Source organism: Streptomyces sp. NBC_00440 (assembly GCF_036014215.1).
Taxonomy (GTDB): domain Bacteria; phylum Actinomycetota; class Actinomycetes; order Streptomycetales; family Streptomycetaceae; genus Streptomyces.
In genome coordinates this window covers 7,348,479-7,463,821 of the sequence record NZ_CP107921.1, presented here as the reverse complement: position 1 = coordinate 7,463,821, position 115,343 = coordinate 7,348,479, and the positions used below count along the sequence as shown (strand labels likewise).

95 protein-coding genes and 3 pseudogenes (2 of these 98 cut by a window edge) are annotated in these 115,343 nt (G+C 70.3%); 59 read left to right on the top strand and 39 right to left on the bottom strand.

Annotated elements, in window-relative coordinates:
• From OHB13_RS33240 to gndA, 3 genes are all read left to right on the top strand, one after another.
• Positions 1–879, top strand: the 3' portion of a protein-coding gene (locus OHB13_RS33240) for a carbohydrate ABC transporter permease (RefSeq protein WP_328379575.1). The gene continues 30 nt to the left of window position 1, outside the view; 879 of the gene's 909 nt are visible here — the last part of the coding sequence; the start codon falls outside the window, past its left edge; its stop codon occupies positions 877–879.
• Positions 880–1,000: 121 nt separating this feature from the next.
• Positions 1,001–2,356, top strand: coding sequence for a GH1 family beta-glucosidase (locus OHB13_RS33235; RefSeq protein WP_328379574.1), 1,356 nt, complete (start codon positions 1,001–1,003; stop codon positions 2,354–2,356).
• Positions 2,357–2,522: 166 nt separating this feature from the next.
• Positions 2,523–3,962, top strand: a complete 1,440-nt coding sequence (gndA, locus tag OHB13_RS33230; protein WP_328379573.1) for an NADP-dependent phosphogluconate dehydrogenase — start codon at positions 2,523–2,525, stop codon at positions 3,960–3,962.
• A 587-nt stretch (positions 3,963–4,549) separates the two neighbouring features.
• Here gndA and OHB13_RS33225 read toward each other — a convergent pair.
• From OHB13_RS33225 to OHB13_RS33215, 3 genes are all read right to left on the bottom strand, one after another.
• Complete coding sequence (locus OHB13_RS33225) at positions 4,550–5,167, bottom strand: aspartate/glutamate racemase family protein (protein WP_328379572.1); 618 nt, start codon at positions 5,165–5,167, stop codon at positions 4,550–4,552.
• A 100-nt stretch (positions 5,168–5,267) separates the two neighbouring features.
• Entirely contained in the window at positions 5,268–5,699 is a 432-nt protein-coding gene (panD, locus tag OHB13_RS33220) for an aspartate 1-decarboxylase (protein ID WP_266850773.1), read from the bottom strand.
• Positions 5,700–5,836: 137 nt separating this feature from the next.
• On the bottom strand, positions 5,837–7,108 hold the full coding sequence (locus tag OHB13_RS33215; protein ID WP_328379571.1) for an MFS transporter: 1,272 nt from the start codon (positions 7,106–7,108) through the stop codon (positions 5,837–5,839).
• A gap of 299 nt (positions 7,109–7,407) precedes the next feature.
• Between OHB13_RS33215 and OHB13_RS33210 the strand changes: the two genes are divergently transcribed.
• Positions 7,408–8,613 carry a PucR family transcriptional regulator gene (locus OHB13_RS33210; protein WP_328379570.1) on the top strand — a complete coding sequence of 402 codons (1,206 nt, stop codon included), beginning with the start codon at positions 7,408–7,410 and terminating at the stop codon, positions 8,611–8,613.
• On the opposite strand, the gene OHB13_RS33205 is transcribed toward OHB13_RS33210, so the two are convergent.
• On the bottom strand, positions 8,603–10,486 hold the full coding sequence (locus OHB13_RS33205; RefSeq protein WP_328380448.1) for an alkyl/aryl-sulfatase: 1,884 nt from the start codon (positions 10,484–10,486) through the stop codon (positions 8,603–8,605). The two genes, OHB13_RS33210 and OHB13_RS33205, sit on opposite strands and share 11 nt — an antisense overlap.
• A gap of 92 nt (positions 10,487–10,578) precedes the next feature.
• On the opposite strand from OHB13_RS33205, the pseudogene OHB13_RS33200 reads away from it, so the two are divergent.
• From OHB13_RS33200 to OHB13_RS33185, 4 genes and pseudogenes are all read left to right on the top strand, one after another.
• Positions 10,579–10,962, top strand: a pseudogene (locus tag OHB13_RS33200) (SDR family NAD(P)-dependent oxidoreductase); the annotation flags it as partial.
• A 99-nt stretch (positions 10,963–11,061) separates the two neighbouring features.
• A pseudogene (locus tag OHB13_RS33195) lies at positions 11,062–11,184 on the top strand (IS5/IS1182 family transposase); the annotation flags it as partial.
• Positions 11,185–11,271: 87 nt separating this feature from the next.
• Entirely contained in the window at positions 11,272–12,012 is a 741-nt protein-coding gene (locus OHB13_RS33190; protein WP_328379569.1) for a class I SAM-dependent methyltransferase, read from the top strand.
• 572 nt (positions 12,013–12,584) lie between these two features.
• Complete coding sequence (locus tag OHB13_RS33185; RefSeq protein ID WP_328379568.1) at positions 12,585–13,202, top strand: transglycosylase SLT domain-containing protein; 618 nt, start codon at positions 12,585–12,587, stop codon at positions 13,200–13,202.
• 246 nt (positions 13,203–13,448) lie between these two features.
• Here the strand turns inward: OHB13_RS33185 and OHB13_RS33180 are convergent, their stop codons facing one another.
• From OHB13_RS33180 to OHB13_RS33160, 5 genes are all read right to left on the bottom strand, one after another.
• Complete coding sequence (locus tag OHB13_RS33180; protein ID WP_328379567.1) at positions 13,449–13,871, bottom strand: hypothetical protein; 423 nt, start codon at positions 13,869–13,871, stop codon at positions 13,449–13,451.
• A gap of 170 nt (positions 13,872–14,041) precedes the next feature.
• Positions 14,042–14,935, bottom strand: coding sequence for an NAD-dependent protein deacetylase (locus OHB13_RS33175; RefSeq protein ID WP_328379566.1), 894 nt, complete (start codon positions 14,933–14,935; stop codon positions 14,042–14,044).
• 138 nt (positions 14,936–15,073) lie between these two features.
• Positions 15,074–15,769 carry an N-acetylmannosamine-6-phosphate 2-epimerase gene (locus OHB13_RS33170; RefSeq protein ID WP_328380447.1) on the bottom strand — a complete coding sequence of 232 codons (696 nt, stop codon included), beginning with the start codon at positions 15,767–15,769 and terminating at the stop codon, positions 15,074–15,076.
• A 186-nt stretch (positions 15,770–15,955) separates the two neighbouring features.
• Positions 15,956–16,948, bottom strand: a complete 993-nt coding sequence (locus tag OHB13_RS33165; RefSeq protein ID WP_328379565.1) for an ROK family protein — start codon at positions 16,946–16,948, stop codon at positions 15,956–15,958.
• Entirely contained in the window at positions 16,945–17,655 is a 711-nt protein-coding gene (locus OHB13_RS33160) for a GntR family transcriptional regulator (protein ID WP_266850788.1), read from the bottom strand. The genes OHB13_RS33165 and OHB13_RS33160 overlap by 4 nt, the downstream gene beginning before the upstream one ends.
• Before the next feature lie 244 nt (positions 17,656–17,899).
• Here OHB13_RS33160 and OHB13_RS33155 point away from each other — a divergent pair, with 244 nt between their 5' ends.
• Positions 17,900–19,297, top strand: a complete 1,398-nt coding sequence (locus tag OHB13_RS33155; RefSeq protein ID WP_328379564.1) for a sugar porter family MFS transporter — start codon at positions 17,900–17,902, stop codon at positions 19,295–19,297.
• Positions 19,298–19,432: 135 nt separating this feature from the next.
• Here the strand turns inward: OHB13_RS33155 and OHB13_RS33150 are convergent, their stop codons facing one another.
• Entirely contained in the window at positions 19,433–20,410 is a 978-nt protein-coding gene (locus tag OHB13_RS33150; RefSeq protein WP_328379563.1) for a TIGR03557 family F420-dependent LLM class oxidoreductase, read from the bottom strand.
• A 200-nt stretch (positions 20,411–20,610) separates the two neighbouring features.
• On the opposite strand from OHB13_RS33150, the gene OHB13_RS33145 reads away from it, so the two are divergent.
• From OHB13_RS33145 to OHB13_RS33135, 3 genes are all read left to right on the top strand, one after another.
• Positions 20,611–20,985: a VOC family protein gene (locus OHB13_RS33145; RefSeq protein WP_328379562.1), complete on the top strand. Its 375-nt coding sequence runs from the start codon at positions 20,611–20,613 to the stop codon at positions 20,983–20,985.
• 410 nt (positions 20,986–21,395) lie between these two features.
• Positions 21,396–22,850: an MFS transporter gene (locus OHB13_RS33140; RefSeq protein WP_328379561.1), complete on the top strand. Its 1,455-nt coding sequence runs from the start codon at positions 21,396–21,398 to the stop codon at positions 22,848–22,850.
• Positions 22,851–23,012: 162 nt separating this feature from the next.
• Complete coding sequence (locus OHB13_RS33135; protein ID WP_328379560.1) at positions 23,013–24,182, top strand: epoxide hydrolase family protein; 1,170 nt, start codon at positions 23,013–23,015, stop codon at positions 24,180–24,182.
• A gap of 77 nt (positions 24,183–24,259) precedes the next feature.
• On the opposite strand, the gene OHB13_RS33130 is transcribed toward OHB13_RS33135, so the two are convergent.
• The gene (locus tag OHB13_RS33130) at positions 24,260–24,451 is read right to left on the bottom strand and encodes a DUF6381 family protein (RefSeq protein ID WP_266850800.1); all 192 of its coding nucleotides are present in this window, start codon (positions 24,449–24,451) and stop codon (positions 24,260–24,262) included.
• A 261-nt stretch (positions 24,452–24,712) separates the two neighbouring features.
• Here OHB13_RS33130 and OHB13_RS33125 point away from each other — a divergent pair, with 261 nt between their 5' ends.
• The 3 genes from OHB13_RS33125 to OHB13_RS33115 all read left to right on the top strand — a co-directional run bounded on the left by OHB13_RS33125 (position 24,713) and on the right by OHB13_RS33115 (position 25,711).
• Positions 24,713–24,952 carry a DUF6296 family protein gene (locus OHB13_RS33125; protein ID WP_266850802.1) on the top strand — a complete coding sequence of 80 codons (240 nt, stop codon included), beginning with the start codon at positions 24,713–24,715 and terminating at the stop codon, positions 24,950–24,952.
• 72 nt (positions 24,953–25,024) lie between these two features.
• On the top strand, positions 25,025–25,285 hold the full coding sequence (locus OHB13_RS33120; RefSeq protein WP_328379559.1) for a type B 50S ribosomal protein L31: 261 nt from the start codon (positions 25,025–25,027) through the stop codon (positions 25,283–25,285).
• A gap of 63 nt (positions 25,286–25,348) precedes the next feature.
• Complete coding sequence (locus OHB13_RS33115; protein WP_328379558.1) at positions 25,349–25,711, top strand: DUF488 domain-containing protein; 363 nt, start codon at positions 25,349–25,351, stop codon at positions 25,709–25,711.
• A gap of 131 nt (positions 25,712–25,842) precedes the next feature.
• On the opposite strand, the gene OHB13_RS33110 is transcribed toward OHB13_RS33115, so the two are convergent.
• Positions 25,843–26,445 (bottom strand): MBL fold metallo-hydrolase, encoded by a 603-nt coding sequence (locus OHB13_RS33110; protein WP_328379557.1) that lies wholly within the window; start codon positions 26,443–26,445, stop codon positions 25,843–25,845.
• 288 nt (positions 26,446–26,733) lie between these two features.
• Between OHB13_RS33110 and OHB13_RS33105 the strand changes: the two genes are divergently transcribed.
• From OHB13_RS33105 to OHB13_RS33095, 3 genes are read left to right on the top strand one after another with little or no spacing between them, the layout of a single operon-like run.
• A complete protein-coding gene (locus OHB13_RS33105; protein WP_328379556.1) occupies positions 26,734–28,623 on the top strand; it encodes a RiPP maturation radical SAM C-methyltransferase in 1,890 nt (629 codons plus the stop codon).
• On the top strand, positions 28,617–29,822 hold the full coding sequence (locus tag OHB13_RS33100; protein WP_328379555.1) for a hypothetical protein: 1,206 nt from the start codon (positions 28,617–28,619) through the stop codon (positions 29,820–29,822). The genes OHB13_RS33105 and OHB13_RS33100 overlap by 7 nt, the downstream gene beginning before the upstream one ends.
• Positions 29,819–32,269, top strand: coding sequence for a peptidylprolyl isomerase (locus tag OHB13_RS33095; protein ID WP_328379554.1), 2,451 nt, complete (start codon positions 29,819–29,821; stop codon positions 32,267–32,269). Before OHB13_RS33100 ends, OHB13_RS33095 begins: the two co-directional genes overlap by 4 nt.
• Positions 32,270–32,351: 82 nt before the next feature.
• Here OHB13_RS33095 and OHB13_RS33090 read toward each other — a convergent pair whose 3' ends face one another.
• The 5 genes from OHB13_RS33090 to OHB13_RS33070 form a co-directional block, all read right to left on the bottom strand.
• Positions 32,352–33,185, bottom strand: coding sequence for an ABC transporter permease (locus OHB13_RS33090; RefSeq protein WP_328379553.1), 834 nt, complete (start codon positions 33,183–33,185; stop codon positions 32,352–32,354).
• Entirely contained in the window at positions 33,172–33,939 is a 768-nt protein-coding gene (locus OHB13_RS33085) for an ABC transporter permease (RefSeq protein WP_266860535.1), read from the bottom strand. The genes OHB13_RS33090 and OHB13_RS33085 overlap by 14 nt, the downstream gene beginning before the upstream one ends.
• Before the next feature lies 1 nt (position 33,940).
• Positions 33,941–34,933 (bottom strand): ABC transporter ATP-binding protein, encoded by a 993-nt coding sequence (locus OHB13_RS33080; RefSeq protein ID WP_266850816.1) that lies wholly within the window; start codon positions 34,931–34,933, stop codon positions 33,941–33,943.
• Positions 34,930–37,245 (bottom strand): putative PEP-binding protein, encoded by a 2,316-nt coding sequence (locus tag OHB13_RS33075; RefSeq protein WP_328379552.1) that lies wholly within the window; start codon positions 37,243–37,245, stop codon positions 34,930–34,932. The genes OHB13_RS33080 and OHB13_RS33075 overlap by 4 nt, the downstream gene beginning before the upstream one ends.
• 105 nt (positions 37,246–37,350) lie before the next feature.
• Positions 37,351–37,497, bottom strand: coding sequence for a hypothetical protein (locus OHB13_RS33070; RefSeq protein WP_266850820.1), 147 nt, complete (start codon positions 37,495–37,497; stop codon positions 37,351–37,353).
• Positions 37,498–37,827: 330 nt separating this feature from the next.
• Here OHB13_RS33070 and coaD point away from each other — a divergent pair, with 330 nt between their 5' ends.
• Positions 37,828–38,304, top strand: a complete 477-nt coding sequence (coaD, locus tag OHB13_RS33065; protein WP_328379551.1) for a pantetheine-phosphate adenylyltransferase — start codon at positions 37,828–37,830, stop codon at positions 38,302–38,304.
• Positions 38,305–38,330: 26 nt separating this feature from the next.
• Here coaD and OHB13_RS33060 read toward each other — a convergent pair whose 3' ends face one another.
• On the bottom strand, positions 38,331–38,810 hold the full coding sequence (locus OHB13_RS33060; RefSeq protein ID WP_328379550.1) for a hypothetical protein: 480 nt from the start codon (positions 38,808–38,810) through the stop codon (positions 38,331–38,333).
• A 189-nt stretch (positions 38,811–38,999) separates the two neighbouring features.
• Here OHB13_RS33060 and OHB13_RS33055 point away from each other — a divergent pair, with 189 nt between their 5' ends.
• Positions 39,000–40,196, top strand: a complete 1,197-nt coding sequence (locus OHB13_RS33055; RefSeq protein ID WP_328379549.1) for a sensor histidine kinase — start codon at positions 39,000–39,002, stop codon at positions 40,194–40,196.
• The gene (locus tag OHB13_RS33050; RefSeq protein WP_266850828.1) at positions 40,193–40,798 is read left to right on the top strand and encodes a response regulator transcription factor; all 606 of its coding nucleotides are present in this window, start codon (positions 40,193–40,195) and stop codon (positions 40,796–40,798) included. Before OHB13_RS33055 ends, OHB13_RS33050 begins: the two co-directional genes overlap by 4 nt.
• Before the next feature lie 178 nt (positions 40,799–40,976).
• On the opposite strand, the gene OHB13_RS33045 is transcribed toward OHB13_RS33050, so the two are convergent.
• On the bottom strand, positions 40,977–41,528 hold the full coding sequence (locus OHB13_RS33045; RefSeq protein ID WP_328379548.1) for a DoxX family protein: 552 nt from the start codon (positions 41,526–41,528) through the stop codon (positions 40,977–40,979).
• A 201-nt stretch (positions 41,529–41,729) separates the two neighbouring features.
• Between OHB13_RS33045 and OHB13_RS33040 the strand changes: the two genes are divergently transcribed.
• Positions 41,730–42,407, top strand: a complete 678-nt coding sequence (locus OHB13_RS33040) for an endonuclease V (protein ID WP_328379547.1) — start codon at positions 41,730–41,732, stop codon at positions 42,405–42,407.
• Positions 42,408–42,441: 34 nt separating this feature from the next.
• Here OHB13_RS33040 and OHB13_RS33035 read toward each other — a convergent pair whose 3' ends face one another.
• The 4 genes from OHB13_RS33035 to OHB13_RS33020 are packed head-to-tail and all read right to left on the bottom strand — an operon-like array spanning position 42,442 to position 48,217.
• Positions 42,442–44,475, bottom strand: a complete 2,034-nt coding sequence (locus OHB13_RS33035; protein WP_328379546.1) for an ABC transporter ATP-binding protein — start codon at positions 44,473–44,475, stop codon at positions 42,442–42,444.
• Positions 44,476–44,523: 48 nt separating this feature from the next.
• On the bottom strand, positions 44,524–45,423 hold the full coding sequence (locus OHB13_RS33030; protein WP_266850835.1) for an ABC transporter permease: 900 nt from the start codon (positions 45,421–45,423) through the stop codon (positions 44,524–44,526).
• Complete coding sequence (locus OHB13_RS33025) at positions 45,420–46,370, bottom strand: ABC transporter permease (protein ID WP_328379545.1); 951 nt, start codon at positions 46,368–46,370, stop codon at positions 45,420–45,422. Before OHB13_RS33025 ends, OHB13_RS33030 begins: the two co-directional genes overlap by 4 nt.
• On the bottom strand, positions 46,367–48,217 hold the full coding sequence (locus tag OHB13_RS33020; protein WP_266850838.1) for a peptide ABC transporter substrate-binding protein: 1,851 nt from the start codon (positions 48,215–48,217) through the stop codon (positions 46,367–46,369). The genes OHB13_RS33025 and OHB13_RS33020 overlap by 4 nt, the downstream gene beginning before the upstream one ends.
• A gap of 305 nt (positions 48,218–48,522) precedes the next feature.
• Here OHB13_RS33020 and OHB13_RS33015 point away from each other — a divergent pair, with 305 nt between their 5' ends.
• From OHB13_RS33015 to OHB13_RS33005, 3 genes are all read left to right on the top strand, one after another.
• The gene (locus OHB13_RS33015; protein ID WP_266850840.1) at positions 48,523–49,668 is read left to right on the top strand and encodes an ROK family transcriptional regulator; all 1,146 of its coding nucleotides are present in this window, start codon (positions 48,523–48,525) and stop codon (positions 49,666–49,668) included.
• 82 nt (positions 49,669–49,750) lie between these two features.
• Positions 49,751–51,328 carry a M81 family metallopeptidase gene (locus tag OHB13_RS33010; RefSeq protein ID WP_266850842.1) on the top strand — a complete coding sequence of 526 codons (1,578 nt, stop codon included), beginning with the start codon at positions 49,751–49,753 and terminating at the stop codon, positions 51,326–51,328.
• Between the two features lie 154 nt (positions 51,329–51,482).
• Complete coding sequence (locus tag OHB13_RS33005; protein WP_328379544.1) at positions 51,483–52,961, top strand: aldehyde dehydrogenase family protein; 1,479 nt, start codon at positions 51,483–51,485, stop codon at positions 52,959–52,961.
• A 70-nt stretch (positions 52,962–53,031) separates the two neighbouring features.
• On the opposite strand, the gene OHB13_RS33000 is transcribed toward OHB13_RS33005, so the two are convergent.
• From OHB13_RS33000 to phnA, 5 genes are all read right to left on the bottom strand, one after another.
• Positions 53,032–54,549: a chitinase gene (locus OHB13_RS33000; RefSeq protein WP_328379543.1), complete on the bottom strand. Its 1,518-nt coding sequence runs from the start codon at positions 54,547–54,549 to the stop codon at positions 53,032–53,034.
• Positions 54,550–54,698: 149 nt separating this feature from the next.
• Entirely contained in the window at positions 54,699–56,426 is a 1,728-nt protein-coding gene (locus OHB13_RS32995; RefSeq protein WP_328379542.1) for a glycosyl hydrolase family 18 protein, read from the bottom strand.
• 305 nt (positions 56,427–56,731) lie between these two features.
• The gene (locus OHB13_RS32990) at positions 56,732–57,865 is read right to left on the bottom strand and encodes a TIGR03364 family FAD-dependent oxidoreductase (RefSeq protein ID WP_328379541.1); all 1,134 of its coding nucleotides are present in this window, start codon (positions 57,863–57,865) and stop codon (positions 56,732–56,734) included.
• Positions 57,866–57,895: 30 nt separating this feature from the next.
• On the bottom strand, positions 57,896–59,305 hold the full coding sequence (locus tag OHB13_RS32985) for an MFS transporter (RefSeq protein WP_328379540.1): 1,410 nt from the start codon (positions 59,303–59,305) through the stop codon (positions 57,896–57,898).
• Between the two features lie 236 nt (positions 59,306–59,541).
• The gene (gene phnA / locus OHB13_RS32980; RefSeq protein ID WP_266850855.1) at positions 59,542–60,807 is read right to left on the bottom strand and encodes a phosphonoacetate hydrolase; all 1,266 of its coding nucleotides are present in this window, start codon (positions 60,805–60,807) and stop codon (positions 59,542–59,544) included.
• Positions 60,808–61,012: 205 nt separating this feature from the next.
• Between phnA and OHB13_RS32975 the strand changes: the two genes are divergently transcribed.
• The 3 genes from OHB13_RS32975 to OHB13_RS32965 are packed head-to-tail and all read left to right on the top strand — an operon-like array spanning position 61,013 to position 62,978.
• Positions 61,013–61,957: a LysR family transcriptional regulator gene (locus OHB13_RS32975; RefSeq protein WP_266850857.1), complete on the top strand. Its 945-nt coding sequence runs from the start codon at positions 61,013–61,015 to the stop codon at positions 61,955–61,957.
• Between the two features lie 8 nt (positions 61,958–61,965).
• Entirely contained in the window at positions 61,966–62,709 is a 744-nt protein-coding gene (locus OHB13_RS32970) for a dienelactone hydrolase family protein (RefSeq protein ID WP_328379539.1), read from the top strand.
• Positions 62,710–62,711: 2 nt separating this feature from the next.
• Positions 62,712–62,978, top strand: coding sequence for a DUF6295 family protein (locus OHB13_RS32965; RefSeq protein WP_266850861.1), 267 nt, complete (start codon positions 62,712–62,714; stop codon positions 62,976–62,978).
• Between the two features lie 338 nt (positions 62,979–63,316).
• Here OHB13_RS32965 and OHB13_RS32960 read toward each other — a convergent pair whose 3' ends face one another.
• Positions 63,317–63,826 (bottom strand): VanZ family protein, encoded by a 510-nt coding sequence (locus OHB13_RS32960; RefSeq protein ID WP_328379538.1) that lies wholly within the window; start codon positions 63,824–63,826, stop codon positions 63,317–63,319.
• Between the two features lie 320 nt (positions 63,827–64,146).
• Here OHB13_RS32960 and OHB13_RS32955 point away from each other — a divergent pair, with 320 nt between their 5' ends.
• Complete coding sequence (locus OHB13_RS32955; protein ID WP_328379537.1) at positions 64,147–64,686, top strand: hypothetical protein; 540 nt, start codon at positions 64,147–64,149, stop codon at positions 64,684–64,686.
• On the opposite strand, the gene OHB13_RS32950 is transcribed toward OHB13_RS32955, so the two are convergent.
• The 3 genes from OHB13_RS32950 to OHB13_RS32940 form a co-directional block, all read right to left on the bottom strand.
• A complete protein-coding gene (locus tag OHB13_RS32950) occupies positions 64,664–65,743 on the bottom strand; it encodes an enoyl-CoA hydratase/isomerase family protein (protein ID WP_328379536.1) in 1,080 nt (359 codons plus the stop codon). The genes OHB13_RS32955 and OHB13_RS32950 overlap by 23 nt on opposite strands.
• Before the next feature lie 158 nt (positions 65,744–65,901).
• A complete protein-coding gene (locus OHB13_RS32945; protein WP_328379535.1) occupies positions 65,902–67,560 on the bottom strand; it encodes an amidohydrolase in 1,659 nt (552 codons plus the stop codon).
• Between the two features lie 69 nt (positions 67,561–67,629).
• Positions 67,630–69,114 (bottom strand): purine-cytosine permease family protein, encoded by a 1,485-nt coding sequence (locus OHB13_RS32940; protein ID WP_266850871.1) that lies wholly within the window; start codon positions 69,112–69,114, stop codon positions 67,630–67,632.
• Between the two features lie 222 nt (positions 69,115–69,336).
• On the opposite strand from OHB13_RS32940, the gene OHB13_RS32935 reads away from it, so the two are divergent.
• The gene (locus OHB13_RS32935; protein WP_405914429.1) at positions 69,337–69,927 is read left to right on the top strand and encodes a TetR/AcrR family transcriptional regulator; all 591 of its coding nucleotides are present in this window, start codon (positions 69,337–69,339) and stop codon (positions 69,925–69,927) included.
• Between the two features lie 33 nt (positions 69,928–69,960).
• Here the strand turns inward: OHB13_RS32935 and OHB13_RS32930 are convergent, their stop codons facing one another.
• Positions 69,961–70,866 carry a DUF3048 domain-containing protein gene (locus OHB13_RS32930; RefSeq protein ID WP_328379534.1) on the bottom strand — a complete coding sequence of 302 codons (906 nt, stop codon included), beginning with the start codon at positions 70,864–70,866 and terminating at the stop codon, positions 69,961–69,963.
• A gap of 411 nt (positions 70,867–71,277) precedes the next feature.
• Between OHB13_RS32930 and OHB13_RS32925 the strand changes: the two genes are divergently transcribed.
• Complete coding sequence (locus tag OHB13_RS32925) at positions 71,278–75,348, top strand: S53 family peptidase (protein ID WP_328379533.1); 4,071 nt, start codon at positions 71,278–71,280, stop codon at positions 75,346–75,348.
• 135 nt (positions 75,349–75,483) lie between these two features.
• Here the strand turns inward: OHB13_RS32925 and OHB13_RS32920 are convergent, their stop codons facing one another.
• A complete protein-coding gene (locus tag OHB13_RS32920; RefSeq protein WP_328379532.1) occupies positions 75,484–76,113 on the bottom strand; it encodes an SMI1/KNR4 family protein in 630 nt (209 codons plus the stop codon).
• 699 nt (positions 76,114–76,812) lie between these two features.
• Between OHB13_RS32920 and OHB13_RS32915 the strand changes: the two genes are divergently transcribed.
• Complete coding sequence (locus OHB13_RS32915) at positions 76,813–80,559, top strand: DNRLRE domain-containing protein (RefSeq protein WP_328379531.1); 3,747 nt, start codon at positions 76,813–76,815, stop codon at positions 80,557–80,559.
• A gap of 64 nt (positions 80,560–80,623) precedes the next feature.
• Here the strand turns inward: OHB13_RS32915 and OHB13_RS32910 are convergent, their stop codons facing one another.
• Positions 80,624–81,268 carry a hypothetical protein gene (locus tag OHB13_RS32910; RefSeq protein ID WP_328379530.1) on the bottom strand — a complete coding sequence of 215 codons (645 nt, stop codon included), beginning with the start codon at positions 81,266–81,268 and terminating at the stop codon, positions 80,624–80,626.
• A 790-nt stretch (positions 81,269–82,058) separates the two neighbouring features.
• Between OHB13_RS32910 and OHB13_RS32905 the strand changes: the two genes are divergently transcribed.
• From OHB13_RS32905 to OHB13_RS32855, 11 genes are all read left to right on the top strand, one after another.
• Positions 82,059–83,090 carry a hypothetical protein gene (locus OHB13_RS32905; RefSeq protein WP_328379529.1) on the top strand — a complete coding sequence of 344 codons (1,032 nt, stop codon included), beginning with the start codon at positions 82,059–82,061 and terminating at the stop codon, positions 83,088–83,090.
• A gap of 132 nt (positions 83,091–83,222) precedes the next feature.
• A complete protein-coding gene (locus OHB13_RS32900) occupies positions 83,223–84,494 on the top strand; it encodes an FAD-dependent monooxygenase (protein WP_266850884.1) in 1,272 nt (423 codons plus the stop codon).
• Positions 84,495–84,613: 119 nt separating this feature from the next.
• Complete coding sequence (locus tag OHB13_RS32895; RefSeq protein ID WP_266850886.1) at positions 84,614–86,038, top strand: MFS transporter; 1,425 nt, start codon at positions 84,614–84,616, stop codon at positions 86,036–86,038.
• A 30-nt stretch (positions 86,039–86,068) separates the two neighbouring features.
• Positions 86,069–86,935 carry an FAD binding domain-containing protein gene (locus OHB13_RS32890; protein ID WP_328379528.1) on the top strand — a complete coding sequence of 289 codons (867 nt, stop codon included), beginning with the start codon at positions 86,069–86,071 and terminating at the stop codon, positions 86,933–86,935.
• Positions 86,932–89,322, top strand: coding sequence for a xanthine dehydrogenase family protein molybdopterin-binding subunit (locus tag OHB13_RS32885; RefSeq protein WP_328379527.1), 2,391 nt, complete (start codon positions 86,932–86,934; stop codon positions 89,320–89,322). Before OHB13_RS32890 ends, OHB13_RS32885 begins: the two co-directional genes overlap by 4 nt.
• Positions 89,319–89,828 (top strand): (2Fe-2S)-binding protein, encoded by a 510-nt coding sequence (locus OHB13_RS32880; RefSeq protein ID WP_328379526.1) that lies wholly within the window; start codon positions 89,319–89,321, stop codon positions 89,826–89,828. The genes OHB13_RS32885 and OHB13_RS32880 overlap by 4 nt, the downstream gene beginning before the upstream one ends.
• Positions 89,825–90,487, top strand: a complete 663-nt coding sequence (locus OHB13_RS32875; RefSeq protein WP_328379525.1) for an SRPBCC family protein — start codon at positions 89,825–89,827, stop codon at positions 90,485–90,487. Before OHB13_RS32880 ends, OHB13_RS32875 begins: the two co-directional genes overlap by 4 nt.
• A 21-nt stretch (positions 90,488–90,508) precedes the next feature.
• Positions 90,509–91,165 carry an isochorismatase family protein gene (locus tag OHB13_RS32870; protein ID WP_328379524.1) on the top strand — a complete coding sequence of 219 codons (657 nt, stop codon included), beginning with the start codon at positions 90,509–90,511 and terminating at the stop codon, positions 91,163–91,165.
• 13 nt (positions 91,166–91,178) lie between these two features.
• Positions 91,179–92,066 carry an alpha/beta fold hydrolase gene (locus tag OHB13_RS32865; protein WP_328379523.1) on the top strand — a complete coding sequence of 296 codons (888 nt, stop codon included), beginning with the start codon at positions 91,179–91,181 and terminating at the stop codon, positions 92,064–92,066.
• The gene (locus tag OHB13_RS32860) at positions 92,059–92,535 is read left to right on the top strand and encodes a MarR family winged helix-turn-helix transcriptional regulator (protein ID WP_328379522.1); all 477 of its coding nucleotides are present in this window, start codon (positions 92,059–92,061) and stop codon (positions 92,533–92,535) included. The genes OHB13_RS32865 and OHB13_RS32860 overlap by 8 nt, the downstream gene beginning before the upstream one ends.
• A 95-nt stretch (positions 92,536–92,630) precedes the next feature.
• Positions 92,631–93,416: a maleate cis-trans isomerase family protein gene (locus tag OHB13_RS32855; protein WP_328379521.1), complete on the top strand. Its 786-nt coding sequence runs from the start codon at positions 92,631–92,633 to the stop codon at positions 93,414–93,416.
• 43 nt (positions 93,417–93,459) lie between these two features.
• On the opposite strand, the gene hisC is transcribed toward OHB13_RS32855, so the two are convergent.
• The 4 genes and pseudogenes from hisC to OHB13_RS32835 form a co-directional block, all read right to left on the bottom strand.
• Entirely contained in the window at positions 93,460–94,497 is a 1,038-nt protein-coding gene (gene hisC / locus OHB13_RS32850) for a histidinol-phosphate transaminase (RefSeq protein ID WP_328379520.1), read from the bottom strand.
• The gene (locus OHB13_RS32845; protein ID WP_328379519.1) at positions 94,494–95,219 is read right to left on the bottom strand and encodes an IclR family transcriptional regulator; all 726 of its coding nucleotides are present in this window, start codon (positions 95,217–95,219) and stop codon (positions 94,494–94,496) included. Before OHB13_RS32845 ends, hisC begins: the two co-directional genes overlap by 4 nt.
• A 263-nt stretch (positions 95,220–95,482) precedes the next feature.
• Positions 95,483–96,094 carry a class I SAM-dependent methyltransferase gene (locus OHB13_RS32840; RefSeq protein ID WP_328379518.1) on the bottom strand — a complete coding sequence of 204 codons (612 nt, stop codon included), beginning with the start codon at positions 96,092–96,094 and terminating at the stop codon, positions 95,483–95,485.
• Positions 96,095–96,147: 53 nt separating this feature from the next.
• Positions 96,148–96,314, bottom strand: a pseudogene (locus OHB13_RS32835) (integrase core domain-containing protein); the annotation flags it as partial.
• Between the two features lie 318 nt (positions 96,315–96,632).
• Between OHB13_RS32835 and OHB13_RS32830 the strand changes: the two are divergent.
• The 16 genes from OHB13_RS32830 to OHB13_RS32755 form a co-directional block, all read left to right on the top strand.
• The gene (locus OHB13_RS32830; RefSeq protein ID WP_328379517.1) at positions 96,633–97,040 is read left to right on the top strand and encodes an FKBP-type peptidyl-prolyl cis-trans isomerase; all 408 of its coding nucleotides are present in this window, start codon (positions 96,633–96,635) and stop codon (positions 97,038–97,040) included.
• Positions 97,041–97,089: 49 nt separating this feature from the next.
• Positions 97,090–97,215 carry a hypothetical protein gene (locus tag OHB13_RS32825; protein WP_266850908.1) on the top strand — a complete coding sequence of 42 codons (126 nt, stop codon included), beginning with the start codon at positions 97,090–97,092 and terminating at the stop codon, positions 97,213–97,215.
• Between the two features lie 464 nt (positions 97,216–97,679).
• The gene (locus tag OHB13_RS32820) at positions 97,680–99,155 is read left to right on the top strand and encodes an amidohydrolase family protein (RefSeq protein ID WP_328379516.1); all 1,476 of its coding nucleotides are present in this window, start codon (positions 97,680–97,682) and stop codon (positions 99,153–99,155) included.
• The gene (locus OHB13_RS32815) at positions 99,152–100,264 is read left to right on the top strand and encodes a M20 family metallopeptidase (protein WP_328379515.1); all 1,113 of its coding nucleotides are present in this window, start codon (positions 99,152–99,154) and stop codon (positions 100,262–100,264) included. The genes OHB13_RS32820 and OHB13_RS32815 overlap by 4 nt, the downstream gene beginning before the upstream one ends.
• A gap of 85 nt (positions 100,265–100,349) precedes the next feature.
• Entirely contained in the window at positions 100,350–101,246 is an 897-nt protein-coding gene (locus tag OHB13_RS32810; protein ID WP_328379514.1) for a GNAT family N-acetyltransferase, read from the top strand.
• Complete coding sequence (gene menC / locus OHB13_RS32805) at positions 101,243–102,349, top strand: o-succinylbenzoate synthase (RefSeq protein ID WP_266850915.1); 1,107 nt, start codon at positions 101,243–101,245, stop codon at positions 102,347–102,349. The genes OHB13_RS32810 and menC overlap by 4 nt, the downstream gene beginning before the upstream one ends.
• A 76-nt stretch (positions 102,350–102,425) precedes the next feature.
• Positions 102,426–104,081: a PucR family transcriptional regulator gene (locus tag OHB13_RS32800; protein WP_328379513.1), complete on the top strand. Its 1,656-nt coding sequence runs from the start codon at positions 102,426–102,428 to the stop codon at positions 104,079–104,081.
• Between the two features lie 140 nt (positions 104,082–104,221).
• On the top strand, positions 104,222–105,514 hold the full coding sequence (locus tag OHB13_RS32795; protein WP_328379512.1) for an MFS transporter: 1,293 nt from the start codon (positions 104,222–104,224) through the stop codon (positions 105,512–105,514).
• 68 nt (positions 105,515–105,582) lie between these two features.
• Positions 105,583–106,476 (top strand): serine hydrolase, encoded by an 894-nt coding sequence (locus OHB13_RS32790; RefSeq protein ID WP_328379511.1) that lies wholly within the window; start codon positions 105,583–105,585, stop codon positions 106,474–106,476.
• 140 nt (positions 106,477–106,616) lie between these two features.
• Positions 106,617–108,008: a serine hydrolase domain-containing protein gene (locus OHB13_RS32785; protein ID WP_328379510.1), complete on the top strand. Its 1,392-nt coding sequence runs from the start codon at positions 106,617–106,619 to the stop codon at positions 108,006–108,008.
• Positions 108,005–108,904 (top strand): serine hydrolase, encoded by a 900-nt coding sequence (locus OHB13_RS32780; RefSeq protein WP_328379509.1) that lies wholly within the window; start codon positions 108,005–108,007, stop codon positions 108,902–108,904. The genes OHB13_RS32785 and OHB13_RS32780 overlap by 4 nt, the downstream gene beginning before the upstream one ends.
• Positions 108,901–110,490 carry an ABC transporter substrate-binding protein gene (locus OHB13_RS32775; protein WP_328379508.1) on the top strand — a complete coding sequence of 530 codons (1,590 nt, stop codon included), beginning with the start codon at positions 108,901–108,903 and terminating at the stop codon, positions 110,488–110,490. The genes OHB13_RS32780 and OHB13_RS32775 overlap by 4 nt, the downstream gene beginning before the upstream one ends.
• A complete protein-coding gene (locus OHB13_RS32770) occupies positions 110,490–111,482 on the top strand; it encodes an ABC transporter permease (RefSeq protein WP_328379507.1) in 993 nt (330 codons plus the stop codon). The genes OHB13_RS32775 and OHB13_RS32770 overlap by 1 nt, the downstream gene beginning before the upstream one ends.
• Entirely contained in the window at positions 111,482–113,413 is a 1,932-nt protein-coding gene (locus OHB13_RS32765) for a dipeptide/oligopeptide/nickel ABC transporter permease/ATP-binding protein (RefSeq protein ID WP_328379506.1), read from the top strand. Before OHB13_RS32770 ends, OHB13_RS32765 begins: the two co-directional genes overlap by 1 nt.
• Positions 113,410–114,408, top strand: a complete 999-nt coding sequence (locus OHB13_RS32760; RefSeq protein WP_328379505.1) for an ABC transporter ATP-binding protein — start codon at positions 113,410–113,412, stop codon at positions 114,406–114,408. The genes OHB13_RS32765 and OHB13_RS32760 overlap by 4 nt, the downstream gene beginning before the upstream one ends.
• On the top strand, positions 114,405–115,343 hold the 5' end (the start) of the coding sequence (locus OHB13_RS32755; RefSeq protein WP_328379504.1) for a serine hydrolase. The gene runs 2,418 nt beyond the window's last position; only the first 939 of its 3,357 coding nucleotides appear in the window; the start codon lies at positions 114,405–114,407; the stop codon falls past the right edge of the window. The genes OHB13_RS32760 and OHB13_RS32755 overlap by 4 nt, the downstream gene beginning before the upstream one ends.

Sequence of the window (115,343 nt, the reverse complement as noted above, 5' to 3'; positions counted from 1 at the left end):
CCCGCCGCACAGCGCCCGGCCACCGTCCACCGCTCCCCCACCGCGCCGCCGCGGTCCTTCATCTGGACCCGGCGCGTGCTGCTCACCCTGGTGTTGATCTTCACCCTGGTGCCGGTGTACGTCATGATCAGCAGCTCGCTGAAGCCGCTGGGTGATGTGGCGGGCAAGTTCTCCTGGATTCCCACCGGGTTCACCGTTCGCCCGTACATCGACATCTGGAGCACGATCCCGCTCGCCAGGTACTTCATGAACTCGCTGATCGTGGCGGGTGCAGCGAGCGTCTGCTCGGTGGTGGTCGCGATCTTCGCGGCGTACGCGGTGAGCCGCTACCGCTTCCGCGGCAAGCGGGTCTTCACGGTCGCGGTGCTCTCCACCCAGATGGTCCCCGGCATCCTGTTCCTGCTCCCGTTGTTCCTGATCTTCGTGAACATCGGGAACTCGACCGGCCTCAGCCTCTATGGCTCCCGCGGCGGTCTGATCCTCACGTATCTCACGTTCTCGCTGCCGTTCTCGATCTGGATGCTCATCGGGTACTTCGACTCCATCCCGAAGGATCTGGACGAAGCGGCGATGACGGACGGCTGCGGGCCGCTCGGGGCGCTCTTCCGGATCATCGTCCCCGCGGCGGTCCCCGGCATCATCGCCGTCACCCTGTACGCGTTCATGACCGCGTGGGGCGAAGTGCTCTTCGCGTCGGTCATGACCAACGACACGACGCGGACGCTCGCCGTGGGGCTCCAGGGCTACTCGACGCAGAACGACGTGTACTGGAACCAGATCATGGCCGCCTCACTCGTCGTCAGCGTGCCGGTCGTCGCCGGCTTCCTGCTCCTCCAGCGGTACCTCGTCGCCGGCCTGACCGCCGGCGCGGTGAAGTGACCGCCCCGCCCAGCACTTCCCGTGGCGCTCATTTCATCCCGACCCATCCCAGCTCGGCACAGCTCATCACAACTCAGCGCACAGCAGCATATATAAGTACCGTGCAGCAGAAAGGCAGCCCGTGAACGAGTACAACTCCCTTCCCGCGGACTTCACCTGGGGAGTGGCCACGGCGGCATATCAGATCGAGGGTGCCGTGGCCGAGGACGGCCGTTCGCCTTCCATCTGGGACACGTTCTCGCACCTTCCCGGAAAGATCGACAACGCCGACAACGGCGATGTGGCCTGCGACCATTACCACCGCTGGCGCGAGGACATCGGGCTGATGAAGCAGCTCGGCGTGGACGCGTACCGGTTCTCCGTCGCCTGGCCGCGTGTCGTGCCCGGCGGCGACGGACCGGTCAACGAGAAGGGGCTCGCCTTCTACGACCGGCTGGTCGACGGCCTGCTCGAAGCCGGCATCACCCCCTTCCCGACCCTGTACCACTGGGACCTTCCGCAGACCCTGCAGGACCGCGGCGGCTGGCCGGCCCGCGAGACGGCCGAGCACTTCGCCGAGTACGCGGCCGTGGTGGCCCGGCGGCTCGGCGACCGCGTGAAGGACTGGACGACGCTGAACGAGCCGCTCTGCTCGTCGTGGATCGGCCATCTGGAGGGCCGGATGGCACCCGGCCTCACGGACATCACCGCCGCAGTCCGTGCCTCGTACCATCTCCACCTGGGCCACGGGCTGGCCACGCAGGCGGTACGGGCAGCTGTCCCCGGGGCCCGCGTCGGCATCGTCAACAACCTCAGCCCCTGCGAGGCGGCCACCGAACGCGAGGAGGACCGGGCGGCGGCCGTCCGCGCCGACGGACACACCAACCGCTGGTGGCTCGACCCGATCCACGGGCTCGGCTACCCGCAGGACATGGTCGATCTGTACGGTGTCCGCCTCCCGGTCCGTGCCGGCGACCTCGACACGATCGCCACCCCGCTCGACTGGCTCGGCGTGAACTACTACTTCCGCAATGTCGTCACCGACGACCCGACGGGTCCGCCGCCGCACGCCAAGCAGGTCTATCTGCCCGGCGCCCGCCACACGGCGATGGACTGGGAGGTCAACGCCGACGGTCTGGAGAACATCCTGCTGCGGGTGGCGAACGAGTACGGGGCGCGGAAGATCTACGTCACCGAGAACGGCGCCGCCTACCCCGACGTGGTCCGCGCCGACGGCTCGGTCGACGACCCGGAGCGGGTCCAGTACCTCGACGAGCACCTGGCCGCCTGCGCCCGCGCCGCCCGCAGGGGTGCCCCGCTGGCCGGTTACTTCGCCTGGTCGCTGCTGGACAACTTCGAGTGGGCGTACGGCTACGACAAGCGGTTCGGCCTGGTGCACGTCGACTACGCGACGCAGCGGCGCACCGTCAAGAGCAGCGGGCACCGGTATGCGGACATCGTCCGCTCCACCCGCGGCCGGGGGCGGAAGGCCGCGTGAACGGTGTGATGACCCCCGTGGAGTGGGGCAGGCGTATCCCCGGAACGGCCGCGCTGACCAGTACGCCGCCCGGCCCACAGATCCCGACGGGATCGGGCTGCCGGACGTACGGTCCGGGTATACGCCCAGGCGTGGCATCCCCCCACGATTCCGAGGAGCACGGCCAATGAGTGGAACAGCCCAGATCGGCGTCACGGGACTCGCGGTGATGGGCCGCAATCTCGCCCGTAACTTCGCACGCAACGGATTCACCGTCGCGCTGCACAACCGCACGGCGGCCAGGACGCACGAGCTGGTGGAGGAGTTCGGCGAGGAGGGCGCCTTCGTGCCCGCGGAGAGCCCGGAGGCGTTCGTCGATGCTCTGGAGCGCCCGCGCCGGCTGGTGATCATGGTGAAGGCGGGTGACCCGACCGATGCCGTGATCCAGGAGTTCGCCCCGCTGCTGGAGAAGGGCGACGTCATCATCGACGGCGGCAACGCGCACTTCGAGGACACCAGGCGCCGCGAGAAGGAGCTGCGCGAGCGGGGCATCCACTTCGTCGGCACCGGGATCTCGGGCGGCGAGGAGGGCGCACTCAACGGACCGAGCATCATGCCGGGCGGCTCCGCCGAGTCGTACGAGTCGCTCGGGCCGATGCTGGAGAAGATCTCGGCGAAGGCCAAGGACGGGGCTCCGTGCGTCACGCATATCGGCCCTGATGGCGCCGGCCATTTCGTCAAAATGACTCATAACGGTATCGAGTACGCCGACATGCAGCTCATCGGCGAGGCCTACCAACTACTGCGGGACGTGGCCGGCTACTCCCCGGCGCAGATCGCGGACATCTTCCGCACCTGGAACACCGGGCGCCTGGACTCCTATCTGATCGAGATCACCGCAGAGGTGCTCTCGCACGTCGACGCGGCGACCGGCAAGCCCTTCGTGGACGTCGTGCTCGACCAGGCGGAGCAGAAGGGCACCGGCCGGTGGACCGTCCAGATCGCCCTCGACCTCGGCGTGCCCGTCTCCGGTATCGCGGAAGCGGTCTTCGCCCGCTCGGTCTCCGGCCACGCCGACCTGCGCGAAGCCTCCCGGCATCTCGCGGGTCCCACCGCCCGGCCCCTGAGCGAGGACGAAGCCGCGGCCTTCGCCGACAAGGTCGAACAGGCCCTGTACGCCTCGAAGATCGTCTCCTACACCCAGGGCTTCCACGAACTCTCCGCAGGCAGCCGGAAGTACGACTGGGACATCGACCTCGGCAGGATCGCCGCGATCTGGCGCGGCGGCTGCATCATCCGCGCCGCCTTCCTCGACCGGATCACCGGCGCCTACGAAGCCCAGCCCAAGCTACCGAGTCTTCTCGCCGACAAGGGCTTCGCCGACGAGATCGCCGCCGCACAGGACGACTGGCGCGCCGTCACCGCCACCGCGGTCATCCAGGGCGTACCCACCCCCGGCTTCACCGCCGCCCTCGCCTACTACGACTCCCTGCGCGCCGAACGCCTCCCCGCAGCCCTCACCCAGGGCCAACGCGACTACTTCGGCGCCCACACCTACCGCCGCACCGACCGCGACGGCGTATTCCACACCCTCTGGGGCGCGGACAAAACCGAAATCGAAAGCTGATCCACCAGCAGCTCACCGCACCGGCCCGTGACACGGAAGGGCATACGCGAACGGAAGCAGTCGCCGCGGCCCCTGCTGTCGACTGCTGTCGACTGCTGTCGACTGCTGTCGACTGCTGTCGACTGCTGTCGACGAGAAGTTCGCCGCAGACCGGCGGGCTCAGGACACCCTGGCGCGCGGTGGTTGTTGCCGCCGTGCGCCAGGTGTCCCCGTGCCGGCCTCCTCAGCGGTGCCCGCCTGCTACGACGCGCTGCGGTCCGACCGGCTGCCCGGTCAGCGGTGTGACACCGGGCCGGGCTGCGGCTCCGGCGTCGGGTCCGGGCCGGGACCGGGGCCAGGTCCGGGCGACGGTGTCGGCTCGGGGCCGGGCGACGGCGGTACGGGGTCGGGCAGCGGATCGGGCAGCGGCGGCGGCTCCGGGGCCGGACCGGGGCCCGGCGGCGGGGTCGGCGAGGGCGGCACAGGATCCGGACCGCCCGGATTCGGCGGGGCAGGGCGGGGATACGGATGCGTCACGGTGGACCTCCCACAGTACGGCTGCGTGTCCTGACCAATGTCTCCCGCTCCGCCTGCCCACGCGCGCCGGGTCAAACCAGTCCGGCCGCCGCCCGCAGCCCGGGAAGCGGGCTCGACAGCACCGGCACCGCAGTGCTCGTACGGGCGGCCGCGTCCGCCATGGAGACCTGGGCCAGCACGATCACGTCGACGCCCTGCACGGCGTCGGCGGTGCGCGCCACCATGTCCAGATGTCCGTCGCGGTCCCCCGCCTCGAACCGCTCCCAGGCGCCTTCCGCCAACAGGGGGAAGACATCGGCGTCCGGGTTCGCCTCGTGGAGCAGCGCGGTGGTCGGTGCCAGCGTGCTCTCCACCGTGGCGACGACGGCGATCCGCGGCCCGATGGCCACTGCGGAGGCAGCCATCGGCCGGTCCACGCGCAGGACCGGCACCCCCGTCGCGGCGGAGGCCGCCTCGGCGACCCCGCCGATGGTGGAGCAGGTGCAGAGAACGGCGCCGGCGCCCGAAGCCGCGGCTCCGGCCAGTACCCGCCGCACCTCGCCGTCCACCGATTCGGGACCCGACTCGCGTGCACCGGCCAGCAGGCTCTCGTGCACCAGGTGGCGCATCGGAAGCCCCGGGAGGTGCCGGTCCCGCAGCTCTTCGAAGACCGGGACATGAACGGGCGAGGTGTGCAGGAGCGTGAGCATGTCCGCGATGGTAACGACGCCCCCGCGCCGCGGCCGGAGCAGGTCGGGGGCCATCCGGCAGGATGCGTTCCCGTGCCGTCAGCCCCCGGCGCCCGGTGCGTCAGGCCCCGGCGGCCAGTGACCGGGCGTGCGGAGGACGCACCTGGTCGGTACCCGGTACGGGCGCGGACGCGTCGGCGCCGAGGGCGACGATCCGGTTGTCCGCGTCGACGTGCACGACGCTCGGCCGGAGGGTACGCGCCTCGGCGTCGTCGACCTGGGCGTAGCTGATGAGGATCACCAGGTCGCCGGGGTGCACGAGGTGGGCGGCGGCGCCGTTGATACCGATGACGCCCGAGCCGCGCTCGCCCTCGATGACATAGGTCTCCAGCCGGGCGCCGTTGTCGATGTCGACGATGTGCACAAGCTCGCCGGGCAGCAGGTCGGCGGCTTCCATCAGTGCGGCGTCAATGGTGACGGACCCGACATAGTGCAGGTCGGCCTGGGTCACGGTGGCACGGTGAATCTTGGATTTGAACATGGTGCGCATCATCGGGGCACTCCTGGTTCTAGGCTCCCTGCCTGCGCTTTTGCAGGTCAAGTGCTGGCTTGCCATCTTACAGCGAGTGGCATGTCCGGTCAGCTCCCACCAGGGCTCTGAGAACTGACGCCGATCCATCGCGGTGCTGATCAATTGCCGTGCCGGCCCATTGTTTTGGGGACCGATTGCTGACCAGTTGCCGGCTTTTCCGACACCCTTTGTGCGTCCCGCTCAGGGCGCAGCCATACCGCGGCCAGCAGGCCGGTGAGCCCGACCAGTGCCGCGGTGAGCAGGAAGGCGGTGCGGTATCCGGCGGTGACCGATACCGCGCTGTCGACGACGTGGCCGACGATCCAGGGCGACAGCACTCCCGCCAGGGCGTAGACGAAGGCAAGCGCGCCGAGGACCGCGCCGCGCTGGGACGGGGGTGTGATGCGTGCGCAGGCGGTCTGCGCGACGGTCATGATGACGTTGGCCAGCGCCATCGGGCCGAGCATGAGCAGCACCTTGACCCAGGTGGTGTCGGTGATCGCGAACAGGGTGATGGCGCCGGCCGCGAGGCACATCGCCACGCCGGCGCCCGATCCGCGCGGCGGTGTCGTGCGGCGGCGGGCCAGGAGGCCGTGGGCGACCAGGACGACGCCGTTCGCGAGGGCGGCGACGGTCACCAGGGTCCCTGCCCGGTGCAGACTCAGTCCGCAGACCGCTTCCAGATAGTCCGGCATCCAGGTCAGGTTGGTGCTCAGCATCCAGTACGCGGCGAACGACCCGAGTGCGGCCGTGAGCCAGGTCCCGGAGAGCAGGATGCGCCGGTACGGCACGGTGTCCTGGCCGATGACACGGTCCCCGGAGGTTTCCGGAGCATACGGTCCTTCGGCGCCGCGCAGGGCCCAGTAGCCGGCCCACACCAGCCCGGCCACACCGACCGCGCCGAACGCCCAGCGCCAGCCGAAGCGGTCGATGACGAACGTCAGGGTGGGCGCGGCCACCGCGACGCCGGCTGCGGCGCCGGTCAGCAGCACTGCGGTGGGCAGGGTGCGCTCACGCTGGTCGAACCAGCCGTGCAGGTGGTGCGTGGCGACGGGAGCGGCGGGCCCTTCGGCGGCGCCGAGCAGAACGCGGGTGACCAGGAGGACGCCGAAACCGGCCCCCTGCCACAGCAGCGGCAGTTGCGCGGCCGACCACAGCAGGGCCGTGGCGAGCAGCAGAACCGTCGTACGCACTGTGCGCGTCAAGTACGACACCGCGAGCGCCGAGAGGCTGAACAGCGCGAAGAAGGCGGCCGAAGCCGTGCCGAACTGCTCCCGCGTCAGACCGAGATCGTCCATGATCGGCCGGGCTGCCAGGCCCATCACGGTCTTGTCCGCGAAGTTGACCAGCATGAACGCCAGCAGTGCCCAGGTGGTCCGCCAACCGGTCATGCCGCGGCGGCGCTGCTCAGCTTGTGAACCCGGAGTCCGTGAACCCGGAGTCCGTGAACGCCGTGCCCATGAACGCCGTGCCCATGAACGCTCAGTCCGTGAACGCTGATTCATTCTGCCTGCCTGTGCTGCGTCATGAAGAACCGGTTCCTGGGTGAGGGGCCGCGGGTGCCTGCGGACGGTGTCGATCCTGCGGGTGGGACAGGGCGCCACTCCATCCGCTTGCGTCACAGTGATGGCGGCTGGCTACTGTGACGGATCACAGTGGTGCGGGGTGGAGCGAGGTGAGGTGGCCGACCGTGACGTACATAGAGGAGCCGGAGGGGTCTGTGCCCGGTCTGTCCGCAGGGGCACGGAAGCTGGCCGCGCGGTGCGAACCGCAGGTGAACGAACTGGCCCGTCGTATGGCCCGCGGGGCCTTCGAGAACCTGGGCGGCTACGCCGAACTGCCTGCCGATGTGAAGGACGTGGAGATCGCCGCGACGGCACGCCACGCCATGCGGCTCTTCCTGCGCAGCGCGGTCCGTGGCCCGCGCCCGTCGGACGACGGGCTGGAGACCTTCCAGACACGGGCGGCCCAGCGGGCCGAGGAGGGAATGCCGCTGCAGCTGTTGCTGCGGACGTACTGCATGGGCACCCGTGAGCTGTGGCGGGAGTTGCGGAAACTGTCAGAACCTGGAGAGGAGGGCGCGCTGGTCGAGCTGGGCGACGCCCTGTTCGCCGTCCAGGACCGGGTGGTGGGCGCGGTCACCGAGAGCTATCTCGACGAGCAGTCCGCGCTGGCCGCTGAACAGCGGGAGCGGCGCCGGTCGTTGGCGCAGGCACTGCTGGACGGCACCGCACACCCGGAGCGTTCCCTCGCGGACGGGCCCGCCCTTGTGGTGTTCATGCACCTGAGCGGCGGGTCCGGGGGACCCGGCGGGCGTTCACCCGTCACCGTACGGCGGCTGGTGCGGCGCATTCAGGCCGCGCTGGACCGGGCTTTCGGCACCGAGGCGCTCACCCTGCTCGACGGCGCCGGCGGACACGCCATCGCTCCCGGGTGCACCGCGGTACCGGACCAACTCCCCGAGCTGCTGCGCGAGATCGCGGGACCGGACACCCGGCTGGGCGCGTGCGCGGTGACGGAGGCGGGCGACATCCCGCGTGCCGCTCACATGGTCGGCGAAGTCGTCCGTATCGCCCAGGCCTGCGGCCGGCCGCCCGGGCTGCATCTGCTCGACGACGTACTCCTGGAGTACCACCTCTCACGGCCCAATGAGGGCAGTGATCGCATCGCCGCTCTGCTGGCGCCGCTCGCCGGCCGGTCCGAGCTCGTCGAGACGCTCCGGACCCACCTGGCACAGCGTCAGGACCGCCGGGTCACGGCCCGCCTCCTCAACCTGCATCCCAACTCCGTGGACAACCGCCTCACCCGGATCATGGAGCTGACCGGCCTCGACCTGGGCGCGCCGCGGGACGCCGCGCTCGCCCTGGCCGCCCTGGCACTGGGCGCTACGGCGTGACGATGGCGAAGTCCGGGTCCGGCCGGTCCAGCAGACCGGCGAAAGTGATCAACGCCTGGACGTCACCGTCGATGGCCACGCTGCCGCCCGCCATCTCGTCGGCGAAGGTCGAGACGCCGCCGAGGATCGCGTTGAGGGTGGTGCGGGCCAGGCTGAGGGTGGCCAGGGGCTCTTCGCCGCGCGGGGCGTCCCCCGGCATCGAGGTGAGCGCTCCGTTGGAGACCAGTAGCGACCAGGTCTCACCGGTGTCGGTGAACTCCCAGCGCAGCAGCAGCCGTCCGGCCTCGGCGGCGCGCGGTCCATTGATCCGTACGGCCATGGACTGGAAGACCTGCTCGGCGGTGAGCGCGGCCAGGATGTCCGGTGCGCTGCGGGTGGGGGTGCCCAGAATGCCGTCGCGCAGCTCGGCCGCTCCCATGAGGTAGAAGTTGCGCCACGGCCCGCACTCGGCCCCCTGGCCGAGCCGCTCGAACGTCTCGGCCTGTAGCGCACGGGCTTCGGAGTGGTCCGGCTCGGCGAACAGCACATGGCTCAGCACCTCTGCCACCCACCGCAGATCCCCCGCCTCGTACGACGTCCTGGCTTTGGCGACCACGGTGTCCGCGCCGCCCATGAACTCCACGTACCGCAGCGCCGCTTCGACGGGCGGATGCTGCCACAAGTGGGCCGGGTTGCCGTCGAACCACCCCATGTACCGCTGGTAGACCGCCTTCGCGTTGTGGCTCAGCGAGCCGTAGTAGCCGCGCGCGTGCCAGGCCCGGTCGAGACCTGGCGGGAAGCGCAGCTCCTCGGCGATCTCCGCGCCCGTGTACCCGGCGTTGATCAGGCGAACGGACTGATCGTGCAGATACGCGTACGCGTCGCGCTGCTCCTCCAGGAACCGCACGGCGCGCTCCCGGCCCCAGGTGGGCCAGTGGTGGGAGGCGAAGACGACGTCGGTGGAATCGGCGAAGAGCCGGAGCGTCTGCGTCAGATAGCGGGCCCAGGCACTGGGGTCCCGTACGAGTGCACCGCGCAGGGTCAGGACGTTGTGCAGGGTGTGGCAGGCGTTCTCGGCCACACACAGGACCCGCAGGTCGGGGAAGTGGAAGTTCATCTCGGCCGGGGCCTCGGTACCGGGCGTGAGCTGGAAGACCATCCGGACGCCGTCGACCGTCTCGGTCTGTCCCGTGTGGGTGATGTCGAGCGTCGGAGCGATCAGGCCGACTGTGCCGGTCGATGTCGTCTGGCCGAGGCCACAGCCGATCTGCCCGGCCGGTCCCTTGGGCAGGGAAGCGCCGTACATATACCCCGCGCGGCGGGCCATCGCGGTACCGGTGAAGACGTTCTCGCTGGCGGCGTGCTCCATGAACCCGGACGGCGCGATGATCTGCACGCGCCCCGCAGCCACGTCGCCGGGGTCGGTGACGCCACGTACACCACCGAAGTGGTCGACATGCGAGTGCGTGTAGAGCACGGCGGTCACGGGCCGCTCGCCCCGGTGTTCGCGGTACAGCGCGAGGGCAGCGGCCGCGACCTCCGCACTGATCAGCGGGTCGATGACGATGACGCCGCGTCCGCCCTCGACGAAGGTGATGTTCGACAGGTCCAGGCCGCGCACCTGATAGATGCCGGGCACGACCTCGTACAAGCCCTGCCGCGCCACGAGCCTGCTCTGCCGCCACAGCGACGGGTGCGCGGAGGGCGGGCATTCGCCGTCCAGGAAGCCGTACGCGTCCGCGTCCCAGACCACCCGGCCCGCGTCGTCCCGCACCACGCCCGGCTCCAGGCGCGCGACGAACCCACGGTCCGCGTCCACGGCGTCCTGGCTGCCGCTGGTGTCGTCCTGGGCCTTGTCACCGTCGGCGCTGTCCTGAGGGTCCCGCTCAGTCATGGTCATGCCTGCGATCGTCACACCTCCCGCCCACGCCACGCCTGATGACAGGACACACCCCGAACGATGATCCGTCACACCCCTCACGTGCCGGGATCATCCGCGTCACCAACGCGATGATGCCGCTGCTGCGCCGCTCTGCCTCACCACGGATCGTGAACATGCCCAGCAGTGCCGGCTCCCTCACCCGGCAGTCGGGAACCGCTGCCGAGCAGACGACGGGTCCGGTGGCCGTGGCGTACACGCCGTCGAAGACGTTTCTGAACGCTGTCACCCTCCAGTACGCCCGGGAGCTGAACGGCACGAACATCCTGACCAACGCCGGCTGCCCCGGCTACGTCGCGACCGACCTCAACGGCTTCCGCGGTGTGCGTACCCCCGAACAGGGCGCGGCGATCGCCACCAAACTCGCGCCCCTGCCCGACGGCGGCCCGACCGGCAAGTTCTTCGAGGACGCCGGCGTAGTGCCCTGGTGATGTGCACGGCAGTCACCAGCCGCCGGATGAGGTGACTTCGCCCGCGCGTCTCGAACAGGTTCATCGACACCGGTTCCCACATGCCAACTGGGCACTCGCATGGGGCGGGGTGATCTGACGAATGCCGAGCGGGTCCGGCTGAAGCCGCACGTGCAGGCTTCGGGACAGCGCGGCGGACGTTGGAGCGATCATCGCAAGGTGATCAACGGGATCGTGTTCCGGGCGTGAACCGGTGCACCGTCACGGGCGCAGCACAGCCGCAGCCCAATCGTGTTGACCGCCCCCGGCAGGCAGTGCTTGAGTCGGCGCGTGGACAGCATTTCTGCCAACAGGCGGTTCTGGAACCAGCTCAGCAGCGCCTACCAGCACAAGCACGACCCGCAGATCGGCGCAACGCCCCGGCTGTGGGGCACATACGCCATCCCCGACGCGCACCTGCGCGCCCTGGGCGACGTCACCGGCAAGCGCGTCCTCGAACTGGGCTGCGGCGCCGGCCAGTGGTCCAGGGCGCTCGCCGCTGAGGGCGCCACCGTGGTCGGGCTCGACCTGTCCGAAGCCCAACTCGCCGCGGCAGCCGGCGCGATGGGAGCGGCCCGCTACCCGCTGGTGCAAGGGGCCGCCGAACACCTCCCGTTCGCCGCCGACAGCTTCGACCTGGTGTTCTGTGACTACGGTGGGCTCAGCTGGGCGCCGCCGCACCTGGCCGTCCCGCAGGCCGCACGCATCCTGCGCCGCGGTGGGCGCCTGGTGTTCAACGTCGCCAGCCCATGGTTCGAAGCCTGCTACGACGAAGCCGCCAGCCGCGTAACCACGACGCTGAACCAGCACTACTTCGGGCTGGACACCATCGCCGAAGACCAGGACGCGGTCAGCTATCAGCTCACCTACGGCGACTGGATCAGGGTCCTGCGCGGCGCAGGTCTCGTCATCGACGACCTCATCGAGCCCCGGCCCGAACCCGGAACAGCCAACGGCTACAACCAAACCGACCCGCCTGACTGGGCACACCACTGGCCGGCAGAAAGCCTCTGGGTCACCCACAAACCGTAAGCACCGCCGCACCGGGACGTGCAGGTATCCCCTCCCCCGGTTTGCTGTCGGTACAGGATCCCGTTGACGATCCTGCGCTGACTGGCCCACCGGCCGCCGCGCAGCCCTCGCAAGCCTGTGGCCCGCGGCCGCCGAGTGTGCTGTCTTGGACCCACCCACGGGTGTTGGCGTGAGCCTCAAGTGGGTGGGTTTTGCTGTGTACGGGTGGTGACGCGGAGTGGTAATTCGGGGTGTCGGGACCGGTGAGGTGTGAGCCCGGGCATAGGGCCCGCGTCACACAGGACGACACCTAGTAGATGCACGGCGGACCTTTCCCGCTCATTGCGGGCCCCACCCCACCCCTGTCCGGTTTGTCGCTATCTGGGGTAGTAGGTCACACAATTGCCAACGCCCAAGGCGGTCTCGCAAGGTGTTGGACGTACCGGGGAGCCGAGCGCCGGACCGGGCGAACACACCGCCGCCATCCAGACACCGGCCCCACGACACGCACCACGGCCCCCACCGGCCCACCCGTGTCGCCGACCCCCCAGTCGGCCTCCCCAAACGACGTCCCCGAATGGAGAGGTACACCCATGACTGCCACCACCCGCCACACCCTGAACCTCCGCAAGACCACCATCACCGCCATCGCCACCGCAGCAGCCGCCGCCTGCGCCCTGACCCTGGCCCCGCACGCCCACGCCGCCGAGCACACCCCCACCGCACCCGCCGCGGCCTCGGCCGCCACCGCCGCCCAGATCACCAAGCAGGCCGACCACGCAGCCAAGGCCGCCCACGCCAAGCAGGCCGCCCACCACACCGCGGCGAAGAAGGCCCCCAGCACCAAGCACGCCGACGCCGTCACCGCGATCGTCAAGAGCACGAAGTACAGCAACAACCTCGACGGCTGGATCAAGGAATCGCTGGCCATCATGAAGGCCAAGCACATACCCGGCAGCTACGAAGGCCTGCACCGCAACATCATGCGCGAGTCCAGCGGCAACCCCCACGCCCAGAACAACTGGGACGTCAACGCCCAGAACGGCATCCCCTCCAAGGGACTCCTCCAGGTCATCCAGCCCACCTTCGACACCTACCACGTCAAGGGCACCAAGAACAGCCTCACCGACCCCGTCGCCAACATCGTCGCCGCAGCCAACTACGCCGCCGACAAATACGGCTCGATGGACAACGTCAACTCCGCCTACTGACCAAGCGGAACCCCCACACCCCACGACCACCTGAGTCCGTGGGACGGCCAACCCCCCAGCGGGGACGGCAGGACTCAGGTCCAGGCGAGGGCTGGAACAGGTTCATGAGTGAACCCGTCCCAGCCCTCGTCCTCATTCCCCGCCACCGCACCCCCCGCACCGGCACCCGCCGTCCCCCGCGAACCGGTCAGTGCCCCCGACAGCACGGTCGGGGGCACCGGTGCATCCGTGGCCGCGTTGCCGGAATCAGCGAACGCGCACCGTCACCACGTCAGAAGCGTGCAGACGCACGGCATGGTGGTCGTGCTTGCTGGTCAGGCCGTAGAGCACCGCACGGAATTCCAGGTTGCCGCGGCGCGCGGACGTGCCGTGTGCAGTGACCTGCGCATCGCCCTTGACCGCAGCGCTGCAGTTCTCCTGGTGCCACCCCTCGCCGAAGCCGTTCTCCTCCAGGCACAGCTGATGCAGATAGCCGGCGCTGTCGTCGCCACCGTGCGCCTTGATGGTGATGGTCTTGCCGACGTGTGCCGTGTGCGGCGCCGTGATGTCCACACTGCCCTTGGCGAACGCCGGCGCGGCGGCCAGAGCCACTGATGCCAGACCCAGTGCACTGATCACGGCCACACGGCCGCCCCGCGACTTCATCCCGGTCTTCTCCGTCCTGGTCATGGACTTTCCCTCCCGTGGATCTCCCCACCTGGTGAGACCCACCCCTTCGCGAAGGCGCTCGGTGCGCCTCGCTGACTACCCAGATGAGGGGGGTGGCCGGCCCGTTGCGCCGTGCTCGGCTCCGTTACGGATTCACGACATAACCCCGCCAAGCGCACCGCTTACCGGGATCAGGGACACGCCAGTGCCACGAGGGCGGTCAGTGCTTGGCCGAGTGGCAGATCCACGCGGTGGGCCGCCCATCGGTCGCCGCGGGTCGGCCCCCTGTTGATGATCAGGACCGGCGTACCGGTCTGTGCCGCCCGGCGCACAAAACGCAGCCCCGACATCACCGTGAGGGAGGATCCGAGCACCAGAAGGGCGGCGGCCTCATCGACAAGGCGCCGGCACACCTCCACCCGCTCCGGCGGAACGTTCTCGCCGAAGAAGACGACGTCCGGCTTGAGCACGCCGGTGCCGCAGGCCGTACACGCCACCACCCGGAACTCGCGGACCGCTTCCTCGGGGAGGTCCACGTCGCCGTCCGGATTGACCCGTACGGCCCGGTGGCGCTCGGCGGCCGCCTCGAACTGCGGGTTGGCCTCCCGCAGTTGCCGGTCGAGCTCCGAGCGGGTGCTGACGCGCCGGCAACCGAGGCAGACCACCCTGCTCAGGCTCCCGTGGAGCTCGATCACGTCCCGCAATCCGGCGGACTGCTGCAACCCGTCGACGTTCTGGGTGATCACCCCGGTGACGAGACCCGCTCCGGCCAGGGCGGTCACGGCTCCGTGACCGGTGTTGGGGTGGGCCCGGGTCATGGCCCGCCACCCCAGCTGGCTGCGGGCCCAGTAGCGCTGCCGCGCCTGCTCGTCGCCGGTGAACTCCTGGTACGTCATGGGGGTGTGCCGCTGCAGAGAGCCGTGCTCCCCGCGGTAGTCCGGGATGCCCGACTCGGTGGACAGCCCCGCTCCGCTCAGCACGGCGACCTTGCCCCCGCGCACGGCCTCGGCCACCGCGCTCAGGTCGGTCGTGGCCGGGGGCAGTCCGACAGTCGGCTCCCAGGTCAGCGTGGGTCGCATCCGCATGCCTGCCAGCTTACGTACCGAGCGCGAGCCGGCGGGCGGGACCGGACCAGCCGGTCATCCGGAGGGCCGCTTCTCCCAGCCAGGGGAATCCACCGCAGAACTCCCCCGGAGCTACCTCAGAACTGCGTCAGAACTGCCTCACTGAGCTTGCGGCAGCGCGGACGCGAACCGGCTCGCGATGGCGGCGGGTGCGGTGATCGCTCCGCCGACGACGACGGCCCAGGCCCCCGAGTCCATGGCCTCACGCGCTTCTTCCGGGGTGTGCAGACGTCCCTCGGCGAGGACCGGCACGTCGACACGGTCCGCCAGTTCGGCGATCAGCGCCAGGTCGGGACCTGACTGCTGCCGGCTGTAAGGGGTGTAACCGGAGAGGGTCGTGGAGATCAGATCCACGCCGAGCGTGGCGGCTGCCACACCCTCCTCGGCGGTGGACACGTCGGCCATCACCAGCCGGCCGAGCCGGTGCACCGCGTCGACGGTGTCGCGCAGGGGGCGGCCGTCCGGCCGGGGGCGGCCGGTGGCGTCGATCGCTACGATCTCGGCCCCTGCCTCAGCGACGGCTCGCGCGTGCGCCGCGGTCGGCGTGATGTACACGCCCTCAGCGCCGTCCTTCCACAGGCCGATGAGGGGCAGTGTGACGACGGCGCGTACCGCGCAGATGTCCTCCACACCCTGCACGCGGATCGCGGCGACGGGCGCACCGGCGGCGACGGACGCAGCGGCCGCCGCCATGTGCTCGGGGGCACGCAGCGGGTCTCCCGGGGGTGCCTGGCAGGAGACGATCAGTCGTCCGCGCAACGCGTCGAGCAGTTGGCGGGCGTGCTCGGCGGACATCGTGGTCCGGCTGGGCCTGGTCCCGCTGTCGGAGGGGGCGGACTTGGTCATACGTCGTTCCTTGGTCCTTTGGTGCGGCTGGTGCGGGGTGTTGCCAGTGATGCGGGTGTTCTGGGTTCGCTGGGCTCTGGCTACTGGGTTCTGGTGGCATCTGCCGGTTTCCCCGGGCACGCCGTGGGGGTGCCGTCAGGACGTGGCCGGGAGCGGCCGGCCGGCGGCGTCGCGGTCCTCCAGGACGAGGGCCGCCGCGCCGACCACGGCGGCACGGGGGCCCAGCTTCGCCGGGACGGGGCGCAGCCCGGAGGGACCGGGCAGGAGCTCCGCCACGAACGCCTCGGTCAGCGGTCGCCAGTACGCGTCTCCGATCGAGGCCACGCCGCCACCGATCACGACCCGCTCCGGGTCCATGGTGTTGACCAGGCCTGCCAGCGCGCGCCCCAGCGCCCCGGCCCCCTCGGCGAGGACCGCGCGGGCCGTGTCGCCGGCGGAACCGGAGTCCTTCTCGGCCAGGGCTGCGACCTGCCGGAGGCCCCGGCCGTCGTCGTGTCCGGTCAGCTCACGGAAGCGTGCGGTCATGGCCGGGCCGGAGGCGACGGCTTCGAGATGTCCCGTACGGCCGCAGTTGCAGCCCAGCCCGGTCGCCTCGGGCACCGCGATATGGCCGAACTCACCGGCCGTCGAGTGGGCCCCGCGCAGCAGTCGGCCGCCGGTGACCAGTCCGCCGCCGATGCCGGTGCCCACACTGACGTACAGCGCGGACCGGCAGCCCGCGCCGGCGCCGTAGGTCTGCTCGGCCAGGGCGAAGACATTGGCGTCGTTGTCGGCGGCCACGGGCAGTGCGAGCCGGGCGGTCAGCTCCTCGCTCAGGCGGGTGCCCGCCCATCCCGGAAGCAGGTCGTTGGCGGAGATGACGACTCCGCTGTCACGGTCGATGACACCTCCGGTGCCGATGCCGAGACCTTCGGCGAGGTGATGGCCGGGGAGTTCCCGGACCGCCGCCGCGATGGCGTCGAGCACCGCGGCCGGCCCCTGGGCCGCGGGGGTCGGCCGTACGACGGAGGTCAGCAGAGCGCCGTCGGCCGAGACGAGACCGGCGGCGGTCTTCGTTCCGCCGACATCGACACCGAGGAGGCAACGGGCTACGGATGTGGCCGCGGCGGGCCGGTGCGGAGGAGTCATGACTGTGTCCTGCGTACGGTGAAGCGGATGTCGTAGAGATCCGCCCGGTAGGTCGTCGTGGTCGCCTCGACAGGGGTCTCGCGGTGGTCCAGGCCGACGCGCTGGACCCGTAGCCCGGCACTGCCCAGCGGCACACCCAGGAGCGCCGATTCGGTGTCGTCCAGGTCAGCGGCGCGCACGATCTGCTGGGCCGAGCGGATGTCGAGCTGATAGCGCTCGCTCAGCAGGGTGTAGAGCGAGCCGGTCAGGTCCGCTTCGAGGAGCCCGGGCACCCGGTGCGCCGGGAGGTGGACGGTCTCCAGGCACATGGGCGAGCCGTCCGCGAGACGGAGCCGGGAGACGCGGACCACCTCCATGTCGGGTGTGGTGTCGAGCCGCTCGGCGATGTGCCGTCCGGCCCGTACCGTCTCGGCAGCCAGCAGCCGGGTGCCGGGTTCGAGGCCCCGTTCGCGCATGTCCTCGGAGAAGGAGGTGAGGGTGAGCGACTTGGAGACCACGGCGGGTGACACGAAGGTGCCGGCGCCCTGCACGCGGTAGACGTTCCCGGCGGCCTCCAGGGCGTCCATGGCCTGCCGGACGGTGTTGCGTGAGACACCGTGGCGGGCGGAGATCTCCCGCTCGGTCGGGAGCGGGGTGTGCGGCGGGGCCCCGGTGAATTCGGTCAGCAGAGCCAGCCGGAGCTCTTCGTGTTTGGCCTGTCTGGCCACGCGCACCACTCCCACATCCCAAGGGCACCCACGATAGGTACCAACCAATAAGGCAATTATTACGCCGGATCTTGCACATGACCAAGCTGAGTGCCAGATTGGTCCCATCCAATTTGGACCGTCGCGGTAGTGCTGCGTCCTCTACGCGGTCGGCGATGTTTGTGAACGTCTGTTTGTGAACGTCCCGGTCGCATGGCGCCCCACCCGGCCGTCCGTGTCTCCATGTCTCGAAAGGACAAGCGCCATGGCGTCACCCGACACCACTGTGACGCAAGGGATCAGCGGCAGTCTGCGGCCGGTGATCGGCGTCGCCCTGGTCGCCGCTCTCGGCGGACTGCTGTTCGGCTACGACACCGGGGTCATCTCGGGAGCACTGCTCACGATCGAGTCGGACTTCCACCTCTCCTCGTTCAGCTCCGGTGTCGTGGTCAGCTCGATCCTGGTGGGCGCCATGATCGGCGCGGCGGTGGCGGGCAACCTCTCCGACCGCTACGGCCGCCGCCCCGTCCTGGTGGCAGCCGCGGCCATATTCACGGTCGGCGCCGCGATGGCGGCCTTCGCCCCCTCGGCGGCGATGCTCACAGCGGCGCGGGTCGTGCTCGGGCTGGGCATCGGCGTGGCATCGAACCTGGTGCCTGTCTTCATCGCCGAGGCCGCCCCGCCCCTCTACCGGGGACGGCTGGTGGGCCTCAACCAGTTGATGATCACGCTGGGCATCGTCCTTGCGTACGCGGCCAACTACTCGCTGGAGAACGTCACCGACAGCTGGCGCTGGATGTTCGGCCTCGCCGCCGTGCCTGCCGTGCTCTTCGGCGTGGGCATGCTGTCGATGCCCGAGTCCCCGCGCTGGCTGGCCCTGCGCGGCCACACCGACCGCGCCCGGTCCGTCCTCACCCGCCTGCGGGGGCCGGGCGACCCGGCCGGGGTGGAAGCCGAACTGGCCGAGGCGATGGCCGGTGCGGGCAGGACAGAGGCCCGCGCACCCCGTAGGGGCCGGTGGCGGGCGCTGACCGACCGCTCGGTGCGGCCGGTGATCATCGCCGGTGTGGGCCTCCAGATCCTCGGACAGGCTTCCGGCGTCAACACCGTCATCTACTACGCCCCGAAGATCTTCGAGAGCAGTGGACTCGGCTCCTCCTCGTCCATCCTCGCGACCGTGGGTGTCGGTGTGGTCAACCTCCTGATGACGCCGGTCGGCATGTTCGCCGTGGACCGCTTCGGCCGCAAGAAGCTGCTGGCCTCCGGCGCCGCCGTCATGACCCTCGCGCTGGCCGGTCTGGCGGTCACCCTCGCGGCCGGCGGCCGGGGCTCATCGGTTGCCTGGCTCGCGGTGCTGTTCGTGGTCGTGTTCGTCGCCGCCGTCGCCACGACGCTCAACGTGGTGGTCTTCATCATCCCCTCCGAGCTCTACCCGCTGCGCATCCGCGGGACGGCGATGAGCGCCACGATGTTCTCGAACTGGGCGATGAACTTCCTCGTCTCCCTCACCTTCCTCACCCTGCTCAACACCTTCGGCGGGGCGGGCACGTTCACCTTGTACGCGGTGGTGTGCGCGCTGCTGACCCTGTTCGCCCTCCGCTGCATCCCCGAAACCAAGGGCAAGAGCCTGGAGCAGATCGAGCAGGAACTGCTGCCGAAGTGACCGCGGATGCCCCTGTCCTGACCGGAGTTCGCCCCTTCACCGGGCCCGCCCGTCCGGCGGGCCCGGTGACGGGGCATTCCGGCTCGCCCCCCACCTGAGCGGCTGAGAGAGACGGCTCAGCCCCCAACGGGTGCCTCAGGAACCGGTGGTGGGCCTCAGGTCGCGCAGCTGCTGATCCAGTTCACTCCGGTAGAAGTCCATGAACCCGTCCGGGTCCGGCCCGGCGTTCTGTGTCACCAGCCGTTCGAAGCCCGCGTCCACGAAGGGCTGTGCCTTCTCCAGGAACCGCCCGGGGTCGGTGCCGCAGGCGAACGTGGACAGGATGTCCTCTTCACGCACGGTGGCGGTGGCGGCCTCGAAGTTCGCCGGGTTGGGCAGTTCGCTCATCACCTTCCACCCGGTCACCGCCCAACGCGACGTCGCCAGGGCGGCGTTGGCGCCGACGTGCGCATTGCGGGCCCAGGCCATCGGCACCTCGGCGTACCGCGGACCGTCACCCCCCGCGCTGCGGTATGCCTCCACCGTCTCGCCCTTCGGCTCAGTGGCGAAGAGCCCGTCACCGAGTTCGGCGGCGATCCGGGCCGCAGCGGGGCCGCCGGCGGCCACCACGATGTCCGGGAGCTCCGGCGGGAGGTCGAAGACGCGGGCGTCGTCCAGTTTCAGGTACCGGCCGTCGTACGAGCGGTAGCCGCCGCTCCACAGCAGCCTGATGATCTCCAGCGCCTCCCGCAGCCGTGCGTGCCGCTCGGACACGGAGTTGGGGAAGCCCTCTCCCGTGACGTGCTCGTTGAGCCGTTCCCCCGAGCCCACACCGAGCGTGAAACGGCCGTCGGACACCAGCGCGAGGGTCGCCGCCGCCTGGGCGACGACCGCCGGGTGGTAGCGGACCGTCGGGCAGGTCACTCCGGTTGCCAGACCGATGTGTTCGGTCTTGGCGGCGATCGTCCCGAGCACCGTCCAGACGAACGGTGAGTGGCCCTGCGCATCCAGCCAGGGGTGGTAGTGGTCGCTCATCTCCACGAAGTCGAACCCTGCCTGCTCCGCGAGCACGGCCTGCCGTACAAGTTCCTTGGGGCCGAAGGACTCCGCTGCGAGTTTGTAGCCGATCTGCACTTTTCACTCCTTGATCGGGCCGTCTTCTCCGGCGCCTCATGCAGGTGTGTACAGACGCCCGCTGTTCCCGGTCGGCCTTTCCGCCGTGCGGGCCGCTGCCCTTACCGCTCTTCCGCCGCAGCGGGCTGTTGGCTGAAGGTTTACGTTAAACGTAGCGGGAACTCGTTCTTCGTACAGATTTCGATGTTCAGGAGGACGCGATGCCTGTCGCCACGTACAGTCTGGTGGCTCTGGACTGCTCCGAGCCGGAGTCGCTGGCCCGCTTCTACGCGGATGTGCTCGGCGGGAAGGTCGAGCAGTACGCGGAAAACTGGTACGACCTGTATGCCCCCGGTGGTGTACGGCTCGCTTTCCAGCGGGCTCCCGGATACCGCCCGCCCGACTGGCCGCAGGCCGGTGACAACTCCCAGCAGGCACACCTGGATTTCGACGTCGACGATATCGAACAGGCACAGGAGCAAGTGCTCGCGCTGGGCGCCACCCCCCTGGATCTGGATGACGCGGACGGCGAGCGCGGTTTCCGGGTCTACGCCGATCCGGCCGGGCACCCCTTCTGTCTCTGCCGCCGCCGGTAGCTCCCCGATGTGCTCCGGATGCGACGCCGGTGCACAAGGGTGAAGGATGGTGTGACGGGGTTCCCTCCGCGCTTCTCGGCCCGGGGGCGACTCTCCGGGTCAGCAGCCGGCCCAGCACTCGCGGACAACCGCGGATGTGCGATGGCAGCAAGGAAGGGTTCTCATGTCGGAGAGAAAAGGTGCAGGGGTCCAGGAAGAGCCGCAAGAAGAGCGCGGGGCGAAGGGGTCCCGCGACACGGGCTCGGACGAACCCTCCGGCGGACCGGCGGACAGGCCGGCCGGCACAGGGGACGAAAAGTCCGACACATCCATCAAGCCTCAGAAGTCCTCCCATCCGGACGCCCCCGACCTGCAGTCCGGCGGCGGCTGAGCGACCCCGGCCGTGAGGCCGACGGTGCAAAGGAACTTCTGTGGCTTCACAGCCCGTGAGCGATGCGGATCCCGGTCGGGGCGACGGATCCGGAGCCCCGGACCCGCGGCGTTGGACAGCGCTCGGTGTGTGCCTGATCGCCGGCTTCATGACGCTCCTGGACGTATCCATCGTCAACGTCGCGCTGCCCTCGATCCGCGAAGGACTGCACACCCCGGAATCCGATCTGCAGTGGGTCCTGTCCGGGTACGCGCTCGCTTTCGGTCTGTTCCTCATCCCGGCGGGACGACTGGGTGATGCGAGAGGCCGCCGCGCGGTGTTCATGGTGGGCCTTGCTGTCTTCACCCTCGCGTCGGCGGCCTGTGGCGCGGCCCAGTCAAGTACGTGGCTGGTGATCGCACGGCTGATGCAGGGCGTGGCGGGCGGTCTGATCTCGCCGCAGATCTCCGCACTGATCCAGCAGATGTTCTCCGGCCGCGAACGCGGCAGGGCCTTCGGGATGTTCGGCACCGTGGTGGGCATCTCCACAGCCGTGGGACCGCTGTTGGGCGGCCTGCTGATCCAGGCGGCCGGTCCGGAGGAGGGCTGGCGGTGGGTCTTCTACGTGAACCTTCCGCTGGGCGCCATCTGCCTCCCGCTGGCCCGACGGCTCCTGCCCGACACCCCGACCGCCGGCCATGTGCGACTGCGCGACCTCGACCCCCTCGGTGTGTTTCTGCTCGGCGCCGGTGTGCTGGCGCTGCTCCTGCCCTTCGTTCAGGCCCAGCAGTGGCACGGCGAGCAGAAGTGGCTGCTGCTGCCGGCCGCGCTGCTGCTGCTCGGCGGTTTCACGTGGTGGGAGTCCCGCTGCTCCCGGCGTGGCATCCAGCCCGTACTGAACATGGAGCTCTTCCGTGTGCGTTCGTACTGGCTGGGGTGTCTACTGATCCTGCTGTACTTCGCCGGTTTCACCTCCATCTTCTTCATCAGCACGCTCTATCTGCAGAGCGGGCTGCACTACAGCGCACTGCTCGCCGGGCTGGCCATCACCCCCTTCGCGCTCGGCTCGGGAGCCACGGCCGCCGTGGGGGGCCGGCTGGTGGGCCGTTTCGGCAGGCCGCTCATCGCCATCGGGCTGGCCATGGTGGCGGTCGGCCTTGGCGGCACAGCCCTGGCGGTACACATGGTGCCGGGCCACGGAGCGGGCTGGGCCATGGCGGCGCCACTGCTGCTGGCAGGCCTTGGGAGCGGCCTGGTCATCGCCCCCAACCAGACCTTGACGCTGTCGGAGGTTCCGGTGGCGATGGGTGGCAGCGCGGGCGGCACACTCCAGACCGGCCAGCGGGTGGGCTCGGCGGTCGGTATCGCCGCTGTGGGCTCTGTGTTCTTCGCCCAGGTGGCCGACGGCTGGCCGACCGCGTACGACCACGGCCTCATCGTGTCGGTCGCGTTCGTGGTCGCCGCGCTGATCGCGGCCCTGGCGGACATCAGCACGAACCGCCTCAAGCGGGAGTGACAGGGGGCTGCCGCACTGCCGGCTGCCGGGGCCCCTCGCTGCATCGACGGGGGAGGCGGCAATCCTCACCTGTTCTGCTGCCGGCCCGAGGCCGCCCCGGCCCCCTCGCCTCGCACGGGATACCGCTCGAACTCCCCGTAGCACGCGCATAGGCTGAGCCCCATGCCTGACGCCGCGCCCCGCCCCGAGCCGTTCACCCGGCGGACCTCCCCCTCGGCTCTTGAGGACCTCCGGGCGCGGCTGCGCGCCACGCGCTGGCCGGATGCGCCCGAGGACGCCGGGTGGTCGCTCGGCACCGACCTCGGCTACCTCCGCGAGCTCGTGGCCTACTGGGCGGACGGGTTCGACTGGCCCGCGCAGGAGGCGGCGCTCGCCCGGCTGCCCCGTTTCCGGGTCCCGGTCGGCGGCCTCGGGATTCACTTCGTACACGCCCGGGCCGTCGCGCCTGCCGGGCCCGTCCTTCCGCTGGTCCTCTGCCACGGCTGGCCGGACTCGTTCTGGCGCTATGCGAAAGTCATCCCGCTGCTGACCGACCCCGGCGCACACGGGGGCGACCCCGCCGACGCGTTCGATGTGATCGTGCCCGACATGCCGGGCTACGGGTACTCCGAGCGTCCCACCGGCCCGCCCCTCGACGCTGTCGCCGTCGCCGGTCTGTGGGCCGAGCTCATGGGCACCCTCGGCTACGAGCGGTTCGGCGCGGCGGGCGGGGACGTCGGCAGCCATGTCAGCCGCTACCTCGCGCTCGACCACCCCGACCGGGTCGTGGCCGTCCACCGCACCGATGCGGGCCTGCCCGTCTTCACCGGCGACCCGGCGGACCTCGCACCCGAGGAACGGGCCTGGCTGGAGGGCGCCGCGGCCTGGGGCGCGGTAGAGGGCGCCTATGCCGCCATGCACCGGACGAAGCCCCAGACCGCCGCTTTCGGGCTCACCGACTCACCGGCCGGTCTCGCCGCGTGGATCGTCGAGAAGCTCCGGGCCTGGAGCGACTGCGACGGCGACATCGAGCGGAGCTTCACCAAGGACGAGATCCTCACGAACGTCACGCTCTACTGGCTCACCGGGACCATCGGCTCATCGATGCGCATGTACAGCGCGAACGCAGCGATCCCGCCCGCGCAGCACGCCCGCCGGGTCGAGGTGCCGTCCGGCTTCTCGCTCTTCCGGGGCGATGTCGTCCGCCCGCCGCGGGCGTGGCTCGATCGCACGGCGAATGCCGTGCGCGTGACCGAACCCGAGCGCGGCGGGCACTTCGCGCCGTTCGAGGAGCCCGAGCTCTACGCGGAGGAGCTGCGGGCGTTCTTCCGCCCCTACCGGCCGGCGGGGTGAGGGCCCGTCACCTGCGTGCCCGGCCGGCAGCTCTCGCTCAGGCCCCGCCTGCCGTTCTGACGCGTCGGATGAGGCCGTCACTCGGACGGATAGATGTCCCCGGCCGCCATGCCGCTCTCCTGCTCGCTCTGCCGGTCCAGCCTGCTCGCCTTGTCCTTCAGCCGGCGCCGCTCCTCCGGGTCGGTGGTCCGCTCGGCCGCCTGCTTCAGGTCCTGCGCCTTGGCGCGCATCTGCTGGATCCGCTTGCCGCTCTCGCCCACACCGCTCATCACAGCTCCTGGTGTTCTGGAAGGGGTCCCATCAGCGAACCAGGTACCGCTTCCTGTCGCATCCCAGACGGTCACGCACCGTATGTACGGCATTCGATCCTCTCACTCTCCGTACAGCTCGGGTGCTCGTCGTGGCTCGGCATGCGCGTCCGGGCGAAACCCGGCATCGTGGTCCGGGTACGGGGCCGGTCGGCGTGCGCCGGCGCACGTGCTGGGGCGTACTCGGAAAAGCGCAGCTCAACCGGGAAGCGTGAGCCAACCATGAACACACCTGATTTTCCGGACAGCTACGAACTCGTCTTCGAGACGACGGGCGAAGGCAGCGACACCGTCCTCGTCCGGCGCACCACGATGACGGGCGCGAGCGGTGCCCCGGTCTACGCCGACGGAACGGGCATCGTGCGCGCGGAGATCAACCAGGGCGGCGAAGTGCGCATGCTGGCATCCGGAGGCCATCAGGCGCATGTGGCTCCGCTGGAAGTACACCCGCACAGATCCTGAGGCCGCCACCGCCCTGCGCTCACGGCGGCCGGGCCGAGCAGTCCCCCGCGAATCACCGGCAAGGAGCAGCAGATGAAAGAGGACAAGCACCCTTCATACGGGCCGGTCGTCTTCCGCGACCGTTCCGCCGGATATGCGTTTCTCACCAGGTCCACGGCAGGGAGCGACGAGACCATCGCCTGGGACGACGGGCAGACCTACCCGGTGATCGATGTCGAGATCTCCGCGGAGAGCCACCCCTTCTACACGGGTAAGGCCCGGGTGGTCGACTCGGAAGGGCAAGTCGCCAAGTTCGAGAAGCGGTTCGGCGACGGCGGGCAGCAGGGAAGCTAGGGCCGGGCGCCCTCCGTTCCCCCGGATGCGGCCCCGGATACCGGCAGGCAGGAGGCGGCGGCCATGACAGCCCGACCGAAGGTGCAAGTACGACGCGTGTACGAGGACCCGTCGGCCCGGGACGGGGCGCGGGTGCTGGTCGACGGCATCTGGCCCCGGGGCATCTCGAAGGAGAAGGCGGACCTGGACGAGTGGTGCAAGGCCGTCGCGCCCTCGACCGACTTGCGCAAGTGGTACGCCCATGACCCCGACAGGTTCGAGGAGTTCGGACGGCGTTACCGGAGCGAGCTGGAGGAGACCGAGCGGGCCGAGGCGCTGTCCCATCTGCGCGACCTGGCGAAGGAGCGGAAACTGACGCTTCTGACAGCGGCAAAGCGCTCCGACATCAGTCAGGCCACGGTCCTCGCCGACCTCTTGCAGCTCTAGCCTCTGGCAGCCGAAGCCTGTTGCGGACAGGTCCGGTTACAGCCATGGCCGGTTGCAGACAGGGGCCGTGGGATACACAGGGTGCCGTCGGCCGGAACGCGAGCGCGGTTCCCGCTCCGGCGTCCGCGACGTCAGGCGTGCGCGCCGGGGGCCAGCCAGCTGTAGCAGCCGCCCGCCTCCTCCTCCAGCCAGCCGTTCACACTGTGCAGACCCCGTTCGTTGATCTGCGCGTCGTGGATTCCGTACGCGCGCTCCGGTGCGACGGCGCGGACGAAGTCGATGGCCTCCGACGTACGCATCCACGAAGCCTGAAGCGGTACGAGAAGCGTCTCGACGGGCCGGTCGGGCACATGCAGCGAGTCGCCGGGGTGGTAGACGCTGCTGTCGACGAGGTAAGCGAGGTTGGCGCAGTCAGGGAGCTGTCCGTAGATCCGGGCATGCCGGCCGCCGTGCGCCGTGACGTGGAAGCCCGCCGCGGTGAACTCCTCGTCCGGGGAGACCTCGATGACGTCGAGGCGCCCGCCGAAATCCGCCCCCTTGGGTGCGTACACCGGCACGCCCAGGCCGCGGAGGCGCAGGATGTCCGCGTGGTCGACGTGTTCATGCGTCACCAGGACCGCGTCGGCGCCGTGCAGAGCCCGTGGCTCGCTCCAGATGCCCGGATCGATCACCAGAGTTCCGCCTCCGGGCTGCTCCATCCGGACACAGGAATGCGTGTATTTCGTCATGCGCATCTTGCGGATGATACGCCTGCAATTCGGCCAAGTCAGCTGTTGACGGGCGCCGGAGGCGGATAGGAGCCGGAGCCCGGCTGATTCCGCCCCGTGTCTTCCCGGAAATGCCCCGGACGCCGCCCGCGCAGCAGTCCTACGGCGTAACATCGGGCCAACGCCGCGTCATCCAGAGCCAGTTCGCCATGAGCCAGGAGGAAGACCGCCGGAATGCGCCAGCCCTTACCCCTCCTCAGGACCGAAGCCGGAAATGATCACGGGTCGGCTCCTGCCCCGTCCCGGAGCCTCAGAGTGGCGCTGGTCAACATGCCCTGGGCGCGACTCGACGCCCCGTCGATCCAGTGCGGCCTCCTGCAGTCCATCGTGCGCGAGCACGGTCACACCTGCGATGTGCACTATCTGAACGTCGAACTCGCCGCTCTTCTCGGCCATGATCTGTACGACGGACTTTCCGACGTACACGCCGAGCGTCTGCATCTGCTCGGTGAATGGCTCTTCTCCTTTGCCGCATTCGGTGAAGTGACCCGCGAATCGGAGTACTTCGCCGAGTATCCGGAGATCGAGGCCACCTGGTCGGGGCTCTCCGGTGGAGGCATGGAGGAACTTGTCGCATTACGGCGTGACGTCCTCCCCGGCTGGCTGGCCGAATCCGTCGAAGGCATCGACTGGGACTCGTACGACGTCGTCGGCTTCTCCTCGACCTTCCTGCAGAACACGGCGTCGCTGGCGCTCGGCAGGCTCCTCAAGGAACGGTTCCCCAGCCTGGTGCTCGTCTACGGGGGCGCCAACTTCGACGGTGAGATGGGCACCGAGTATCTGCGCGGACTGCCGTGGCTCGATCATGTGGTGACCGGTGAGGGGGACATCGCCCTGCCCAGGCTGCTCGCCTCCATAGCCGACGGAACGGCCACGGCCGACAGCGCAGCCACTGCCGATGGAGCAGCCACAGTCGACGGGGCGCCGCTGACGATTCCCGGTGTCCACACGCAGTCCCGCGGCGCTCCGCCTCCGGCGTCCGACTCACCGCGGCTCAGCGCACTCGACGGGCTGCCGCACCCCGACTACCGCGACTACTTCGAGGCGATCGGGCGGCACGACCGCGAGAGAGTGCTGGGCAGGACCCCGGTCAAACTCCCCATCGAGTTCTCCCGTGGCTGCTGGTGGGGAGAGAAGCACCACTGCACCTTCTGCGGGCTCAACGCGCTGGGCATGGGGTACCGCGCGAAGAGCGCCGAGCGGGCCCTCGACGAACTGGCCGGGCTGCTGCGGGACTATCCGGCGGTCCATGTCGAAGCGGTCGACAACATCCTCGACATGAAGTACATCTCGTCGCTCGTGCCGGAACTGGCCGCCCGCCACTGGGACGTGCACATCTTCTTCGAGGTCAAGGCGAACCTCACCCGGGAGCAGCTGGCGGGCCTGCGCAGCGCGGGGATCATGCGGATCCAGCCCGGCATCGAGAGCCTCAGCAGCGCGGTGCTCGACCTCATGCGCAAGGGTTCCAGCAAGCTGCTCAACATCCGGCTGCTCAAATGGGCCGGCTACTACGGCATCGGCGTGGCCTGGAACCTGCTGACCGGATTCCCCGGCGAGACCGATGACGACTATCGCCGGCAGGCCGAACTCATGCCGTTGCTCCACCATCTGGAACCCCCCGGCGGTGCGGGCCGTATCTGGCTCGAACGCTTCAGCCCGTACTTCACCGACGACGCGTCGCCCCTTGCCGACGCGCGGCCCCGCAGCAGTTACCGGCACATCTACCCCGCCCATCTGGACCACTCGAAGATCGCCTACTTCTTCGACTACACGGCGGCGGACATCGGCTCGGACCGGGCTTTCCAGGAGCTCTCGGACGCGGCCGCACAGTGGCGGAAACGGTGGGCCGAGGGACGTCCCCGGCTGATCTACCAGCGTCTGCCGGGAAAGCTGGTCCTCATCGACAGCCGGTCGGGGCCACCCCGTCGCGCGACTCTCCAGGACTGGCACGCCGACGCCTACGAAGCGTGCGGGGACGCGCCGCGGAGCGCGGCCCGCGTCCGGGAGACGCTGGCGCGTTCCGGACCGGCGCTGAGCACCGACGAGGTCGCCGCGTTCCTCGACCGGTGCTGCCGCTCGCGGGTCATGGTGAGCGACGAAGGGAAGTACCTCTCGCTCGCGCTGCCCGAGAATCCCGGATGGTGACACCCCGGCAGCACGCCGAGCCCACCACGGCCGGACCGCTCGGACGGAGCGGGGACCCGGGCGAGCATCCGCTGCTGCCGCTCGCCCGCCGGGTCGCCCGGCAGCTCGCCGCGCCCGCCACCGTCGGCTCCTCATTCATCGCGGGCAGCGTCACGGCGGGTCTGGGCAACCACACCAGTGACATCGACGTGTATCTGGTGGGTACCGGGCTGGCCCCGGCACGCCGGCAACTGGTGCTGGATCGCAGTCGTTTCGATGTGCAGGAGCTCTCCGTCGCCGACCTCGACGCGGCGGTCGGGCGGGTGGCCGGGGCTGCCTTCCCGGGTGACGGAAGCACGGTGGTCGCGCAGCGGGACCTGGACCTCGCGGTGCGGTTGTGGAGCGGCGAGGTCATCACCGACGACGGGGCGCTGGCCCCGCTGCGGGACCGGCTCCGCGCCGCGCCGCTGCCGCTGCGGCGTGCGCTGATCACGCACTGGCTGACCGCCGTCCACTACGAACTGGAGGACGTGGCCGGGCTGGTGGCCAACGGTGACCTGGACGCCGGGCTGATGGCGGCACGTACCGCGCTGCTGCTCGCCGGGAAGGCCGTCGCCGCCGCGTGCGGTGACTTCTACACCGGGCGCAAGTGGGTGTGGCACCAGCTGCGGCGGGCGGCGCCGAGCGGTTTCCCGTACGAGGGTTTCCGGCATCTGCTGCGGTACGACCCGCTCGCGGACGGCACCGGTGCCGGTGGCGGTTCCGGTACCCCGGCGGGTGGCCTGCCCTCGCTCGCCGGCTTCACCCAGGGCTGTCTGAGCGCGGTGGCCACGCTGGGCTGGCACGGGATACCGCTGGAGCACTGGCCCTGCTGGCCCGGCGCGTCCGACCGGCCTGGCGAGTCCGACCGGTCCGAGCCGGGTTCTACGGCCCCGGTCGGCTCCCAGCAAGTGCCGGGCCTGCTGCGCCGCGCCCCGGGATTCAGTCCCCGCGCCCACAGCGGCGGTGTCGTCCTCGCCCTGCCCGCGCTGCGCCGGGTCCGGCTCAACCCCGATGTGGCGCTGGTCTGGGCGCTGTGCGACGGCGCGCCGCCCAGCACGGTGACCGGCCGGGCGCAGAAGCTCCGGGAGGCCCACCCCGCGTACGCCGGACTCACACCGGACCGGTGCGCGGTGATCATCGAACGGCTCGTCGCAGCACGGCTTGTGGAGGCGCTTTGACCAGCAGCGGACTTGTACGCGCAGGGGACGGAGCAGTCGACGGCGCAGGGGACGGCGCAGCAGACGGGGCAGCGGGCCGGCCGCCTCGGGGGGCAGCGCGCGGCGCCGCGGCGGGCACCACGGTCGTCCACGAACACAGCGCCGGGCTCGACGCGTTTCTGGCGCTCCAGCGGGAGTTGATGGGGCGCTTCGCCTGGGAGTACAGCATTCTGCCGCGGCCGGTGGAGCCCGGGATCGTACAGTTCCGGGACGGCATCCGGGCCTGGCGCCGGGAGGGCCTGGAGACCCTGCCCCGGTGGATCGCCACCGCCGGCGGCGCCCAGGAGCTGACCGATCACGTGGAGGGCGCCGGACTCCGCGACGGCACACGGAAGATCGCGGACGCCCTCACCGGGGCAGAGCCCGTGCTGCGGGAGGCGCTGGCGGCCCTGGCCCCGGGACGCAACCGGGCCGTGGAGGGCCTGGACCGGCTGCTGGACCTTCCCCGGACGGACGGCCTGCTGCGGGAGGCGCTCGGCGTACCGGCGCCGGACGAGGCGCCGTTCACCCTGCCGCTGTATCTGGTCCCGCTCGCCCCCCATCCCCCCGCGTCGGGTTTCCTCACGGAAGGGGGCGACCTCGCCGCTGCCTACATCGACTGCCGCCGCTTCACCGGGACCACCCTCGCCGACGGGGTACTGACCCTGCTCGGCTGGGCGCTCCTCAAATCCTTCCCCTCCGGCCCCCGGCACCTCTCCAGGGAGGTCGCCGCCCGGCTTCCCGGGGCCACACCGTACAAGCGCAGGCTGCGGGCTGTTCTGACGAAGATCCTCGTCGAGATGACCGCCGGCCATCTCATCCGGGCCGGGGACCCGCGGCACCGGGACTGTGTCGACGTACTCGGCACGGCCTGGCGCTACCCCCGGCTGCACGCCGTGGCCGAGCGGCACTGGACCCGCTTCCTGACCGGGCTCGCCGACCGCTCGGACGCCCTGTCGGCCATGGCCGGCGAGATCTCCCGGCACAGTCCACGCTGGTACATCGACCATGTGGACGCGTCGGCGCTGGCCGCCGACTTCTATCTGATGGAGTGGCTGTCCGCGGCGGGCGACCGGTCCGCGGCACGGCGGCTGGCCGAGTGGCTGCCGCAGCTCGGCCAGGAGTTCGCAGGTCAGCTCGATCTCATCATCGGGGCCGAACTCGGCCACTACGAACGGGTACGGCCCGGCACCGTACCCGCTCCCCTCGCCGCCTTCCTGCGGGATGTGACAACCGGCGACAGCCGGGTCGCCTGGCCCCGGACCCGCAGCGCACTGGGTCAGGCGCGCGCCCTGGATCTCGCCTGCCGGGCGTTCGCAGGACCGGGCGCTGAGTACGGCGGTGAGGCCTGGGCGCCGGTCGCCGGGATGCTGCGCCGCTACACCCGCCGTGAACTGCCGCTCTCCGTCTTCGTCGATCAGTGCTTCACGCTGGAGCACAACAACGGCTCCCTCTTCGACAAGTACTGCGACACCGACCACGTCCTCACCGTGCTCGACGCACAGGCGGCCGGTGACGTGGACACACTGGCCGAGCACGCGTCGCCGGAGGTACGGGGGCGCTGGGACCGGTACCGGAGGCAGGCCGCGCAGGGGTACGACACGACGTGGCTCGGCGGGCCCGAAGGCCGGCCCGCGGACGGCACCCGGAGCGACGGCACCACCCCGGCCGACGGCATCCCCCGGACCGGCAGCGTTCCGGCCGACGGCTCCACCCCGACCGGCGGCGCTCACGCCGACGGCCCCGCGGACCGCACCCCACCGGCCTCGTACACGGCGCTGACCGTCCGCGACGGCGAGCCCGGAGCCATCGGCAGCGGAAGCTCTCTGGAGATCAGTGCGACGGCGCCCGACCGGGCACCCGGCCCGCGGGAGCCGGTGCACACCCGGCGCCCGGTGTTCCGGCGCCCCTTCCCCCTCACTCTCCACCGCTACCAGGAGGCGCGGGCTTCGCTCCGTACCGGGCTGGGGGACATCGAAGTGCGGTTGTGGCCGCGGCTCGCCCCGTACACGGTCGACAACTTCGTGGGGCTCGCGCGGGGCACCCGCGACTGGACCGACCCGCTGTCCGGGGAGCGGGGCGCCGGTGGCTTCTACGACGGTACGGACTTCCACCGCCGGCTCCCCGGATTCCTTGTCCAGGGAGGTGACCGCAGCGGTACGGGACAGGGCGGCCCCGGCTACCGGGTCCCGGAAGAGGTGTGGGAAACCGCCGTCTTCGACCGGCCGTTCCTGCTCGCCATGGCCAACTCGGGCAAGGACAGCACGGGTTCACAGTTCTTCATCACGCTGGCCGCCGCTCCCCATCTCAACGGTCTGTACACACAGTTCGGCGAGGTCCGCGATCCCGCCTCGCGCCACGTCGCCGCCGCGGTGGCCGGGTCCACCGCACCGGTCCGGCTGCACACCGTGGATATCGTCGCTTCCTGATCCGGAACCCACTTCCTGACCGAGCACAGGGCACAGGGCACAGGGCACAGGGCATAGGGCACCGGGCATCGCCGGGCCACGCCTATTCGAAGTCGTCGTGCCCCTGCCGGTGCGCCCGGCGGATCTGGACCGTGGTCACCACTGCCGCGGCGACGGCCCAGGCCGCGCCCACCGCGGCCTCCATGAGGGCCTGTCCCTCCCAGGGGGCGCCGTCCAGGGCCGCACGCAGCGCGATGAGGCCGTGGTGCAACGGCAGTACGCTGCCGACCGCGTCGATCCACGGCAGCCGCCCGTTCGGCAGGAAGGCTCCGCTGCACAGGATGATCAGGTAGGCGAGGAGGTTGTTGGAGAGGACTTCCGCCCGTCTGCCGATGGCGAGGCTGCCCGCCACCAGACCACAGGCGGTCAGCGTGCAGGACATCAGCGCGTACAGCCCGAGGAGCGGAAGGAGATCGAGGCCGAGGCTTGTCAGGCCCGCGATCGGGGCCACCAGCGCCAGATTGACGACCAGGACGGCGAGCCCTGCGACGGGATACGGCGCCGAGCGCGCCAGGAAGACGGCCGCGGGATGCAGCCTGCCGGTCCGGATGCGCCAGAACGTCGCGGACTGTTTGTCCGTCACCGGCACGTTCGCGACGCCGACGACATTCATCGTGGCCATGCCGAGGGCGAGCGCGCCGACGAACGCGTACCGCCGGTGGTCCGGGCCCGCCACCACACCGCCGAGGAGGGTGAAGAAGATCGTCTGCAGAACCACCCGGGGCACCGTCGCGCTCACCAGGATGACCGGCGGGTTGACGGCCCGGTACTCGTTCCAGCCGAGCCGCGCCGTCTCCGCCATGGCCCACAGCCAGGCCGGCGCGGGCGACGGGGCGCCCTCCGCGGCGCGGTGGGCGAGTTCCTCAGACGAGGTCAAGGGTCCCCTTCCGGCGTGCCTGGTCCACGGACCGGCCGAGCGACCAGGACGCGACGGCGGAGTACACCACGGTCAGCCCGATCGCGGCGGCCAGGGGCCACAGGTCGACCGTGCCGGACGCCGCGCCGGACAGGAACTCGTGGATCCAGCGCAGACTGACGCCCGCCGACACCCACTGGAGCCAGACCGGCAGCGTGTCGTGCGGGATCAGCAGGCCGCCCACGATGAACACCGGGTACATCAGGGCACTGGACCAGGCGAGCCCGTGTTCGGTGAGGAGGAACAGACAGGACACGAGCATGCCGAGCGCGGTGCCGGACGCGATGGCGGTGAGAAGGGCCACCAGGACCCAGACCGGATGCTCGACGCGCACGGGTATCCCGAGTACGGCGACGGTGACGGCCGTGCTGACCAGGATGACGGCCGTGCTGTAGAGGGTGGCTCCGAAACTCTTCCCGAGAAGGACGAGTTGGGGCCCGTGAACACCGGAGACACAGCGGGCCAGTGTCCCGTACGTGCGTTCGCGGCGCAGCACACCTCCCGCCATCCAGACCGTGGAGCTCCACATGGCGGTGAGCATGACGGCCGAGACGAGCCAGGTGGCGCGGCCGGCCGCCGGGGACCGGGTCCCCATGGTGACCACGAGGAAGACGGCGGGCTGGACGGCCGACCCGATGATGACCAGCGGACTGCCGCGCATCGCACGCTGTTCCGTGCGCAGCGCTGTCCATACCGCCCAGGGCGCCGCCCCCATGTCACTCACCGGCGGCCGCCTCGGCCTTGAGCGCGGCCCCGGTCCTGAGCCGCTCCGAGACCTGCGTGTACACGTCCTCCAGCCGGACCGGCGCGACGTCGACATCGAGGATCTCCGCGCCCAGCATGGCCTGCCCCAGCTGACCGAACGACGAGTGGCCCCAGTCCCGCACCCGCAGCCGGGCCGTCCAGATGGCGCCGTCGTGTGTCACGGACGCGACCTCGATGGTGTCGCCCGAGAACTGCCCGGCGCCGGGAGCGGGGCCGCGGCCGCGCACCGTGACGGTAGCGGTGAAGTCGGCGAGCCGGGCGAACTCCGCGGTCGGCAGGTCAGCCGCGACAGAGCCGTCGGCGAGCACCAGGACCCGGTCCGCGAGCCGCTCGATGTCCAGCAGGTAATGGCTGGTCAGGAGGACCGAGACACCGGTGTCCCGCAGGGCGGCGACGGAGCCCCGGAGCCGTTCCGCCTCGACCGGGTCCAGCCCCACGGTGGGCTCGTCCAGCAGCAGGAGACGTGGTTCGGCGATCATCCCGATGGCGATGTGCAGGCGCTGGCGCATGCCTTTCGAGTACGTGTTGACGGCCCGGTCCGCGGCGTCGCCGAGGCCGACCTCGCGGAGCGCGGCATCGACCCGCAGGCGCATCCCCCGTCGTCCGACCCCGGCCAGCATCGCGAAGAACCGCACATTGTCCCGGCCGGTCAGCTTGCCGTACAGGCCGCGGTCCCCGCCGAACACCACCCCCAGGGAGCGGCGCACCTCTTTCACGTGGGTGGTGACGTCGAGGCCGAAGACCTTCGCCGTTCCGGACGTGGGCAGCAGAAGCGTGGAGAGGATCTTGGTGAGTGTGGTCTTGCCCGCGCCGTTGCTGCCCAGCAGACCGACGATCTGGCCCTGCTCGATACGGAAGCTGACGTCCCGTAAGGCGAGGATCTCCTCGTCCTTGGCCCGGAAGCTCCGCGAGAGCCGGTCCACCTCGACAGCGAAGCCGGTCATCCTTCGTCCCTTCCGTCGTGTGCGTCCGGTCCGGCCGGGACGGGTGCGCCCGGGACCCGGAGCCCCGCGCGGACACGCGCGAGGCGGGCCTGCGGCAGCTGCGGCGGAACGCAGGACAGATAGTCGATGCCTGCCGCGGTCAGGAAGCGGACCGCGGCCGGGTCGCTCGCGTGCTCGCCGCAGACACCGATCGAAAGCTCCGGCTTGACGGCTCGCGCGGCGGTGATCGCACTGCTGATCAGTCCGCCCACCCCACTCGCGTCCCAGCGTTCCAGCGGTGAGTCGTCCACGATACCCAACTCGATGTAGCGGGGAAGCAGTTCACGGTCGGCATCGTCCCGCGAGAGACCCCACACCAGGGACGTCAGATCGTTGGTGCCGAGAGAGAGGAAGTCGGCGCGGGCCGCCAGCTCGCCCGCGAGCAGCGCGGACCGCGGTGTCTCGATCATCACGCCCAGCGGGATCCGGGGGCGGTCGGGGGCGTGCCCCGCCGCCGCGAGTACTCCGTCCAGGATCCGCCGGACCGCGTCGGCCTCAGCGGGTGTGCTGACCATCGGCACCAGAACCTCGGGCCGGGGGTCGGCGCCGTCCCGGCGCAGGCCGTCGGTGGCTGCGACGAGCGAGCGCAGCTGCGTCGCGGTGAGGTCGGGCATCAGCAGTCCCAGACGTACACCCCGTACTCCGAGCATCGGGTTCCGCTCCCCCAGTTCCCGTGTCACGGCGAGCCGTTCGGGGTCGGGGCCCGGCCGGCCAAGGGCTCGGGCGACGGCCTCCTGCGCGGTCAGCTCGGCCAGATCCGGCAGGAATTCATGGCGGGGCGGGTCCAGCAGGCGGACGGTGACGGGCAGCCCGTCCATGGCGGCGAGGATCCGGGTGAACTCCTCGCGCAGCCAGCTCCCGAGGGCGTGCAGCGCCTCCTTGGACTCGGGCCCCGGCGCAGCGAGCAGCACCCGCTCCAGCAGGGGCTGGCGGTCGCCGAGAAACATGTGCTCGATACGGCACAGACCGATCCCGGCCGCTCCGGCCTCCCGGCCGCGCCTGGCGTCGGCGGCGTTGTCGGCGTTGGCCCGCAGACCGGGTCCGGCCACGGCGTCGGCCTGCGTCAGCAGCCATGCGGCGGCGTCCGTGACCTCCGGATCGGACCGGGTGCCGGAGGCCGGGGTGCGCAGGCCCCGGTGGACGGCGCCGGCGCCGCCGTCCACGGTGACCGGGTCGCCGTCGGCGATGACCGGGCCGTCGCCGGCGCGCAGGGTGCGCCGGCCGGCGTCCACGGCGGAGTGCGCGAGCGCCGTGACACAGGGGCGGCCGAGCCCCCGTGCGACCACCGCGGCGTGGGAGGTCCGGCCGCCGCGTTCGGTCACGACGGCCGAGGCCGCGAGGAGCCCCGGCAGATCCTCCGGCCGTGATTCACGCAGCACGAGGACGGGGTCCTGCCCCTTCTCCCGCAGGGCCACCGCATCGGCTGCGGAGAACACGGCCACTCCGGCGGCCACGCCGGGTGAGACGCCGATTCCGGTGACCGCGGGCGGGCTCCCGGCGAGCCGGACGGCAGGCGACAGGGCGTCCGAGAGCGTCGTTGTGTCCACCCGGGCCAGCGCCTCCGGGCCGCTGAGCCGGCCGGCGCGGCCCGCGTCGGCGACGGAACGCAGCAGGGCCGCGCCGGTGAGCCGTGCGGGGCGTACGGCCAGGACGTACGGGTGGCCGTGGTCCACGACGAACTCCACCCGGACCGGACAGCCGACGCGTTCCTCGGCGACGCCCACCACTGCGGCGAGTTCCGCGCCCCACGGTTCCCGCGTGACCAGGGAGGCGAGGCTCTCGCCGCCGCGCGTCAGGAGTTGCCGCCCGGTCCCTCCCGGCCGGTAGCTGCCGCTGACCCCCGGTTCGCCGGTCTCCGGGTCCCGTGAGTACGCCAGGCCGGTGCCGCTGCGGGGGCCGGAGCCCTGAGGCATGACGGTGAGCACGACGGGCACGACCGGTTCGCGCCGCCGGGGTCCGGCCTGCGCACGGACCGCCGCCACGGTCTGGCCGATCGCCGTTTCCGGCTGCTCCCCCGCCAGCCGGGTGCGCAGTTCCGCACGCCATGCGCGGACGGACCGTTGCCCGGAACAGGCCACGAGCCAGGGCGCGTTCGCCTCCGTCAGTCCGATGTGGAACAGGCGCTCCTCGGGCCGGTCCAGCGGATGCGTGGCGAGGAGGATCGGATCCACCGCCGCACCGAACCTGCGGCCGGGGTCGAGCGCCGCGACAGCAGCGCACACGGCCTCCTCGTCGGCGTCCGGAGGCAGCACGGCGTGCGGAGGCACCGGCATTCCGAGAAGTGCCGGATCGATGAATTCGCTCCCGAGCGGCTGATGATGCGAAGGTCCCGACATGCCGAGCACGTCGGGACCTCCGGCTGCGCCAACTCTCAACTTCTACAGGGCCCGCACGCCGTCGGCGTGAACACCCAGCAGATATACGCGGTCTTCAAGGGCTTCGGCTTCTTCCGGCGCGAGCGGTGAGAAGTCGAGTTCCGTCAGGTCATCGGTCTCGTTCGTGGTCTCACTCGTGATTTTGGCCATGCGCGGAAGACTATGGGAGTCAACCGAGCGTTCATCAGACGGACCTCAGCCATCTTCGGACCGCACCGTTCCCGTCGTTCCCTTTCCGTGCTCGCGGCGCAGGCCCGGACTGTCGAACGAGGCCGGAAGGAGGTGGGCCCGTGGCCCTCCGGTTCCTGAACGCGCAGGCGGAGCAACGGACATGAAGAGCGATCATGGCTGATTTTGATAGGGCTCCCAGTGCCCGTACGTACGGCTGGGGCTACCGGGCCGCCCCCGGGGTCAGCCGCCCGGCGTCGCGGTCTCCGGCACTGCACTGCCGGGGGTGGCCGCTTGATACTCTTTCCGGTCATGCGAGCCCTCTTCCCAGGATCCTTCGACCCGGTCACCCAAGGGCACCAGGACGTACTCCGGCGCGCTGCCCTCCTGTTCGACGAGGTCGTCGTGTGCGTGATGTTCAATGCGAACAAAACCGGCCGCTTCCCCATCGAGGAACGGCTGGTCCGGCTCCGCGCGGCAGCGACTGACTTGAGCAACGTCACGGTTGACTCCCACACCGGCGGCCTGCTGGTCGACTACTGCCACCGAGCCGGAATCGACGTCGTCATCCGCGGAGTCCGCGGCGTTCCCGACCTGGACTACGAAATGCCGATGGCCCGCATGAACCACGAACTGGCCGGAGTCGAAACGTTCTTCCTCCCGGCAGACCCCGCCCTGGCGCACATCTCCTCCACCCTCGTGACCACGATGAGTCAACAGGACCGTGTCCCGAACAGTGATGTGAGCGAACTTCTTCCGACAAGTGGGGGCGGCAGCGAGGGCCCCTGAGAGGGTGTCGGCACGCCGTCCGGGCGTCAGCCGCCCGCGAGGGAGGTCGACCGGACAGCAGCCGCTGCCCGCTTGCGCCGCCTGCGCAACAGCACGACGACGAGCGCGAAGACCTGGAGCACGAGTTCCACGCCCGGCAGGTCGGCGGTCGTCTCCGAGTGGACGTGTCCGGTGTGGCGGATCGTGCCGGCGGGCCGGCCGTCGTCACCTGTCATGGTGTACTCACGGCTTGCCGCCGCGGTCTGCCGGAACGGGATGACCCGCCCGGAGCACGTCATGTTCCAGCTTCGGCGCACCCGGTCCGTGGTCGCGACGACGGTCCCGTCGGAGTCGAGCAGTTCGTAGACACCACTGAAGCGGTGAGTGCGGACGAGGTAGCCGGCCCCGCGCAGTGTGAACCGCGCGCCGATGCTGCCTCTGCTCAACGAGAACGCCGTCAGCGCCCGGCCGTCCTCGGTGAGCTCGAACTCCTGGCTCGGCAGATGGATCCTCTTCGCGTGCAACATGACCTCATCGCACCATCGATGCACCGGCCGGACCCATGCCATGTGTCATGCATGACCGGGTGACAACCCGAACGGGAGCGCCGATCACGGGCGGGCCATGCTTGTCTCCATGACCCGTGCATCACTTCGATCCATGGGTCCCCTCCCCCGTCCGCCGCTTGTGCGCCCCTGCCGCAGCCGGGCCGTAACATGACCGACGTGGGTGTACGTGATCCGGACGAGTTCTCCGCCGGCCAGTGGCCGGACTGGGGTTTCTGGAAGGACCACCCGGGCAGCACCCGGGGCCGCGTGGCCGTCGCCACGGCGACGGCGCTGGCCTCCCTCACCTTGATCGCACGGGCCGAGGACATCGCGCACGGCTCCAGGCCTCCCCTGCTCACCTCGCTCACCATTGGCCTCGTCGCCTGCTACGGCATCGGCTGCATGCTGGCGCCCTGGTACGGGCCGGTGGCGCTGCGCCGGGGACGCGTCGCCATCGTGGCCGTGATGTTCCTGCTCGGGGCGGCACCCGCGGTGCTTCTCGCGTCGCCGTCCTACCTGACCGATCTGACCTATGCCCTCGCGATCGGACTCATGCTGCTGCCGCTGCGCCATGCGCTGCTGCTCGGCCTCGTCACGGTGCTGGGGCAGATCGTCTGGATGCGTCTCGTCCAGGGCGAGGTGGCCTGGGCGCAGGTGGCCATCCTCGTCGGCGTGACCGCGGCACTCGGCACCGTCTTCGCGCTCAACTTCACGATCGGTCACCTGCGGGCCGCGCGCGAGCAGGTCAAGAGACTGGCCGTGAACGAGGAACGGGCACGGGTCGCCCGGGACATGCACGACGTCCTCGGCCACAGCCTCTCCACGATGACCGTCAAACTGGGGCTGACGCGGCGCATCCTGGAGTCCACCGGAGATGTGGCCCTCGCCGTCGGCCAGGTCACCGAGCTGGAGAACATGGCGCGTACGGCGCTGTCCGACATCCGGGCCACCATTTCGGACTACCGCACCCTGTCGCTGGACAGCGAGCTCGCCGGCGCCCGTATGGCGCTGCGTGCCGCCGGTGTACGGGCCGACCTGCCCGCTGCGACTGACGCCGTACACGCCGAGCTGCGCGAGGTGTTCGGCTACGTCGTGCGGGAGGCGGCCACCAACGTGCTGCGGCACTCCAACGCCGAACTGTGCACGGTCCGCATCGGACCCGACTGGGTCGAGGTCACCGACAACGGCAGTTCCACCGGCGAAGCGAGCGCCGGGAACGGTCTCACCGGTCTCGCCGAAAGGCTGGCCGCCGTATCGGGCACCCTCGAACACGGGCCTGCCCCCGGCGGCGGGTTCCGGGTCGTCGCCCGCGGACCGGCCCCGGCGACCCACCTCGCACCCTCGCAGGAAGCCGAGCCCACATGATCCGTGTCCTGCTGGCCGACGACCAGGCACTCGTACTCGGCGCTCTTGCGGCCGTGCTCCGGCTGGAGCCCGACATCGACGTGGTCGCCGAGGTCGGCACCGGCACCGAGGTACTGGCCGCCGCGCGGCGGACCTCGCCCGACATCGCGCTGCTCGACGTACAGATGCCCGGCCGGGACGGCCTGGCCGTCACCGCCGATCTCCAGCAGGCGCTGCCCGGCTGCCGCACCATCATCTGCACGACCTTCAGCCGGCCCGGCTACCTCTCGCGGGCGATGTCCGCGGGCGCGTCCGGGTACGTCGTGAAGGACTCCCCGCCCGAACAACTGGTTGATGCGATCCGCCGCGTCCACGCCGGCCTGCGCTTCGTGGATCCCGCCCTGGCCGCGGAAGCGCTGGCCGGCGGGGCGAGCCCGCTGACCGGGCGCGAGGCGGACGTGCTGCGCGCCGCCGCCGAGGGCGGCACCGTGGCCGACATCGCCAGGGAGCTCCGGCTGTCCCAGGGCACCGTGCGCAACCACCTGTCGTCGGCGATCGGCAAGACTCAGGCCCGCACCCGCGCCGAGGCGGCCCGGCTCGCCGAGGCCAACGGCTGGCTGTGACCGCTGCGCCGTCCGGCCGGACGCGGCGGCCTTGATGGCGGCCGGACCCCTCGGTACGACAACAGCTTCCAAGTGCCGCAATCCGTACCGCAGTTCGCCCGGACCGGCAGCGGGCGGGTGGGGACCGGGACCGGCTCCCGGTCCCGGTCCCCACCCGCCCGCGGATGGCTCAGCCCTGTTACGCCCCGGCGCCCGGAACCGCGTCGGGCTCGGCCTTCGCCTTCGCGGCCTGGGCCTTGTTCCGCTTGCTGACCACCGCGGCGCTCGCGACCGCGCTTCCGGCGAAGGCCAGGGCGAGCATCCATGGCCGGTCGAAGCGGCGGCCGGTGGCGTGGTCGAGGGAGTAGCGTCCTGCGCCCGCGACACCGATGGCGGCCGCGGTGAAGCCGAGGAACGCCGGGTACTCGTAGCCGCCCGACTGGGCGAAGAATCCGGCGGGCGCGTGGACGGCCACCGCTCCCGCCATGGTGCCCGCGACGGCGGCGCCCGCGACGGGTGTGCCGAGGCCCAGCGCCAGCATCGCCCCGCCGCCCGCCTCGCCGAGGCCCGCGGCGACCGCGTTCCGGTGTCCCGGCAGGAAGCCCATGTGCTCCATCCCCGCCGCGGTCCCCGCGAGCCCGCCGCCGCCGAACCAGCCGAACAGCTTCTGCGAACCGTGTGCGACGAGCACCGCCCCGGTACCGGCCCGCAGGGCGAGCAGTCCGAGGTCGTGTCGGTTGATGCAGGTCATCGCATGTCTCCAGATCTGTGGCAGCGGATCAGCGGCGACGGCCGCCCGCGGGGCAGCCGGAGCGGTCCCGGTGGCGGACGTACGTACCCCCACTCTCCCCGCCCCGTACGGCGCGCCCGCACCCGGGTTGGTCCATTCGGGTGAAGCCGCAGGTCACCGCCGCACACTCCGGCGCTCGGCCGCCCTCATAGGGTGAGGCCCATGGAGACACCCGCCGATGAGACGGCAGCCCGCGCGGTCCAGGACGAACTACGCACCCGGGTGGTGCTGGACGAGCCGGGCCCCGCCCCGGGCACCGGACTGATCACCGGTGTCGATGTGGCGTACGACGACGAGCGGGACGTGGTCGCCGCCGCCGCTGTGGTGCTCGACGCCGCGACGCTGGCGGTGGTGGACGAGGCCACCGCGGTGGGCCGGGTGACGTTCCCGTACGTACCCGGACTGCTCGCGTTCCGGGAGATCCCGACCGTACTGGCGGCTCTCGAAGCGCTCTCCGCCGAACCCGGTCTTGTCGTCTGTGACGGGTACGGGCTGGCGCACCCGCGGCGGTTCGGCCTCGCCAGTCATCTGGGGGTGCTGACCGGCCTGCCGGTGATCGGTGTGGCGAAGAACCCCTTCGCCTTCTCGTACGAGCAGCCGGGCGTCCGGCGCGGTGCGGAGGCGCCGCTGCTGGCCGATGACGGTGAGGAGGTGGGCCGGGCGCTGCGTACCCAGGACGGGGTCAAGCCGGTCTTCGTGTCCGTGGGCCACCGGGTCTCCATCGGCAACGCCTGCGCCCACACACTGCGGCTCTCCCCCGGCTACCGGCTGCCGGAGTCCACCCGGCGCGCCGACGCGCTCTGCCGGCGGGCGCTGCGCGAGGCAGTGGCGTCACCCTGACGCACTGCCCCGGGCCGGTCGCCCGCCGGCCGGCTCAGGACGGCCGGGTGGCGGGCTCCCGTACCAGCGGGAAGTGGCAGGCCACCTGGTGGTCAGCGCCCGCCGGGGTGCTCGCCGGCGGTTCGGTCTCGGCGCAGATGTCCTTCGCGATGGGGCAGCGGGTGCGGAACCGGCAGCCGGACGGCGGGTTCGCCGCAGAGGGCGTCTCGCCGCCGAGCGGGGCGCGGCCGGAGCCCGCCGTCTCCGGGTCCGGGACGTTGACGGTGTCCAGGAGGCCGCGGGTGTACGGGTGGAGGGGGTTCGCGTACACCTCCTCGGCCGGGCCGGACTCGACCAGCTTGCCGAGGTACATCACCCCGACCGTGTCGGCCAGATAGCGGACCACCGCCAGGTCGTGCGAGATGAAGAGGTACGTCAGTCCGCGGTCACGCTGCAGTTCGCGCATCAGGTTGAGGATCTGCGCCTGTACGGAGACGTCGAGCGCGGAGACCGGTTCGTCGGCGACGATCAGGTCCGGGGAGAGCGTCAGCGCGCGGGCCAGCCCGAGGCGCTGGCGCTGGCCGCCGGAGAACTCGTGCGGGTAGCGGTCGACGGCGCCGCGCGGCAGCCCGACCGCGTCGAGGAGTTCGGCGACGATCCGGTCCTGCTCCGCCCGGTCGCCGACGCCCTGGATGACGAGCGGTTCACGCAGAATGGTGCCGATCCGCATCCGCGGGTCCATGGCCGCGGCCGAGTCCTGGAACATCAGCTGGATCCGGCGGCGGTGGGCGCGGCGCTGCCCCCGGTCCATGGTGGCCAGGTCCTGGCCCTCGAAGACGATCGATCCCGCCGTGGGGTCCTCAAGGCCGGCGATCATGCGGCCGATGGTGGTCTTGCCGCAGCCGGACTCTCCGACCATGCCGAAGGTCTCGCCCTTGCGCACCGTCAGTGAGACACCGCCGACGGCGCTGACCGTGCCGCGCTTGCGTGAGAACGGGCCGCCGGTGAGCGGGAAGTCCTTGCGGAGGTCGGTGACTTCGAGGAGGGTCGCACCGTCCGGGACGACGGCGGCTTCGGCCTGCCGCTCCTGGGCGAGCGCCTCTCCGAGATTCGGCTCGCCCTCCTCCGGTACGGGGTGGAAGCAGGCGAACCGGTGGTCGCCCTCGGTCAGCTGTGGCTCGTCGGTACGGCACACGTCGGTGGCGAACGCGCAGCGGGCGGCGAACCGGCAGCCCTGCTGGGCGGTGGCGAGGTTCGGCGGCAGACCGGGGATGGTGCGCAGTTCGGTCTCGCCCTCGACGGCCTTCTCGGGGAGCGCGGCGAAGAGCGCCTGGGTGTAGCGGTGCCTGGGGCGGGCGAACAGGTCCCGTACGCCGGAGGTCTCGGCGACCTTGCCCGCGTACATCACGGCGACCCTGTCGACCCGGTTGGCGATGACGCCGAGGTCGTGGGTGACCAGGATCATCGCCATGCCGAGGCGGGAGCGCAGCCCGTCGATGAGCTCCAGGATCTGGTGCTGGGTGGTGACGTCGAGTGCGGTGGTGGGCTCGTCGGCGATGAGGAGCTTCGGCTCGCAGACGAGCGCCATGGCGATGGCGACGCGCTGGCGCATACCGCCCGACAGCTGGTGCGGATACGCCTTCATCCGCTCCGACGGCTGCGGCATACCGACCAGGCCGAGCATCTCCTCGGCCCGCGCCCAGGCCTCCTGCTTGCTGATGGGGCGGTGCAGCAGGAGAGGTTCGGCGACCTGTGCGCCGATGGTCATGGTGGGGTTGAGGGAGGTCAGCGGGTCCTGGAAGACCATCCCGATGGTGTTTCCGCGGACGTCGCGCAGCACGGGTTCACCGGCCGACGCGAGGTCGTGTCCGTCGAAGAGGACACGGCCCGACGCGACGGCGCCGCCGGGCGGCAGCAGCCCGAGGACGCTCAGCGCGGTCATCGTCTTGCCGCAGCCGGACTCGCCGACCACTCCGAGGGCCTCGCCGGGGGCGAGGTCCAGGCTGACGCCGTCGAGGGCGTGGACGGTGCGATTGCGGGACGCTATGTCGACATGGAGATCGTCGATCCGCAGCAGCGGCTCGGTCATGGGAGTGTCCTCCGGGCAGTGCAGGCAGGAAAGCAGGCGGGGGTGTGGCTACTTCTTCTGGAGCCGTACTTCGAAGGCGTCCCGGAGGCCGTCGCCCACGAAGTTGAACGCGCCGACGACGAGCACGATGGCGACGCCCGGCGGGAAGATCAGCCACCAGTAGCCGTTCTGGGTGTAGGTGATGCCCGAGGAGAGCATCGACCCCCAGTCGGTCGCGGGCGGCGGGATGCTGAGGCCGAGGAACGCCAGATAGCTGACGTAGAGGATGGCGTCGGCGATCTGGAAGGTGCAGTTGACGATGACGGTGCCGATGGCGTTGGGCACGATGTGCCGGAACACCGCGCGGGCTCCGCCGCCGCCCATCATCCGCATGGCCTGGACGTACTCGCGGTCGCGCAGCGAGAGTGCCTCACCGCGGACGAGACGGGCCGGGGACAGCCAGGCCACCGCCGCGATGATCACGATGAGCACGCTCTTGCTGGGCGTGATGATCGCGGCGACGACCACCAGCAGGAACATCGCGGGGATGGCGAGTGCGGCGTCCGTGACACGCATCATCACGGCGTCGGTCCAGCCGCCGAAGTAGCCGGAGATTGCGCCCCAGAGGGTGCCGAAGAGGGTCGCGAGCAGACCGGCGGCGAGGCCGACTTCCAGTGAGGACTGTCCGGCCAGCATCAGCCGGCCGAGCAGGTCGTAGCCGAGGTCGGTGGTCCCCAGGATGTGTCCGGGGCTGCCGGGTGCCAGGTTGGCCTGCGCCAGGTCGGTGTGGACCTGGTCGGTGGAGTGGATCAGCGGGCCGATGTAGCAGAACGCGAACAGCAGCACGAGCACGATCACGCCGGTGAGCGCGAGCTTGTTGCCGGTGAAGACCTGCAGGGTGCGGCGGGCCAGCGAAGGCGTGGCGAGGTCGGCGTCCTCGTGCCCGGGGGCTATGACTGCGGTGCTCATGAGACGCTCCGGATCCGGGGGTCGAGGACGGCGTAGACGATGTCGGTGAGCAGCGATCCGACGACGGTGGCGACGCCCACGACCAGCGTCACTCCGAGCAGTACGGGGAAGTCGGAGCCCTGTGCTGCGTTCCAGAACAGGAGGCCCATACCCGGGTAGTTGAACATCGCCTCGACGACCAGGGCGCCGCTGAACAGCGTCGGCAGATACAGGCCGAGGAGGGTGGCGAGCGGGATGAGCGCGTTGCGCATCACGTGCTTGGCGAGGATCCGCCGGCTGGACTGGCCCTTGGCCATCGCCGTCCGGACGTACTCCTCGGTGAGGTTGTCGAGCGTGGCGGAGCGCATGTAGCGGCTGAACATCGCGATGACGCCGAGCGCCATGGTGACGATGGGCAGCACCATGCCGGAGAAGCCGCTGAAGATACTGGACAGGGACTCGCCCTGCGGTGCCTCCGACGGGAAGATCGGGATCGTCTGGCAGAAGACGATGATCAGGATCAGGCCGAGGAAGAAGACCGGCGTCGCATAGGCGAGGAAGGCGGCCCCGGTCAGCAGGTAGTCGGTGATCTTCCCGCGCCGGACGGCCTGGAGCAGGCCGAGCGGGACAGCGATGATCACGGCGAGGAGCGTGGAGAGCGCCGTCAGCAGCAGGGTCTTGGGGAGCCGCTGCATGAGCAGGTCGGAGACCGGCTGGTTCAGCTTGTACGACACTCCCAGGTCACCGGTGAGCAGCCGCTTCAGATACTCGAAGTACTGGAAGGGCAGCGAACGGTCGTAGCCCTGGGCGTGGTTGAAGTGCTCGATCTGCTGCGGGGTGCCCTTGGGCCCGAGGATGGCACGCGCCGGTCCGCCGGGGAGCATGTGCAGCAGGACGAAGACGATGACCGACACCAGGAAGAGAACGACCACCGCCTGGAGGAGGCGCTTGAGGAGAAAGCCGGTCACTGGTCGGCCCCCTTCTTGACGTAGTACCAGTCCTGCGGGGCGAGGGTCACGGTGGGGTTCTGGTCGACACCCCGCAGGTCGTTGCGGATCACCGACACCTGGTAGGCGGGGTTCGGCATCCACATCACGGGGAGCTGCTGGGAGAGGTACTGGCCGTACGCGTGGATGGCGTCCGGATTGCTGGAGTACTGGACGGCGCGGATCAGCTTGTCGGCCTTCGGGTCGGAGTAGTTGCCGAAGTTGGCGGAGGCGCCGGTCGAGAAGAGTTGCTCGCCGCTGGGGTTGAGCGGGTAGTACCAGCTGCCCGCCGTGCCGAAGAAGGACATGTCCCAGTCGCAGCCCGGCTGTCCCGCCTTGCAGGGGACGGAGTTGCCGAGGACCGAGTTGAGCGGCTGCTGGCGGACCTTGAGGTCGATACCGGCCTTGCTCAGCGAGGACTTCAGCTCCTGCATCATGTTGGTGGACTCGGTGGAGCCCGACTGCGAGAGCAGGGTCAGGTTGAGCGGGGCGTTCTTCGCGATGCCGGCTCCGCACCGGTCGGCGCCGGTGCCGGGGCGGGTGCAGCGGGCCTGGCCGTCGCGGACGGTCCACCCGTGGTCGGTGAGGAGCGCGCGCGCCGCCTTCACCGAGTACGGGTACTGGTTCTTCTGCATCTGCGGGGTGGTGTACTGCGTCTTCGGCGTGACGGGCACCGGGCCCAGCGTCGGGTCGGCGCTGCCCTGCCAGATGACCTTGCTCATCGACTTCTGGTCGACCAGGTGCTGCATGGCCTGGCGGATGTAGAGCTGGCGCATGGCCGCCCCGCCGTGCGAGGAGTTGAAGTTGTAGACGATGTAGGTGGCCGCCCAGCCCTCCCACGGGTCGACGCGGTAGCCGCGGCTCTCGAACTTCTTCTTCTGTGCGAGCACCGACGGCGGTATGTAGCCGTAGTCGACGCCGCCGGAGCGCAGCACGTTGTACTCGGAGTCCGCGGTGGTGAAGGGCTTGAGGACGACCTTGTCCAGATGCGCCTTGTTGTTACCGGTGTACTTCGGGTTGCGTACGAGGGTGACCTGGCCGGTGTTCTGCCATTCGGCTATCTTCCAGGGCCCGTTGACCGTCTTCCAGAGCGGATCCTTGGAGTAGGCGCCGAGGCTCTTGGAGTGGGTGGTCAGCCGGGCGAAGACCGCCTTGGCACCGGCGGTGGTCCGGTCCCAGTCGCCGACGGGGCCGCCGTCCTTCTTCGCGTCCCAGGCCTGCTGCGGAAGGGCGCGCATCAGGGTGAGCTGGTTGGCGGTGAACCAGTCGGGGTTGTACGAGCGGTTGAGGTGCAGCCGGACCGTGTGGGCGTCGACGGTCTCGAAGCTCTTGACGTTGTCGGGCATGGTGCCGACCGAGTAGCTGCCCCACTCCGCCTTGTTGGCCTTGACCATGTTGAACCAGAACTCGATGTCGCGCGCGGTCACCGGCTTGCCGTCGGACCAGGTGATGTCCTTGCGGAGCGGCACGGTGACGGTCTTGTTGCCGTCGCTGTAGACGGGCTTCGTACCCAGCGTGTTGGGCCCGGTGGTGGTGAGGGCACCGTCCTTCTTCACCGCGTCGTACACCGGCATGAAGAGCAGGGACTGGATGGCGAAGTTGTACGTGGCGCCGTATCCCGGGGCCCCGATGGGGAAGATCCAGTTGGGGGTGGCGGCGGGCGGCAGGGCCATCGTGGCGGTTCCGCCCTCGACGGGTGTGCCGCCGGTGGGCCCCATGTCGATCTTGCCGCCGTCCTGCGAACAGGCCGAGAGGGCCACGACGAGCGCCGCCCCGGTGACCGCTGCGGCGAGCGCGCGACGCCGCGCGGATGAGCGCCTTGGGCGCATGGGTGGGCCTCCATCGGGTTCCAGCAGCGAGCCGACGTGAACATCGGCTGGAGAATGTCTGAAAGTTAGGACGGCCTTCGAAACTAAGTCAAGGGTAAAGATTCGACTTAGGGCACCCTTACTGAAGCTTTTGATGGTGTATGTCCCATATTCTGATGCCGAATTACTGAAAACATTCTCGCTACCCCTGGCGAAAGTCGGCCATGGATCGCTAACTTTCATCGAGACAGCATGGACTTGCTTTGAAAGATCGAAGTAACTTCACCTCGAAGTAACTTCACGCAGCCAGAGACTCGGGGAGCCCCATGACGGACAGCGCATCGAACCAGCAGATTCTGCGCATGGTCACGTCCGGCACCGCATCCTCACGGGCCGATCTCGTCCGGGAGTTGGGGCTCGCCGCCTCCACCGTCTCGCTCCGGGTGCAGGAGCTGGTCGCCGCCGGGCTCCTCACGGAGTCGGGCGAGGGCGCCTCCCGCGGCGGCAGACGCCCCAGGCTGCTGCGGATCCCGCAGCAGGGCGGAGTGGCCCTGACGGCCGACCTCGGCTCGCACCACGGCAGGCTGGCCGCCGTCTCCGCCGACGGCACGGTACGGGACGCCGCCGACCACAGCCACGACCTGACCGCGGGCCCCGAACAGGCCGCCGACTGGCTGGTGGAGCGGCTGACCGCGCTCGCCGACCGGCAGCGCGCGGCGGGCCGCACCGTACGGAGCGTCGGCATCGCCTTCCCCGGCCCGGTCGACTTCCCGGCCGGCCGGGTGCTCACCCCCTCCCGGATGCCCGGCTGGCACAACTTCCCGCTCCGCGACGTCCTCGCCGACCGGCTCGGGCTGCCGGTCACCGTCGACAACGACGCGACCCTGATGGCCGTCGGCGAGCACCAGTCGGCCCGTCCGGAGCTCCAGCACCTCGTCGTCGTCAAGGCCGGCCGCGGCATCGGCTGCGGAGTGATCTCCGCCGGCCGCCCGCACCGCGGGGCCAACGGCTGCGCGGGCGACATCAGCCACGTCCGGGTCGAAGCCGCCGAGGAACGCCCGTGCAGCTGCGGGAACATCGGCTGTCTGGAGACGGTCGCCAGCGGCGCGGCCGTACTGCGCGAACTCGCCCGCCGGGGCACCCCGGTGGACGGCACAGCCGAACTGCTGCGGCTGGTCACCGACGGGGACCCGCAGGCGACCACCCTGGTCCGGGCGGCCGGCCGGCACATCGGCACGGTCCTCAGCGTCGTCGTCAACTTCTTCAACCCGCAGGCCGTCGTGCTCGGCGGCGCGCTGGCATCGGCGGAGCCCCTGGTGGCCGCTGTCCGCGGAGTCCTGTACGAGCGCTGCCTGCCGATGGCCACGGCGGGGCTCGAAATCACCACCACCGTCTCGGGCCGCGACGCGGGCCTGCTGGGCGCGGGGCTGACGGCTCTGCGCGAAGGCCGGCCGCACGCCGAAGCGCCCTGATCCCGCCCTCACCGCGCCCGGACACCCGGCGGGCGCGGCCCCCGTACCACCACCCCACCCGCAACCCGGAGAGCAGCGCCACATGACCACCGCCACCCCCGCCCGCCGTCTGCGCATAGCCATCGGCGGCATCGGTATCGAGTCGTCCACCTTCTGTCCGCACCGCTCCACCGTGGACGACTTCCGCCAGACCCGCGGTCAGGATCTCCTCGACCGGTACACCTGGACACAGCCCGCGTCGGACCTCGGCGCGCACGTCGAGTGGGTCCCGCTGCTGCACGCCACCGCGCTGCCCGGCGGCCCCGTCGAGGCGGAGTCGTATCTGCTGCTCAAGGACGAGCTGGTCTCCCGGATCCGGGCGGCGGGCCCCCTCGACGGCATGGTCTACGACCTGCACGGCGCGATGAGCGTCATCGGCCTCACCGATGCCGAGGGCGATCTGACCGAGGCCGTACGCGCCGCGCTGGACGCGGTCGGCACCCCGGAGGACCCGGCGTCCGGCCGCCCGATGATGTCCGCTGCCATGGACCTGCACGGGAATGTCTCGCGCCGCTTCGCCGAGCCCGTCGAGCTGCTCACCGCCCACCGGCTCGCCCCGCACGAGGACGCCTGGGACACCCGCGAGCGTGCGGCCCGCAAGCTGGTCGAGCGGCTGCGGCTGCCCGCAGCCGACCGCCGCCCGCACCGCGCCTGGGTCCAGGTGCCCGTCCTGCTGCCCGGCGAGAAGACCAGCACCCGGCTGGAACCCGCCAAGGGGCTGTACGGGCGTCTCGCCGGGATCGAGGCGAAGCCCGGCATCGTGGACGCCGCGATCTGGGTCGGGTACGCCTGGGCCGACGAGCCGCGCTGCAAGGCGGCCATCGTGGTCACCGGTGACGACGCCGCGCTGGCCGCCGCCGAGGCCGAGTCGCTGGCCCGTCAGTACTGGGACGTCCGCCGCGACTTCGAGTTCGTCGGCCCGACCGGCACCGCTGAGGAGTGCATCGCGGCGGCGGTGGCGTCCGACCGCCGCCCGTTCCTGATCAGTGACTCCGGGGACAACCCGACGGCCGGCGGCGCGGGCGACCTCGCGTACATGCTCGGCAAGCTGCTGGAGAACGAGGAGATCGCCTCCGGCAGGGTGACCGCCGTCCACCCCGGCATCACCGACCCGGCCGCGGTCCGCGCCTGCTTCGAGGCCGGGATCGGCGCCACGGTCACCGTCGGTGTCGGCGGCAAGGTCGACACCAGCCAGGGCGGACCGTGCGAGATCACCGGCACCGTGACCGGACTGCAGCGCGCGGCCGACAAGACCGACCGGGCCGAGGGCGGCGCGTACGACCGCGGCTGCGACCTCGCGGCGATCACGGTCGGCGGCCTCACGGTCGTCGTCACCGGGCAGCGCAAGCCGTTCCACACGGTCGCCGACTTCACCGGACCGGCGCAGGGCGGTCTGGGCATCGACCCGCGCACCTTCGACCTGGTCGTCGTCAAGATCGGTTACCTGGAGCCGGAGCTGCACGACATGGCGGCGGACTGGCTGCTCGCCCTCACCCCCGGCGGTGTCGACCAGGATCTGCTGCGTCTGGGCCACCACCGTGTGGAGCGCCCGCTGTACCCCTTCGACGAGGACGCGTACGAGAGCGAGGGCGGCCCGGACCTGACGCCGGTGCTGCTCTGACCGGCCTGACAGGCTGTACCGCCGGGGGCTACGTGCACCCGATAGACCCCGGCTATCAGGCGTATTCGCCAATCGCGCATTGTGATGGCCCCCTCCCCTGAGCGAGCCTGGCCGGACCGGCAGCCGCGCCGGCAGGTCCAGCGAAGGGGAGGGCATGACAAGCGTTGCGCAGGAGATCCAGGTTCCGCAGCACCTTCGGCTCAACTTCATCGACGGGCAGTGGCTCCCGGCGGAATCGGGACAGCTCAGGGAGAACATCAACCCAGCCGATCTCTCCGATGTGATCGGCGAGTTCACCGAATCCGGCGGCGTCGACGTCGATCACGCCGTCGACGCGGCGGCCACGGCCCTGCCCGCGTGGCGCGGGCTGGGCCCGGTCGCGCGCGCCCGGTATCTGACCGCCGCGAGCCGCATCCTCGGCGAGCGGGCGGCGGAGGTCGCGTCCGTCATCACCCGCGAGCAGGGCAAGCTGCTCGGCGAGGCCCGCGGCGAGGTGACGAGGGCGCAGGCCGTCATCGACTTCACCGCGGGGCAGGCGCGGCTGCTCGGCGGGGTGACCGCGCCCGCGGAGGAGGAGCGCACCTTCGCGTACACCTTCCGCAAGGCCATCGGGGTGGTCGGCCTGGTGTCCCCGTGGAACTTCCCGCTCGCTATCCCGATGTGGAAGGTGGCGCCCGCGCTGCTCTCGGGGTGCACGGCGGTGCTCAAGCCGTCCCCGCTGACGCCGCTGACCTCGGCGCTGCTGGTCGAGATCTTCCAGCAGGCGGGGATCCCCGACGGTGTACTGAATCTGGTGCAGGGCGATGCGGCGGCGGGCGAGGCGCTGGTCGCCAACCCGGCGGTCGCCGGCATCAGTTTCACCGGCTCGCTGCCGGTCGGGACCGCCATCCACAGCGGCGGGGCCCACCGGCTGCTGCGGACCCAGCTCGAACTCGGTGGCAAGAACGCGCTGATCGTGTGCGACGACGCCGACATCGGCAAGGCCGTCGACGCTGTGGTGAACGGCGCCTTCGGCCAGGCGGGCCAGCGGTGTTCGGCCACGAGCCGGGCCGTGGTGGATGTCCGGGTGCGGGAGGAGTTCCTCGACCGGCTGGTGGCGCGGGTCGCCGGCCTGCGGGTCGGGCCGGGCGACGATCCGGCGTCCCGGGTCTGCCCGGTCGTCAACACGGCCCGGATGGAAGCGGCGCTGGCGGCCGTCGCCGGGGCGCAGCGCGACGGCGGCAAGGTGCTGTGCGGTGGGGGCCGGGAGGAGCGGGCGGATCTGCCCGATGGCTGCTACGTCCAGCCGACCGTCATCCGCGATGTGCCCGCGGACAGCTCGCTGGCGCAGGAGGAGGTGTTCGGGCCGGTGCTGGCCGTGATCGACGCGGACGGCTTCGACGAGGCGATGTCGGTGGCGAACTCGGTGAAGTACGGGATGTCCGGCACCGTCTTCACGGCGTCCCAGTCGCGGGCGTTCGAAGCGATCGAGCGGTTCGAGGCCGGGATGCTCCATGTGAACCGGCCGGGTGTCGGGGCCTATTCGCATCTGCCGCATGTCGGGTCGAAGGCGTCGCAGTACGGGCCGCCGGAGTGTTCCCCCGAGGTGTGGGACTTCTACACGGAGTGGCATTCGGCCTGCATCAGCTACTAGGCGGCGCCCGGCAGGGCAACTGGCCTGCCGGACACCGCATATCAGGATCGGAGTACCGGGATCGGGGGGATCAGCAGGCGCCGAGGTCCTGCCAGACGCCCCAGTCACCCGTGGTTCCGGGTGTCTCGCCGGTGGTCCACCACTTGGCCTTCCAGGTGTGGCCGCCGTACGAGACGGTGTTGCCGCCGACGTAGACCGCCGTCTTGTTCCACTGCGCCGCACTGCAGGCGGTGGCCCCGCCGGTGACGGTCAGTGTGTAGGTGGCCGCGTGGGTGGCGGACCCCGTCTTGCCGGTGACCGACAGGGAGTACGTGCCGGAGACGGCGGACGAGGTGGTGGAGACCGACAGGGTCGCGTTGCCTCCGGCGTCGACCGAGCCGGGGCTGACCGATGCCGTGACGCCGGCCGGGGCGCCGCTCACTGCCAGACCGACCGGCTGGGCCGAGCCGGCGGTGACCGCGGTGTGCACCGAGGAGGTGGTGGAGCTGCCGGCGGCGACGGTGGCCGAGGCCGGGGAGAGCGAGACCGAGAAGTCGTCGGCCGGGGGCGGTGTGGTGCTGCCGCTGGTGAACGGCGCGAAGGTGTGGGCGAACTGCCAGGTGCTCTGGTCGATACCGGAGCAGGAGTCCGAGCCGCCCTGGCCCGCGCAGCCGCCGTTGTCACGCTGAAGGGCCCAGATGGACAGGGTGTTGATGCCCTTGTCGACAGCCCAGTTGTAGACGGCTGTGGCGTTGGCGGTGGTGAAGGTCTCGGCGGCCCCGAAGTCGTCGATGCCCGGCATCTCGATGACGCCGATCCCACCCCACAGCTGCGCGTCCGTCTTCGACGGGTACAGCTTCGCCAACTGGTCGTGCAGGCCCTGGGCCGCGGTCTGGGTGTCGTTGGCCATGTCGTGCGTGGCGTTGTCGTAGTAGTCGAACGTCATGATGTTCGTGACGTCGATCCTGGCGCCGTTGGACACCGCGTTCTTCAGTACGGCCAGACCGCTGGAGGCCAGACCGTGTGTGGTCGTGGGCAGCGTGTAGGAGAACTCGACGGTGCGCCCGTTGGCGGCTGCCCAGTCCTCCACCTGCTTGACGGCCTTGTTGCGCCGGTCGATACCCGCGGTGTTGGTGAGGGAGTTGTCCTCGGTGTCCAGGTCGATCCGGGTGATGTCGTAGGTGGTGATGACCTTCTCGTAGGCGGCGGCGATCTGGCTGACGTCGGTGCAGCTGTCGGCGATCTCGGTACCGGTGTTGTCGGCGGTGTAGCCGCCGAACGAGGCGATGACGTCACCGCCCTTGGCCTTGATGGTGCTGATGTCGCTGCCGAAGCTGGCGGACGAGACGGGCGTACTGCTGTCGCCGTTCCAGTACGGCGTGCACGACCCCTTGCTCGCCGCCTGGAGGAACGCCATCGTCAGATAGGTGCTGCCGGACTGCTCGGCCAGGGCGGCCGGGCTGTCACCGGTCCAGGATTCGAAGTACGGGGCGTACACGTGCGCCGGAAGCGGCGTCGCCGCCTGAGCGGATCCACTGCCGACCGTGACGAGCCCGGCAGCGGCCGCGGCTGTGACGAAGGCGGTGAGAAGGGTGCGTATCGGTCTCATAAGAGTCTCCTGAGAACACCGGTTGGAGGGATGGGAGGGAGCGGAAGCGCGGTGCGCGTCTACGGCTCCAGGGGCCCGCGATGCCCGGCGGGCCCGAACAGGTGGGGGCTGGAAGGGCCCGGCCGGGCATCGCGGGAGTTGCGGAGTGATCAGCAGGCGCCCAGGTCCTGCCAGGCCCCCCAGTCGCCCGTGGTGCCCGGCTCCTCATTGGTGGTCCACCACTTGGCCTTCCAGTTGTGGCCCTTCCAGGAGATCTGCTTGCCACCGACGTAGACCTCGGAAGCGCTCCAGGACGGCGAGGTGCAGGTGCCGGACGGGGGCGGAGTGGTGGGAGGCGGCGTGGTGGGAGGCGGCGTGGTGGGAGGCGGCGTGGTCGGGGGCGGCGTGGTCGGGGGCGTCGTCGGGGGCGACGAGCACTCGGACGCGGACCCGTTCGTCGCGGAAACGATCTTGTTGAACAGGGTGGCTGCGGGGTCGAGGTCGAGCAGGGAGTACATCATCGAGCCGGCCAGGCCGTGGCAGTGCGCGTAGTCCGCCTTGGCCTGGATGCTCTGGTCGCCCAGGCCTGTCCAGAACTCCGTACCGTTGTAGAAGTAGTTGGACTGTGAGGCCGCGTCGTAGAACGTGGTGGACGGGTTGGCGACGATGCCCGTCAGTTCCTTGTAGTACGCGGTCCCCGGGACCTGACTGATGCCGCGCGCCGGTGCCGGTCCGGTGGCCGGCTGGTACAGGCCGTGGTTGCTCCCTGCCGAAACGCCGGTCCAGCCCCGGTAGTACAGCGGATAGCCCATGGTGATCTTGTCGGCCGGGAATCCACCGGGGATGCCGTAGGCCGGGTCACCCGTGGTCCACGCCTTGATGGCGTTGTCGGTGGAGTACTTCTCGGTTCCGGGCGGGATCGGCGTCGACGGGTCGTCGGGCGACACGTACGTCGGGTCCTGGTGGTTGGTCGGGCCGGTCGCGTCCCAGGCGCCGTGCATGTCGTACGTCATGACGTTCGCGTAGTCGAGGTACTGGCCGAGCTTGTCGGTCTCAAGGTTCGCGATCTTGTCCTGGCCGGCCGGCAGCGCCGCGGTGAGCAGCATCTTCTTGCCGCCGTTGGCAGCGCCGTAGGCATCCAGCTCGGTGCGGAACTCGGCCATCAGCTTGGTGTAGTTCGCCTTGTCCGCAGTGCTGTAGTGGTTGCCCGTATGCCCGTTGGGCGAGCCGGGGTACTCCCAGTCGATGTCGAAGCCGTCGAAGATGCCGGCCGCGGAGCCGTCGCCGCCGTAACCGCCCTGCACCGGCAGGTTTCCCTTGATGAACATGTCGATGCAGGAGCTGACGAGCTTCTTGCGGCTCGCGTCGGTCGCGGCCGCGTCGGAGAAGTACTTGGAGTACGTCCAGCCGCCGATCGACGCGACGATCTTCAGCTTGGGGTATTTCGCCTTCAGCTCTTTGAGCTGGTTGAAGTTGCCGACGATCGGCTGGTCCCACTTGTCGGCGACACCGTTCACGCTGATGTCGGCGCCGAAGGACTTCTGGTAGTCGGCGAAGGCATCGCCCGCGCCGTCCCCGGCGTTCGGGTCGCTCTCGTTCGTCGAGTCGGACGCCTTGGTCGCCTCGAAACAGGTGTGGCTGCTCGGGTCGATGTTCTCGAACGAGTAGTTGAGGATGTCCAGCTTGCCCGCGATCCCCTCGGTGTCGAGGTTCTTGGGGTAGAAGGCGTTGCCGTACACGCTCCACTGGTCGTAGTACGCGATCTTGACGCCCCCGCTGCTCGCGGCGGCAGCCACGGGCTTGGCGGCGGACGCGGCGTCCGCCTGGGCGCCGGAGACGCCGGCTGCGAGTGCGGTGAGCACTCCCGCGGCCAGCGCCGCGCTCATGGCGGCGGCCATGAGCGTTCTCTTCCTGGATTGCACGGGGACCTCCAGATGGCGGATGTGCCACACCGGCTCGCGCAGCACGGTTGGTAAGGAGATATCCGCAGCTGAAGGGCGCGTCAATAGTCTGGACCAAGTGAGGACTAGACCAATTCCCTCAAAGGCGACGTTGTCATGGGCCTGACGCTGGGGGATCCGGACTGGACCAAACACCGGGCAAAATCACTGATCGCGCCCGGACAAGCCCTTGGTGGCAGGGAGCGGCGGTGCCGCTCACCGGATCTCCGGTGAGCGGCATCTGGTGGCCGGGTGGGCCGGTATCAGCGGCCGACGATCTCCTCGGCCAGGCCGAACGACAGCGTCATCCCGGCGCCGCCGACGCCGTTCACGACGGTGACGCCCGGTTCGGGCTCGGCCACCAGTTGCGTACGCCCGTCCCGCAGAGACGGGTAGTAGCCGCTCCAGCGCTCGGTGATGGCCGGGTTGGGCAACTGCGCGAAGGTGCCCAGATAGTCGACGACCGCCTCGTTGATCTCCTCGCTCTCGAAGGGGTGGAGGGTCTTGGCGTACGCATGGCTGTCGCCGATCGTCAGCCGACCGTCCGCGGTCTGGGAGAGCAGGACGTGGACGCCGTTCTCCCGGTGGAAGGGCAGTTCCTCGCCCATCCGGGCCGCCAGCGCGGCCTTCGACACGCAGTCGTCGAAGGCCGCGTAGTGCAGGAGAGTCAGCCCGCCGCAGAGCATCGGGCCGAGCTGCCAGCCGGCCGGCTGGGCCCCGGTGCGCATCATCTGGAGCTTGCACCGCATCAGACCGCTCCGGGCGAAGACTTCGGGGTACAGCGTCGCGAAGTCGTTGCCGCTGCACACATAGACCCGGTCGGCGTGCCACTCGCCCTCGGTGGTGGAGACCGTCGGCAGCGAGATGCCGCGTACGGTCGTGCCGAACCGGATGTCGACGCCGTACTCGGTCACCAGGTGCCTGGCGACCGCCGGGATGGCGAGCCGCGGGTCGACGTTGAGTTCGGTCGGGCTCCACATCGCGGCGAGCAAGCCGTCGGTGCGCGCGGTGGCGCTGCGCTCACGGGTCTCGGCTGCGGTGATCATCCGGGCGCCGCGGTCCCGGGCCGGCGGCGTGATCGCGAGGAACTCTTCGAGTACCGCGACCTCGTCGGGGTGGTGTGCGAGGTGCAGTGATCCGGTCGGTGCGGCCCAGAGACCGGACTTGGCGGCTATCTCCAGCCAGATCTCGCGGGTCCGCAGGGCGCGTTCGTAGACCTCGCCGCGCTGCTGGCCGATCGACCAGATCATGCCGAAGTTACGGATGGAGGCACCGACGGCGAAGTCGTCGCGCTCGAACAGGACGACGCGGTCCCCCCGGCGGGCTGCGGCGAGCGCGTGGGCGAGGCCGACGATGCCTCCGCCGACGACGGCGGTGTCGGCACGGTTGACAGTCATGGGATCTCCTTCTCGATGGGTGCAGGAGGCTCAGGACGCGGGGCGCGGTACGCGGTTCCAGTGCGGGAGCATCAGCAGTCCGGCGAGGAGCGCGGCCCCCGCGAAGCCGGTGAACAGCACACCGCCGGAGAGGAATCCGGGGAGCAGGCCGCCGAGGATGGCACCCACCGAGCCGCAGCCGTTGACCAGCCCTGCGGCGGTTCCCGCGCCCTTGGCGCTGCCGAAGTCCACGGCGGCGACACAGGAGATCATCGCGTCGGCCGCGTACACGGCGAGTCCGATCACGGCGAGAACGGCGATCATCACGCCGACGCTGCCGGCCGCGGTGAGCGGCATGAACAGGGCGAGGGCCGCGGTCAGTACGCCCAGGGCGAGGACGCATGCCGGCACCCGGCGGGACCGGAACAGCCGGTCGGAGACCCAGCCCACCAGGATCGGGGCGAGGACGCCGGTGACGCCGAACGCGATGGGGATGAGTGTGGCGCCGACCTTGTTGATCTCGGGCAGCCGGTGGCTGACGATGACCGGCCCCCAGAGCAGGATGGCGTAACGGGCGGGCTTGAGAAGGAAGTAGCAGAGGCCGAGGGTCAGCACCATGCGGTCGCGCAGGGTTTCACGGTAGAGCCCGACGGCCGAGCGGCGCGGCTCGCTGCCCGCTCCGGGCCCGGGGCTGAGGCTGGGTTCCGTGGGCTCTGCGGGGTTGGTGGGCTCTGCGATTTCTACGGGATCGGTGGGGTCGGTGGGATCCGGCAGTCCCACGTCGCGGGGGGAGTTGCGCTGGAGGAGCACGAACAGCAGGAGTACGACGGCGAGGGTGGCGGCGCCGGCGAGGAAGGCGGCCCGCCAGCTGTCGAGCACCGAGTAGGCGATCCACCCGAGGAACGGCGGGGCCACGAGCCCGCCGAACGCGTAGTTGGTGCTCCACACACCGAGCACCCGGCCCCGCTCCCCCACAGCGAAGAAGTTCCCCATGTTCTTGCAGAGGGGCGCCCACCCCGCCGACTGGGACAACCCCTGGATCACCATGGCGCCGCCGAACACCAGGAGCGCGCTGTTGAGCCCCATCAGACAGGCCGCGGCGATGGCACCGGCCATCCCGCCGATCACGACCACGCGCGGCCCGAACCGGTCGGCCCACATGCCCCAGAGGAACTGCCCGGCCGCGTAGGCCGCGAGATAGACCGCGTCGATGATGCCGAGGACATGCTCGGTGAGCACCGTGTTCACCGAGGGGTCGTCCAGGATGCCCAGCTTGGCCACGGAGAACGCCTGCCGGACGAAGTAGAAGCCGACGTACGCGAGCCAGGTGATCGCGAAGATCTGCCGCCGCCAGCGGCGGGCGCGCGCGGAACGGAGCAGCGGTGAGACCTCGTCGAGCGCTTCACGTGTGGTGACGGGGGTGCCGGTCGGTGGTGGTTGCTGGAGTGGGGTGTCTGCCATGGCGGTGTCCTGTCCTCGGCGCGGTGAGTGCGGGGTGAGGGATCGGAGTCGTACCTGGACATGGCTCGGCCCCGGCGCGCGCCTCGACAGCGCACGCCGGGGCCGGGTCAGTGGTGGGAGCGTTCGTTTCAGGATCGAGCAGTTTCAGGATCGAGCAGTTTCGGAGATCGAGGAGTCTCAGGAGTCGAGGAGTTCCGGGAATCGCGGAGATTCATGGGCTGTCCTGTCCAGTCCGGTCAGGCGGTGAGCGGCCGGTCCGCCGCGAGTGCGGTGCCCACCCAGAAGGCGTCGAAGTTCCGGAGCCGGTGGCCCTCGGGGAGTGGCCCGGTCGGGGCGTTGACCAGGAACGGCACGCGCTGCTCCGTCAGCCCGCCGTGCGAGCGCAGCGGCTCCTCGAAGCCGGAGATGTCGTGGCGGGCCGGGGTCGTGCCCAGCGCTGTGTTGCGTTCGGCGATGACGACGATGTCGCCGATCCGGTCCGGCGGCAGCTCGAAGCGCTCGCAGGCCTGTGCACGGGTGAGGACGGTGTCCACACCGTCCAGCGTGGTGAGCGCGGCGACCAGCGGCGCAACGTCGGTGGCGGCGGGCAGATGCACGGTCGCGTACGAGCCGAGCGCCCCGTGGTGCACGGTGTACGGGTCGGTGATGGGCAGCACGACCCGCGCCGTCCCCTCGCCGAGCCGTGCGTCGAGGACGTCCTGGAGGAACACCACCCGGGCGTCGCCCCCGGCGTCGCTCTTGGCGTTCATCCCGTGGTCGGCGGTGACGACCAGGACGGCGCCGAGTGCGTCGATCCGCTCGAAGTAGCCGTCGAGCATCGCGTAGAAGTCGTTGGCGACGGGCGAGCCCGGTGCGTGCTTGTGCTGGATGTAGTCGGTGAGCGAGAGGTACATGAGGTCCGGCCGCTCCTGCTCCAGGACGTCCGTACCGGCTGCCATGACCAGTTCACTGAGCCCGGCGCTGTACACGGAGGGCAGCTCGGCGCCGACGCGCTCCAGCACCTTGCTGATGCCGTTCTCCTCCTCCGTGACCTGGTCGGCCTTCTCGGCGGAGAAGCACATGCCGTCGACCAGGTCGCGCCCCAGCAGCCTGCGCAGTTTGTCCTTGGCCGTGATGACGGCGACCTTCGCGCCGGCCGCCGAGAACGCGGCGAAGAGCGTGGGCACCCGCAGCAGTGCCGGGTCGTTCATCATGATCTCGGTACCGGACTCGGTGTCGTAGAAGTAGTTGCCGCAGATGCCGTGCACCGAGGGTGGTGTGCCGGTGGCGATGGACAGGTTGTTGGGGTTGGTGAAGGACGGCATGGTGCAGTCGGCGCGCAGATCGCTGCCGTCCTGCACCATGCGTTCCAGGAAGGGCATCCGGCCGTCCGCCACCGCCCGTTCATGGTAGGCGGGTTCACTGCCGTCGATGCAGACCACGACGACCGGCCGACGGGGCCGGCCGTAGCCACGCCCGTTCACATCGAGCCCGTCGAGCCGTCCGGCAACAGGTTCCTTCATGTACGGATCCACCCCTGAGGTCGAAGTCCGGAGCGGTGGCTGCCGCTCTCCTTTTCATGGGTAGCACCCGTCACCGGCGGTGGAGAACCACCGGAATCGCTATGGCGGCCATAGCTGTGCAGGGGCCGGTGCACCCCCTCCCCACCAGGGCCGTTCGCCGCTAGGCTCGCCGCGCGGACGGTCGGTGAGCAACGTCAGGAGGCCCGTGGAACTCAACCTCCACCGATTGTGGATCTTTATGCAAGTGGTCGAGCACCACGGCTTCTCGGCGGCGGCCCAGAAGCTCTACATGAGCCAGCCGTCCGTCTCCAACCAGGTGCGCAGACTGGAGCAGTCCCTGCGGGTCACCCTGGTGGACCGCTCCGGCGCCCGCACCCGCCCCACCGCCGAGGGCGAGGTCCTGGCCGAGTACGGCAAACGGGTCTTCCTGCTGGCCGACGAGGCCGTCGCCGCGGTTCAGCAGGTGAGCGGGCTGGCGTCGGGCCGGCTGCTGATCGGCGGCACGACGACGGTCGGCACCTATCTGCTGCCGTCGCTCCTCGCCCGGTACCAGGCGGCGCATCCGGGCATCGAGTGCGACATCTTCGTGGGCAACAACGAGGCAGTGCTGGAACGGCTGACCGGAGGCGGAATCGGGGTGGCGGTGGTGGCGGGGGCGCCCACCACGGCCCAGCTGGTCGTCGAACACGTACTGGACGAGCGGCTGGTGCTCGTCGCCGCGCCGTCGCATCCGCTGGCGGGTGCGGGCGAGGTCCGTCCCGCCGAGCTGTCGGGCTCGCGGTTCCTGCTGCGCGAGCCCGGTTCACAGACCCGCGAACTCCAGGAACAGGTGCTGGCCGAGTGGGACTTGACGGAGGTGTCGCACGGCGACATCTGGGGCCCGGAGGCCGTCAAGCAGTGTGTGGCCGCCGGTCTCGGGCTCACGCTGATCTCCGAGCACGCGGTCGACAGTGATGTACGGGCGGGTTCGCTGGCCGTGCTGCCGGTCGGCCCGCGGCCGCGGTCCCGCCCGATCAGTCTGGTGAGCCGGCGCGACCGGCTTCTCTCCCCCGCCGAGCGGGCCTTCATCGCCCTGCTGCGTACGACCGGCAGCTGGCCCCGGGACTCTCCCGCCGGGCAGCCGCGGGCCGGTTCGGATCCGGTGATATAGCTGGTCCCATGAGTGACTCACTAACCGCGGAAACCATCAGGCTCACCGGTCACAACGGCGACGAGATCGAGGCATATCTGGCCCGCCCGCAGGGCGGAACCCCGCGCGGCGGCGTCGTGGTCATCCACCACATGCCCGGTTACGACCGGGGCAGCAAGGAGATCGTCCGCAGGTTCGCCGAGCTGGGCTACGACGCGGTCTGCCCGAACCTCTTCTACCGCGAGGCGCCCGGCGCGGCCCCTGACGACGCGGCAGCCGCCAACCGTGCGGCCGGCGGAGTGCCGGACGACCGTCTCGCGGGTGACGTGGGCGGGGCAGCGGAGTATCTGCGGGCGCTGTCCACCTCCAACGGCAAGGTGGGCACGATCGGTTACTGCTCCGGCGGGCGGCAGAGCGTACTCGCCGCCTGCCGTCTCGACCTCGATGCGGCGGTGGACTGCTACGGCGCGTTCGTCACCGGAACACCGCCCGAGGGCTTCCCGCTGAAGGTCACCAACCTGGTCGGCGAGCTCCCCGGGCTGCGCGCTCCGCTGCTCGGCCTTTTCGGGGCCGACGACAGCTTCCCCGGCCCCGAGCAGGTAGCCGAGCTGGAGCAGATCCTCACGGAGCACGGCAAGGACTTCGAGTTCCACACGTACGAGGGCGCAGGTCACGCGTTCTTCTCCACCGACAGGCCCTCGTACAACGTGGCGGCGGCGAACGACGGCTGGGAGCGGGTCGAGACCTTCTTCGCCAAGCACCTGGGGGTCTGAGCATGTGCACCTACACGACGATCAAGGACACCGTGGACGGCAGCGCCAAGGGGCCGGGCAGCTCCTGGTTCCATGTGTCCGACGTGACCGTGTACTTCGACCACCCGGTGCACGCGATGGCCGAGCACACGCTCAACATCGACTTCACCGACCCGTCGAAGGGCCCGTCGGCCCGGGTCGCCCTGGAGCTGACGGCCGAGTCCGCCCGCACCCTGGTCGCGGCGATCCAGGAGGCGCTTGCGGCGGTTCCGCCCGCGCTCACCGCATGATGATGCCGCCGGGCCGTGGCTGAGCGTTCGCGGTTCTGATCCGCCAATACCGGGCTGTGGGACAGCGCTTGGACGGCTGCCTCACAGCCCGTGGCCGGTTTGCGGGTGCCCGCCGTCGCCCGGGGCGCCGCCGAGGACCGGGGCGGTCCGGGGCGGTCCGGGGCGGTCCGGGGCGGTCCGGGGCGGTCCGGCGAGTACCTCGCCGTCGACGACGGGACACGGGGCGGTGCCGGTCTCGGTCGCCGGGTCGCGGTCGGGGCCGATGTGCCCTCCTCGCCCTCACCGGCTTCGCCACCCTGATCGACCTGGACGTGATCGCCCGAGCGCAACGGAAGCCCCTAGTCGGCGTGGATTTCCCCGGCCTGCCGGGAGTCGCGCGCCCGGCCGATCAGCCACCCCAGAAGTGCGCCGGCCGCGACGCCCAGGGTGTTGTTCGCCCAGTCGAGCGGCTGGCAGGACCGTACGGGATCGAGCGTCTGCAGCAGCTCGACCACCACCCACGCCGCCGACCCCGCGAGCGTCACGGCCACCGGCCGCCGCGAGGCCAGCGTGCCCAGCAGCCCCATGGGCACCCACAGCACCACATTGACCGCGTTGTGCGCGAAGCCGCCCGTGAGCGTCCTGACCGAGTCACCGGTCACGCACGCCCCGAGCCGCCCTGCTGCCCCACTGACGATCTGATCGGGCAGCGTGATCCCCAGGCACACCGCCACCGCGAGCAGTACCCCCAGCACGGCCCCGGCCGGCAGGCCCGTTCTCCGTGTGACCGGCCGGTACGCGACCACCGCGGCAACAGCAAGGACCAGTACGAGCGCCGCCATCACGGCACTGTGCATCGAGGAGGACATGGGGCAGAACCTACGTCACATCTGGCACGTCATGCCAGATGTGCACGAGATGCCGCACATGAGAACTCTATGAGTCCGGAGAAGCGGCCGGCCGGGCTCGGGGCGCGGGCCGCACCTCACCGGTCGCAGGCAACTGCCGGTCGTGTCATCGGAAGCGGCTCGACACGTGGCAGGACTGGCGGCACCTCGCGTCCCGGGCATGACCGGCACGGAGCGGTCGGGCGCTCCGTGGGCCGTCTCGTCGGGGGCCGCCGCTTCCTGGCGGCGGCCCCCGGAAAAAGTGCGATCCGGGTCCGCGCGCCTCGACGTACGATGCCGAGATGCACACAGACAGCCCCAGGGGCGCTCGGGCCCTCCTGATCAACGGCACCGTCGGTGTGGGCAAAACCACCGTTGCCGACGCGGTCGGCGACCTTCTCGCCGACGCCGGGATCCCTCATGCCGTGCTCGACCTCGACCGGCTGTGCCAGTCGTGGCCCGCACCTCCCGGTGACCGTTTCAACTTCACTGTGCTGCTGCGGAATCTGCGGAGCATCGCCGGCAACTACGTCGAGGCAGGAGCGACGCGCCTCGTACTCGCCGGCGTGATCGAGCGACAGGATGAGCGGAAGCAACTGGCCGACGCCGTAGGCGTTGATCTCACGGTGTGCCGGCTCCGGGCTGAACTGCCCGTCATCCACAAGCGTCTGGCCCAGCGCCACGACGGCGAACCCGAAGCACTGCGGTGGCATCTGGACCGGTCCGCCGAGCTGGACGCGATCCTCAGCCGGGCCGCGGTCGAGGACTTCACCGTCGATACCACCACAGTCTCCGTCCCCGACGTGGCTGCATCCGTGATCAGGACAGCCGACTGGCAGTGATCTCCGGGCTGTTGGACCGTTCCAGCAGGTGGAGGTCCCCTCCTTCGGGCGGGGCGAAGTAGCGCTCCACATCTGTGTCGGTGACCTCGGCCGGAGTGGCCGGTTTCCAATGGGGCCTGCGGTCCTTGTCGATGACCTGGGCCCTGATGCCCTCGGCCAGATCGTGCGAGGCGAGCGCTGCGCAGGAACTCCGGTACTCCTGCTCCAGGACGCGCTCCAGCCGGCCCAGCCGCCGTGCGCTGCGTACTGCGGCGAGCGTGACCTTCAAGGCGGTGGGCGACCTGGTCGCCAGGGTGTCGGCCGTCGCTTCGGCGGCGCCCGTTCCGTGTCCCCGCAGCCGGGCGACGATCTCCTCGACGGTGTCGGCCGCGTAGCAGTCGTCGATCCACGCCCGGTGACCCGCCAGTTCGCCGGGCGGCGGCTGACGCACGTACAGCTGGAGCGCGTCCTCGACCGTCCGAGTGGCGAGGGCGTCCAGCAGCCGGGGCAGGTCGCCTGAGGGTACGAAGTGGTCGGCGAGACCGCACAGCATGGCGTCGTCCGCGCCGATCTCCGCGCCGGTCAGGGCGAGGTGGGTGCCGAGTTCACCGGGCGCCAGGGCGAGCAGATACGTACCGCCCACGTCGGGTGCGAAGCCGATACCCGTCTCCGGCATGGCGATCCGGGACCGCTCGGTGACGATACGGACGTTGCCGTGCGCCGAGACTCCGACACCGCCGCCCATCACGATCCCGTCCATGAGGGCGACGTACGGCTTCGGGTACCGGGCGATGCGGGCGTTGAGCCGGTACTCGTCCCGCCAGAAGGCGAAGGATGCGGTGCCTCCGGCGCGTGCGTCCTCGTAAATGGAGCGGATGTCGCCGCCCGCGCACAGGCCACGTTCTCCGGCACCGGAGATGACCACGGTCTCCACGGCCGGATCATCCTCCCAGGCGGCCAGGGCCTCGTCGATGCGCCGCACCATCGCGCGGTTCAGCGCGTTCAGCGCCTTCGGCCGGTTGAGGGTGAGATGGCCGATCCGCCCCTCGGTGCGCGCCAGCACGCAGTCGTCGCTCATCGCGGGTCCCCTGCCTGTCCTGTCCCGGTGGAGCGCGCGCACGGCCGCGGCGGTTCCGCCCGGGGTCCCGTGGACCCGGAGGTCCCTGCCGGTCATCACGATGCCTTACGCGGCAGGGGCGGCGGCCGCCGGGGGCCGCCGCCCCTGCCGTCCGGCTCTCAGGCCCCGGCCCCGGCGACCACCTCGCCGCCGACGACGACCAGCTCGGCCGTCGTGCCGGGGATGTCCTCCGGGCGGATCCGCAGGATGTCCCTGGACAGGACGGTGAAGTCGGCCAGTTTGCCGACGCTGAGCGAACCGCGTTCGTCCTCAAGGAAGTTGGCGTAGGCGGAACCCATGGTGTAGCCGTGGACGGCCGTCTCCACGTCGACCGTCTCGGCCGGCTGCCAGGGCTCGCCGCCACCGAGGGGACGGCGGGTGACCGCGGTGTAGATACCGATCATCGGGTCCATCTCGGCCACGTTCCAGTCACTGGAGAAGGCCAGCACGGCCCCCGCCTCGTGCAGGCTGCGCATCGGCCAGGCCTTGTGCCAGCGGCCCGAGCCGACGTTCTCCGCCCAGTCCTGGCCGGGGCCCGCGATCTCGGGTGCGCAGTGCCTGGGCTGCATACAGGCGACGACGCCGAGTTCCGCGAAGCGCGCGGTGTCCTGCGGGTCGAGGCACTCGACGTGGACGACCTGGTGGCGGGCGTCGCGCCGCCCGTTGATCGCGGCGGCGTGCTCGACGGCGTCCAGTACGGTGCGGATGCCCCGGTCGCCGGTGGCGTGCACGAAGCACTGGAAGCCCCGGGAGTCCAGCTTGGCGAGCAGCCCGGCGAACTCCTCCGCCGGGTAGAACGTGTCGCCCCGGTGCTTGCCGCAGCCCGTGTACGGCTCAAGCAGCGCGGCGGTGCGCGGCTCGACCACGTCGTCGATGTAGAGCTTGAGCGGGCCGACCCGAATCCGGTCGTCGTTGAACCGGACGGCGGTCGCCGCGAAGTCGTCCAGGTCGGCGTCGGTGGTACCGCGCGGGTGGAAGAGCGCCGCGACGAGGCGGGAGCGGAGCCGGCCCTCGGTGCGGGCGCGGGTGAACAGCTCCAGATCGTCCAGGGAGTTCTGGGGTTCGACCACGGTGGTGATGCCGAACCGGATCGCGTCGTCCAGGCTCTTCACCAGCCGGCCGTACTGGCGGTCGGGAGCGGCCCACGGCACGCCCAGCTCGCGCAGCGCCCGGTGCCCCTCGCGGGACAGCCCCTTGACCGCGAAGTCCTTGATGAATCCGGTGGGTTCGCCGGTCTCCGGGTCGGTCTCGGCGCGCCCGAACGGCAGCTCGGTGATCTCCCTGGTGACGCCGAGCCGGCGCAGGGCCGCGGTGTTGAGCCACGCGGTGTGGACGTCGTAGCTGAGGACGAAGGCCGGGGTGTCGCCGGTGACCTGGTCGAGGTCGGCCGCGTTCGGCATCCGGCCGTCCGGGATCGCGGAGTAGTCGAAGGCCTCGGCCTCGATCCACTCGGCGTCGGGGTTCTCGGCGCACCATGCGGTGATGCGGTGGTGGATCTCGGTGAGCGTGCGGGCTCCGGCGAGCTGGACGCAGGCGTCGTCGGAGCCGAGCCGTACGTGGTTGTGCGCGTCGATGAAGCCGGGCAGCACCAGCCTGCCCTCGCCGTCGACGATCCGGGTGCCCTCCCCCGCCCAGGCCGCCGCCTCCGCGTCGGGGCCGAGCCAGACGATTCGGCCGTCGCGGACGGCGAGCGCCTCGGCGGCGGGGAGCCGCGGGTCGACGGTATGGATACGGGCGTTGCGCAGGACCAGGTCGGCGGGGGCGGTGGTGCGGGTCATGAGGGACGGACTCCTGGGGTAGTACGGGAGGTACGGGGGTGGTGGCCGGCGGATGCGGCGTACGGCCGGTCAGCTGTCGGCGGGGGCGGTACGCAACTGGCGGCGGGTGAGCGCCCAGTAGACGAGCCCGGAGACGACCGAGCCGAGCAGGGTGAGGTCGCCGCCGCCGAGCGGGGCGACCAGGGGCCCCGTCCACAGTTCGGAGTTGCAGGTCAGCGCGGCGAAGGCCATACCGGCGACGAGGGAGGCCATCCCGGCGAGGTGGAATCCCCCGCGGTACCAGTACGCCCCGCCGCGTCCGGCGTGCAGCGCGCGGGTGTCGTACCGGCAGCGGCGTATCAGCATGTCGGCGAGGAACACCCCGCCCCACGGGGCGAACACGATGATCAGCAGGGAGAGGAAGCTCAGCAGGGACTCGGTGAAGTCCACCAGGAAGAGCGCGCCGAGTGAGCCGAGCGCGGTCACGACGACACTGACGATGATCGCCCTGGCCCGGCTCCACGGGATGCCGAGCACCTGGAGGTTCAGGCTGGAGGAGTAGAGGGTCAGGATGGAGTTGGTGACCGAACCGCCGAGCACGAGCAGCAGGAAGACCGGCTGGAACCAGCCGGGCAGCAGCTTCTCCACCCCGGCCACGGCGTCCGTCATGTCGGCCTGGGTGGCGGCCGCGACACCGGCGACACCGAGCGCGACGGACGAGATGAGACCGCCGAGCGCACCGCTCCAGGTGATGGAGCGCAGCGAGGTCTCACGGGGCAGATAGCGGGTGTAGTCGGCGGGCATCGGCAGGTACGAGAAGGGCCCCGCCAGCATGACGACGAAGGCGAGCGTCCAGCCGGAGAACCCGGGCGCACCGCCGGAAGCGGCGCCCGTCGTGGCACCGGGCAGCAGGAAGACCAGCAGCACACCGAAGCCGGCGGCGAGCACGTACGCCATCCAGCGCTCGGCGAACTGCACGGTGGCGTGGCCCCACATGGCGACCGCGAACGTCACGGCGAGGGTGATGACGAGCGCGAGCGCCCGGGCGGTGTCACCGCCACCGCGCCATCCGAGGTCGGCGAAGAGGGATTCGAGTGCGAGGGTGCCGACCACCGTGTTCACGATGGTGTAGCCGATGGAGACGATCCAGTTGAGCAGCCCGGCGGGGAAGTTCCCGAGGACGCCGAAGGACGCACGCGAGATGACCAGCGTCGCGGTGCCGGTACGGATACCGCTCAGTCCGGCGGCGCTGATGACGAAGAAGGTCAGCCCGCCGATGACGACGACAGCGGTGGCCTGCCAGAAGGAGAGCCCGAAGCTGACGGCGAGGGCGCCGTTGATGACGTAGGTGAACGTCAGGTTGGAGCCGAACCAGAGCCAGAAGAGGTCCTTGGCACTGCCGTGCCGCTCCTCGTCCGGGATCGGGTCGATGCCGTGCGTCTCGACCTGGAACACCTCGTCGCTGGCGACCCCGGTACCCCCACCGGCCGGTGTCGGCGCGGTGTTCGTCGGGGTATTCCGCTCGGCGCCCGGCGGGGTGGTCCGCTCGGTGACATCCGTCGGTTGTCGCGCCATACGAGGCCTCCGTATTCCGCATCCATACTTTGAATGCCGTTCTAAGAGTTAGAACGGCATTCAAGATGCGCCCCGCACCCGTGGCACGTCAAGACCTCCGGCCGAATTGGCGTCACCGCCCGGGGATAGGCTCGGGGACAGGCGCGGCAGCGTCGGGAGCAGACCAGCGTGAGCGGGGCGGAAGTGGCACATCGCAAGGACGGGCAGATCGCACGGGACCGGATGCTCGAAGAGGCCATGACGGCCATCGCAGAGAACGGGCTCGCCGCGCTCACCATGTCCGCACTCGCCGAACGGCTGGGGACCAGCGGCGGCCACATCCTGTACTACTTCGGCAGCAAGGACCGGCTGCTCCTGGAGGCGCTGCGCTGGAGCGAGGACGCGCTCACCGGGGAGCGCCGAGCGCTGCTCGCGGGCCGGACGGCGGCGGCGCGCCGGCTCGACCGCTTCCTCCAGCTGTATCTGCCCAAGGGCGAGCGGGACCCGCGCTGGATGCTGTGGATCGAACTGTGGGCGCGCGCCGGGTCGAACGAGCAGCTGCGCGCGGCCCAGGAGGAGCTGGACCGCGGCTGGCAGGAGGACCTCGAAGCGGTGCTCGCCAAGGGCGCGGCGCAGCACCGCTTCACGATCGACGACGTACCGGGCCGTGCGGGTGAACTCCTGGCGCTGCTGGACGGGTTGAGTACCCGGGTGGCCCTGGGCCAGCGGGGCGCGGACCGCCGGGCGGCCCTGGCGTCGGCCCGGTCGGCGGCGGCGCGGCTGCTCGGCGCGGCGGACCTGGCGGACACCCGCGAGTCCGGTTCGCGGGCGTAACAGCGGATCCCCGGGGCCCGGCGGACGGAGCCGTCAGGCGGGTTCGAGAACGATCCAGGTCCTGCCCGGCCGCAGCGGCAGGGTCCGCCCGTCGGAGGTGTACGTCGTCCCGGCGTCCTCCGCCGGCCTGCTCCAGTGCACGTCGTACGACCGCCCGTCGCGCAGCACCACGCCGGAACCGCTGCCTACGGTCTGGGAGAACGGGACATAGCCGGTACGGCTGTGGAAGCGTGACTCCTTGACCTGCACCCGCTGGATGATCACGTTGTCGGCGGTCCAGGGCGACGTCGAGCCGTCCATGGCGACCCGGTACCGCGGCGCGCTCCAGGTGAAGGTGAACCGGGCGGAGGGCATCGAGGCCGAGGTGACGGTCACCGCTCTGCCGCCACCGGGTGTCTTCGACGCGAAGCGCAGGCCGATGTCCTTGGCGGTCCCGGCGCCGTCGGTGAGCCCCTTCGTGTGGACGTACTCGTTGTGCGGGGCCGGCCGGTGCGGGTCGCGGAAGAACGCACTGGTACCGGTCCTGGTGATGATGTCCGAGCTCTTGAGCACGGGCAGCAGCTTGCTCTGGGCACCGGAGAACGCGAGGGCGGGCTGGTCGTACGCGGCGAGCAGCTGAAGGTCCGTCTCCCGCGCACTGCGGACGGGCCCGACCGTCGGAGGCAGATGGCTGCTGTCATACACGGCCATGAGCCGCGAGAGCCCGCCTTCGACCTCGATGGCGTACACGAGGTCCGCGTCGTTGAGCCCGGTCTGCGGCCGGGCGGCGGGTACGTTGTCGACCTTGACGGCGAGCACCCGCCCGGCGGCCCCGTTCTCCCCTGTCAGGACGGAACGGCCCGAGCCCTCGTGCCCGCCGCCCGTCGGTGAACAACCGACGGCGAGCCCGACGGCAAGGGCCGCCGCCGCGCCTGCCCGGAGTGCTTTCAGCCTGCTCACCCGTACTCCTCACGTCCGTACCACCTGCGGCCCCGAGCCGGCCGGAGGCCGAGCCGACCCGCAGGACCATACTCGGGCATAACGCCCTGGCGCGGTTGCGGCGGCGCTCTGTCGGTCCCGGAGATTCCCGCCGGTCCTTCGACCACTTCGACGCGCAGTCACGGGGCCCGGCAGCAGTCGGCAGACCCGCTCCGCGGAGGCGTCCAGACCGATCGGCTCAAGCACGTCGTACCCCTTTCGCACCGTCTCAGCACCATCTCGGCACCGTCTCGGCGGAACAGCGATCGACCGGCAGTGGCCGTCAGCGGTCGATGGCCGCAACCGGCCACTCGCGACCTCTCCCCCAGGCCTGGTTCGCCTGGAACAGTACGAGACCCCCGAATCAGGTGACTTGAAAGTGACGGAGCCTCAATGAGACCCGGAACAAAGGGCATACGCGCCATAGCGGTGGCGGCGGTGCTTGCCGCTGCCACCGCGGCGCTGTCCGCGCCCGCGGCGCAGGCCGACCCGACGAAGAAGGATCCCGTGCGGCTGACCGCCGCACAACTGGCCAAGCTCAGCGCCCACTACACTCCCCGCTCCGACGGCACGCCCGGCCTCGTCGCCGCAGCCGAGGGCACCCCGGCCGACGCCAAGGACTCCAAGTCCGGTGCCACGGTGTCCGCCCCCGCGACGGCACCCTCGATCGACCAGAAGGCGAGCTGGGAGACGGCTCGTGGCGCGGCCTCGACCCTGGCACTGGGCGGCACGGGCGACTGGGTCTCGGTGTTCTCCGGCGGCACGGTGAGCCGCTACAACGCCAAGGGCGACCCGGTCTGGCAGCGCACCAGCCACTCCCTCTACACCGACTGGCAGGTCAAGCCCAAGGTTCCGTACCAGACCGAGGAGTACACCCCGGTCATGTACGAGGGGTACGACCCGTACGAGCCGTCCTCGACCGGCACACATCCCTACGCGCAGGCGGACTTCAACGGCGACGGCGTGGCCGACATCGCCGTCGCCTACTCCGTCGGTGCGAGCCCCGCCCGCAGCTTCACATCGCCGGGCTCGACGCTCCCGTCCGGGACCTTCGTCAGTGTCCTCGACGGCCGCAGCGGCAAGATGCTCTGGCACAAGCTCCTGCCCGGGTACGTCGGTTCGCTGCTCGCCCAGGACGGCAAACTCATCGTGGCCGACCGCACCGGCCCCGACTGGGGTGACGACCCGGTGGCCGAACAGGGCGACAGCCGCAGCTCGCTGCTCGCCTACACCCTGACGCCGGGTTCGGGCGGCAGCCTCAAGGCGCACTCGGCCTGGAAGTACAGCACCGGCGCCCCCTGGGCGTCGTGGACCGATGTCGAGTCGCTGACCGGTGGCCGTATCACCGTCGGCTGGACCGACACCCCGCTGGGGCTCGGCAACCCGCGGCCGGCCGACGGGCACGTCATGGTGCTCGACACCGCTGACGGCCATGTCACCGTCAACACCAAGACCCCCGGGTATCCGCGCATCCTGCACCAGGACCCGGGCTCGGACCGCGTCCTGGTCGCCGAGCAGAACGACCCGCTCGACGCCGTCCGCTGGGACCTCACCGCCATCAATGCCCGCAGCGGCGCCCGCAAGGTGCTCGGCTCGCGCGACAACACCATTCCCGAGGCGTTCCTCGTCAACGGCCAGGCCCACGGCAAGCAGGCCCGTTACGCCGTGGCCGAACTCGGCATCGACCCGGTCGACCTGAGCGACGGACAGAGCACCATCTCCGGCTGGGACGACAGCGGCGACACCGTCTGGCACTACCGGACCGCCAGCACCGTGGGCGGCGCCAACGCGCCCACCCTCTCGCTCCAGTACGACCCGAGCGGACACGGCCAGGTCGTCGCGGCGGTCGCCGACCCGACCGCCGTCACCCCGGCCGAGCCCGAGGGCATCTACCACAGCCAGCTCATCGCCTTCGACGCCCGCGACGGCGACATCGCGTGGCGCCGCGAGGGCGACGTCGCAGGCGACCAGGTGACGCCCTACCGGGGCCGCCTGCTCACCGTCGGCTACGACCTGACCGCCTGGAGCATCGACCCGAAGCAGGGCAACAGCACCGCGCTGCCGCTGCTCGGCGACAACTACGCCTCCGTGGCCACCGACGTCAACGGTGACGGTGTCAAGGACCTGATCGTCGGCGGCCAGAGCCACGGCGTCTTCGCCCTCGACGGCCGCGACCTCGACCGCGCGTCGCCCCGCATCCTGTGGCACAGCGCCGTCGGTGCGGCCGTCCATCAGCTGCAGCTGTCCGAAGTCGCCGACAAGCAGGGGAAGTCGGCGCAGCGCCTGGTCGCCGCCACCTCCCGCGGCTTCGCCGTGCTCGACCCGCACAAGGGAAAGGTGACCACCGACATCGACACCGGCGCCTTCCAGTTCGGGGTGGCCGTCACCGGCGGCCGCATCATCGCCAGTGGCAGCAAGGGCGTCAGCGCCTACACCGCGGACGGCACCACCCGCTGGACCTACCGGCCCGCGGGCACCAAGGACAAGCAGGTGGCGTACTCGACGCCGGCCACGGACGGCGACGGCCGCCTCTTCCTCGAATACGGCGGAACGCGCTCCGGCACCGACACCGGCCCCGGTGACCCGGCCCCGACCGCGGTCGCCCTCAACTCCGCGACCGGCGCCAAGCTGTGGCAGGAGCAGCCGAGCGGGGTGGGCGCCGACTGGATCGAGGCGCAGGCCGGTGTGTTCGTCGGCTCCGCCGTCCCCGGCGCCGACGGCCACGGGGTGGCCTTCGCCTGGGGCGGGGAGAAGTTCAACTCGCCGCACCTGGTCCAGACCGTCGACGGAACCACCGGCAAGGTCCTGACCAAGCGCGACTCGACCGGCGCCAGCACCTTCCAGGGCTTCGCCGGCTCCCAGAAGTACGGGCTGGTCGAACTGCACGCCTACGAGATGACGGTGTACCCGCCCGACGGCGGCCCCGCCTACGACGTCCTCAACGACGAGAACGTCCAGCAGGGCGTGTTCGCCACCACCACCGGCGGCAACGAGACGTTCGTCGGCGGCGGGGGCGGCCTGTTCCAGTTCACGCAGCCCTTCCCGAACACCCCCGAGCAGTACGTCGACTCCAGCAGCTCCGCGTTCTCCCTGTTCGCCGGTTCGCTCACTCCGGCAGGTCTCGGCGGCAAGGGCGCCGGAACCGACCTGATCGGGCTGCCCGAGGACACCACCGCCTACGCGGTCAACCAGCTGATCGGCGGCTTCGAATACGACATGCGCGCCGTGGACAGCTACCAGCACGGCGTGACCGTCCAGCGGGTCGGTGATGCCAAGGCGGCCGCGCCGACGGCCAAGCTCCAGTCCCTGCCCGGCAGCGACGCGACGTCCAAGGCCGTCAAGGACCCGGCCCTGCCCAGTGGCACGGCATCCCCGGACCTGCGTATCCGGGCCACCCACAAGGTGGACCCGGCCGCGGACACCGAGACCGCGCCCGGCTACAGCCCGCAGCAGATCCAGGCCCGGCTCGGCCTCAAGGGTGACGGCACGGGTCAGACCATCGCCATCGTCGACGCCTACGACTACCCCACGGCGAAGGCCGACCTGAACCACTTCGCCGCGCACTTCGACCTGCCGCAGACCTGTGACAGCGTCCCGGCCGGCACCGACTGCTTCGACTTCCAGCAGACGTACGCGAGCGGCACCAAGCCGGCCGCGAACTCCGGCTGGGAGGAGGAAGAGGCCCTCGACATCGAGTGGGCCCACTCCGTCGCCCCGCACGCGAAGATCGTGCTGATGGAGGCGGCGGACGCCTCAACAACAGGACTCTTCCAGGCCGTCGACAAGGCGGCCTCACTGCACCCGGCGGCCGTCAGCAACAGCTGGGGCATGTCGGAGTTCTCCGAGGAGTCCTTCTACGACGGCCACTGCAAGCTCGCGGACTCGGTGTGCACCCAGTCCACCGGCGACGCCGGCTACCCGGCGGGCTACTCCAGCACCAACCCGTACGCGCTGGCCATCGGCGGCACCAGCCTCCAGCTGGACTCCTCCGGCGCCACGCTCGGTGAGACGGCGTGGTCGTCGACCGGTGGCGGCCTCAGCTACTTCGAGAAGCGCCCGGCCTACCAGAAGGGTGTCCAGTCATCCCGTTTCCGGGCCACCCCCGACGTGAGCTTCGTGGCCGACCCGCGCACCGGCGTGGCTGTCTACACCAGCGCCGGAGGGACCGCCCAGTGGCTGGAGGTCGGTGGCACCAGCCTGTCCGCACCGGTCTGGGCCGCGGTCCTCACCGCCGCCGACCAGCTGCGCGCCACCGCCCACAAGCCGCATCTGGCCGCCGCCGGACCGGACGGGGACACCGCGCACCGTGACGTCTACGGGCTCGGCGCGTCGCTCAAGGACATCACGTCGGGCTCCAACGGACTGTGCGGGACGGAGTGCACGGCCGGTCCGGGCTACGACACGGTGACCGGGCTCGGCTCTCCCCTCGCGGGGGTGGACACCGCCCTCGGCGCGATGAAGTAACCACCGGGCGAAGTGACACCAGGGGCCGGCGGCGCGCTCAGCGCCGCCGGCCCCACATATGCCCGACGAGCAGTTGGACAGCATTCGAGCACTGCACGAACGCCAACACCGCCTGGGACTGCGCCTGCGCCTGCGTCATCCGGTGAACGGCGTCCACATCGCTTCCAGGCCAGGGTCCGACGGTGGCCCCCACACCAGGACGTCATTGACCAGACCGGGCTTCTCCCCGGTGACCAACGACGGCGCCTCCAGAGCGTCCGCCATCTCCTCCAGGTAGTCGGTCAGCGACTCGAACCCGGGCCTGTGCTCATAGAACCTGCTCCAGCCACCAATTTTGCCCGTCTCGGCGTCCAGATACAGCCCATGGGTGTAGTCGGCGGCGTAAAAGGAACACACCGGGATCCAGGCGGGACGCCAGAACAAGAACTCGTCATCACCGTCACGCTCCTGGGAGACCATCTTCTCCCGGTAGACGTAGGTGACCGAGTCAGGGCTCATCAGAGCCCAGCCCCCCAGCAGGAAGTTACTGCCCTGCCCCGGAACGGTACGGACGCCCGCACACTGGCGCCACAAGCTCTTCAGCCCTGCCGGGATCCGCACGCCCAGAGCCTGTTGCAGGGCAGTGATCTCGTCCTCGGTGGCGCCGGGCCGCAACAGTTCCAGGGTCGCCGGAGCGTGGCACCGAAGCCAGGTCGTGATGCGCAGCCACGCGTCAGCAACCTGCCTCTCCTCAATCGCCTGCGCGCTTCGTATGTCGTCCTTCACGCCGGTCACCGTACCGGTGGAGACTTGAATCGGCCCTGAATACCAGCGGGAGGAATCGACCCGGTCCTCGGAGAAACCAACAGCGCATGGTCATGCAGTACGGGCTCGCCGACCGGATCCTTCAGACGCTTACCCAGACCGGGTCTCGCAGAGCCGCGGCCTCCTGCTTCACCACTCGTCACCCCTGCTCGTGGCCGGCACTCTCCGACCTCTCCCGCTCCCGCGCAGCCTCCTCGCCCCGAGGCCCGCTCGTACCGGGTCGATGCCCGCGGCGACCCTTGCCGTCGGTGCCGGCGATCCACCAGCGGGTAGGCCAGGCAAAGTCGGCGGTGTAAGTACTCAGGCTTGAAAGCCTGACGAGTCAGACTTTGCCATTACTTTCGGGGATACGAGGCTGATGTGAGTCTCTGGCCGGCAGAGGGCGCTAGAGATACCCGTCGCATGACACAGCAAACGCCCAGCCTGGTGACTCCATAGAACACGACAGGTGCCAGGGGCGGGCTTCGGAGAGTGGCCCAAGCAACCATGACTCATGTCTCACCAGCGCCCAACTTCACCCTCCCCCAGAGGCTTTACCCGACGTTTACAGTCCCTGGGTGATCGCTCGCAACGGGCGACACGGAAGGGACACACGAGTTGAGTACGCACATTCCTGGACGCCCGGCGCGATCCAGGCGACGAAGAACCCACGCTGCCGCAATGGCGGTGTTACTGCTGGCCGCCGACCTCACCCTGGCCACGGGTCGGACGGCAGCCGCCGAGCCCAAACCCGCCGCGGTGGTCGGAAGCCACCCGCAGGCCGAGCAGCCGTCCGCGGCCGAGATCCGTGAGGCCGACCTGGCCTGGGCGCAGAAGCACAGTAGGGGCGGTATCGCCTGGGCGCTCGCCGAGGCGAAGAAGACGGGGCAGAAGACTCTCGCCCCGGATGAGACCACGCCCACCAACCTCACCTACGCCAACCCCGACGGCACCCTGACCTCCGAGGTCACCACCGGGCCCGAGCGCATGGAACGCGACGGCAAGTGGGTTGACGTCGACGCCACCTTGACGACCACCGCCGACGGTGGCGTGCAGGCCAAGGCGCACCCCGAGGGCCTGACCCTCGCTCCCGGCGGCGGCACCCCGTCCAGGTCGCTCAGGGCCGCGCAGGGCGACGCAGGCCGTGACCTGGTCACCCTCGGTACGGGTGACGAGCGGGTGACGTTGCAGTGGAAGGGCGGTCTGCCCAAGCCCGTCCTGGACGGCACGACCGCCACGTACAAGAATGCCGTGCCCGGCGCCGATGTGATCGTGAGGGCCACCCGCACCGGCTTCGAGCAGTTCGTGAAACTCGACGCCAAACCGACGGCCGGCGACTACACCTACACGCTGCCGCTGAAGGCCAAGGGGCTCAAGGCGACGGCGCAGAAGGACGGTTCGGTCCTGTTCACCGACGCCGATACCGGCGTGCGGAGGGCCACCATGCCCGCCCCCGTGATGTGGGACGCGAGCGTGGACAAGGTCTCGGGCAAGCACGAGAACCGCGCCCGGGTCGGTATGAAGGTCACTGACAACGGTGGCGGGAACATCGACCTCCAGGTCACCCCGGACGCCGCATTCCTCGCCGACCCCGACACCACGTACCCGGTCACCGTGGACCCGTCGACCTCCGCGCTCGGCAACACCTTCGACACCTACGTGCAGCAGGGCGAGACCACCGACCTCGGCGGCGAGACCGAACTCGACTTCGGTAACCCCGGCACCATCAACGCCGACGGCACTCCACGCACCGCGCGCACGCTCATGACGTGGAACACCGCGGGGTTCGCCGACGCGCTTGTCTCCTCCGCCAGCGTTCAGCTGTACAACTTCCACTCCGGCGCCACCGACTGCAAGGCCCAGGGCTGGACAGTGTGGAACACCGGAGCGGGTTCCGGGGCCTCACGCTGGACGAAGCAGCCCGCGTGGCTTCAGCAGTACGGCTCCTCCACCCAGACCGCCGGCTACCCGGCCGGCTGTACCGGCACGGCCGGCGGCTGGATCAAGGCAGATGTGACCGACCTGGCGAAGGTCTGGGCGTCGCAGAAAGCCACCAGCGGATACATGGGCGTCCGCGCCGCGAGCGACGACGCCAAGGGATGGAAGCGCGTCAACTCGCGTAACGCCACGGCTAACCAGCCCAAGCTGACGGTCAACTACAACTACCGTCCGGGCGACGGCACCGACCAGCAGGCCGGCGCCCCGTTCAAGTCCTACGCCGGGGTATGGGCGGTCAACTCGACCACCCCTACTCTGCGCGACAAGTTCCCCGATGCCGACGGCGACAAGGTCAACGGCACCTTCCAGGTCTACGACGCTGCGACGAACAAGCCCATCACCACCCCAGCGGGTGACGGCGCGATCGTCTCCGCCGATGTCGCCCCCGGTTCCTGGGCCTCGGTGAAGGTCCCCGCCGGACAACTCGTGAACGGCAAGACCTACAAGTTCCGCACCAACTCCTACGACGGCACCCACTACAACCTGAACTGGTCCCCCTGGCGCGAGTTCGTCGTCGACACCACCGCGCCGGGTGCACCGACGTCCATCGCCTCGGCGACATATCCAGAGAACTGGGGCGGCGGCGGCAAAGGCATCACGGGCACCTTCGACGTCAACACCGGCGTTTCCGACGCACGTGACGTGCAGTACCGCAGCGACCCGTACGAGGACGACGCCGCAGACGCCAACTGGTCGACCGTGGCCACCAGCCTGCCCAAGGCGGCCATAGCAGCGGAGGCAACGGCCTCCTACAGCGTCACCCCTGCCGAGGACGGCAACCACACGGTGCAGACCCGGTCCGTGGACCGCGCCGACAACGTCGGCCCGATCCGCGACTACGGCTTCACCGCAGGCAACCGCGACTACAACCGCAAGCAGAAGATCGACATCAAGCTCCCGGACAATGACTTCAGCTCGCCGCAACCGGACCCGACCGATCCTCCACAGCCTGCGCTGGGCCAGTGGAAGCAGGGCAGCCAGGCTCGCGTCTTCAAGACCGGCGATGGCATCCGGGTCACTGTCACCCCGAAGGGCCATGCCTCCAAGGAGTTCACCAAGAAGGCCGCGAAAGAGCGCAACATCCGTGCCGGTTCGCGCCCGGACCCGGTCGTCACGGATGCCTGGTGCCAGCCCACCCTGTCCGGTGAGGCCCAGAAGTCGCTGATGACCCGTACCGAAGCCTGCGTGTTCTTCGACCTTCAGCTCACCATGGAGGCCAAGCTGCAAGATGGTTTCCCGCCCACGAAGTACCGGGCGAACTGGGAGGTCGCCTTCCAGGTCAAGACTGACGTCCACGGTGGCGCCATCAAGACGTGGGTGGAGATCAACCCGGTCTACAACGACTTCCCGGGCGATGAGCGCGCGGTCGTGATGGGCGACGGCAACCCGAATGCCTCGTTCGACTCCAAGTGCGTGGGTGCCGGTTGTGACAGTCAGCGGAAGAGCTTCGACTTCTTCGGCGACCTCAGCTGGAAGGGAGGCGGCGGCGCCAGTCCGGTCGACACCCACATGGCCACCGGCACGTCCGACTACAAGTGGAACGGCCAGGTGGACAACGCTTCAGGCACGACCGACGCCGACCAGTCCACGGGCATGCTGATCTCCTTCACCGGCAAGGTTCTGACAGAAACGGAGCCCCCGACCGGCGTGAACGGCGAAAAGGGTGAATGGCTGGACCCGGGGGACTTTCAGTCTCCGTTCCTGCTCGTCAAGTGCGACAAGGTCGCTTCCTACGGCGTCCCGGGCTGCGTCCTGTCGGAGTACATGCCGACATACAAGTTCAACACCGCCGCCTATCCTGAGGCTGCCGCGCACGCCTGGCTGATCCAGAACAAGTCGAAGGTCAAGGGGCTCGGCCAGAGCTGGGAGGGGCAGGGCCCGCTTTCGTACCTGCCGCCGCCGAGCCGGAACAAGGAGGGCTACGACTCTGACAAGAGCCGCGACAGGATGTGCACCCGCTACCGGGGCCCGAAGTCGGGAAGCACTGGGTGGGTTCCGGGCAGGACGTTCCTGCCTCACCCGAAGACGGCCCTGCACCACGACCCGCCGCACTTGGACGAGGTCAACTGTGACGAGTTCCCGTTTGCCTCGACGTATCAGTCCGCCGGTATGAAGAAGACCGACGGCGGCCGGAACGAGGCCCCGGGTGGCGGCGCCGACTGCATGCAGACCGTTTCCGCCGTCGCGGACGACGGAACGACCCACTTCCTCGACGACACCCGCTACGACGCTCCGACGTTCACCGAGAACTGTGGCCGCTCGTCGATGTCCGGTGACGTCAACCAGGGCTCCATGCGACCGTTCGGCGACTTCGCGAGCAAGATGCGGATTTTGGATCAGGAAGGCTATTTCCTGGATCCGGGCAACGCCTGGTTCAAGGAATGTGACACCTCCAAGGCCGAACTGGTCTGCACCATGAAGAAGCCGTAGAGCGACTGCCGCTCGGCTGACCGGGTCCCACTCCACCAGCAGGGTGGAGTGGGACCCCATCTGTTCAGTGCACGGGCCGCCAGTCAGCGAACGTCTCGTCCAGCCTGGGATCCTGCGGATCATCCCAGATGAGGCACCCGTACACGATGCCCGGCACCTGAAAACCCCTCACCTTGTCCGGTCCCTCGTCGAGCGTTCGGTTGACTGCTTCCAGGTACGCGGCGATGGACGGATACAGCGGTTCATCCATGAACAAGCCTTCGTAGCTCCTCCACTTACCGAGCCCGGCGGCCGACAGGTACAGGCCGGTGTCGGTTGCTTCGGGGTAGTTGCCGAAGGGGGCCGCCCAGTGCGCGCTTCCCCAGGAGTCCTTGCCCTGGCGGTCGAAGCCTGCAAGCCGCGGCCGGATCGACTGAGCAGGGGTGAGCAGCAGTCCGTGGGGCAGGAACCGCCCGGTGTCCACCTCGCCCTCTTCGTCGCACTCGTCGATGTCGAGCTGCTGGACCCCGCCGGCCATCGCCCAGAGGGCGACCAGCTCGGGTGGAAAGCCGTACCCGCAGTATTGCCTGAGGCGGCCTTCCGCTTCCTCTATCTCGGCCTCGGTGGCCGGGGGCAGAATCGAAGCGTGCGAGGTTGGGGCATGCACGCGAAGCCATTCGATCAACTGCTGCCAGGCGGCGGTCGTCCGCTCTATATGCTCTGGGCTCATACCTCAAACCCTACGCAAAGAAGAAACAATCCCAGTGCCCCGAGACACTGTGAAACACTCCGGCATTCTCCTGCTGCGCCGGCACGCCCTCTCAGGAGACCGAGGCGACAGCGCCGTCTGACGGGTACGCCCCCGCCCGTGGGTTGCCTTGCATCGGCGACTCTTGCTTCAAGGCATGCGATACATCCAAGGCCGACCTCATCTGTGAGATGAAGAAGCCCTGACCGGCTGATCACGCTCCCAGCCCTGGCCTTCAACCGGCCGGAGCTGGGAGCCAACCATCCTCAGTGAACCGGGTGGAACGGCTCCCAGCCGTCCGTGGTTGGAGCCTCAGGGTTCTCCCACACCAGGCATCCGTTCACCACCCCGGGCAACTCCGGCCAACCAGCGGGCGATCCGCCTCCACACACTCGTCAAACGTTCCACATCTGGGTGCTTGGTCATGCCCTGAGCCTACGAAGGGCGAACCCCGCTCCTGCACAAGGGAAGAGCGATACGAACGTGAGCACCGGAACACCCCCTGCCCGTATTCCAAGGGCGGCCTTGATGCCGTCGGGGTGCGCAGCGAAGGCCTCACGACGAAGGCTGCGGCGGGTGATCTCCGGACCGGACCGAAGGTGAACTCGGCGCGTTAAGTCCTCCGCCACCCCTTGCCAAGCGAGATAGTACGTGTTCGGATTATCTCTGTCGGGCGGTGCTCCGCCCCGTGTCTTCGCAGCTCATCACCCGTGCACAACAGGCCTGTTCGTCATGCCCGCGTGCACTCAGCCGAGCCCAGGAAGGACATCTCGTGTTCGATCTGACCTCCGTCGATCTGCTCGACGCATTCACCCGCCAGCTCCGCCTCTGCAAGCTCCGCGAGGGCGAACACGTCGTCGTGCTGTCCGAGCCCGGCAGCCGCGGCGACTACGTGGCCGCCGCGTTCGGAGCGGCCAAGACGTGCGGCGCGCATGTCATCGCCGCGACCGTGCCCGGCGGCAGCCCGGCCCCGATGCCCAGCACCCACACGGGCGCGGGCCCCGGCCTCATCTCCGTACTCAACGACACCACCGCGCAGACCCTGCTGAAGTCCGCCGACCTGGTGGTCGATCTGACCCGCGAGGGGTTCATCCACGCCCCGGTGCAGCAGGAGATCCTGCGCGCCGGAACCCGGATCATCTTCGTCTGCGACGCCCCGGACGTACTGATCCGCAATCTGCCCAAGGAGTCGGACAAGGAGGAGGTGCTCCGCGGCGTGGAGCTGCTCAAGGCCTCGTCCGTCATGCACGTCACCTCGGCCGCGGGCACCGACCTCACCATTCAACTCCCGGGATCCAAGCCGGAGTTCCAGTGCGGTTTCGCCGACGACCCGGGGCGCTGGGACCACTGGCCGAGCACGATGGTGCTGTGCTGGCCGGAGATCTCGGACGGGCAGATCGTGCTCGCCGAGGGCGACATCCTGCTCCCGTTCAAGGAGTACGTACGCACGCCCGTCACGCTGGAGGTCTCCGGCGGACACATCGACAAGGTCACCGGCGGCGCCGAGGCCGAGATGCTCAACACCTTCTTCGACGACTCGCAGGACCAGTGGGCCCGCAGCCTCTCCCACATGGGCTGGGGCCTGATGCGCACCGCCGACTGGTTCGCGACCGCGATGTACGGCAAGGACGACCTGATGGGCATGGACGCCCGCGCCTTCGCCGGGAACTTCCTGTGGTCGACGGGCCCGCACCCGCACCTGCAGCGCGAGTCGTACGCCCACCTCGACATCGCCATGCGCGGCTGCACGGTCGCCGTCGACGGCGCCGAGGTCGTCACCGGCGGCCGTCTGGTCGAGAGCTGACATCGAAGCGGCCGGCACCGGAGCAGCTGCGCCCGACGCCGGAACAGCTGCGACCGGAACCGGGACAGCTGCGGCCGGCAGCCGGCACCGCAGGACCCACGACCTCACCAGACTCCCGGGAGAACAGCCATCGTGGCTCTCAGCCAGTCGTTTGAAATCACCGTTGTCGGTGGCGGCCTCGGCGGGCTCACCGCCGCGCTGTCGCTGCGCCATCAGGGCCTGCGGGTCACCGTCCTCGAACAGGCCGCCGAGCTCGGCGAGGTGGGGGCGGGCATCCAGACCGCGCCGAACGCCAGCCGCATCCTGATGGGCCTCGGACTGCGCCGCCGCCTGGAGGCCATCCGCACGGAGCCCCAGGACCAGGTCCGCCGTCGCTGGCAGGACGGCAGCATCATCGGGCTCACACCACTCGGGCAGCACGTCAAGGAAACCTTCAACGCCCCGTACTGGCACTACCACCGGGCGGATCTGCACCAGATCATCCTCGACGCCTGCTCCGATCCGGAGGGTCCGGGCCCCGCCGTCCGGATCCGCACCGGCAGCCGGGTGACCGCCATCGACCGCAGCGATCCGCAGCGCCCCGTCGCGGTCACCGAGGACGGCACCCGGTACGCCGGCGACGTCCTCATCGGCGCCGACGGCGTCCGCTCCCAGGTGCGTGACCTCATAGGTGCCGAGGACACGCTCGTCTTCTCGGGCGACATGGCCTTCCGCACACTGATCCCCGGGGACCTGCTGCGGGCGGACCCGGCCACCCGGTTCCTCTTCGACCGTTTCCAGAGCACCATCTGGTACGGGCCCGGACGCCACCTCGTGCACTACCTCATCCGTGGCGGCGAGTCCCTCAACGTCGTCGGCTGTGTTCCGTGCACCGACGAGGTCGCCGAGCAGTGGTCCACCACGGCCCCCGCGCAGCAGCTGGTCGATGCCTACGAGGGGTGGGACGACCGCGTTCCGGCAATGCTGTCGAAGGCCAAGGACGATGTCACCTGCTTCGCCCTCTACTACCGGCGTCCCGACCCGGTCTGGGTCGACGGCCGGGTCGCGCTGCTCGGCGATGCCTGCCACGCGATGCTGCCCTATCAGGCCCAGGGCGCATCCCAGGCCATGGAGGACGCCGCCGTCCTCGCTGAAGAACTCGCCGGCGTGACGGTGACCGGGGTGGAGGACGCATTGCAGCGTTACGTCCGCCGCCGGGCCAAGCACGCCGGGATGGTGCAGCAGGCCTCCCTGCGCAACAAGACCTTCTACCGCCACCCGGACGGGCCCGAGCAGCAGGCCCGTGACGCCGCGCTCGCGACCAGCTTCGACGGCGAGTCGGACGTCTCGTACGACTGGCTGTGGAGCGGCAGTCCGCTCGACAGCGCCGGTCAGGAGCAGTTCGCCTATCGGCACCACCGCTGATCCTCTCCCGGCTCCTAACACCCCAGGCCTCCGCCCGGCGGCCCGCACCCGCAACTCGTGCAGTCATCCAGCGCCCGCGACGACGCGGCGCCCCTCCTCTGCAGACCTGGAGTACGCGCGTGAAAACCGGTGACCAGATTGTCCAGGAACTCCCCTGGAAATGGGGCGTACAGGGCCGCATCTTCATCATCGGCGGCCTCGGCTATCTCTTCGATGCCTGGGACGTCGCCCTCAACGGCTTCCTCACCCCGCTGCTCGGCACGGAGTTCGACCTGTCCGTCGGGCAACGCAGCCTCGTCGCCACCGCCAACCTCATCGGAATGGCGGCCGGTGCGGTGGCCTGGGGTTCCGTCGCGGACCGTATCGGCCGCAAGAAGGCCTTCAGCACCACGCTGCTGGTTTTCGCCGTCTTCTCCGTCCTGGCCGCCGTCTCCCCCACCTACGACACCTTCCTGCTGCTGCGCTTCCTCGCAGGCGTCGGTCTCGGTGGCTGTATCCCCGTCGACTACGCGCTCATCAGCGAGTTCTCACCACGCAAATACCGCGGCCGGATCCTGACCGCGCTGGATCTGTGGTGGCCGGTCGGCGGCACCCTGTGCGGCGTGGCCTCGACCGTGATGCTGGACCTCGGCGGGAACTGGCGCTGGATGCTGGGTGCCATGACGCTGCCCGCGCTGCTGCTCTTCTGGGTACGGCGCGGGGTACCCGAGTCACCGATCTACCTCACCGCCAAGGGACGTGAGGCCGAGGCACGTACCGTCATCGACGACCTCGTGGCCCGCACCGGCACCCCCGCCGAACCGTACGCCGTACCCGCTCCCCCACCGGAGAAGGCGTCCCCGAAACATGGACTCACCGAAACCTTCGCCCAGTTGGGCCGGGTGTGGACGTTCAACCCGCGCATCACCTCGGTCGCCTGGGCACTGTTCGTCACGATCATGCTCGTGTACTACGCCGCGCTCAGCTGGATGCCCTCCATCCTCGCCGACCAGGGATACAGCGACACAGCGGCCTTCACGGGCACCACGCTCATGAGTGCCGTGGGCATCCTCGGGGTTGCCGCGTCGGCCTGGCTGGTGGACGTGGTCGGCCGGAAGTGGCTGATCGGTGTCTCGGCTCCGCTCGCGTCCGCCGCGCTGGTGCTGTTCGCGCTGCTGCTGAGCACTCCTACAGCCGCCATGGTGGCGCTCGGCGTCTTCGGGTTCACCATTCAACTGACCATCCCGGCGCTGTACGCCTACGTGGCCGAGCTGTACCCGACGTCGATGCGGGCCACCGGCTTCGGCTCCGCGTCCGCGGCGAGCCGCGTCGCCACGGGCTTCGCACCCCTGCTGTTCGGCACGCTCATGTGGCCGGTCCTCGGACTGCCGCTGACCTTCGCGGTGCTCGGTGCCGCGGCGGCGCTGGCGGTGGGATGGATGGCCGTGGCCGCTCCGGAGACGAAGGGCCGCGAGCTGGACCACGTGGAGCCGGACCCGGCCCCGGGTGCTGCGGCCCACCGCTCGGCCGGCCCGTCCGCCGAGCCCGCCCGGCCCACCATCTGACCCGTATCCGAGCACGATGAGAGGAGGGCCATGAAACCCGCCCCCTTTACCTACCACCGCGCGCGATCGGCCGAGGACGCCGCCCGGCTGCTCGCCGAGCTGGGTGACGAAGCCAAGCTGCTGGCGGGCGGCCAGAGCCTCATCGCCATGATGAACTACCGGCTCGCGCGGCCCCGGCACCTGGTGGACATCGGCAGCCTCCCCGAGAGCGAGGGCCTGACCGGGTTCCGGCACGGCCCCGACGGGCTGCGCATCGGCGCCCTCACCACCCACCACGCGGTCGAGACGGCGGACGAAGCGCAGTTGGGGGCCGGTTTCGCCGTGCTGAGGGACGCCATGCGATGGGTCGGTCACCTGCCGATCCGTACCCGCGGCACCGTCGGCGGCAGCATCGCCCACGGAGACAGCACCGCCGAGTGGTGCCTGCTCGCCGTCCTGCTCGACGCGCGGATCGTGGCCCGAGGCCCCCGGGGCACCCGCACCATCACCGCCGGCGACTTCTTCTACGGCTTCTTCAGCACCGCGCTCGAACCCGACGAGCTCATCACCGAGCTGGTGTTCCCGCACCCGGCACCTCATGCGGCGCTCACCGAATTCGCCGAGCGCAAGGGGGACTTCGGCATCGTGGTGGCCGCCGTCGATCTGGACGTGGAGAACGGCGCCGTGCGCGGCGGGCGGGTGGCGCTCGGCGGCGTCGCCCCGGCGCCGGTACAGGTGCCCGAAGCGGAGGAGGCACTCGCCCGGGGCGGGTCCGAAGACGTGCTGTTCGCGGCCTGTGCCGAGGCCGCCGCCGCTGCGATCGACCCGCCGGGTGACGGCAACGGCACCGCACAGTACCGGCGGATCCTCACCCGCCGATTGGTCATACAGGCCTGCGAGGAGGCGATGTCCCGATGAACCGCACCGATACGGCCCCTTCCCCCCTGGTCGGTACCGCCGTCCCGCGCCGCGAGGATCCACGGCTGCTGACCGGGCGCGGCCGGTTCGTCGACGACATCCAGCTGCCGCGCATGCTCCACGCCCAGTTCGTCCGGTCGAGTGTCGCGTCGGGCCGGCTCACCTCCCTCGACCTGTCCGCGGTGCGCGAAGTGCCCGGAGTGGTGGCCGCGTTCACCGCCGATGACCTGGACCTGAGCGCGATCACCGCCGGTCTGCACCGTCCCCCCGAGGAGTACGTGCCCACCGAGATGCCGGTACTCGCCCGCGACCGGGTGCGCTTCGTCGGTGAACCCATCGCGATCGTGATCGCCGAGGACCCGTACGCGGCGGAGGACGGCATCGAGGCCGCCAAGGCTGTCTACGACGTGTTCCCGCCGATCCTGAACGAGGGCACGGCACTGGCTCCTGGCGCACCGCTCGTCCACGAAGAGGCCCCGGGCAACACACTGCTGGACGTGTCCCTCTTCGCGACGGAGGGCATCGACCGGATCTTCGCCGACGCCCCGTGCACCGTACGCGTCGAGTCGCGGACCGGGCGGCAGAACGCCCTGCCGTTGGAGACCCGTGGCGCTCTGGCCCAATGGGACGCGCGCGAGGAGCAGTTGGTGGTGCACACGTGCACGCAGATCCCCCACCAGGTGCGGACCGTGATGGCGAACTGCATGGGCCTGGACGAGCGAGCCGTACGGGTGGTGGTGCCCGACATGGGTGGCGGCTTCGGCATCAAGTGCGTGGTGGGCCGCGAGGAGATCGCTGTCGGCGCGGCAGCCATGCGCCTGGGGCGGGCGGTGAAGTGGATCGAGGACCGCAAGGACGCGCTGACCGCGTCCTTCCTGGCCCGCGAGCAGCACTACAGCCTGCGCGCCGCGTTCGACTCCGACGGGCACATCCTGGCCCTTGACGCCGATGTGGTCTGCGACATGGGCGCCTACTCCTGCTACCCGTTCACCGTGGGCATCGAGCCGCTGATGGCCTCGTCCGAGATGCCCGGCGTCTACCGCATCCCCGCCTACCGGGTGCGAGGCCGGGCGATCACCACCAACAAGGCACCGACGGCCCCCTACCGGGGTGTCAGCCGCCCCCAGTACGTGATGGCCGTCGAGCGGGTCTTCGAGCGTGCCGCCCGTGAACTCGGCATGGATCCGGTCGAGATCCGCCGCCGTAACGTCATCACCGAATTCCCGTACACCGGCGTCAACAACATCACGTACGACCCCGGCTCGTACCTGGAGTCGCTCGACCTGTGCGAGAAGTCGCTGCGGGACGAGGGCTGGTACGCGCGCCAGGCCGAAGCGGCGGAACAGGGACGCCACTTGGGTATCGGATACTCCTGCTTCAGCGAGCGCACCGGGTACGGCACCGCCGCCTTCGCGCAACGCAGGATGAAGGTGGTGCCGGGCTTCGACCTCGCCGAGGTACGGATGGACACCACCGGCGCGCTCACCGTCACGACCGGCACCATCAGCCACGGGCAGAGCCATGAGACGACGATGGCCCAGATCGCCGCCGACGAGCTGGGCCTGGAGCTGCACAAGGTCAAGCTGCACCAGGGCGACACCGAACGGATCGCTTACGGCTGGGGGACCTTCGCCAGCCGTTCCATCGCCATCGGCGGCAGCGCGGTACGCCGCGCCGCGGGAAAGCTGGGCGAGCAGCTGCGCGCCCTCGCGGCAGCCCTGCTGGATGTCCCGTACGAGGACACCGTTCTCGACAAGGGCCGGGTGCGGCTACGGGACGACCCCGAACGCGGCCTGACGCACGTCGAGTTGGCCGAGGTCGCCTACCTGCGGGCGGACCTGCTGCCCGCCGGAACGGAACCTGGCCTGACGGCCACCGCGTCGTTCGACACCCTGAGCGACGGCACCTTCTCCAACGCCACTCACGGCGTCGTCGTGGAGCTGCACGAGGGCACCGGCCAGGTCGAGATCCTGCGGTACGTCTGTGTGGAGGACTGCGGCGTCGCCATCAACCCCACGGTCGTGGAGGGCCAGTGCCGCGGCGGCATCGCCCAGGGGATCGCCGGGGCGCTGTACGAACACGTCACCTACGACGCCCAGGGCGACCCCGAGTGCACCGGATTCATGGAGTACAAGATGCCCACCGCGGCCGAGATCCCGGACATCACCATCCACCACCTGGAGACTCCCTCCCTGATCACCGAGACGGGCGCGAAGGGCGCCGGCGAGGGCGGCACCATCGGTGCCCCCGCCGCCGTGCTCAACGCCGTCAACGACGCCCTGCGCCCCACCGGCGTGGAGCTGGAGAACACCCCCATCCGTCCGGAGCAGATCCAGCTCTCCCTGGAACAAGCGGCCTACAAGCACAAGGAGTCCGCACAAGCATGAGCAGCAACTCCACGGACCACCAGCTGGTCAGCCTCACCGTGAACGGCACGGCGCGTGAGGTCGTCCTGGACTCGCGCCGCACCCTCGCCGACACCCTCCGCCACGACCTCGGGCTCACGGGCACCCACCTGGCCTGCGAACACGGCATCTGCGGGGCGTGCACCGTACTCGTCGACGGACGTCCGGCCCGCTCCTGCCTCATGTTCGCCGTGCAGGCGGAAGGAAAGCAGGTCCGCACCGTCGAGTCGCTCTCCGGCGACAGCCGGCTCAGCGATCTCCAACAGGCATTCGCCGATCGGCACGGACTCCAGTGCGGCTTCTGCACCCCCGGCTTCCTCATGCTCGCCGAGGGCTTCCTCGCGGAGAACCCGGACGCGGACCGTAAGGAGATCCGCGAGGCCGTTTCCTCCAACCTGTGCCGCTGCACCGGCTACCAGACCATCGTCGACGCGGTCGAGCACTGCGCCACAGCCCGGCGCGGGCACCAGAAAGGAAACGTCCAGTGATCCTCACCAACGAGATCGCGGTGCAGGCAGCACCCGATGCCGTGTTCAAGCTCCTCAACGAGGTGGAGCGGGTGGCCGCCTGTATGCCGGGCGCGGCCCTCGAAGGACTCGACGGCGACGCCTGGCGCGGCACGGTCAAGGTCAAGGTCGGGCCGATCACGGCCGGTTACGCGGGGACGGTGCGGTTCCTCGAATCCGACCCGGAGGCACGTCGCCTGCGGCTGCAGGCCAGCGGCGCCGACGTCCACGGCAGCGGCGATGCCGAGGCCGCAGTCGACCTGGAGGTGGCGGAGGCTCCCGACGGCTCGGGGTCGCTGTTGCGGATCTCGACCGACCTGGTCATCCGCGGCAAGATCGCCCAGTTCGGCAAGGGTGCCATCGTGACGGTCTCCGACCGCCTGCTGCGGCAGTTCGCCCAGAACCTGGTGGGGCAGCTGTCCGGCAGCCCGGCCATCGCCACGGGCAGCACGGGCAGCACCACCACCGGCGCCGCCCGAAGCCCGGCGCCCACACCTGCCACAGCTGCCACAGCACCCGAACTCGACGGACTGGCGCTCCTCGTCGGCCCCACGGCCACCCGCTACGCACCCGTCGTGGCGGCCTTCGCCGCCGGGATGTTCCAAGGCTGGCTGATCACCCGTGCCTTCTCCCGCCGCTGACACCCCCGATGTGAGGACCCCATGACCGCGCGCTACGGCCGACGGACCGACTCCGTCTACGAACGGGCCGGCTTCGGCAGCCCCGTGCCCCGCGGCACCCGGCCCGCCCTGGTCGTCGTCGATCTCACCCGCGGCTTCACCGAAGCCGACTTCCCGACCGGCAGCGACCTCACCGCGACCGTCGCCGCCACGACCCAGCTCATCGAGGCAGCGCGCGAAGCCGGTGTGCCCGTGATCTTCACGGCGATCAGCTACACGCCCGCCGAGGCCGACGGCCGCTCCGTCGCCTGGCTGGACAAGGCGACCGGTATGCGCGCCCTGCGCGAAGGCAGCGACGCGGTCGCGCTCGACCCCCGGCTGCCGTACCGGGACGGGGACGTGCTCGTGGTGAAGAAGGGGGCATCCGCGTTCTTCGGCACCTCGCTCTCCGCGCAGCTCACGGCCCTCGGCCGGGACACGGCCGTGGTGTGCGGGGCCACGACCAGCGGCTGCGTGCGCGCCACCGCCGTCGACGCCGTCCAGTCCGGGTTCCAGGTGCTGGTGCCGAGCGACGCCGTCGGCGACCGCGCCCAGGGACCGCACGACGCTGCCCTCTTCGACATCCAGGCCAAGTACGGCGACGTCATCGACCAGGCCGACGCCCTCGGCTACCTCGCCGAACTCCCCACCGCACAGTGAGGACTCCCGCACCATGAACCAGCGCTCGCTCACCCAGCCGGCACTCGCCGACCTCGCCGACATCCCCGCCCGCAGCCGCTGGGCCCACCACGGCGGCCTGCGCCTGCACGCCCTGGACTACGGCGGCGACGGCGTTCCGGTGCTGATCCTGCCCGGAATCACCTCCCCCGCCGTGACCATGGACTTCGTGGCCCGCGCCCTGACCGGTCCCGTACGCCCGGTCGTCCTGGACGTACGTGGCCGGGGCCTGTCCGACGACGGTGACAGCTATGCGCTGGACGATTACGCGGCCGACGCCGAGGCCGTCGTCGAACAGCTCGGCCTCGATCACCCCTTGCTGCTGGGGCACTCGATGGGTGCCCGCATCGCCACGGTCGTGGCCGTACGCGCACGGGTACCGCTGCGCGGCACGGTAATCGTCGACCCACCGATGTCGGGGCCGGGACGCGGCCCGTACCCGACCCCGCTGACGGCGTTCGCGAACCAGCTGCAAGAGGCCCGGCGCGGCACGGACGCCGACGAGGTCGCCCGCTCCTGGCCGTCCTGGCCCCGCCGCGAACAGGAACTGCGCGCGCGATGGCTGAGCAGTTGTGGCGACGTGGCGATCACCGCCACGCACGAGGGGTTCGAGAGCGAGGACTTCTTCGACTGGTGGCCGCGGATCGGCGCGAATACCCCGACAACCCTCATGTACGGAGCTGACAGCCCGGTCGTGACGGCCGAAGGAGCCGCCGAGGCCGCCAGTTCGCTTCCCGCCGCCCGCCTGATCCGCGTGCCGGACGCCGGCCACATGGTCTTCTGGGACAACCCGGACACCTCCCTCGCCCTGCTCCGTGATGCCCTAGCGGCTCCCCACCCCGCTGAAGAGCGCGCGTCCGTGGGAAAGTTGGCCTATGACTGACTCCACGGCGGCCACTGACGCCCCCGCTGCTCCACGTCGACTCGTCGAAGCGCCCGGATTCCAGTCCCGGCGCCTCTACCAGGCGTATCTGGCGGTCTGGGTGCGCAGCGTCGACGCGACACTCACGGGCCCGCAGTTCGCGGTGTTGCAGATCGCCGAGGCCAACCCGGGGCTCGACCAGAGCTCCCTGGCCGCGCTCTCCGCCCTCGACACGTCCACCATGGCAGACATCGCACGGCGCCTCGAAAACCGAGGGCTGCTCGCCCGCACCCCCTCGCCCGCCGACGCACGGCGCAAGCTGCTGCACCTGACGGACGAGGGGCGAGAGGTGGTCGAGACGGCGAACACGCGGGCGCGTGAGCTGGACGAGCAGCTGCTGCAGCCCTACGCCCCCGAACGGCGCGAGGAGATCGTCCGGGAGCTGACACGCCTCGCCGACCACTGGGAGCAGCTGGCCCGCAGCTCCTGACTCCCTCAACCGCCCCGCTGCCCCGCCTCTGCCGAGCATTCGGGGCTCACCACAGCCAAATTCGTACGTGTCCGGACTTTTGATGGAGGAAGTACATGCCCACGCACCACATCGGGATGATCGTGCCCAGCTCGAACCTGACGATGGAGACCGAGGTCCCGCGCATGCTGCGGGCCCGCGAGGATGCCGGGCAGGGCGACCGCTTCGTCTTCCACAGCAGCCGCATGCGTATGCGGCAGGTCACGCCCGAGGAACTTCGCGGCATGAACGCGCAGACGGAACGCGCCGCTCTCGAACTGGCCGACGCCCAGCCGGACGTGGTGGCCACCGCCTGCCTGGTCGCGATCATGGCGCAGGGCCCGGGCCACCACTGCACGGCGGAGGACCAGATCACTTCCGTGCTCCGGGAGCAGGGCGCCAAGGCCCCCGTCGTCTCCAGTGCCGGCGCACTCCTGGACGGGATCGCCGCGCTGGGCGCCCGGCGGGTCGCCGTCGTCACCCCGTACATGAAGCCGCTGACCTCGCTCGTCACGCAGTACATCGAGTCCGCCGGTATCGATGTGGTCGATTCCCTCAGCCTGGAGGTCCCCGACAACCTCGCCGTCGCCCGCCTCGACCCCGCGGACCTCCGCGACCACTACAAGCGCCTCGACCTGAGCAACGCGGACGCGTTGGTCCTGTCGGCCTGCGTGCAGATGCCGTCCCTGGACGCGATCCAGGCAGTCGAGGACGAGTGCGGCATCCCGGTGCTGTCCGCGGCGACGGCTACGACGTTCCGCCTGCTGACCGAACTCGGCCTGACTCCGACGGTGCCGGGCGCGGGACGCCTCCTCAGCGGGCAGGCCGTGCCGACCGCGTCCCGGATGAGCGCGGTTGACTGACCTCCAGTACGGGCGACGGGGTCATCCCTGTGGTCCCCAGCCGTCAGGGCATGGCGAGAGCTCGCTCGACCAGGGCCATGCCGGGGAGTGAGGGCACGCTGATCCGGACGGTGCCGGGGGCGCCGAGGGCGCTGCCCGGCCGTACCGAGACACCGTGCTCGGCGAGTCGAGCGACGAGGTGGTCCTCGTCCCTTGCCCTGACGAGGACGAAATTGGCCTGTGAGGGTACGACGTCGTAGCCGGCGGATGTGAACAGGTCGGCCAGTGCCGCACGGTGCTGCATCGTATGCCGTCGTACGGCCTGGTAATGCGCGTGGTCGTCGAGGGCCGCGCAGGCCGCGGCCTGGGCCAGGCCACCGACGGAGAACGGGGCGCGGACGGTTCGCAGTGTGTCGATGATCGCCGGGTCCGCCACGAGATAGCCGACGCGCAGGCCGGCGAGACCGTGCACCTTGGAGAAGGTGCGCAGTACGGCCGCCTTGCCCTGGCGGGCGAGCGGGATGGCACTCGTGGCGGCCGGGTCGTCGGTGAAGTCGATATACGCCTCGTCGACCACGACGAGGCGGCTCTGCGCGCGTGCGACGAACGATTCGATCGCCTGCAGTCCCAGCGTCGTCCCGGTGGGATTGTGCGGGTTGACCACATAGGCGATGTCGGCCGCCACGTCGGCCATGGCCGACAGGTCGTGGGTCCAGTTCCGCAGGGGGATCCTGGTGAGACGCGCGTCGACCACCTGGCTGCTGATCTCGTCCACGCGGTAGGCCGGATCGGCGCACACGGCCTGCCCGCCGTGAGCCAGGTAGGCCCAGGCCAACAGGAATATCAACTCGTCGGATCCATTGCCCACGAGAATGTGCTCAACGCTGACCTCGTGCAACTCGGCCAGCCGCTGCCGGAGATCCGTCGCCAGCGGGTCCGGATACTGATGGGCTCCGGTCACCGCTTCGGCCACCGCCGCTGCCACCCTGGGGCTGGCCCCGAGAGGCGACTCGTTGGAGGCCATCGATCCTGCTGCGGTCAGTGCCTGACGGCCGGGCCGGTAGGGGGTGATCCCGTCCAGCCAGGGCCTCGCGCGGATCACCGCTGCACTCCGCCCAGTTTGGCGGTCAGGCGAGCCGCGGATTTCCGTACGGCCTCTGTTGCCGTGTCCACTTCGGGGAAGCCTCCCTTGAGATAACTGATTCCGACAGCGCCCCTGGGGCCCGCCGGGTCGAAGACCGGAGCAGCGATGCACTGCACACCGGAGGCGACCTGTCCGTCGTCGGTGGCGTGACCGTGCTCCCTGACCCGTAGCAACTCTTCTCGCAGACGGCCCGGGTCCTCGGCCCCCGTGCTGTGCACGTGCTCCGCCACGTCTTCAGGACGGAGCCAGGCAAGACAGCACTTGCCGACCGCGGTCAGGTGGGAGGGCAGGCGCGCGCCCAACGAACTGGCCAGTTGTATCCCCGCGTTGACCGGGTCCTGTTTGCAGAGGTACACGGCCTCGGTACCGTCCAGGACCGCGTAGTGCGCCGTGATGTCCAACGCGCGGCTCAGTTCGACCAGTTCGGACGAGATCACCCCACTGACCCCGGCGATGCGCAGATGCGCGGCTCCGACCTCGAACGCCTTAAGGCCGACGGTGTATCCCACGGGCTCGCATACGTCGATGAATCGCTCCCCTGTGAGATCGCGCAGGATGCCGTGCGCCGTGCTCTTGGGGATCTCAAGCTCTTCGGCGATCTGCTTCAGCGTGACCGGTTTATCCGCATGCGCAACCAGGGTCAGAATCCGCAGGGCCCGGGTGACCGATGTACTCGCCACAGGACTCCGTTCGTATATACGAATGTAGATCGGTTATATGAATAACAGGACCTTAGGGCGACAGCCGTATCGGCGTCAATGCATACAGAAGCGCGGGCTCGCCAGAGCGAGCCGCGGGCACAGGGACGCATCAGCGCCGTGACATGGGGACTACCGCGACGGACAGCCGGCGGCTCGACCGGGCGACGGGTGCCCAGCGCGGGCGCACCCATGGCAACTGGGCCTGGCGCTCACCCCGGTGGTCATGGACCTGAGCGGCCGGGTCAGGGACTGGTGCGATGGATACTGACGGCGTAGCCACCGCCGTCGTAGGCGTCGGCGTCCCAGGTGGCAAAGCGGTCGACGAGGGTGAGGCCCGCCGCAGTGCAACTCGCGTCGTACTCCGGCAGCGTGATGCCGGGCGGCACGGGCAGGTGGGCGGCGTCCAGGCCGAAGCCCACGACCAGCAGCCCGCCCGGACGCAAAGCCCCGGCCAGGCGCTTGACCACCGCGGCCTCGGTACCGGCGGCCAGCAGCGGGAAGACATTGCCGGCAGCGAGGACCAGGTCGAAGTCCGCCGCGATGCCGAGCAGGGCCGGATCGAACTCGGCGAGATCGGCCCGGAACCACGGCAGCTCCGGCGCGTGAGTCCGCGCCACGTCCAGCATCGAGTCGTCGAGGTCAATCCCGACGCAGTCGTACCCCAGCTCCGCCAACCGGATCGCGACCCGTCCGGTACCGCACCCGGCGTCAAGCACCCGTGCCCCGGCGGGCACCAGGGCCGCACAGAAGCGCGCCTCACCATGCACATCCTTGCCGTTGCGGGCCAGCGCGGCGAAGCGCGCGGCGTACTCGTGTCCGGATGTGCCACCGGTCAGTTCCTGCCAACGACTCATGAGATCGACTATAGGCCGCCCTCCAGCTCCCGGTGCCTTCCCTCCTCCTCGCGCTGCCGCCAGGTCGGGCCGGAGCGTTGCGTGGCGGGGTCGATGCCGGCTGCGTGGAGGATCTCCCAGACTGTGGACGGGGCGATCGGGTAGCCGAGGCGGGCGAGTTCGCCCTGTATCCGGCGGTGGCCCCAGGTCTGTTCTCTCGGGTCAGGCGCAGGACGAGGGCTCGGATGGAGCGGACGGTGCGGGGGCGCTCGGACTGCTTGTTGCAGAGAGTTGTGCCTGCGAAGCCCCATGTTCGGTCGACATGTTTCGCAACGTGCCGACAGCCGTCTGCACCACGTCTCGTTCTGGCGATTACTGCGTGACCTGTGCGTGCCGGTCGCGTTCATCGGCAGTGCAAAAGATCACCACCTGTGGCCGCTGGATCCGGTGTGCTCCGGGGACCGGCATTCTCGGTAGCGTGACCATCTGCTGCATGGAGTGTCCACGTGCCCGGCTGATCCGTGCGCGACGGCTTCCGACGGAGAGTGATGAGGCGGCAATGAGTGAACTGACAAAGCCCGAGGTCGACGTTCCGGAGGGTGACGCTCCTACCGAGCTGACCATCCGGGACCTGGTCGTCGGAGACGGGGCTGAGGTGAAGCCGGGCATGGTGGTCAGGGTCCACTATGTCGGGGTGACCTTCGAGTCCGGGAAGGAGTTCGATGCCTCCTGGGACCGGGGCCAGCCGTTCAAGTTCGCCCTGGGCAGTGGCAAGGTCATCAAGGGCTGGGACCGGGGGGTGAGGGGGATGAAGGTCGGCGGTAGGCGCGAGATCATCGTTCCCCCGCGTCTCGGCTACGGCAATCAGTCGCCCTCGCCGTTGATCCCGTCGGGCTCGGCCCTGGTCTTCGTGGTGGACCTGCTGGACTCGTATTCCAGCACAACCGGGTGGAGCAGCGCCTGGTGACCTTGGTCCCCCACGACGTGCTGCGTCGTCCCCCGGGGTTGGCGCCCCCATGCTCCTCACTGCCGCTCCTGCTTCCGCCTCCGCAGCGTCCGAACGGTTCCGCCGCGCTCTGGGGCGGACCACAGGCGTCGTGCTGATCGGCTTCGGCCTCGCGGTCGCGACCGCCTCCGTCTGAGCTCGGACCGGGGTTTTCCCCACCCCGTACCGGACTGCAGGAGCCGAGCACGATGCGCTGGGAAGCACTCCTGGTGGCCGCCACTGGTCTCCGGCTCGGCGCCGGCATCGCCTGGACCACGCTCATTCCCCTCGCCCGCGGCCTCACCGGTGCCGCACCTCAATTCTCCGCCGGCGCGGCGGTCGCCTTGGTGGCCGACACGGTCTTCCTCGGCCTGGCTGCCACCGGTCTGCCCACGCGTGCGCTGCTCTGCCGCCACCCCACGGAAGCGGCGGCCGGACGGCAGTGGCCGTTCACGTGCGACCCGGGGCATTCGCGGTGCTCCGGGCCGGGTTCGTCGGCGCGTATGAACAGGCGGCCACGGATTCGTCGGCATGGACCAACAGCGGTGCCTGATCCCCCTCCTAGGGTCGCACTGGAGACCAGCAGGTGCTCCAGTGCGTCCTCGACGAGGAGACGAAAGCGTGCAGACACTTTTGCGTGGCGGCCGTGTCATTGATCCGGGAACAGGGTTCGACGGCATCGCCGACCTACTCGTGTCCGACGGCGTGGTCAGAGCTGTGGCCGCGGGGCTCGACGTGCCACCGGGATGCGAGGTCGTCGACGTCACGGGGTTGGTCGTCGGTCCGGGGTTCGTCGACCTGCACAGCCACGTGCACTCCGTCGCGGGGCAGCGGCTGCAGGCCATGGACGGTGTGACGACGGCCCTCGACCTGGAGTCGGGCCTCATGCCCATCGGGCGTGCGTACGCCGAGGCCGCCGCGGACGGACGCCCGCTGCACTACGGCTTTTCCGCCTCGTGGGGCGGCGCCCGGGCCCAGGTGCTCGCCGGTATTCAGCCCGACGCACAGATCGGGAGCGGCCTCGCGGTGCTGGGAAACCCCGCATGGCAGCGCTCCTCCACCGATCGTGAACTCGCCGAATGGCTGGCCCTGATCGAGGGTGAACTGGCCGCAGGAGCGCTCGGGATCGGAGTCCTCCTCGGGTACGCGCCGCACAGTGATCCGGCCGAGTTCCTCGCCGTCGCCCGGCTCGCCGCGAAGGCCGGTGTGCCGACGTACACCCACGTCCGTGAGCTGGTCGAAGTGGATCCCGGCACTCCGGCGGACGGCTCCGAGGAGATCGTCATCGCCGCGGCCGAGACCGGCGCCGCGATGCACCACTGCCACGTCAACAGCACGTCGGGCCACCACATCGACCGGGTACTCGGCGCGTTGGACGGCTCACGGCGGTCGGGATCCCGGGTGACGGTCGAGGCCTACCCCTACGGGGCGGGCAGCACCGCGATCGGCGCGGCCTTCCTCGACGCCGAACGCCTGCGGATGAAGGGCCTGTCCCCGTCGAGCGTCGTGATGCTCGAATCGGGCGAACGCATCGCCGACGAGGGGCGCCTGCGGCAGTTGCGCAACACTGACCCCGGGGCGCCCTGCATTCTGGAGTTCCTCGACGAGGGCAACTCGTGCGATCTCGCGATGCTGCACCAGGCGCTGGCCTTCCCGGACGCGATCGTCGCCAGTGACGCGATGCCGGTCTACTGGCCCGATGGCAGCAACGACAGCACCGAGTGGCCGCTGCCGCCCGGGGGAACGACGCACCCACGCACCGCGGGAACGTTCACCAAGACGCTGCGCGTGATGGTGCGGGAGAGCGGCGCCTGGGACTGGCCGGAGGCGTTCCGGCGCTGTGCCCACCTGCCGGCACGCGTCCTCGACGACGTGGCGCCGGGCGCGCGGGGGAAGGGACACCTCGGCGTCGGCGCGGACGCCGACATCGTCGTCCTCGACCCGGTGACGATCACCGATTGCGCGACCTACTTCGACTCCACGCGGCCGTCCGTGGGCGTGCGGCACCTGTTCGTCGGTGGTGTGCCGGTGGTCAGTGCGGGGGAGCTTCAAGTCGACGCGCTCGCCGGACAGCCGCTGCGAGGTGAGCCGCGATGACGGCGACGCGTTCCGAGGTGGCGGTGGAGGCGCTCCTCGCCGACATCGAGACCCTGGTGCGGTGCGAGTCGCCGTCCTCCGATCACGCAGCCGTCGCCCGCAGCGCAGACGTCGTGGCGGCGCTGGGGCGCAGGCTGCTGGACGCGGAACCGGACCGCGTGGTGATCGACGGGTGTACGCATCTGAGGTGGCGCTTCGGCGAGGCGCCGCGTGTGCTGCTGCTCGGGCACCACGACACCGTGTGGCCCGCCGGATCGCTGGAGACGCACCCGTACTCCGTCCTGGACGGAGTGCTGCGCGGGCCGGGCTGCTTCGACATGAAGGCGGGCGTCGTGATGGCGCTGCACGCCGCCGCGGCCGCCGGGAACCGCTCGGGTCTTTCGGTCCTCGTCACCGGCGACGAGGAGATCGGCTCCCCGTCGTCGCGGCGCCTGATCGAGGATGAGGCTCGCGGCTGCGAAGCGGTCTTCGTGCTGGAGGCGTCGGCCGACGGCGGAGCGCTCAAGTGCCGCCGCAAGGGCGTCTCCCTGTACCGGATCGACGTGGACGGCCGGGCCGCGCACGCCGGGCTCGAACCGGAGAAGGGTGTGAACGCCGGAGTGGAGGTGGCGCACCAGATCCTCGCCGTCGCCGCACTCGCCGACGCCGAACGGGGTACGACCGTCGTGCCGACGGCCCTGTCCGCCGGTACCACGACCAACACCGTTCCCGCGCGTGCCGGCGTGGCGGTCGACGTACGGGTGTGGGACGAGGCGGAACAGCGGCGGGTCGATCAGGCCGTGCGGGACCTGAGGCCCGTACTCGACGGCTCGCGGATCCGGATCTCGGGTGGCATCAACCGCCCGCCGCTGCAGGCGGACGCGTCCTCGGGGCTGTTCGACCTCGCCGCGACGCTCGCTGCCGAACTCGGTCTCGGAAATCTCACCGCCGCCGCTGTCGGCGGTGCCTCGGACGGAAACTTCACCGCAGGCCTTGGGGTCCCCACCCTCGACGGCCTCGGTGCCGTGGGCGGCGGTGCGCACGCCGACGACGAACATGTCGTCGTCGCCGAACTGCCGCGGCGCACCGCCCTGCTGACGGCCCTGATCGACGCCGTGTCGGCGAAATGAGCTCCGTGCGCCACGACGAACGCGGCGGACAACCCTGGCGCGGCACCACCGTGGCCCGCCAGGCAAGCCCGGAAAGGACAGTCCCGTGACCGATCTTGCGACACATGGGTCAGCTCTGGTTTCCCCGGCTGTGAGTGCAGCCGCGCTGGCCGCCGCGACCGCTGCGGCCGCCGCCTCACGTGTGGAAATCCGGGACCTGACCGAGGTGTCCGACCTGACCGAGGTCTGCCGGCTCTTCGCCTCGATCTGGCAGCCGGGCGCCGGTGCCCAACCGGTGACGACCGAGCTGCTGCGGGCGATGGCCGCGGCCGGGAACTATGTCGCGGGCGCGTATGAAGGAGAGGAGCTCCTGGGAGCCTGTCTCGGCTTCTTCGGTAGCCCGGCCAAGGCGAGCCTGCACAGTCACATCGCCGGGGTCGCGCCGCGAGGCCTCGGCCGGGGGATCGGGTTCGCCCTCAAACTGCACCAGCGCGCCTGGGCGTTGCGCCAGCACGTCTCGCTGATCACCTGGACGTTCGATCCCCTGGTCCGGCGGAACGCGCATTTCAACCTGGCCAAGCTCGGCGCCGGTCCGGCGCGCTACCTGCCCGACTTCTACGGGCCGATGCGCGACGGCATCAACGGCGCCGGTGACACCGACCGGCTGATGGTCCGTTGGGACCTGTCAGGCCCGGTGGCCTCCGCCGCCTCGCTCGGTGAGCCCGCCCGGGTCGATGCCGCCGCGCTGCGGGAGCACGGTGCGGAAGCCGCCCTGTCCGTCGCACCTGACGGGGGCCCGCTGACCGCAGTGGCCGACGGGCCGGTCGTCCTGGTCGGTGTGCCGCCGGACATCGAGACACTCCGGCGCACGGACCCGGGCCGGGGCCAGGCGTGGCGCGTCGCGCTGCGGGAGGTGTTGGGAGGCCTGATGGCGGAGGAAGCCAGGGTCGTCGGATTCGATCGTGCCGGATGGTACGTGGTCTCAAGGGAGAAGCCGTCATGAAGCCCAGTGGTGTGGAACTTCTGCGTGTTCAGATGCCGTTGGTGGCACCGTTCCGGACGTCATTCGGTACGCAGGACGTACGGGAACTGCTGCTCGTACGCGTCGTGACGCCGAACGGCGAGGGCTGGGGCGAGTGCGTCACCATGGGAGGGCCGCTCTACTCCTCGGAATACGTCGACGGTGCCGAACACGTGCTGCGGAACTTCCTGGTCCCGGCCCTGCTGGAGGCGGGCGAGGGCACCGCGAGCCGGGTCGCGCCCCTTCTGGCCAGGTTCAAGGGTCACCGGATGGCGAAGGCCGCGCTCGAAATGGCCGTGCTCGACGCCGAACTGCGAGCACACGACCTGTCCTTCGCCGCCGCGCTCGGGTCCGCACGGGACTCCGTTCCTTGCGGGGTCTCGGTCGGCATCATGGACTCCGTCCCCCAACTCCTTGATGTGGTGGGCGGCTATCTCGACGCCGGCTATGTGCGGATCAAGCTGAAGATCGAACCCGGTTGGGACGTCGAGCCGGTGCGAGCGGTGAGGGAGCGTTTCGGCGACGACGTGCTGCTGCAGGTCGACGCCAACACGGCGTACACCCTGTCCGACGTGTCCCAGCTCGCCCGTCTGGATCCCTTCGAGCTCCTCCTCATCGAGCAGCCCCTGGACGAGGAGGACCTCCTGGGCCACGCCGAGCTGTCCCGTCGCATCCGCACGCCGGTATGCCTCGACGAGTCGATCGTGTCCGCCCGCTCCGCTGCCGACGCGATCACGCTCGGCGCCTGCCGCATCGTGAACATCAAGCCCGGCCGGGTCGGCGGGTACCTTGAGGCGCGGCGGGTGCACGATGTCTGCGCCGCCCATGGGATCCCCGTGTGGTGCGGTGGCATGATCGAGACCGGGCTCGGCCGGGCGGCCAACGTCGCGCTCGCCTCGCTGCCCGGGTTCACCCTGCCCGGAGACACCTCGGCGTCGGACCGGTTCTACCGGACCGACATCACCGAACCGTTCGTCTTGAAGGACGGACACCTGCCGGTGCCCCAGGGGCCGGGCCTCGGTGTCACGCCGATTCCCGACCTGCTGGCGGAGGTCACGACCTCGAAGGTGTGGCTCGGTTCGTAGCACGCGACGAATTCGCCGTTAAATCCGGTCGGATCGGACCAGCAGGTTCCGGTGCGCCCGGAGTTACCTTTGGGCGGTGCTGACACCGACGTCTGGCAAGCCACACACAAGCCTGGCGCGCGTCCTCGACGACCTCGGGGACGTGCTGCTGGAGTCGATCGCCGGCGGCGGGAGCACGCGCCGGCAACTGAGCGGCGTAGTCATCCACGACCCGCTCGACGAGGCGCAGTTCCCGGCGCGGGCAGTCGTCCTGGGTGTGGGCGTCCACGAACCGGACGACGTGGTCCGCCTCCTGTACGACCTCGGCAGCAAGGGCGCGGCAGCGCTCGTCGTCCGGTCACCGTTCACCGCGACCGAGGAGATCCGGCGGGCCGCCGACGAGTCCGGCGTCGCCCTGCTCGGACTCACCCGGGGAGCCTCCTGGGCGCAGGTCGCCGCCATGCTCCGCACCCTGCTCGTCGAGGGAGACATCGGCGACATCTCACCGCAGACGCTGGGCGGCATGCCGTCGGGCGACCTGTTCGCGCTGGCCAACGCCGTGGCCGCGCTCCTGGACGCGCCGGTCACCATCGAGGACCGCAGCTCACGCGTGCTCGCCTTCTCCGGCCGCCAGGACGAGGCGGACCAGTCCCGCGTGGAGACGATCCTGGGGCGCCAGGTGCCGGAACGGTTCACCCTGGGCCTGGCGCGCAACGGCGTCTTCGAGCGACTTCATCGCGGCCATGCGCCCGTGTACGTCGATCCGCTCCACGACGAGTCGATGACCGTTCCCCGGGTGGCGCTCGCTGTGCGGGCCGGCGACGAGATCCTCGGCTCGATCTGGGCCGCGGTGCCCGGGCCCCTGTCCAAGGAGCGGACACAGGCGCTGATCGACGCCGGAAAGCTCGTCGCGCTCCACATGTTGCGCCTGCGCGCGGGCGCCGATGTCGAACGCAGGCTGCGCGCCGATCTGGTGAGCACCGCGCTGGAAGGCGGCACCGGGGCACCGGAGGCGATTGCGCGGCTCGGGCTCGTGGGACAGCCCGCGATCGTGCTCGCCCTGGGGCTGTTCGGCGGATCGGAAGCCGATCCGTCGACGGAGGACGGTCTGCGCCGGGTCGCGGACCGCCAGCGCGTCGCCGATGCGCTGGCCATGCATCTGAGCGCGGTCCAGGCGCGCTCGGCCGTGGCGCTGGTGGGCGACGTGGCCTACGGCATCGTGCCGATGCCGGGGAGCCAGACGGACTGCCGGGAGCGGTCGGTCCGCGTCGCGTCGACCTTCCTTGAGCGCACCGGGCAGCGCGTGGACGCGGCGATCGGCATCGGGCCGCCCGCTCCCGACGGCTCCGTGCTCAGCCGCTCGCGTGACGGCGCGGACCGCGCGCTGCGGGTGCTGCTCGCCAACGGGGGCGCCCGGCGCGTGGCCACGGCGGAGGAGGTCCACGTCGACGCACTCATGCTGGACCTCGCCGATCTGGCCGCCGCGCGCGGGGACGTGGCGACCGGGCCCGTCGCCCGCCTGCTCGACTACGACGCCCGGCACCAGTCGCAGCTCGTCCACACGCTCTCGTGCTGGCTGGACGCCTTCGGCGACGTCGCCGCCGCTTCCGCCGCGGCGTACGTGCACCCCAACACCTTCCGGTACCGGCTGCGACGGGTCGCGGAGGTCGGTGAGATCAATCTGGACGACCCCGGCGAGCGGTTCGCGGCGATGCTGCAACTCCGGCTCCACCCTGCTCGCCACCACGAGTAGAAGCCGGAGGCCGCACCAGGACGACGTTCGTCCGCACCGCCCGAACACCACCTGAAGGTTTGTGGAACTCCACGAACCCGCTGCGTCACCTGATGTCCAGGATGGGCCATCAACCCCGACGCTACGGTACGGAGGTAGCCATGACGGCGGTGATCACCGAGGACACCTGGACGCCGAAGCGGGTCAACCGGACGGCAACGATCACGATGGTGGTCATGCTGTGCGCCTGGTCGGTCGACTACATCGACCGTTTCTCGATCAGCATGGCTCTGCCGTCGATCGGAGAGGAGTTCCAACTCGGCAGGACGGCACAGGGCTCGCTCGTCACCGTCTTCGCGCTGGTCTACATGATCTGCCAGATACCCGCCGGTTTCCTGGCCGATCGGTACGGCTCCCGCGGACCCATGCTGATCACGCTCGTGCTGTGGTCGCTGTTCACCGCGCTGACCGGGATGGCCGGCACATTCGGTCTGCTCCTGCTGTTCCGCGGTCTGTTCGGTGCCTGTCAGGGCGCTTTCCCGGCAGCGTCGTTCAAAGCCATAGCGGAACGGACGACACCGGCGAGACGGGGGACCGCCACGAGCGTGATGCTGTCCGCCAGCGGGATCGCCGGCCTCGCGCCCCTGCTCGTCGCCCCGCTGCTGACGGGCATCGGCTGGCGGCACACCTTCCTCTGGATGGCGGGTTGCGGCGCGGCCATCGGCATCGGGTTGTGGGCGCTTCTGCCCAAGGCACTGCCGGACCGGCTGAGCCGGCTTCCGCAGACGACGGCGACGACGCCCGCAGTCTCGCGCGCACAAGTACTCAGGTCCCCGGCGGTGTGGAAGTTCGCGGTGCTGTACTGCGCGATGAACATGCTCAGCTACGGCCTGGTCACCTGGGTGCCCAGCTATCTGCTAGAGGCCAGACACCTGTCGCTGAACGAGACCGGGGTGCTGTCGGCGATCCCGAGTCTGGTGGGCTTCGCGACGACCATCTTCGGCGGCTGGCTGTTCGACCGGTACTTCCATGACAAGGCCAGGTGGTACCTGGTGTCCATCGCGACGGTGACCGCGGTCCTGCTCGTTCTGATGGTGTCGGCGGGCAGCGCGGCGACGTTCACTCTCTACGAGACCTTGGCCGTCGGAGTGTTCGGGATGGCGACGATGTGCGTCTTCGGCCTTCCGCTGCGGGTGCTTCCCACGGCGGTGGCCGGCCTCGGCTCCGGAATGACGAACTTCGGCGGCCAGGTCGCCGGCGTGATCGCGCCGCTGGCGATGGGCTGGCTGGCGGACGCGTTCTCCTACACCGCCGCGTTCGGATTCCTGATCTGCACCACGCTGCTCACCGCGGTGATCGCGTTCTGGGTCCCGCAGCGAGCCGAACAATTCAACTTCCCGCCGGCCGGAACCAAGGAGTCTGCCGGCACCAAGGAGCCGACCGGCACCAAGTAGTCGACCGGTGTACCGGGAAACAGATCCCGTCCGGACAGAAATCCACCCCGACAGAGAGAAGGGACCCCATGGTCACCGAATCGGAACTGGTCGAGACAATCACCGGGCGGGCGGCGGAAGCCGGCGTCCAGGTATGGCTGCACGCGGCCGATCTGGACAGCTCGCGACACGTGGGCATCGACGCCGACGAGCCGGTGGTCACCGCGTCCGTGTTCAAGGTTCCCGTAGCAGTGGAACTTGCCCGGCAGGCGGCCGACGGTGAACTCGACCTCGCCGAGCGGATCACGGTGCCACCGGGACATCCGACCGCCAGTCCGTACGGCCTCGCGACGTTCCGCCACGACGTCACGATGTCCTGGTACGACCTCGCCGTCCTGATGATTGGCATCAGCGACAACGTCGCCACGGACCTGATCCTCGGGAAGGTGGGAAAGGCCGCGGTCGCCGGGACTCTGCGCCGGCTCGACCTCCCGCACACGGCCGTCCCCCACGACTGCGGGGACCTGTTGCGCACGATCGGCGAGGACCTCGGGATCGACTACCAGGACGACGAACGGATTCTGGCCGCGATGCCGGCCGAACAACTGGCCAAGCTGCGCGCGTTGACACCCGAAGAGACCTGCCGGACCACCGCCGCGGAGAGCACCCGCCTGCTGGGCCTGATCTGGCGTGACGAAGCGGCACCCGCGACGGCGTGCGCCGACGTCCGGCGCTGGCTGGAACTGCAGGTGTGGCCGCACCGGCTGCGCTCCGGCTTCGCGGACGACGACGTCAGGATCAGCGGCAAGACCGGCACGCTGCCCTCGCTGCGCAACGAGATCGGCGTGGTGGAGTACCCGGACGGTGGCCGGTACGCGGTCGGCGTCTTCACCAGGGCCGTCGACGCCCGTTCGAGAGTTCCCGAGCGTGACGCCTTCATCGGTTTCGCCGCCGCGCGGGCGGTGGACTGGCTCAGGCGGTAACCCATAGCGGCGGCCGGGCGTTTCGTCGGTCGCGATGAAGGTTTCGGCAATTCTCGTCGTTTCTCACGAATCGGCCATCAGCGCACAGGTCATACCCTCCCGGAATCGCCCGTTCTCCCTCGCCGAGACAAGAGGTGCACATGTCCGAACTCAATGAACTCCGTGGCTGGTTGGAAAGTCGCCTTCCCGAGTTGCTGGCCGAACACAAGGTGCCGGCCGCGTCGATCGCCGTATACGCGCACGGAGAGATGATCGACCGTGCGGCCGGGGTGCTGAACAAGCACACCGGCGTCGAGGCCACCGCGGACTCCGTCTTCCAGATCGGGTCGATCACCAAGGTCTGGACGACCACGCTGGCGATGCAGCTCGTCGACGAGGGCGCGCTCGACATCGACGCCCCGGTCCGGGCGTACCTGCCCGAATTCGCCGTCGGTGACGAGACGGCCTCCGCGAAGATCACCGTACGCCAACTGATGTGCCACACCTCGGGGTTCGAGGGCGACGTCTTCCTCGACACCGGTCGCGGGGACGACGCGGTGCACAGGCTCGTCACCCTCCTCGCCGACGTGCCCCAGCTGTTCGCGCCGGGCGAGATGTTCTCGTACAACAACGCCGCCTTCTGCGTACTCGGTCGCATCGTCGAGGTGCTGCGCGAGAAGTCGTACGACGACTGCCTGCGCGACCACCTGTGCACGCCGCTGGGGCTGACCCACGTCGCCCCCAGCCCGTACGAGGCCGTCAGGTTCCGCGCCGCGTCAGGGCACCTCACTCCCGACCCCGACGCCGAGCCGCAGCCCGCGCAGGTCTGGGCGCTGCCCCGGTCGAACGCGCCCGCCGGATCGATGCTGGCGATGCGGCCGCGGGACCTTCTGACGTTCGCCCGGATGCATCTCGACGGGGGCAGGGGGCCCGACGGGACGGCGGTGCTCACTCCGGAGAGCGCGCTCGCCATGCGGCGCCGCGAGGTGGAACTGCCGGATCTCGGTCTGCTGGGCGACGCCTGGGGACTGGGCTGGTCGCTCTTCGACTGGCCCGGCGGCACGGTGGTCGGCCACGACGGAGGCACACTCGGCCAGTCGGCCTTCCTACGGGTGGCTCCCGAACACGACATCGCGGTGGCGTTGCTGACCAACGGCGGCAACCCGCTCCCGCTGTACGTCGAACTCGTCGGACGCGTGCTGCGCGAGCTGGCCGGAACAGAGATGCCGGCGCTCCCGGTGCCGGACGCCGACGCCCCCCGTGTCGAGACAGCGAGGTACGTGGGCACGTACGCGTCGTCCGTCGGCGACACCGTCGTCAGCGAGGACGCCGACGGCAGGCTGTGGGCCGAGCGGACCCCGAAGGGAGTGTTCGCCGAACTCGACGGCGGTCCGCCGGAAAGGATCGAACTGGTCGCGTACGACGGCGACAGGCTGATCCCCGTGAAGCCGCAGCGCGGCATGCACATGGTGCACGCGTTCGTCGGGGACGACGGGACCGGGCGAGCGCGGTTCCTGCACACCGGCCGGGCCGATCGGCGGGTGAGCCGGTGAACGCCATCGCCGACGAGATCGCCGCGGTCTTCGCCGAGGCGGGAGCGCAAGGATTCCTGCACGCCCGTGAGATCGGGGTGACCGACGGCCCCGAGGTCGCCGTAGGCGCGGACGCCCCGGTGGTCCTGGCGTCGGTCTTCAAGATCCCGGTCGCGGTCGCCTACGCCCGCGAGGTGGCCGCCGGACAGCTGGACGAGACCGAACGGACCCGGGTCACCGCGCGCTACCGCGTCGGCGGGATCGGCACGGCCGGGTGCGTCGACGACGTGGAGATGAGCTGGCGCGACCTGGCGCTGTTCATGCTGACCATGAGCGACAACGCGGCCACCGACGTCGTGTTCCACCGGGTCGGACAGGACGCCGTGGACCGCGTGCTCACCGACCTCGGGCTGTCCCGAACGCGCATCCGCGGCTGCTGCGAGGACCTCTTCGCGTCGTTGCTGTCCGACCTCGGTGCCGGCGAAGGCGACGACGCGGAGGCCGCGCTCGCCGCGGCCGCCCCGGAACAGCTGTGGAAGCTGGCGGTGCTGGACCCGGCCAGGACGACGTCGTCCACCCCGCGGGAGATCACCCGGCTGCTCGACGCGATCTGGACCGACCGCGCGGCCGATCCCGGGGCCTGCGAGAAGGTCCGCGCGATCATGGGACGGCAGATCTGGCCGCACAGGATCTCGTCCGGCCTCGACACCGGGGTCCAGGTGGCGGCCAAGACGGGCACGCTTCCCGCGATCCGCAACGAAGCAGGTGTGCTGACCTACCCGGACGGCAGGCAGTACGCCGTCGCGGTGTTCACCCGCGCGGACTCCCTGGAGGACCGCCGGCCCGCTGTCGATACCTCGATCGGCAGGGCCGCCCGGCTCGCCGTGGACCATCTCCGCCACGGAGAGACGTCGTGAGGCGCCGGGTCGTGCTGCTCGGCGCGCTGGCGCTGACGGTCAGCGCGTGCGGAGGAGTCTCGCAGTCCACACCAGGGCGGACCGCACACCAGAAACTGGCGGACGGCAGGACCTTCACGCAGGCGATCGCGTCCGACCCCGGAAGCCTCGACCCGCAGATGACGGTCCTCTCGGTCGCCATCCAGACCGATCGCTACCTCTACGACTCGCTGCTCAACGTCGACGCCGCCGGAAAGCCCGTGACGGGACTGGCGGACAAGTGGCACGCCACGACGACGAAAGCCACGTTCAGCCTGCGGCGCGGCATCACCTGCGCCGACGGCTCGCCGCTGACCGCCGCGGACGTCGCGGCGAACATCAACTTCGTGGGCGACCCGGCGAACAAGTCCCCGTTCGCGGGGGTGACCATCGCGCCCGGAACGAAGGCGACCGCCGACAACGCGAGCCGCACCGTTACGCTCACCAGCGGAGCGCCGGACGCGTTCCTGCTGCGCAACGCGGGCCGGCTGCCGATGGTGTGCGCCGCGGGCCTGCGGGACCGTTCGCTGCTGGCCAAGGGCGGCGCGGGCACCGGCATGTTCACCGTCACCGAGGCCGTACCCAACGACCACTACACGCTCACCCGGCGCAAGGACTACACGTGGGGGCCGGGCGCGTGGAAGACCAACCAGCCGGGGCTGCCCGACAAGGTGGTCGTGCGGGTGGTCCCGAACGCCACCACCTCGGCGAACCTGCTGCTCTCCGGCGGCCTCAACGCCGCGGCCACGGTCGGGCCGGACAAGAAGCGGCTCTCCGCGCAGAAGCTTTTCCACGCCGACTACCTCGCTCCGATGGGAGAGTTGTTCTTCAACGAGGCTCCCGGCCGCGCCGGCCGGGACGAACGTGTCCGCCGCGCCCTGGTCCAGGCACTCGACCTGACGCAGCTCGGCAAGGTGCTCACCAGCGGCACCGGCAGACCGGCCACAGGCATGGTCACGGCCGAACCCCGGGCCTGTACGGGCGACACCCTGAAGGGCAACCTTCCCGCGCACGACCTCGCCGCGGCCAGAACTGCGCTCGACGCGGCGGGCTGGCGCGTGGGCCCGAGTGGCGTGCGCGTCAAGGACGGCAAGCGGCTCGCCCTCACCATGATCTACGCGACGCAACTCGGGCCGACCATGGCGCCCACCGCCGAGCTGGCGCAGCAGACCTGGAAGAGCATCGGAGTCGACGTCAAGCTGAAGGGCGTCGACAGCTCCGGGCTCAACCAGGCGCTGTTCACCACCGGAGCGTGGGATGTCTCGATGGCTCCCTTCGGCTTCGAACTGCCCAGCCAGGCAGTGCAGTTCATGTCGGGCAGGACGCCGCCGCAGGGCACCAACTTCGCGCACATCCGGAACGCCGGGTACGACTCTCAGGTGCGCCGGGCGTCGGCGCTGGTCGGCGACGACAGCTGCCGCGCGTGGCTCGCGGCCGAGACGTCGCTGATCAAGCGCGTCGACGTCGTCCCCTACGTCCACTCGGTCATCCCGTTCTTCGGCACCGGAGCGCGGTTCGAGGTCAGCGCGGGCTCCATCACGCCGTCGTCGATACGGATGTACGGCTGATGGCCACCGCTGCGGTGCCGGCCGCCTCGCGTGCCGGAATCCGGGGCGGCCCGTGGCTGCCGTTCGCACGGCGCAGGCTGCGGCGATTCCTCGTCGCGCTGTGGGTGCTGCTGACCACGGCATTCCTGATGATCCACCTGGTCCCGGGCGACCCGGTCCGGGCGGCGCTGGGAATGACCGCACCCACCGAGCTGGTCGAGGCCCGGCGCCAAGCACTCGGCCTGGACGACCCGTTGTGGGTGCAGTACGGCCACTACCTCGGCAACCTGTTCACCGGCGACTTCGGTACGTCGATGACGAGCAACCTGCCGGTGGCGCAGGTGATCGGCGACCGTCTGCCCGCGACGCTCGCGCTGGCCGTGCCGGCGTTCGTGGTGGTGGTCGCCCTGGCGATTCCGCTCGGCGTGCTGTTCGCGGTGTTGACCAGGGGCGGCAGACGGCGGGGCGTCGAGCTGGGATTCACCTCGGTGAGCGTGTTCCTGGCCGCCGTCCCTGAGTTCCTCGTCGCCGTCGGCCTCGTCGCGTTCTTCGCCGTGCGCCTTGGCTGGTTCCCGGTCGCCGGGAGCGGCGGCGCGAGCACGTTCGTGCTGCCGGTGACGGCACTGGCGACCGGGGCGACGGCGGTGCTGGCGCGGATCGTACGGGTGGAGATGCTGTCTGTGCTCGGCGACGACTTCGTCCGCACCGCCCGGGCGAAGCGGCTGCCCGCCCGGCTCGTGTACGTCCGGCACGCCCTGCCGAGCGCGCTGACCGCCACGCTGACGTTGGGCGGGCTGATGCTCACCGCGATGGTCGCCGGGACGGTGCTGGTGGAGAACGTCTTCGCCTGGCCCGGGCTCGGCTCGACGATCGTGCAGTCGATTCTGGCGAAGGACTATCCGACGGTGCAGGGCATCGTGCTCGTCTACGGCATCGGGGTGCTGCTGGTGAACCTGGCGGTCGACGTGCTGCTGGCGCTGCTCGACCCGCGCTCGACCATCCAGGAGAGCTGATGACGTCGACATCGCAGTGGAGAAGGCGCGGCTCGGCCTGGTCGGCGGCCGCGCGCACCCCGATGGGGGCGTGCTCACTGGCGCTGTTGGTCGCGTTGGCCGCACTCGCCATCCTGGGACCGGTGCTGTGGGGCGAGCAGGCGGCCGCGGTCGACACGAACGCGATCAGCCAAGGCCCCTCCGGGGCACACCTGTTGGGCACCGACTCGCTCGGCCGCGACATCTTCTACCGCACGCTCGTGGCCACCCGGTTCTCGGTCGAACTCGCGGTGATCGCCAAGGCGGTCGGCGTCACGGTCGGTCTCCTGCTGGGTACCTTGCCGTCGGTGCTGCCGCGCCGGGCCGGCAGGCTGATCACCTCCGCCGTGGACATCGCGGTGGCGTTCCCGGGGCTGCTTCTTGCGTTGTTCTTCGCGGTCATCTTCGGCGTGGGCACCCGAGGCGCGGTCCTTGCGATCGCGTTCGCGACGGCGCCGGGCTTCGCCAGGCTGGCGCAGACCCTCGCCGCGTCGGTGGCAGGGCGGGACTACGTATCGGCGGCGCGCATCGCGGGCGTCGGCCGGCTCCGGTTGCTCGTCCGGCACGTCCTGCCCAACATCGGCGAACCGTTGATAGTGAACGCCACCATCAGCGCGGGCGGCGCACTGCTCGCGTTCGCCTCGCTCTCCTTCCTCGGCATCGGCGTCCAGGCACCCCGATACGACTGGGGGCGGCTCCTGGGCGAGGGACTGGACGGGATCTACGTGAATCCGGCGGCCGCGCTCGCTCCCGGTGCGGCAGTGGTGCTCGCCGGTCTCGCGTTCAACCTGGTGGGGGAGACCGTCGCCGCGGTGGTCGGCGTGCGCACCCCGACCGCCCGGATCCCCGCCCGGCCGGCGCCGCCCGCCCGTCCCGCCGCGGCCGAGGAACCCCCGGCGAAGCCGGTGCTGTTGGTGGAGAACCTGCACGTGGCGTTCCCGCGTGCGGACGGGTGGACGGTCCCGGTGCGCGGCGTGAGTTTCACCGTGCGCGACGGTGAGGCGATCGGTGTGGTCGGGGAATCCGGATCGGGCAAGAGCCTGACCGGACTGGCGGTTTCGCGGCTGATCGAGACGCCGGGTGTCGTGACCGCGGACCGGCTTGAGTTCGCGGGGACTCCGCTCCTGACGACCCCGGAGCGGGAGTTGCGCAAGTTGCTCGGCACGTCGCTGGCGATGGTCTTCCAGGATCCGACGAGCTCGTTCAACCCGACCCGGCGGATCGGCCGCCAGCTGGCTGAGGCATCGGAGCAGCACCACGGCCTCAACAGGCGCGAAGCCTTCGCCAGAGCCGTGGACCGGTTGCGCGAGGTGCGCATTCCCGCCGCGGAACGACGTGCCCGGCAGTACCCGCACCAGTTCTCCGGCGGGATGCGGCAGCGCGCGATGATCGGCATGGGGCTGATGGGCGAGCCGAAACTGATCATCGCCGACGAGCCGACGACGGCGCTGGACGTCACCGTGCAGCGCCAGGTGCTGCGCCTCCTCGCGCGGACGAGGGAGACCGAGAACGCGGCCATCCTCCTGATCAGCCACGACATCGCGGTCGTCGCGCAGACCTGTGACCGGATGCTCGTCATGTACGCGGGCCGCGTCGTCGAGGACCTCCCCACCGCCGACCTCATGTCTGTACCGAGACATCCCTACACCCGGGCGTTGCTGGCCGCGACGCTGGAACTGGACACCGACCGCGACGAGCCGCTGGCCGTGGTCCCCGGCCGCCCGCCCGAGCCGGACCAGGTGCCCGAGGGGTGCGCGTTCGCCGCCCGCTGCCCGGTGGCGACGGACCGGTGCCGGAGCGAGGACCCGGTCCTGGAGCGGGTCGACCGGGCACACCGGGTCGCCTGCTGGCATCCGAACGGCGCCGTCGCGCGGGAGTCCGGCCGGGAAGCCGCCTACGGAGGTGTCGAATGAGCGCGCTGGTGTTTGACGAGGTGAGCGTGCGCTACGGCGCCCGGCGCGGAGGCCTGACCGCAGTGGACCAGGTCAGCCTGACCGTGCCCAAGGGACAGGTGGTCGGGCTGGTCGGGGAGTCGGGATCAGGCAAGTCGACCCTGGCACGGGCCGCGGTGGGCCTTGTACCGGTCGCCGCGGGCCGCGTCATGCTCGGCGGCGTGGATGTGAAGAGCCTGCCGCGAAGGCGTCCGCTGCAGATGGTGTTCCAGGACCCGTACTCCTCGCTGGACCCGCGGATGAGCATCGGTGAGTCGATCACCGAGGCCCTGCCGCGCGGCGCCCACGCCGGGGCCGCGGGCCGGCGGGCCGAGGTGGCGAGACTGCTCGAACTGGTCAACCTCGACCCGGACCGGGCGGGGATGCTGCCGAAGCACCTGTCAGGCGGTCAGCGGCAACGTGTGGCGCTCGCCCGCGCGTTGGCCGGGCAGCCGCAGGTACTGATCGCCGACGAGATCACGTCCGCGCTCGACGTGTCGGTGCAGGGCGCCGTGCTCAACCTGGTCCGCACACTGCAACGGCGACTGGACCTGTCGATGCTGTTCATCTCGCACAACCTGGCCGTGGTGCGCTATCTCAGCGACGTGATCGCCGTGATGTATCTCGGCCGCATCGTGGAGATGGGCCCCGCCCAGCAAGTCCTCAACGACCCGCAACACCCCTACACGCGCGACCTGCTCGCCGCGGCCCCGTCCGCCCGCACCGGCCTGTTCGACGACCCCGGTGACGGCGACGGCATCGGAGACACGGACCCGCCGGACCCGCACCACCCGCCCACCGGTTGCCGCTACCACCCCCGCTGCCCGATCGGCCCGCTCACGCACACCGAGCGCACCGTCTGCCTCAGCTCCGACCCGGCCGACGCCGCGGTGACCCGCCGGCACCGAGCGGCCTGCCACTTCTCCCCGAGCGTCAGCGAACAGCCCGCAATCCCACGAGGAGGCCTCCTGCGATGACCCGACGCCTTGGCATTGATGATCTGTACGAGTTGACAGTCCCCGAGCAGCCGAGTGTTTCGCCGGACGGAAACCGGATCGTGTACGTGCTGCGCGCCGCCGACCGTGACGGCGACCGGGACGTGCGGGCGCTCTGGCAGGTCGCCGCCGCGGGCGGCGAGGCACGGCAGCTCACCCGGGGCACGACCGACACAGCACCGACATGGTCGCCCGACGGCACGCGTATCGCGTTCCTGCGTGCCCGGGACTCGGCCCCGCAACTGTGGTTCCTGCCCGCCGCCGGGGGCGAGGCCGAGCAGGTGACAGAACTCCCGCTGGGCGCCGGCGCGCCGGTCTGGAGCCCGGACGGCAACAAGGTCGCCTTCGCGGTGCCGGTCGACCTCGCCGCGCCGGGCGGCGAGGACGCAACCGCACGCGCACGCCGGGCGAATGCCCCGGTCGTGACGGACCGGCTGGACTTCAAGGCCGACGGCACAGGTCTGGTACGGACCCTGCGCAGGCACGTGCACGTCCTCGACGTAGGCACTCGGGAGATCCGGCAGGTCACATCGGGGGACTGGAACGCGGGCGATCCCGCCTGGTCCCCCGATGGCACCCGGCTGGCGTTCCCCGGCGCCCGCGAGCCCGACGCCGACCTCACGCTGCGGTCCGCCGCCTACGTCCTCGACCTGAGCGGGCGCGCCGCCGAACCGCAGGCGACGGGCTCCGGCGACGGCACGGCAGCCACGGTCACCTGGACCCCTGACGGTCGGGCGCTGCTGGTCGTCGGGCGGGGGGACACCGAGATCGGGAACACCAAACTACTGCTGGTGCCGCTGGACGGCGGCGACACCATCGACCTGACGGCTGCCCTCGACCGGAACGTGATGCCGGGCGGCCCCGGCTATCCCGGCGCGGCGCCGTGCCCGACAGCGGACGGCCGCGTGCTGTTCTGC

Excerpts from the sequence above, each read along its gene's own strand:
- gndA (WP_328379573.1), top strand. The coding sequence starts at position 2,523 with ATGAGTGGAACAGCCCAGATCGGCGTCACGGGACTCGCGGTGATGGGC.
- OHB13_RS33225 (WP_328379572.1), bottom strand. The coding sequence starts at position 5,167 with ATGCTCACGCTCCTGCACACCTCGCCCGTTCATGTCCCGGTCTTCGAA.
- panD (WP_266850773.1), bottom strand. The coding sequence starts at position 5,699 with ATGATGCGCACCATGTTCAAATCCAAGATTCACCGTGCCACCGTGACC.
- OHB13_RS33215 (WP_328379571.1), bottom strand. The coding sequence starts at position 7,108 with ATGACCGGTTGGCGGACCACCTGGGCACTGCTGGCGTTCATGCTGGTC.
- OHB13_RS33205 (WP_328380448.1), bottom strand. The coding sequence starts at position 10,486 with ATGACTGAGCGGGACCCTCAGGACAGCGCCGACGGTGACAAGGCCCAG.
- OHB13_RS33185 (WP_328379568.1), top strand. The coding sequence starts at position 12,585 with ATGACTGCCACCACCCGCCACACCCTGAACCTCCGCAAGACCACCATC.
- OHB13_RS33180 (WP_328379567.1), bottom strand. The coding sequence starts at position 13,871 with ATGACCAGGACGGAGAAGACCGGGATGAAGTCGCGGGGCGGCCGTGTG.
- OHB13_RS33175 (WP_328379566.1), bottom strand. The coding sequence starts at position 14,935 with ATGCGGATGCGACCCACGCTGACCTGGGAGCCGACTGTCGGACTGCCC.
- OHB13_RS33170 (WP_328380447.1), bottom strand. The coding sequence starts at position 15,769 with ATGTCCGCCGAGCACGCCCGCCAACTGCTCGACGCGTTGCGCGGACGA.
- OHB13_RS33165 (WP_328379565.1), bottom strand. The coding sequence starts at position 16,948 with ATGACTCCTCCGCACCGGCCCGCCGCGGCCACATCCGTAGCCCGTTGC.
- OHB13_RS33155 (WP_328379564.1), top strand. The coding sequence starts at position 17,900 with ATGGCGTCACCCGACACCACTGTGACGCAAGGGATCAGCGGCAGTCTG.
- OHB13_RS33145 (WP_328379562.1), top strand. The coding sequence starts at position 20,611 with ATGCCTGTCGCCACGTACAGTCTGGTGGCTCTGGACTGCTCCGAGCCG.
- OHB13_RS33135 (WP_328379560.1), top strand. The coding sequence starts at position 23,013 with ATGCCTGACGCCGCGCCCCGCCCCGAGCCGTTCACCCGGCGGACCTCC.
- OHB13_RS33130 (WP_266850800.1), bottom strand. The coding sequence starts at position 24,451 with ATGAGCGGTGTGGGCGAGAGCGGCAAGCGGATCCAGCAGATGCGCGCC.
- OHB13_RS33125 (WP_266850802.1), top strand. The coding sequence starts at position 24,713 with ATGAACACACCTGATTTTCCGGACAGCTACGAACTCGTCTTCGAGACG.
- OHB13_RS33120 (WP_328379559.1), top strand. The coding sequence starts at position 25,025 with ATGAAAGAGGACAAGCACCCTTCATACGGGCCGGTCGTCTTCCGCGAC.
- OHB13_RS33115 (WP_328379558.1), top strand. The coding sequence starts at position 25,349 with ATGACAGCCCGACCGAAGGTGCAAGTACGACGCGTGTACGAGGACCCG.
- OHB13_RS33110 (WP_328379557.1), bottom strand. The coding sequence starts at position 26,445 with ATGCGCATGACGAAATACACGCATTCCTGTGTCCGGATGGAGCAGCCC.
- OHB13_RS33100 (WP_328379555.1), top strand. The coding sequence starts at position 28,617 with ATGGTGACACCCCGGCAGCACGCCGAGCCCACCACGGCCGGACCGCTC.
- OHB13_RS33085 (WP_266860535.1), bottom strand. The coding sequence starts at position 33,939 with ATGGGGGCGGCGCCCTGGGCGGTATGGACAGCGCTGCGCACGGAACAG.
- OHB13_RS33080 (WP_266850816.1), bottom strand. The coding sequence starts at position 34,933 with ATGACCGGCTTCGCTGTCGAGGTGGACCGGCTCTCGCGGAGCTTCCGG.
- OHB13_RS33075 (WP_328379552.1), bottom strand. The coding sequence starts at position 37,245 with ATGCCGGTGCCTCCGCACGCCGTGCTGCCTCCGGACGCCGACGAGGAG.
- OHB13_RS33070 (WP_266850820.1), bottom strand. The coding sequence starts at position 37,497 with ATGGCCAAAATCACGAGTGAGACCACGAACGAGACCGATGACCTGACG.
- coaD (WP_328379551.1), top strand. The coding sequence starts at position 37,828 with ATGCGAGCCCTCTTCCCAGGATCCTTCGACCCGGTCACCCAAGGGCAC.
- OHB13_RS33060 (WP_328379550.1), bottom strand. The coding sequence starts at position 38,810 with ATGTTGCACGCGAAGAGGATCCATCTGCCGAGCCAGGAGTTCGAGCTC.
- OHB13_RS33055 (WP_328379549.1), top strand. The coding sequence starts at position 39,000 with ATGACCGACGTGGGTGTACGTGATCCGGACGAGTTCTCCGCCGGCCAG.
- OHB13_RS33050 (WP_266850828.1), top strand. The coding sequence starts at position 40,193 with ATGATCCGTGTCCTGCTGGCCGACGACCAGGCACTCGTACTCGGCGCT.
- OHB13_RS33045 (WP_328379548.1), bottom strand. The coding sequence starts at position 41,528 with ATGACCTGCATCAACCGACACGACCTCGGACTGCTCGCCCTGCGGGCC.
- OHB13_RS33040 (WP_328379547.1), top strand. The coding sequence starts at position 41,730 with ATGGAGACACCCGCCGATGAGACGGCAGCCCGCGCGGTCCAGGACGAA.
- OHB13_RS33035 (WP_328379546.1), bottom strand. The coding sequence starts at position 44,475 with ATGACCGAGCCGCTGCTGCGGATCGACGATCTCCATGTCGACATAGCG.
- OHB13_RS33030 (WP_266850835.1), bottom strand. The coding sequence starts at position 45,423 with ATGAGCACCGCAGTCATAGCCCCCGGGCACGAGGACGCCGACCTCGCC.
- OHB13_RS33020 (WP_266850838.1), bottom strand. The coding sequence starts at position 48,217 with ATGCGCCCAAGGCGCTCATCCGCGCGGCGTCGCGCGCTCGCCGCAGCG.
- OHB13_RS33015 (WP_266850840.1), top strand. The coding sequence starts at position 48,523 with ATGACGGACAGCGCATCGAACCAGCAGATTCTGCGCATGGTCACGTCC.
- OHB13_RS33010 (WP_266850842.1), top strand. The coding sequence starts at position 49,751 with ATGACCACCGCCACCCCCGCCCGCCGTCTGCGCATAGCCATCGGCGGC.
- OHB13_RS33005 (WP_328379544.1), top strand. The coding sequence starts at position 51,483 with ATGACAAGCGTTGCGCAGGAGATCCAGGTTCCGCAGCACCTTCGGCTC.
- OHB13_RS33000 (WP_328379543.1), bottom strand. The coding sequence starts at position 54,549 with ATGAGACCGATACGCACCCTTCTCACCGCCTTCGTCACAGCCGCGGCC.
- OHB13_RS32995 (WP_328379542.1), bottom strand. The coding sequence starts at position 56,426 with ATGGCCGCCGCCATGAGCGCGGCGCTGGCCGCGGGAGTGCTCACCGCA.
- OHB13_RS32990 (WP_328379541.1), bottom strand. The coding sequence starts at position 57,865 with ATGACTGTCAACCGTGCCGACACCGCCGTCGTCGGCGGAGGCATCGTC.
- OHB13_RS32985 (WP_328379540.1), bottom strand. The coding sequence starts at position 59,305 with ATGGCAGACACCCCACTCCAGCAACCACCACCGACCGGCACCCCCGTC.
- phnA (WP_266850855.1), bottom strand. The coding sequence starts at position 60,807 with ATGAAGGAACCTGTTGCCGGACGGCTCGACGGGCTCGATGTGAACGGG.
- OHB13_RS32970 (WP_328379539.1), top strand. The coding sequence starts at position 61,966 with ATGAGTGACTCACTAACCGCGGAAACCATCAGGCTCACCGGTCACAAC.
- OHB13_RS32965 (WP_266850861.1), top strand. The coding sequence starts at position 62,712 with ATGTGCACCTACACGACGATCAAGGACACCGTGGACGGCAGCGCCAAG.
- OHB13_RS32960 (WP_328379538.1), bottom strand. The coding sequence starts at position 63,826 with ATGTCCTCCTCGATGCACAGTGCCGTGATGGCGGCGCTCGTACTGGTC.
- OHB13_RS32955 (WP_328379537.1), top strand. The coding sequence starts at position 64,147 with ATGCACACAGACAGCCCCAGGGGCGCTCGGGCCCTCCTGATCAACGGC.
- OHB13_RS32950 (WP_328379536.1), bottom strand. The coding sequence starts at position 65,743 with ATGAGCGACGACTGCGTGCTGGCGCGCACCGAGGGGCGGATCGGCCAT.
- OHB13_RS32945 (WP_328379535.1), bottom strand. The coding sequence starts at position 67,560 with ATGACCCGCACCACCGCCCCCGCCGACCTGGTCCTGCGCAACGCCCGT.
- OHB13_RS32940 (WP_266850871.1), bottom strand. The coding sequence starts at position 69,114 with ATGGCGCGACAACCGACGGATGTCACCGAGCGGACCACCCCGCCGGGC.
- OHB13_RS32935 (WP_405914429.1), top strand. The coding sequence starts at position 69,337 with ATGCTCGAAGAGGCCATGACGGCCATCGCAGAGAACGGGCTCGCCGCG.
- OHB13_RS32925 (WP_328379533.1), top strand. The coding sequence starts at position 71,278 with ATGAGACCCGGAACAAAGGGCATACGCGCCATAGCGGTGGCGGCGGTG.
- OHB13_RS32915 (WP_328379531.1), top strand. The coding sequence starts at position 76,813 with ATGGCGGTGTTACTGCTGGCCGCCGACCTCACCCTGGCCACGGGTCGG.
- OHB13_RS32910 (WP_328379530.1), bottom strand. The coding sequence starts at position 81,268 with ATGAGCCCAGAGCATATAGAGCGGACGACCGCCGCCTGGCAGCAGTTG.
- OHB13_RS32890 (WP_328379528.1), top strand. The coding sequence starts at position 86,069 with ATGAAACCCGCCCCCTTTACCTACCACCGCGCGCGATCGGCCGAGGAC.
- OHB13_RS32885 (WP_328379527.1), top strand. The coding sequence starts at position 86,932 with ATGAACCGCACCGATACGGCCCCTTCCCCCCTGGTCGGTACCGCCGTC.
- OHB13_RS32880 (WP_328379526.1), top strand. The coding sequence starts at position 89,319 with ATGAGCAGCAACTCCACGGACCACCAGCTGGTCAGCCTCACCGTGAAC.
- OHB13_RS32870 (WP_328379524.1), top strand. The coding sequence starts at position 90,509 with ATGACCGCGCGCTACGGCCGACGGACCGACTCCGTCTACGAACGGGCC.
- OHB13_RS32865 (WP_328379523.1), top strand. The coding sequence starts at position 91,179 with ATGAACCAGCGCTCGCTCACCCAGCCGGCACTCGCCGACCTCGCCGAC.
- OHB13_RS32860 (WP_328379522.1), top strand. The coding sequence starts at position 92,059 with ATGACTGACTCCACGGCGGCCACTGACGCCCCCGCTGCTCCACGTCGA.
- OHB13_RS32855 (WP_328379521.1), top strand. The coding sequence starts at position 92,631 with ATGCCCACGCACCACATCGGGATGATCGTGCCCAGCTCGAACCTGACG.
- OHB13_RS32840 (WP_328379518.1), bottom strand. The coding sequence starts at position 96,094 with ATGAGTCGTTGGCAGGAACTGACCGGTGGCACATCCGGACACGAGTAC.
- OHB13_RS32830 (WP_328379517.1), top strand. The coding sequence starts at position 96,633 with ATGAGTGAACTGACAAAGCCCGAGGTCGACGTTCCGGAGGGTGACGCT.
- OHB13_RS32825 (WP_266850908.1), top strand. The coding sequence starts at position 97,090 with ATGCTCCTCACTGCCGCTCCTGCTTCCGCCTCCGCAGCGTCCGAACGG.
- OHB13_RS32815 (WP_328379515.1), top strand. The coding sequence starts at position 99,152 with ATGACGGCGACGCGTTCCGAGGTGGCGGTGGAGGCGCTCCTCGCCGAC.
- menC (WP_266850915.1), top strand. The coding sequence starts at position 101,243 with ATGAAGCCCAGTGGTGTGGAACTTCTGCGTGTTCAGATGCCGTTGGTG.
- OHB13_RS32795 (WP_328379512.1), top strand. The coding sequence starts at position 104,222 with ATGACGGCGGTGATCACCGAGGACACCTGGACGCCGAAGCGGGTCAAC.
- OHB13_RS32790 (WP_328379511.1), top strand. The coding sequence starts at position 105,583 with ATGGTCACCGAATCGGAACTGGTCGAGACAATCACCGGGCGGGCGGCG.
- OHB13_RS32785 (WP_328379510.1), top strand. The coding sequence starts at position 106,617 with ATGTCCGAACTCAATGAACTCCGTGGCTGGTTGGAAAGTCGCCTTCCC.
- OHB13_RS32770 (WP_328379507.1), top strand. The coding sequence starts at position 110,490 with ATGGCCACCGCTGCGGTGCCGGCCGCCTCGCGTGCCGGAATCCGGGGC.
- OHB13_RS32765 (WP_328379506.1), top strand. The coding sequence starts at position 111,482 with ATGACGTCGACATCGCAGTGGAGAAGGCGCGGCTCGGCCTGGTCGGCG.
- OHB13_RS32760 (WP_328379505.1), top strand. The coding sequence starts at position 113,410 with ATGAGCGCGCTGGTGTTTGACGAGGTGAGCGTGCGCTACGGCGCCCGG.